Origin of the sequence: Bradyrhizobium sp. CCGUVB14, from assembly GCF_024199935.1 — a bacterium.
Lineage (GTDB): Bacteria > Pseudomonadota > Alphaproteobacteria > Rhizobiales > Xanthobacteraceae > Bradyrhizobium.
Window position 1 is genome coordinate 2,732,815 of sequence record NZ_JANADS010000001.1, and the last position, 115,343, is coordinate 2,848,157.

97 protein-coding genes (2 of these 97 only partly in view) are annotated in these 115,343 nt (G+C 65.2%); 47 read left to right on the forward strand and 50 right to left on the reverse strand.

Features of this window, described 5'->3' with window-relative positions; genetic code table 11:
• From NLM32_RS12605 to NLM32_RS12625, 5 genes are all read right to left on the reverse strand, one after another.
• Positions 1-392, reverse strand: the 5' portion of a protein-coding gene (locus NLM32_RS12605; protein ID WP_254129294.1) for a DUF2946 domain-containing protein. 7 nt of this gene lie to the left of the window's left edge; 392 of the gene's 399 nt are visible here — the first part of the coding sequence; its start codon is at positions 390-392; its stop codon lies off the left edge, out of view.
• Positions 393-531: 139 nt separating this feature from the next.
• A complete protein-coding gene (locus NLM32_RS12610; RefSeq protein WP_254129295.1) occupies positions 532-2,595 on the reverse strand; it encodes a hypothetical protein in 2,064 nt (687 codons plus the stop codon).
• 7 nt (positions 2,596-2,602) lie between these two features.
• Positions 2,603-5,416: a DUF4159 domain-containing protein gene (locus NLM32_RS12615; protein ID WP_254129296.1), complete on the reverse strand. Its 2,814-nt coding sequence runs from the start codon at positions 5,414-5,416 to the stop codon at positions 2,603-2,605.
• Positions 5,413-6,357 carry a DUF58 domain-containing protein gene (locus NLM32_RS12620; protein WP_254129297.1) on the reverse strand — a complete coding sequence of 315 codons (945 nt, stop codon included), beginning with the start codon at positions 6,355-6,357 and terminating at the stop codon, positions 5,413-5,415. Before NLM32_RS12620 ends, NLM32_RS12615 begins: the two co-directional genes overlap by 4 nt.
• A complete protein-coding gene (locus tag NLM32_RS12625; protein ID WP_254129298.1) occupies positions 6,357-7,355 on the reverse strand; it encodes a MoxR family ATPase in 999 nt (332 codons plus the stop codon). Before NLM32_RS12625 ends, NLM32_RS12620 begins: the two co-directional genes overlap by 1 nt.
• 279 nt (positions 7,356-7,634) lie before the next feature.
• Here NLM32_RS12625 and NLM32_RS12630 point away from each other — a divergent pair, with 279 nt between their 5' ends.
• Genes NLM32_RS12630 through NLM32_RS12650 form a run of 5 tightly spaced genes read left to right on the forward strand, consistent with a single transcriptional unit; the run spans position 7,635 to position 11,229 of the window.
• Complete coding sequence (locus tag NLM32_RS12630) at positions 7,635-8,246, forward strand: DUF1285 domain-containing protein (RefSeq protein WP_254129299.1); 612 nt, start codon at positions 7,635-7,637, stop codon at positions 8,244-8,246.
• Complete coding sequence (locus NLM32_RS12635) at positions 8,243-8,923, forward strand: CoA pyrophosphatase (protein ID WP_254129300.1); 681 nt, start codon at positions 8,243-8,245, stop codon at positions 8,921-8,923. Before NLM32_RS12630 ends, NLM32_RS12635 begins: the two co-directional genes overlap by 4 nt.
• Entirely contained in the window at positions 8,920-9,183 is a 264-nt protein-coding gene (locus tag NLM32_RS12640) for a DUF6111 family protein (RefSeq protein WP_254129301.1), read from the forward strand. Before NLM32_RS12635 ends, NLM32_RS12640 begins: the two co-directional genes overlap by 4 nt.
• 22 nt (positions 9,184-9,205) lie before the next feature.
• The gene (locus NLM32_RS12645) at positions 9,206-10,462 is read left to right on the forward strand and encodes a CCA tRNA nucleotidyltransferase (protein WP_254129302.1); all 1,257 of its coding nucleotides are present in this window, start codon (positions 9,206-9,208) and stop codon (positions 10,460-10,462) included.
• Positions 10,459-11,229, forward strand: a complete 771-nt coding sequence (locus tag NLM32_RS12650) for a TSUP family transporter (protein ID WP_254129303.1) — start codon at positions 10,459-10,461, stop codon at positions 11,227-11,229. The genes NLM32_RS12645 and NLM32_RS12650 overlap by 4 nt, the downstream gene beginning before the upstream one ends.
• 31 nt (positions 11,230-11,260) lie before the next feature.
• Here NLM32_RS12650 and NLM32_RS12655 read toward each other — a convergent pair whose 3' ends face one another.
• Together NLM32_RS12655 and NLM32_RS12660 are read right to left on the reverse strand one after the other, a co-directional pair.
• Positions 11,261-11,629, reverse strand: a complete 369-nt coding sequence (locus tag NLM32_RS12655) for a VOC family protein (protein ID WP_254129304.1) — start codon at positions 11,627-11,629, stop codon at positions 11,261-11,263.
• Positions 11,630-11,699: 70 nt separating this feature from the next.
• Positions 11,700-12,386: a YafY family protein gene (locus NLM32_RS12660; RefSeq protein ID WP_254129305.1), complete on the reverse strand. Its 687-nt coding sequence runs from the start codon at positions 12,384-12,386 to the stop codon at positions 11,700-11,702.
• A gap of 404 nt (positions 12,387-12,790) precedes the next feature.
• Between NLM32_RS12660 and NLM32_RS12665 the strand changes: the two genes are divergently transcribed.
• Positions 12,791-13,054: a hypothetical protein gene (locus tag NLM32_RS12665; protein WP_254129306.1), complete on the forward strand. Its 264-nt coding sequence runs from the start codon at positions 12,791-12,793 to the stop codon at positions 13,052-13,054.
• A 51-nt stretch (positions 13,055-13,105) separates the two neighbouring features.
• Here the strand turns inward: NLM32_RS12665 and NLM32_RS12670 are convergent, their stop codons facing one another.
• Entirely contained in the window at positions 13,106-13,924 is an 819-nt protein-coding gene (locus NLM32_RS12670) for an outer membrane protein (RefSeq protein WP_254129307.1), read from the reverse strand.
• A gap of 243 nt (positions 13,925-14,167) precedes the next feature.
• On the opposite strand from NLM32_RS12670, the gene NLM32_RS12675 reads away from it, so the two are divergent.
• Entirely contained in the window at positions 14,168-15,019 is an 852-nt protein-coding gene (locus NLM32_RS12675) for a tetratricopeptide repeat protein (RefSeq protein WP_254129308.1), read from the forward strand.
• 1,015 nt (positions 15,020-16,034) lie between these two features.
• Positions 16,035-17,108 (forward strand): TauD/TfdA family dioxygenase, encoded by a 1,074-nt coding sequence (locus NLM32_RS12680; RefSeq protein ID WP_254129309.1) that lies wholly within the window; start codon positions 16,035-16,037, stop codon positions 17,106-17,108.
• 48 nt (positions 17,109-17,156) lie between these two features.
• Here NLM32_RS12680 and NLM32_RS12685 read toward each other — a convergent pair whose 3' ends face one another.
• The 11 genes from NLM32_RS12685 to NLM32_RS12740 all read right to left on the reverse strand — a co-directional run bounded on the left by NLM32_RS12685 (position 17,157) and on the right by NLM32_RS12740 (position 33,695).
• Positions 17,157-17,432: a hypothetical protein gene (locus NLM32_RS12685; protein WP_254129310.1), complete on the reverse strand. Its 276-nt coding sequence runs from the start codon at positions 17,430-17,432 to the stop codon at positions 17,157-17,159.
• A 206-nt stretch (positions 17,433-17,638) separates the two neighbouring features.
• Positions 17,639-17,881, reverse strand: a complete 243-nt coding sequence (locus tag NLM32_RS12690) for a DUF3551 domain-containing protein (RefSeq protein ID WP_254129311.1) — start codon at positions 17,879-17,881, stop codon at positions 17,639-17,641.
• Positions 17,882-18,020: 139 nt separating this feature from the next.
• The gene (locus NLM32_RS12695; protein ID WP_309144842.1) at positions 18,021-18,293 is read right to left on the reverse strand and encodes a DUF3551 domain-containing protein; all 273 of its coding nucleotides are present in this window, start codon (positions 18,291-18,293) and stop codon (positions 18,021-18,023) included.
• Positions 18,294-18,486: 193 nt separating this feature from the next.
• Positions 18,487-18,843 carry a hypothetical protein gene (locus NLM32_RS12700; protein ID WP_254129312.1) on the reverse strand — a complete coding sequence of 119 codons (357 nt, stop codon included), beginning with the start codon at positions 18,841-18,843 and terminating at the stop codon, positions 18,487-18,489.
• 147 nt (positions 18,844-18,990) lie between these two features.
• The gene (locus NLM32_RS12705) at positions 18,991-29,181 is read right to left on the reverse strand and encodes an alkaline phosphatase family protein (protein WP_254129313.1); all 10,191 of its coding nucleotides are present in this window, start codon (positions 29,179-29,181) and stop codon (positions 18,991-18,993) included.
• A 773-nt stretch (positions 29,182-29,954) separates the two neighbouring features.
• Positions 29,955-30,173 carry a YodC family protein gene (locus NLM32_RS12715; RefSeq protein ID WP_254129315.1) on the reverse strand — a complete coding sequence of 73 codons (219 nt, stop codon included), beginning with the start codon at positions 30,171-30,173 and terminating at the stop codon, positions 29,955-29,957.
• 384 nt (positions 30,174-30,557) lie between these two features.
• A complete protein-coding gene (locus NLM32_RS12720) occupies positions 30,558-31,310 on the reverse strand; it encodes an HAD family hydrolase (protein ID WP_254129316.1) in 753 nt (250 codons plus the stop codon).
• Complete coding sequence (hemF, locus tag NLM32_RS12725) at positions 31,301-32,200, reverse strand: oxygen-dependent coproporphyrinogen oxidase (protein WP_254129317.1); 900 nt, start codon at positions 32,198-32,200, stop codon at positions 31,301-31,303. The genes NLM32_RS12720 and hemF overlap by 10 nt, the downstream gene beginning before the upstream one ends.
• Before the next feature lie 4 nt (positions 32,201-32,204).
• A complete protein-coding gene (locus NLM32_RS12730; protein WP_254129318.1) occupies positions 32,205-32,570 on the reverse strand; it encodes a 6-carboxytetrahydropterin synthase in 366 nt (121 codons plus the stop codon).
• 14 nt (positions 32,571-32,584) lie between these two features.
• A complete protein-coding gene (gene queE, locus NLM32_RS12735) occupies positions 32,585-33,217 on the reverse strand; it encodes a 7-carboxy-7-deazaguanine synthase (RefSeq protein ID WP_254129319.1) in 633 nt (210 codons plus the stop codon).
• Positions 33,218-33,236: 19 nt separating this feature from the next.
• A complete protein-coding gene (locus tag NLM32_RS12740) occupies positions 33,237-33,695 on the reverse strand; it encodes a tRNA (cytidine(34)-2'-O)-methyltransferase (RefSeq protein ID WP_254129320.1) in 459 nt (152 codons plus the stop codon).
• A gap of 279 nt (positions 33,696-33,974) precedes the next feature.
• Here NLM32_RS12740 and petA point away from each other — a divergent pair, with 279 nt between their 5' ends.
• The 5 genes from petA (at position 33,975) to NLM32_RS12765 (ending at position 40,400) form a co-directional block, all read left to right on the forward strand.
• On the forward strand, positions 33,975-34,505 hold the full coding sequence (gene petA / locus NLM32_RS12745) for a ubiquinol-cytochrome c reductase iron-sulfur subunit (protein WP_254129321.1): 531 nt from the start codon (positions 33,975-33,977) through the stop codon (positions 34,503-34,505).
• Positions 34,506-34,567: 62 nt separating this feature from the next.
• Positions 34,568-36,631, forward strand: a complete 2,064-nt coding sequence (gene fbcH / locus NLM32_RS12750; RefSeq protein ID WP_254129322.1) for a cytochrome b/c1 — start codon at positions 34,568-34,570, stop codon at positions 36,629-36,631.
• 148 nt (positions 36,632-36,779) lie between these two features.
• A complete protein-coding gene (locus NLM32_RS12755; RefSeq protein WP_007607077.1) occupies positions 36,780-37,454 on the forward strand; it encodes a dienelactone hydrolase family protein in 675 nt (224 codons plus the stop codon).
• Positions 37,455-37,685: 231 nt separating this feature from the next.
• Positions 37,686-39,851, forward strand: a complete 2,166-nt coding sequence (locus NLM32_RS12760) for an anthranilate synthase component I (RefSeq protein ID WP_254129323.1) — start codon at positions 37,686-37,688, stop codon at positions 39,849-39,851.
• Between the two features lie 9 nt (positions 39,852-39,860).
• The gene (locus NLM32_RS12765; RefSeq protein WP_254129324.1) at positions 39,861-40,400 is read left to right on the forward strand and encodes an adenine phosphoribosyltransferase; all 540 of its coding nucleotides are present in this window, start codon (positions 39,861-39,863) and stop codon (positions 40,398-40,400) included.
• Positions 40,401-40,419: 19 nt separating this feature from the next.
• On the opposite strand, the gene NLM32_RS12770 is transcribed toward NLM32_RS12765, so the two are convergent.
• The 9 genes from NLM32_RS12770 to NLM32_RS12810 all read right to left on the reverse strand — a co-directional run bounded on the left by NLM32_RS12770 (position 40,420) and on the right by NLM32_RS12810 (position 50,512).
• A complete protein-coding gene (locus NLM32_RS12770) occupies positions 40,420-40,752 on the reverse strand; it encodes a GIY-YIG nuclease family protein (protein ID WP_254129325.1) in 333 nt (110 codons plus the stop codon).
• Between the two features lie 90 nt (positions 40,753-40,842).
• A complete protein-coding gene (locus tag NLM32_RS12775) occupies positions 40,843-41,511 on the reverse strand; it encodes a hypothetical protein (RefSeq protein ID WP_254129326.1) in 669 nt (222 codons plus the stop codon).
• Between the two features lie 60 nt (positions 41,512-41,571).
• A complete protein-coding gene (locus NLM32_RS12780) occupies positions 41,572-42,324 on the reverse strand; it encodes a hypothetical protein (protein ID WP_254129327.1) in 753 nt (250 codons plus the stop codon).
• Between the two features lie 215 nt (positions 42,325-42,539).
• Positions 42,540-43,784 (reverse strand): M48 family metallopeptidase, encoded by a 1,245-nt coding sequence (locus NLM32_RS12785; RefSeq protein WP_254129328.1) that lies wholly within the window; start codon positions 43,782-43,784, stop codon positions 42,540-42,542.
• A gap of 32 nt (positions 43,785-43,816) precedes the next feature.
• Positions 43,817-44,377 (reverse strand): LemA family protein, encoded by a 561-nt coding sequence (locus tag NLM32_RS12790; RefSeq protein ID WP_254129329.1) that lies wholly within the window; start codon positions 44,375-44,377, stop codon positions 43,817-43,819.
• 134 nt (positions 44,378-44,511) lie between these two features.
• Complete coding sequence (locus NLM32_RS12795; protein WP_254129330.1) at positions 44,512-45,489, reverse strand: small ribosomal subunit Rsm22 family protein; 978 nt, start codon at positions 45,487-45,489, stop codon at positions 44,512-44,514.
• Between the two features lie 55 nt (positions 45,490-45,544).
• Positions 45,545-49,009 carry a chromosome segregation protein SMC gene (smc, locus tag NLM32_RS12800; protein WP_254129331.1) on the reverse strand — a complete coding sequence of 1,155 codons (3,465 nt, stop codon included), beginning with the start codon at positions 49,007-49,009 and terminating at the stop codon, positions 45,545-45,547.
• Positions 49,010-49,226: 217 nt separating this feature from the next.
• The gene (locus NLM32_RS12805; protein ID WP_254129332.1) at positions 49,227-49,883 is read right to left on the reverse strand and encodes a DsbA family protein; all 657 of its coding nucleotides are present in this window, start codon (positions 49,881-49,883) and stop codon (positions 49,227-49,229) included.
• Between the two features lie 137 nt (positions 49,884-50,020).
• Positions 50,021-50,512: a DUF721 domain-containing protein gene (locus tag NLM32_RS12810; protein WP_254129333.1), complete on the reverse strand. Its 492-nt coding sequence runs from the start codon at positions 50,510-50,512 to the stop codon at positions 50,021-50,023.
• Between the two features lie 123 nt (positions 50,513-50,635).
• Between NLM32_RS12810 and mutY the strand changes: the two genes are divergently transcribed.
• Positions 50,636-51,733: an A/G-specific adenine glycosylase gene (mutY, locus tag NLM32_RS12815; protein ID WP_254129334.1), complete on the forward strand. Its 1,098-nt coding sequence runs from the start codon at positions 50,636-50,638 to the stop codon at positions 51,731-51,733.
• Positions 51,734-51,736: 3 nt separating this feature from the next.
• Here mutY and NLM32_RS12820 read toward each other — a convergent pair whose 3' ends face one another.
• Positions 51,737-53,482, reverse strand: coding sequence for a sensor domain-containing diguanylate cyclase (locus tag NLM32_RS12820; RefSeq protein ID WP_254129335.1), 1,746 nt, complete (start codon positions 53,480-53,482; stop codon positions 51,737-51,739).
• A gap of 252 nt (positions 53,483-53,734) precedes the next feature.
• Here NLM32_RS12820 and NLM32_RS12825 point away from each other — a divergent pair, with 252 nt between their 5' ends.
• A complete protein-coding gene (locus tag NLM32_RS12825; RefSeq protein WP_254129336.1) occupies positions 53,735-54,157 on the forward strand; it encodes a PaaI family thioesterase in 423 nt (140 codons plus the stop codon).
• Positions 54,158-54,415: 258 nt separating this feature from the next.
• Here NLM32_RS12825 and NLM32_RS12830 read toward each other — a convergent pair whose 3' ends face one another.
• The gene (locus NLM32_RS12830) at positions 54,416-55,693 is read right to left on the reverse strand and encodes a flavin-dependent oxidoreductase (protein ID WP_254129337.1); all 1,278 of its coding nucleotides are present in this window, start codon (positions 55,691-55,693) and stop codon (positions 54,416-54,418) included.
• A 140-nt stretch (positions 55,694-55,833) separates the two neighbouring features.
• On the opposite strand from NLM32_RS12830, the gene NLM32_RS12835 reads away from it, so the two are divergent.
• On the forward strand, positions 55,834-56,454 hold the full coding sequence (locus NLM32_RS12835) for a glutathione S-transferase family protein (RefSeq protein WP_254129338.1): 621 nt from the start codon (positions 55,834-55,836) through the stop codon (positions 56,452-56,454).
• A 41-nt stretch (positions 56,455-56,495) separates the two neighbouring features.
• Here the strand turns inward: NLM32_RS12835 and NLM32_RS12840 are convergent, their stop codons facing one another.
• On the reverse strand, positions 56,496-57,230 hold the full coding sequence (locus tag NLM32_RS12840; protein ID WP_254129339.1) for an FkbM family methyltransferase: 735 nt from the start codon (positions 57,228-57,230) through the stop codon (positions 56,496-56,498).
• Positions 57,231-57,285: 55 nt separating this feature from the next.
• Positions 57,286-58,200: a LysR family transcriptional regulator gene (locus NLM32_RS12845; protein ID WP_254129340.1), complete on the reverse strand. Its 915-nt coding sequence runs from the start codon at positions 58,198-58,200 to the stop codon at positions 57,286-57,288.
• Positions 58,201-58,291: 91 nt separating this feature from the next.
• Between NLM32_RS12845 and NLM32_RS12850 the strand changes: the two genes are divergently transcribed.
• The 5 genes from NLM32_RS12850 to NLM32_RS12870 all read left to right on the forward strand — a co-directional run bounded on the left by NLM32_RS12850 (position 58,292) and on the right by NLM32_RS12870 (position 64,492).
• On the forward strand, positions 58,292-58,735 hold the full coding sequence (locus NLM32_RS12850; RefSeq protein WP_254129341.1) for a nuclear transport factor 2 family protein: 444 nt from the start codon (positions 58,292-58,294) through the stop codon (positions 58,733-58,735).
• A gap of 89 nt (positions 58,736-58,824) precedes the next feature.
• On the forward strand, positions 58,825-58,956 hold the full coding sequence (locus NLM32_RS12855; RefSeq protein ID WP_254135297.1) for a DUF1127 domain-containing protein: 132 nt from the start codon (positions 58,825-58,827) through the stop codon (positions 58,954-58,956).
• Positions 58,957-59,083: 127 nt separating this feature from the next.
• Entirely contained in the window at positions 59,084-59,668 is a 585-nt protein-coding gene (locus tag NLM32_RS12860; protein ID WP_254129342.1) for a biliverdin-producing heme oxygenase, read from the forward strand.
• Positions 59,665-62,208 carry an HWE histidine kinase domain-containing protein gene (locus NLM32_RS12865; RefSeq protein ID WP_254129343.1) on the forward strand — a complete coding sequence of 848 codons (2,544 nt, stop codon included), beginning with the start codon at positions 59,665-59,667 and terminating at the stop codon, positions 62,206-62,208. Before NLM32_RS12860 ends, NLM32_RS12865 begins: the two co-directional genes overlap by 4 nt.
• A gap of 274 nt (positions 62,209-62,482) precedes the next feature.
• Entirely contained in the window at positions 62,483-64,492 is a 2,010-nt protein-coding gene (locus NLM32_RS12870) for a methyl-accepting chemotaxis protein (protein ID WP_254129344.1), read from the forward strand.
• Positions 64,493-64,561: 69 nt separating this feature from the next.
• On the opposite strand, the gene NLM32_RS12875 is transcribed toward NLM32_RS12870, so the two are convergent.
• The 3 genes from NLM32_RS12875 to NLM32_RS12885 form a co-directional block, all read right to left on the reverse strand.
• Positions 64,562-65,242, reverse strand: coding sequence for a glutathione S-transferase family protein (locus NLM32_RS12875; RefSeq protein ID WP_254129345.1), 681 nt, complete (start codon positions 65,240-65,242; stop codon positions 64,562-64,564).
• Positions 65,243-65,596: 354 nt separating this feature from the next.
• Positions 65,597-66,727, reverse strand: a complete 1,131-nt coding sequence (locus tag NLM32_RS12880; RefSeq protein ID WP_283045604.1) for a site-specific DNA-methyltransferase — start codon at positions 66,725-66,727, stop codon at positions 65,597-65,599.
• Positions 66,728-67,159: 432 nt separating this feature from the next.
• On the reverse strand, positions 67,160-68,248 hold the full coding sequence (locus NLM32_RS12885; RefSeq protein ID WP_254128493.1) for an IS5 family transposase: 1,089 nt from the start codon (positions 68,246-68,248) through the stop codon (positions 67,160-67,162).
• Between the two features lie 208 nt (positions 68,249-68,456).
• Here NLM32_RS12885 and NLM32_RS12890 point away from each other — a divergent pair, with 208 nt between their 5' ends.
• Positions 68,457-69,401 carry a neutral zinc metallopeptidase gene (locus NLM32_RS12890; protein WP_254129347.1) on the forward strand — a complete coding sequence of 315 codons (945 nt, stop codon included), beginning with the start codon at positions 68,457-68,459 and terminating at the stop codon, positions 69,399-69,401.
• Between the two features lie 152 nt (positions 69,402-69,553).
• Complete coding sequence (gene moaB / locus NLM32_RS12895; RefSeq protein ID WP_234681812.1) at positions 69,554-70,117, forward strand: molybdenum cofactor biosynthesis protein B; 564 nt, start codon at positions 69,554-69,556, stop codon at positions 70,115-70,117.
• Between the two features lie 175 nt (positions 70,118-70,292).
• Here moaB and NLM32_RS12900 read toward each other — a convergent pair whose 3' ends face one another.
• Together NLM32_RS12900 and NLM32_RS12905 are read right to left on the reverse strand one after the other, a co-directional pair.
• Complete coding sequence (locus NLM32_RS12900) at positions 70,293-71,222, reverse strand: helix-turn-helix domain-containing GNAT family N-acetyltransferase (protein ID WP_254129348.1); 930 nt, start codon at positions 71,220-71,222, stop codon at positions 70,293-70,295.
• 62 nt (positions 71,223-71,284) lie between these two features.
• Complete coding sequence (locus NLM32_RS12905; RefSeq protein WP_254129349.1) at positions 71,285-71,860, reverse strand: glycosyltransferase; 576 nt, start codon at positions 71,858-71,860, stop codon at positions 71,285-71,287.
• Positions 71,861-72,162: 302 nt separating this feature from the next.
• Here NLM32_RS12905 and NLM32_RS12910 point away from each other — a divergent pair, with 302 nt between their 5' ends.
• Positions 72,163-73,002 carry an RMD1 family protein gene (locus tag NLM32_RS12910; RefSeq protein WP_254129350.1) on the forward strand — a complete coding sequence of 280 codons (840 nt, stop codon included), beginning with the start codon at positions 72,163-72,165 and terminating at the stop codon, positions 73,000-73,002.
• A gap of 88 nt (positions 73,003-73,090) precedes the next feature.
• Here NLM32_RS12910 and NLM32_RS12915 read toward each other — a convergent pair whose 3' ends face one another.
• Positions 73,091-74,281, reverse strand: coding sequence for an acetate/propionate family kinase (locus NLM32_RS12915; protein WP_254129351.1), 1,191 nt, complete (start codon positions 74,279-74,281; stop codon positions 73,091-73,093).
• Between the two features lie 4 nt (positions 74,282-74,285).
• The gene (locus tag NLM32_RS12920) at positions 74,286-76,673 is read right to left on the reverse strand and encodes a phosphoketolase (protein WP_254129352.1); all 2,388 of its coding nucleotides are present in this window, start codon (positions 76,671-76,673) and stop codon (positions 74,286-74,288) included.
• A gap of 222 nt (positions 76,674-76,895) precedes the next feature.
• Here NLM32_RS12920 and NLM32_RS12925 point away from each other — a divergent pair, with 222 nt between their 5' ends.
• The 4 genes from NLM32_RS12925 to NLM32_RS12940 all read left to right on the forward strand — a co-directional run bounded on the left by NLM32_RS12925 (position 76,896) and on the right by NLM32_RS12940 (position 80,980).
• Positions 76,896-78,059: a PA0069 family radical SAM protein gene (locus NLM32_RS12925; RefSeq protein WP_254129353.1), complete on the forward strand. Its 1,164-nt coding sequence runs from the start codon at positions 76,896-76,898 to the stop codon at positions 78,057-78,059.
• Between the two features lie 24 nt (positions 78,060-78,083).
• On the forward strand, positions 78,084-78,539 hold the full coding sequence (locus tag NLM32_RS12930) for a VOC family protein (protein ID WP_254129354.1): 456 nt from the start codon (positions 78,084-78,086) through the stop codon (positions 78,537-78,539).
• Positions 78,540-78,616: 77 nt separating this feature from the next.
• Positions 78,617-79,372: a ribonuclease HII gene (locus NLM32_RS12935; RefSeq protein WP_254129355.1), complete on the forward strand. Its 756-nt coding sequence runs from the start codon at positions 78,617-78,619 to the stop codon at positions 79,370-79,372.
• Between the two features lie 99 nt (positions 79,373-79,471).
• Positions 79,472-80,980, forward strand: coding sequence for a glycosyltransferase family 39 protein (locus tag NLM32_RS12940; RefSeq protein ID WP_254129356.1), 1,509 nt, complete (start codon positions 79,472-79,474; stop codon positions 80,978-80,980).
• Between the two features lie 118 nt (positions 80,981-81,098).
• On the opposite strand, the gene NLM32_RS12945 is transcribed toward NLM32_RS12940, so the two are convergent.
• Positions 81,099-81,902, reverse strand: coding sequence for a uracil-DNA glycosylase family protein (locus NLM32_RS12945; protein ID WP_254129357.1), 804 nt, complete (start codon positions 81,900-81,902; stop codon positions 81,099-81,101).
• Positions 81,903-82,038: 136 nt separating this feature from the next.
• Between NLM32_RS12945 and NLM32_RS12950 the strand changes: the two genes are divergently transcribed.
• The 3 genes from NLM32_RS12950 to NLM32_RS12960 all read left to right on the forward strand — a co-directional run bounded on the left by NLM32_RS12950 (position 82,039) and on the right by NLM32_RS12960 (position 86,722).
• Positions 82,039-83,700 carry an electron transfer flavoprotein-ubiquinone oxidoreductase gene (locus tag NLM32_RS12950; protein WP_254129358.1) on the forward strand — a complete coding sequence of 554 codons (1,662 nt, stop codon included), beginning with the start codon at positions 82,039-82,041 and terminating at the stop codon, positions 83,698-83,700.
• A gap of 315 nt (positions 83,701-84,015) precedes the next feature.
• Positions 84,016-85,812: a tetratricopeptide repeat protein gene (locus NLM32_RS12955; RefSeq protein ID WP_254129359.1), complete on the forward strand. Its 1,797-nt coding sequence runs from the start codon at positions 84,016-84,018 to the stop codon at positions 85,810-85,812.
• A 25-nt stretch (positions 85,813-85,837) separates the two neighbouring features.
• Positions 85,838-86,722, forward strand: a complete 885-nt coding sequence (locus tag NLM32_RS12960; protein WP_254129360.1) for a 4-(cytidine 5'-diphospho)-2-C-methyl-D-erythritol kinase — start codon at positions 85,838-85,840, stop codon at positions 86,720-86,722.
• A 98-nt stretch (positions 86,723-86,820) separates the two neighbouring features.
• Here the strand turns inward: NLM32_RS12960 and NLM32_RS12965 are convergent, their stop codons facing one another.
• A complete protein-coding gene (locus NLM32_RS12965; RefSeq protein ID WP_254135298.1) occupies positions 86,821-87,690 on the reverse strand; it encodes an alpha/beta fold hydrolase in 870 nt (289 codons plus the stop codon).
• Positions 87,691-88,098: 408 nt separating this feature from the next.
• On the opposite strand from NLM32_RS12965, the gene NLM32_RS12970 reads away from it, so the two are divergent.
• Positions 88,099-88,377, forward strand: a complete 279-nt coding sequence (locus NLM32_RS12970; RefSeq protein WP_254129361.1) for a hypothetical protein — start codon at positions 88,099-88,101, stop codon at positions 88,375-88,377.
• 43 nt (positions 88,378-88,420) lie between these two features.
• On the opposite strand, the gene NLM32_RS12975 is transcribed toward NLM32_RS12970, so the two are convergent.
• The 5 genes from NLM32_RS12975 to NLM32_RS12995 all read right to left on the reverse strand — a co-directional run bounded on the left by NLM32_RS12975 (position 88,421) and on the right by NLM32_RS12995 (position 92,687).
• On the reverse strand, positions 88,421-88,813 hold the full coding sequence (locus tag NLM32_RS12975) for a RidA family protein (RefSeq protein WP_254129362.1): 393 nt from the start codon (positions 88,811-88,813) through the stop codon (positions 88,421-88,423).
• A gap of 21 nt (positions 88,814-88,834) precedes the next feature.
• A complete protein-coding gene (locus tag NLM32_RS12980; RefSeq protein ID WP_254129363.1) occupies positions 88,835-89,467 on the reverse strand; it encodes a LysE family translocator in 633 nt (210 codons plus the stop codon).
• A 43-nt stretch (positions 89,468-89,510) separates the two neighbouring features.
• Entirely contained in the window at positions 89,511-90,773 is a 1,263-nt protein-coding gene (gene fabF, locus NLM32_RS12985; RefSeq protein WP_254129364.1) for a beta-ketoacyl-ACP synthase II, read from the reverse strand.
• 1 nt (position 90,774) lies between these two features.
• The gene (locus NLM32_RS12990; protein WP_254129365.1) at positions 90,775-91,290 is read right to left on the reverse strand and encodes a helix-turn-helix domain-containing protein; all 516 of its coding nucleotides are present in this window, start codon (positions 91,288-91,290) and stop codon (positions 90,775-90,777) included.
• 389 nt (positions 91,291-91,679) lie between these two features.
• Positions 91,680-92,687 carry a polyprenyl synthetase family protein gene (locus NLM32_RS12995; protein ID WP_008131473.1) on the reverse strand — a complete coding sequence of 336 codons (1,008 nt, stop codon included), beginning with the start codon at positions 92,685-92,687 and terminating at the stop codon, positions 91,680-91,682.
• Positions 92,688-92,816: 129 nt separating this feature from the next.
• Between NLM32_RS12995 and NLM32_RS13000 the strand changes: the two genes are divergently transcribed.
• The 6 genes from NLM32_RS13000 to glyS all read left to right on the forward strand — a co-directional run bounded on the left by NLM32_RS13000 (position 92,817) and on the right by glyS (position 98,490).
• Positions 92,817-93,044, forward strand: a complete 228-nt coding sequence (locus NLM32_RS13000) for a DUF2007 domain-containing protein (protein WP_027529147.1) — start codon at positions 92,817-92,819, stop codon at positions 93,042-93,044.
• A complete protein-coding gene (locus NLM32_RS13005; protein ID WP_254129366.1) occupies positions 93,037-93,804 on the forward strand; it encodes a tRNA1(Val) (adenine(37)-N6)-methyltransferase in 768 nt (255 codons plus the stop codon). Before NLM32_RS13000 ends, NLM32_RS13005 begins: the two co-directional genes overlap by 8 nt.
• A 216-nt stretch (positions 93,805-94,020) precedes the next feature.
• Positions 94,021-94,929: a S49 family peptidase gene (locus NLM32_RS13010; RefSeq protein ID WP_254129367.1), complete on the forward strand. Its 909-nt coding sequence runs from the start codon at positions 94,021-94,023 to the stop codon at positions 94,927-94,929.
• Between the two features lie 105 nt (positions 94,930-95,034).
• Positions 95,035-95,226 (forward strand): hypothetical protein, encoded by a 192-nt coding sequence (locus tag NLM32_RS13015; protein ID WP_254129368.1) that lies wholly within the window; start codon positions 95,035-95,037, stop codon positions 95,224-95,226.
• 229 nt (positions 95,227-95,455) lie between these two features.
• Positions 95,456-96,391: a glycine--tRNA ligase subunit alpha gene (locus NLM32_RS13020; protein ID WP_254129369.1), complete on the forward strand. Its 936-nt coding sequence runs from the start codon at positions 95,456-95,458 to the stop codon at positions 96,389-96,391.
• A complete protein-coding gene (glyS, locus tag NLM32_RS13025; RefSeq protein WP_254129370.1) occupies positions 96,391-98,490 on the forward strand; it encodes a glycine--tRNA ligase subunit beta in 2,100 nt (699 codons plus the stop codon). The genes NLM32_RS13020 and glyS overlap by 1 nt, the downstream gene beginning before the upstream one ends.
• Before the next feature lie 234 nt (positions 98,491-98,724).
• On the opposite strand, the gene NLM32_RS13030 is transcribed toward glyS, so the two are convergent.
• Positions 98,725-99,078: a DUF1236 domain-containing protein gene (locus NLM32_RS13030; protein ID WP_254129371.1), complete on the reverse strand. Its 354-nt coding sequence runs from the start codon at positions 99,076-99,078 to the stop codon at positions 98,725-98,727.
• Positions 99,079-99,299: 221 nt separating this feature from the next.
• Between NLM32_RS13030 and NLM32_RS13035 the strand changes: the two genes are divergently transcribed.
• From NLM32_RS13035 to NLM32_RS13045, 3 genes are all read left to right on the forward strand, one after another.
• Positions 99,300-99,455, forward strand: coding sequence for a DUF3096 domain-containing protein (locus NLM32_RS13035; RefSeq protein ID WP_007607177.1), 156 nt, complete (start codon positions 99,300-99,302; stop codon positions 99,453-99,455).
• Between the two features lie 96 nt (positions 99,456-99,551).
• Positions 99,552-102,500: a pyruvate, phosphate dikinase gene (gene ppdK, locus NLM32_RS13040; RefSeq protein WP_254129372.1), complete on the forward strand. Its 2,949-nt coding sequence runs from the start codon at positions 99,552-99,554 to the stop codon at positions 102,498-102,500.
• A 434-nt stretch (positions 102,501-102,934) separates the two neighbouring features.
• Positions 102,935-104,389 (forward strand): cell wall hydrolase, encoded by a 1,455-nt coding sequence (locus tag NLM32_RS13045; RefSeq protein ID WP_254129373.1) that lies wholly within the window; start codon positions 102,935-102,937, stop codon positions 104,387-104,389.
• 114 nt (positions 104,390-104,503) lie between these two features.
• Here the strand turns inward: NLM32_RS13045 and nadC are convergent, their stop codons facing one another.
• From nadC to nadA, 3 genes are all read right to left on the reverse strand, one after another.
• The gene (nadC, locus tag NLM32_RS13050; protein WP_254129374.1) at positions 104,504-105,382 is read right to left on the reverse strand and encodes a carboxylating nicotinate-nucleotide diphosphorylase; all 879 of its coding nucleotides are present in this window, start codon (positions 105,380-105,382) and stop codon (positions 104,504-104,506) included.
• 11 nt (positions 105,383-105,393) lie between these two features.
• Positions 105,394-107,004, reverse strand: coding sequence for an L-aspartate oxidase (locus NLM32_RS13055; RefSeq protein ID WP_254129375.1), 1,611 nt, complete (start codon positions 107,002-107,004; stop codon positions 105,394-105,396).
• Positions 107,005-107,162: 158 nt separating this feature from the next.
• Positions 107,163-108,266: a quinolinate synthase NadA gene (gene nadA, locus NLM32_RS13060; protein WP_254129376.1), complete on the reverse strand. Its 1,104-nt coding sequence runs from the start codon at positions 108,264-108,266 to the stop codon at positions 107,163-107,165.
• Positions 108,267-108,605: 339 nt separating this feature from the next.
• Here nadA and NLM32_RS13065 point away from each other — a divergent pair, with 339 nt between their 5' ends.
• From NLM32_RS13065 to NLM32_RS13090, 6 genes are all read left to right on the forward strand, one after another.
• Positions 108,606-109,859 (forward strand): MFS transporter, encoded by a 1,254-nt coding sequence (locus NLM32_RS13065; protein ID WP_254129377.1) that lies wholly within the window; start codon positions 108,606-108,608, stop codon positions 109,857-109,859.
• A 41-nt stretch (positions 109,860-109,900) separates the two neighbouring features.
• Positions 109,901-110,887, forward strand: coding sequence for an MDR family oxidoreductase (locus NLM32_RS13070; protein WP_254129378.1), 987 nt, complete (start codon positions 109,901-109,903; stop codon positions 110,885-110,887).
• 114 nt (positions 110,888-111,001) lie between these two features.
• Entirely contained in the window at positions 111,002-111,616 is a 615-nt protein-coding gene (locus tag NLM32_RS13075; protein ID WP_254129379.1) for a hypothetical protein, read from the forward strand.
• Between the two features lie 168 nt (positions 111,617-111,784).
• Positions 111,785-112,039, forward strand: coding sequence for a DUF6894 family protein (locus NLM32_RS13080; protein ID WP_254129380.1), 255 nt, complete (start codon positions 111,785-111,787; stop codon positions 112,037-112,039).
• A gap of 202 nt (positions 112,040-112,241) precedes the next feature.
• On the forward strand, positions 112,242-113,984 hold the full coding sequence (locus NLM32_RS13085) for a methyl-accepting chemotaxis protein (protein WP_254129381.1): 1,743 nt from the start codon (positions 112,242-112,244) through the stop codon (positions 113,982-113,984).
• A 178-nt stretch (positions 113,985-114,162) separates the two neighbouring features.
• Positions 114,163-115,343 carry the 5' portion of a methyl-accepting chemotaxis protein gene (locus NLM32_RS13090; protein ID WP_254129382.1) on the forward strand. It continues 526 nt past the right edge of the window, so 1,181 of the gene's 1,707 nt are visible here — the first part of the coding sequence; the start codon lies at positions 114,163-114,165; the stop codon falls past the right edge of the window.

Sequence of the window (115,343 nt, forward strand, 5' to 3'; positions counted from 1 at the left end):
GCGGGAGGAGCGCGCGGCTGGAACGCGTGGCTTGCCGATTCCAGATGGATGAATTCGGCATCGGTGGTGCGGTAGAGCAGCTCGACCGCCTGCGGCAGCAACAGCAAGGGCGGCGTCGCGAACGTGACCGTGCCGGCCATCGCGACCAGCGCGCAGATCGCGCAATTGTCGTCGCCCGGCTGTTCGCGATCGGGATTTGTCGGGGACTGCTTCTGGACCGCCGTGCGGTCGGTCGACGCGATCGTCTTGGCGCTGTCGGCCAGTTGGCCTTGCGCGAGGGGCGCGGCCTGCGCGAACCAGTGGCTGTGACCGAAGGTCAGCGCGAACTGCACCAGCATCGCGAACAACGCGAGCCGGGCGCCGTGCCTGATATTCGACCGGAACCACTTCATCTGAAAACGCCACCCCGCATCGCGAGGCGCCAACCGGGCGTCGCGATGTTATATTGTAACATCGCCCGATCGGTCAGCGGATGTCAACCGCCGCGGCAACGGCCCAAGTGGACCGTCGCTAAATGTGTCGTTCGGGCAACTAGCGCCCCTCACGCACCCAGGTCGCGGCAAAGGCGCCGAGCAGCAAGAGCAGGCCGATCAGGCCGGCGAAGATCGGCAGCACGCCGACGCCTTTGACGACGCTGGCGTCGCGCATCCGCACGCCCATCCAGCCGTCGCCGGCAAAGACGCTGGTCGAGCGCACCGGGACGATGCGCGGCAGCTCGACGCTGCCGCCATCCGCGATCCGCACCGCGCTGCCGCCGGTCGCCTGCGTCAGCGGCTTCAACGTGTCGGTGGTGGAGGTGACTTCCGAAAACTCCTTCGGATTGGTCGGTCCGACATTGATCAGCGCCTTCAGCGTGCCGTCGGTCGCAGCCCACAGGCCGAGCTCGCTCGCGGGAAGGCTGGCACGCCATTCGCCGGGGTCGCCGGGGCTGAGCGTCAGATCACGCGAGACGCCGGAGGGCGAGGTCACGCTCACCGGCTGCACGCTATCAGCCATGGTCTGGCGCACCACCACGAGATCCTTGCCCTGCACCTGGAGGCGCAGCGCTTCCTCGTCGAGGTCCGGCTGCTTCATCAGCCAGTGCGACATCCGCCGGAGCAGATCGAGATGCGGGCCGCCGCCTTCGTAACCGCGCGCCCACAGCCAGATGTGGTCGGACAGCAGCAGCGCGACGCGGCCTTCGCCGAAGCGCGACAGGAACAAGAGCGGCTTGCCGTCTGCGCCCGTCATCACCGGCGGGTTGACCGAATTGCGGGTCTCGACGGTGCGGAAGAAGCGGCTCCAGTGCGGCGGCTCGAACGCCGAGCCTTCCAGCCCGCGCGTCACGGGATGGCGTTTGCCGATGTCGGAGAGATGCGCATAGAACGGCTTCTCGGTGACGCCGACCGGTTCTGCCGGCAGCACCGTGTCGAGCGGCGTGCGCCAGATGCTGGTGGTCGAGGCATAGTCGGGGCCGGCCGACACCAGCACGGCGCCGCCGGCGCGCACATAGCGCGCGATGTTGTCGAAATAGGCGATCGGCAGCACGCCCTGGCGGGCGTAGCGATCGAAGATGATCAGCTGGAATTCGTTGATGTGCTGCTGGAACAGCTCGCGGGTCGGAAACGCGATCAGCGACAATTCGTTGATCGGCGTGCCGTCCTGCTTCTCCGGCGGACGCAGAATGGTGAAATGCACGAGGTCGACGCTGGCGTCGGACTTCAACAGGTTACGCCAGGTGCGCTCGCCGGAATGCGGCTCGCCGGACACCAGGAGCACGCGCAGCTTGTCGCGCACGCCGTCGATGGCGACGACGGCGCGATTGTTCACCGGCGTCAGTTCGCGCTCGAGCGGCGAGGCCTCGATCTCGACGATGTTCGGCCCGGCATGCTTGATCTCGACGTCGACGCTGGCGCTCTGGCCGCTTGCGAGCGTGCGCTCGTTGATGACCTCGCCGTCGCGGCGGACCGTGACCTTGGCGCGCTCGCCGGTAACGCCCTGGTCGTCCAGCTTGTAGGTGATGGTCTGGTTCTGGCCGACGATGCCGAAGCGCGGCGCCGCGGTGATCGCAATGCGGCGATCGCGCTCGTCCTTCTGCCCGGTGACCAGCGCCTGCACCGGCGCCTGGAAGCCGAGCGCGGCGGCATTGGCCGGGATGTCGTGCACGCGGCCGTCGGTGATCAGGAACGCGCCGGCGACGCGGTCGACCGGCACATCCGACAGCGCGGAGGCCAGCGCGCCGAACAGCTTCGTGCCGTCGGTCTCGCCGTCGGCCTGGCCGGCTTCGACGACGCGCACTTCGAGCCCCTTGATCTTCTTCAGGCTGTCGACCAGCGCTTCCTGCGCCTTCGCGGCCTCCTGGTTGCGCTTGCCGAAATTCTGGCTCGGGCTCTTGTCGACGACGACGGCGGCGACCGAGGTGAGCGGATCGCGGTCCTCGCGCGTGAAGGAGGGATTGGCGAGCGCCAGCAGGAACAGCGCCAGCGCCGCCACGCGCACGGCCGCACCGCGCGCCCGCGCAAGCAGCAGCACGATCGCGATGACGACGATCGCAGCGAGCGCGATCCACAGGACGATCGCGGGGACAAGCGGCGTAAAGGCGATGCCGTAGTTCATGTCGATCCTATTGGCCGAGACGTTCGATCAGGGCCGGTGCGTGCACCTGGTCGGCCTTGTAGTTGCCGGTCAGCGTGTACATCACGATGTTGACGCCGGCGCGGTAGGCGAATTCGCGCTGGCGCGGTTCGCCCGGCGTCAGCGGCAGCATCGGCTGGCCGTCGGGACGGAGTGCCCAGGCGCCCGCGAGGTCGTTGGAGGTGATGATGATCGGCGAGACGCCGTCACCGCCGCGTGCGGGGCGCTGCGCGCTCTCGTCGTCGTCCTCGCGCGGCAGCGCTTCGACCCAGGTCTGGCCCGAGTTGAAGCGGCCGGGGAAGTCGCGCAGCAGGTAGAAGGTTTTTGTCAGCACATGCTCGCGCGGTACTGGCTCGAGCTCGGGCACGTCGAGCGAGGACAGGATCTCGCGCAGCGACTGCATGCCCGGCGTCTGCGAGGCGCCGTTCTCGCCGGGCGGCGCTTCGACCGCATCGCGGGTGTCGAAGATCACGGTGCCGCCCTGCTTCATGTAGGCGTCGATCTTGTTGATGGCGTCCTGCGGCGGCTTCGGCGCGCCCGGCACGATCGGCCAGTAGATCAGCGGGAAGAAGGCGAGCTCGTCGCGCGCGGGATCGACGCCGACGGGGTCGCCGGCCTCGAGCGCGGTGCGCTGCGCCAGGAACAGCGTCAGGCCCGACATGCCGGCCTTGACGATGGAATCGACGTCGGCATTGCCGGTGACGACATAGGCGAGGCGGGTCTGCGAGGTCGACTTCATCGCGAAATCGTCCGATGCGCTGTCGGCGCGCAACGGCGTCGGCGACAGCACCGCGATGCCCGCGAGCATGACGCCAAGCAGGATCATGGCAGGCGCGGCGCGGCGACGCAGCAGCGCGGCGAGGCCGCCGCCGAGCAGCGCCACGATGATGGCGTCGACCAGGAACAGCGCCAGCGCCGTCGACAGCAGCCAGCCGCGCAAGTCCCGCGGCTCGGCGTTGGTGTAGGTGGCGTGCCGGGCGCGGAGGCCCGCGGTATTGAGGGCTGCGATGCGGTCGGCGGCTGCGAGCGTGTTCACGGCGAGCGGTCCTTCTGCCGGACCGTAGAAGCCGGGCGGATGGTCCGGCGTGGCGCGGTCGCGATAATCAGCCGTCAGCGGCTTGGCGGTGGCCGGCGGCGGCCCGAAGGCGCCGAAGCCGTCGAGCAGATGCAGCGGGGCCAGCGTCTCGGCGGTCGCCTCGGCGGCAACGCCGGCGCCGGGTTTGGCGGTGTAGCCCGACATGTCGACGACACGCCGGAGCATTTCGACGAAGGTGCCGGACATCGGCAGATCCGACCAGCGCATGTCGGCGCTGACATGGAACAGGCTGACGATGCCCTTGCCGCGATGCTCGCCGGTCACGAGCGGCGTGCCGTCTTCGAGCGAGGCCCAGCTCTTGGTGGCGAGCACGGCGTCGGGCTCGGCCAGCACCTGCCGGCTCACGGTGACATCCTTGGGCACGACGACGCCGGTGAACGGACCGTCGGCCGCGAACGCGGCGAGATGCTGCGGCTTTTCCCAGGTCAGGCTGCCGCCGAGCGTGCGGCCGCCCTTGCGCAGCTTGACCGGAACCAGATCGTCCTCGGCCTGCGCCAGCCTGGGGCCGGCGAACCGCACCAGCACGCCGCCCTGGGCGATCCAGGCGTTGAGGCGCTCGCGCAATTCCGGCGCGATGGTGCCGACATCGGCCAGGATGATCATCGGCAGCTTCTGGTCCAAAAATTGTGTGATGCCCTGCTGCGGCGAGCCCTTGTCGGCGAGCCGCACGTCGGCGAACGGCGCCAGCGCGCGCGTCAGGTAGAAGGTCGGCGCCAGCAGCGGCTGCGCAGTCTCGCTGCTTGCGCCCGACACGATGCCGATGGCGCGCCGCCGCCAGCGCTTGTCGAGCAGCTGCACCGCACCGGCCGAACGCTCGCCGGAAATCTCGAGCCGCGAGATGTCGTTGCGCAATTCGACCGGCAGGTCGAACGCGGCTTCGACTTCCTTGTCCTGTGGTCCGAAGGTGAAGCGCGCCTCGCCGATCGGCGAGGCCTTCTGGTCCAGCGCCCGCACGGTGCCGGCGGCGATGCCGCCGTCGGTGCGAAGCACCTTCACCGTCATCTTCGCCGCCGCGTTTTCCGCCGCGACCAATGCCAGCGGGGAGGAGGTGCCGCCCTCGAACACCGTCAAGCTGCGATCCCCGATGGTCTTGCCGAGCCCGGCGACGAACTCTTCGCCGCGGCCCGTGTCGACGCCGTCGGAAAGCCAGGCGATCTCGCAGTCGCCGGTCGCCTTCAGGAAACGATCGACCGCGGTGAGGGTTTCAACGCGCTCGATCGAATAGGGCTTTGGCACGATCTGCCGCAGCGCAACGCGCGCCGCGCCCGCCGGCATCAGCGTGATGTCGCGGTTCGGCTCGGACAACGGCACCAGCGCGATCGCGCGGCGGTCGTTGTCGGCGTTCGCAATCAGCTCGTCGGCGGCCCGGATCCGCGTGTCCCAGTTCGATGCGGCGCTCCAGCCGTCGTCGAGCATGATCATCAGCGGCGCCTTGCTGGCGGCCAATCCCGTCTGCGGATTCCAGATCGGGCCGGCGGCGGCGAAGATGACCAATGCTGCGGCGAGCAGCCGCAGCGCAGTCAGCCACCACGGCGTCCGCGACGGCGTCTCTTCGCGTGGCGCGATGTCGAACAACAGGCGCGTCGGCGGAAACTCGATGCGGCGCGGCCGCGGCGGCATCACGCGCAGCAGCCACCACAGCACCGGCAGGCTGATGAGGCCGATCAGGAGCAGCGGTTCGGTGAAGGCGAGCGGCAATCCCATCATGCGGCCGGCCCCGCCTTGATCGAATGGGTGCGGGCGCCCGACTTGCTCACCTGCATGCCGGCATGGAGGAACAGCAGGAGCTCGGCAGCCGAGCGGTCGGTCGCATGCGTCGTGAACAGCCAGTCGAGCTTGTTGGTCTCGGCGCGGATCTGGTCGCGGTGCAGCGCCAGCCGCGCGGTGTAATCCTCCGCCCAGCTCTCGGCGCGGCCGGCGGTGATCACGCCAAAACCTTCCGGCTCGACGAACTCGACGCGGCCCGAATAGGGGAAGCTTTCCTCGGCGGGGTCGACGATCTGCACCAGCGTGCCATGCGCGCCCGAGCCCGAGAGACCCGCGAGCGTCGTCCTGATCTCCGCGATCGGCGACCAGAAATCCGACAGCAAGATGGTTTCGGCGAGCGCGGCGGGAACGAAGGACGGCGGCAGGCTGAGCCGGTCGGCGTCGTCATGCAGCATGGCCTGCGCCATCTTGTCGATGACGCTGCGGCTCGCGGTCGGTGCCATCAACCCGGGAATGCCGACGCGCTCTCCGCCCGCGACCAGCAGCTCGGCCAGCGCGAAGGCGACGATCAGCGTGCGCTCCAATTTGGACTCACGTGCGGTCTTCGAGGCAAACGCCATCGACGGCGACCGATCAGGCCAGATCCAGACCGTGTGCGAGGCTTCCCACTCGAGCTCGCGGACATAGAGATGGTCGTCACGCGCCGAACGGCGCCAGTCGACATTCTGCGACGGCTCGCCCGACACGAAGCGGCGGTATTGCCAGAAGTTTTCGCCGGAACCCGCGCGGCGCCGTCCATGCAGGCCGTGGATGACGTTGGCGGCGATGCGGCGGGCCTCGAGCACCAGGCGCGGCAGCGAAGCGGCGAGCGTACGGCTTTCGCCATCGGCACGTCGGATCGCGATGATCTCCTTTGCTGTGTGCCCGGTCTCTGCGGCCATCAACCGATCCGTGTTTTCAATTGCTTGATCACGTCCGGAATCGTGCGCCCCTCGGCGCGCGCCTGGAACGTCAATGCCATGCGGTGCTTCAAAATGGGTTCAGCGAGGTCGAGCACGTCGTCGACCGAAGGCGCGAGACGTCCATCGATCAGCGCGCGGGCGCGCACGGCGAGCATCAGCGACTGGCTGGCGCGCGGGCCGGGGCCCCAGGCGATGAACTTGCCGGCCTCGCCGCTGTCCGGACCCGGACGGGCCGAGCGCACCAGCGACAGGATGGCTTCAACCACGGAATCGCCGACCGGCAGGCGGCGCACCAGCCGCTGCGCGGTGATCAGCGCATCCGCCGTCAATGACGCCTTTGCCAGCGTCTCCTCGGCACCGGTGGTCTCGAACAGGATGCGACGTTCGGCATCGCGATCGGGATAATCGACGTCGATCTCCATCAGGAAGCGGTCGAGCTGCGCTTCGGGCAGCGGATAGGTGCCTTCCTGCTCCAGCGGGTTTTGCGTCGCGAGCACGTGGAACGGCTTCGGCAGATCGTGGCGCGCGCCGGCGACGGTGATGTGCTGCTCCTGCATCGCCTGCAGCAGCGCCGATTGCGTGCGCGGGCTGGCGCGGTTGATCTCGTCGGCCATCAACAGCTGCGCGAACACCGGACCGGAGATGAAGCGGAACGAGCGTTTCCCCGCCGTGCTCTCGTCGAGCACTTCGGCGCCGAGAATGTCCGACGGCATCAGGTCGGGCGTGAACTGGATGCGCTTGGCATCGAGACCGAGCGTGACACCGAGCGTCTCGACCAGCTTGGTCTTGGCGAGGCCGGGCACGCCGATCAAAAGCGCGTGGCCGCCGGAGAGGATGGTGACCAACGTGTTCTCGATCACGCGATCCTGGCCGAAGATCACGGATGCGATCGCGTCCTTTGCCGCACGCACCTGGCTCGACACCTGCTCGGCCGAACGGACGATGCCGTCTTCGAGTTTCTCGACACTTTCCGCCATCCGTTAGCTCCTTAAGCCTGCCACGCGGCCATCTTGCGTCGTCATTTCGCGTCGTGTTGGGCCCCATGCTAGACTTGCAGGAAGGCCATGTATTCGTTGAATTAACCTATCCCCACCTTATCGGCTTAGGGTTATGTAGGGCATCACGAAGTGGCGACCTCCACACCGGACTAATGCGGGGTGGAACCGCGCACCGATTTACAACGTAGACTTACAAACCAGACCTGCACCAATCGTGCCAAACGACATCCGTGCGAAATGACAAAGTCAGGGCAAACCATGGCGAACCAAGGGCAGAGCGCCGATCGCGGTCTTGAGGGGCTCACTGCCGCCGCCAAAAGTGCTGCCGGTGCCGAAGGCGCCAAAAAGGGCCTGCCTCCGGTGCATCTGTGGAATCCGCCGTTTTGCGGCGATCTCGACATCCGAATCGGCTCCGATGGTACTTGGTTCTACATGGGCACGCCAATCGGCCGTCACGCGCTGGTCCGCCTGTTCTCCACCATCCTCAAACGCGAGGGCGACAAGCATTTCCTCGTCACGCCGGTGGAGAAGGTCGGTATCCGCGTCGACGACGCGCCGTTCATGGCGGTCGAGATGCTGAAGGCCGGCGAGGAAAGCCATCGCGTGCTGAGCTTCCGCACCAATGTCGACGACTGGGTCACCTGCGATGCCGCGCACCGGCTGCGGTTCGAGCAGGCCAGGGATGGCGGCCTGACGCCCTATCTCCACGTCCGCGCCGATCTTTGGGCCAAGGTCACCCGCGCGCTCTATTACGATCTGGTTGACATGGGCGAGGAGCGGATGGTCGATGGCCAGCCGATGTTCGGCGTCGAGTCGGCCGGCGAATTCTTCGCCATGGCCGACGCGGAGCAGGTGAGGGCCGCGCTTTGAACAAGCCTATCTCCAAAAGCGAAAAGAGCGAGCCCGTCGCTTTCCGCGGAACGGATTTCTTTGCGCGCACCAGGGCGAGGCTCGGCTTCGACGTTCCGCCGGGCCTGTTCGATCCCAACATCGTTCCGGCCTCCGGCGATCCCGGCACCGACAAGATGCTCGAGATCGTCGCGCGCGAGCAGCCGGTGCGTCCCGCAGCCGTGCTGATCGCGGTTGTCGACCATCCCGAGCCGACCATCCTGCTGACGCAGCGTTCGGCCAATCTCAACGACCACGCCGGCCAGATCGCCTTTCCCGGCGGCAAGATCGATGCGACCGATTCCTCGCCGCTCGACGCCGCGCTGCGCGAGGCCGAGGAGGAGGTCGGGCTGTCCAGAGATTTCGTCGAGCCGATCGGCTACCTCGATCTCTATGGCACCGCGTTCGGCTTTCGCATCCTGCCGACGGTCGCCCGGGTGCGGCCGGGATTTCAACTGACGATCAACCATTCCGAGGTTGATGACGCATTCGAAGTGCCGCTATCCTTCCTGATGAATCCGGCCAACCACCAGGTGCACAGCAAGGAATTCCGCGGCATGGAGCGGTTTTACTATGCGATGCCGTTTGCGGAGCGCTACATCTGGGGTGCGACGGCCGGAATGCTGCGTGTGCTGTATGAGCGGATCTATTCGTCATGATCCGGCCGGTTCTGACCGAGATCGGAATCTTCCTCATCCCCTTTGCCGTCTATGCGCTTTTCCTGGCTGCCACGCGGTCCGGCCTGTTCGTGCAATCGTCCTGGCCGATCACCGTCGTTGCGCGCCTGGTGCTGGCGGCGCTGGTGCTCGTCATCGCCGGGCTGATTGGGTTAGCGCATTTCTCCGGCGCCGCACCGAACTCGACCTACATCCCCGCCCATATCGAGAACGGCAAGCTCGTGCCGGGCAGGGACAGCTGAATGGAAAGATAAGGGCCGGACGATGAGCGCGGAGCCCATACTTGCTGGTGCGCCCTGGCTGACCTCGGGCGGGACGGCGCGCGTGCTGCACCTGCTCAATGCCGATGGCGAGGAAGCGCGCGTGGTCGGCGGCACCGTCCGCAACGCGCTGCTCGGCCTGCCGCCGGGCGACACGGATATCGCGACCACGGCGCGCCCCGAGGAGGTGGTCCGGCGCGCGAAAGCTGCCGGCATCAAGAGCGTGCCGACCGGCATCGACCACGGCACCGTCACGCTGGTCATCAACGGCACACCTTACGAAGTCACGACGCTGCGTGAGGACACCGAGACCTTCGGGCGCAAGGCCAGGGTCGTCTTCGGCCGCGACTGGGTCAAGGACGCCGAGCGGCGCGATTTTACGATGAACGGCCTGTCGGTCGATGCGAACGGCGTAGTCTACGATTATGTCGGCGGCATCGCCGATGCCAAAGCGCGGCGCGTGCGCTTCATCGGCGCGCCCGACCAGCGCATCGCCGAGGATTATTTGCGCATCCTGCGCTTCTTCCGCATTCATGCCGCGTTCGGCGCCGGCGATCCCGATCGCGACGGCACCCTCGCCTGCATCCGTGGCCGCGCCGGTCTTGCCACGCTCTCGGCCGAGCGCGTGCGCATGGAGATGCTGAAATTGCTGGTGGCGGGCGGCGCATCCGCAGCCGTGCTTGCGATGGCCGATGCCGGCTTGCTGCCAGCGATGATCGGCGGCGTTGTCTATACCGGGCCGCTGACGGCGATGATCGCGATCGAGCAGGAGCTGCGCTTGCCGGCCAGCGTCACACGGCGTCTGGCGGCGCTGACGGTGGCCGTCACCGAAGACGCCAAGCGCGTCGCGACGCGCTTGCGGCTCTCTAACGCCGAAGCCAAGGCGCTGGATTCGATGGGCCATCGCTGGTGGCGCTTGCCGACCAAGGGCGAAGCCAATGCGCGGCGGCTGGTGTATCGGCTGGGGCCCGAGCGCTATCACGATCGTGTGTTGCTGGCCTGGGCGCGGGGCGGCGGCGACGTGAATTCGTCGCGCTGGCGCGAGCTTGCCGAGCTGCCGCAACGCTGGACCGCGCCGAAATTCCCGCTGAAAGCCGCCGACTTCATCGCGCGCGGAATGGCCGAGGGACCTGCGCTCGGACATGTGTTGACACTTGCCGAGGACGCTTGGCTTGCAGCGGATTTTCCACTAGAGGAAGCCGCACTCGCTGCCATCGCCGATCAAGCTGCGGCACGCATCAGCCGCGATGAGAGAACGTGACCATCGTTTCAGGCTTCGCCGACATCTCGATATTTCAGCTCTTGCTGGTCGCGTTGATGGCGTTGTTTGCTTCGATCATCGGTGGTCTCGCCGGCTACGGCACCGGCGCGTTGATGCCGCTGGTGCTGGTGCCGCTGGTCGGTGCCGAGCCCGTGGTGCCGATCATCGCGATCTCCGCGCTCTTCACCAATTCCAGCCGTGCGGTCGCCTATCTCCGCTATGCCGATCGCCGCCGTGCGCTGATCGTGCTGGCCTGCGCGGCCCTGACCACTGCGCTCGGCGCCTACGGCTACACGCGCCTCACCAATTCCGGCGCGGCACTCGTGATCGGCACCATGCTGATCCTCAGCGTGCCGCTGCGCCGCGTGCTGCGTCGCCGCCAGGTCAAGATCGGCAACACCGGCCTCGCAGCCGGTTCGGTCGGCTACGGCGTGCTGGTTGGAGGCACCTCCGGCTCCGGCGTGATCCTGCTCTCGCTGCTGATGGCCGCAGGCCTCGAAGGCGCCGCCGTGATCGCAACCGATGCGATGATCTCGCTCGGCACCGGCCTGATCAAGATTTCGGTGTTTGGCCTCGCCGGCGCCGTCACCGCGCAGGTGCTCGCCTTCGCGCTGCTGATCGGCGGCATCGCCATTCCCGGCGCGTTCCTGGCCAAGGCCTTCGTCGAGCGAATGCCGGTGCATATTCACACCGCAATCCTCGACGTCGCCGTGATCACCGGTGGGCTGGTGATGATCTCGGCGGCGGCGAAGCAACTGGTCGGGTAGGGGACGGCGCTACGATTTGGATTAGCGCCCTTTAAGCGGCGGTCGCCAGGACGCGCAGGCGATGACCGTCGGGATCGAGCGCAACAAAGGTGTGTCCGAATGGCATGGCCGTCGGGGGCTGCGCAATCCGGACACCGCGGGTTGTCCACGCCTCAAAGGTCGCGCGCACCGCCTCCGCGTCTGCGGCCGCCCATGAGATCTCGCTAGAGCCGGATTGCGAAGCGGAAGCAGGCTCGACGGCGTCCCGCTGCCACAATCCCAGCATGGTGCCGTTCCCGAGTGGAAGAAGCACGAATTTGGGGGATGATTGCGCGACAGGGCGCTCCAGCAGTTTCTGATAGAAGGCGGAACTCGCTTGTGCATCGTCGACATAGAGCACAACGAGATTGAAGTCGGCCATTTGCATCTCCTGTTTGGCTTGGCGATGGCCGAGGCTTACGGGAAGGTGCTGTCAGTTTCTGTCAGCATGATCAGCGTTCGCCAATGCGTTCCCGCTGCTGCCACTCCCGCAGCAAGTCGATACGGCGCCGCGGGTAGCGGCGCTCCGAGAGCGTGATCGACAGGATCCGGTCAGTGCGGAAATGGCGGTAGTCGCCGCGGCTCTCGCACCAGGCCGCCACCATGCGTACCCGATCGAAGAATCCGAGTGCGATCGGCCAGATCGTGCGTTTGGTGCGGTTGTCCCGTTCGTCGCTGTAGGTAATGCGCAATTTGCATTCCGTGCGAATGGCGGCCCGAATGATCGGCAATTCGGAATCGCCTGCCGCCGGATCGCGGCGAGCGACCATCAGGCTCGACGTCTCCAGGCTCCGCTGGAGGTCGTCCGGCAGTACGGCGGCGATCTTCGCAAGCGCGTTCCGGGCCGCCTTTCCGAGCGGCTCGTCCGGCTGAGCGGCAACCCATCGACCGCCCAGCACCAGCGCTTCGATCTCCTCTTCCGAGAACATCAGGGGCGGCAACATGAAGCCCGGCCGCAGGACATAGCCGATGCCGGCCTCGCCATCGATATGGGCTCCTTGGCCCTTCAGCGTCTCGATGTCGCGATAGATCGTCCTGAGCGAGACGCCGAGTTCATCGGCCAGTCGGCATGCTGCTACGGGCCGACGGTGACTGCGCAAGAGCTGGATCACGTCGAGAAGGCGTTGGGCGCGTGACATGGCGGCTCATATCACGGCATCCTGCCAGATTCTGTCAGCATCGGCTTCCGACTCGGGAATTGTGTGACAGCTGGATTGTCACCGTAATCTCCTGGCGTCAGGCTGGATTGAGGCACCGATGGTCAATATCGCACCGCCAGCAGACGCTAGCGCGCAACTCGGAACTTTCGGAAAATTTCGAGGTAGATCGGATGGCCAATGGCATGGAGTGCCGGCTTTAGCGCATTGTGACGTGCCTGGCCTGGTGAAAGCCCGTCAGTCCAGCAAATTGGCCTCAGCTCGGGCAGCCCCGGAGTTGGGGCCGATTTTTGTTGGCAATTGGCAGTGGGAATGGGCCATCGGCCATGGTGTCAGGAAAGATCTGCCCGAACAAAATTCCAGCGCGAGGCCTGGGAGGACAACCAATGTTCTGGGTATTTTGGGACACGATGCTCAAGCGCGTTCGTATCCACCACCCGGAATGTGTCGCGTGCCGAAATGGCCAGGGAATGGAGCAGGGCAGTATTCGCGTCGGCCGCGGCAGCACTTATTTCTGGGAGGAGTTTCCCAGCTATCCGGAGGCCCGCCGGAAAACAGAGCAGCTTCGCCGAGCGGGCATGATGGCTCAAGGCTGCCGCGTCAATTGCAGCCTCTGCCATCCCGAACGTCCGACCAAGGATTCGGCTTAGGGTGCATCAGGCACGCGCCAGCGTGCGGCGGCGATGACGTTCCCCGCGTCTCTAGAAATTGTAGTTCAGGCCGACGCGCACCAGATTGCCGTTGTTGCGAAATCTGTACGTGATCGTGTTGTTCGCATCGCCCGGAATCGGCGCGTAATCCAGGGTGAGGTTCTGCCTGCCGAGATCGTAGTAGAGGTATTCGACCTTGGCCCTCCAATTGTTCGCAAACGCGTATTCCAGGCCGCCGCCCGCGGTCCAGCCGACGCGAACCGACGACGAGCTGGCGCTGATCTGGACTGGGCCCGCACCGTTCGGCACGCCAATGGTATAGATGCTGTCATCGACCTTTCCATAGGCCAGGCCGCCGGTTGCAAACGCGAGCAACCTGTTGTTCAGGGTCGTGAACCCGAGGCGACCGCGCACGGTCCCAAGCCAGCCGAGCTTCTGTGTCGCGGATTCGGTATTGGGGTCGATGATGCCGCCGCCGATGAAAGGGGTCGCCGGGTACACGCGCGTATCGGTCTTGTTCAGTCCGCTGTAGTTGATATCGGCTTCGAGACCCGCGACCCAATTCGACCCGAACTGGAAATTGTAGCCAGCCTGAACGCCGCCGGTGAAAGCGGTATCGCGGACGTCGAAGCTCGGAAATTGGCCAACGGCTTGGCGCCCGGGAAAGTCAACGCCGGTGGTCGTGAATGACACGGGGTCCGCCCGTCGGTCGTTCCAGATGACGCCGACATTGCCGCCCAGGTAGAACCCGGACCAGCTGTAGGCGACCGGTGCAGCAGGCGGCGCCTTGTACACGGGCGCGAGATCGGCCGCGTTGACCGAACCGGTGATCACAATCGTTGCGACAGCAACTGGAACCCACGCACGCACAGACCATCTCCCGTTAGCCCGCGAGCATATCTAACCACAGCCGCGAGACGACGCCTGTGCACTTCGGGCAACACCCCGTGAAATAGCGACGAATTAAGTTGCAAAATCAAAGTTCCACGAGGTCATCGTTAACGAACCATCTGGGCGCCGCCGCCGACCAAGAAAGCGGGAGCAGCGCCCAAGGGAACGGCTAACGGCCGTCCCGGCTCCTCCCGTCGATTGCGGAAGCCACATGTGATGCAGATGCGCTCCACACGATACCGGTTGTTTCCATGGCTGACCGTGCTGGCTCTCGCAGGCTTGCCTGCGGTGGCTGTCGCGGACGACGCGGACACCTGCGCAAGGCAATCAGGCGACGCCGCCATCGCGGCATGCTCCCGCGCCATTGCGTCGGGCGATTTCAGGGGCGAGGAGCTTGCGAAAATCTACCTGAACCGCGGCGTCGAATATAAAAACAAGAGCGACCTCGACCGCGCCATCGCCGACTACAGCGAGGCGATCCGGGCCGATCCCAACCGCGCCGCTGCCTATTTCAACCGCGGCAACGCCCGGCAGGCCAAGCGCGACTTCGATCGCGCCGCCGCCGACTACAGCGAGGTCATCAGGCTCGATCCCGGCTACGTCAAGGCCTACAACAACCGCGGCGTCACCTGGTCGGAGAGGGGGGCGGCCGACCGCGCCATCGCCGATTACAACGAGGCGATCAGGCTCGATGTGAACTACGTCGAAGCCTACAACAACCGCGGCAATGCCTGGATCACCAAGGGGGACCGCGATCGCGCCATCGGCGACTACGATGCAGCGCTCCGCCTCAATCCGAAATATGTCGAGGCCTATGACAACCGCGGCGACGCTTTCCTGGCCAAGGGCGACCTCGACAGCGCCATCGCCGACTACAACGAAGCGATCCGGCTCAATCCGAAATTTGCCAAATCCTATTACAACCGCGGCGTGGCGCGGGAGAAGAAGCGCAGTCTCGTCGAGGCCTTGTCCGACTTCGAAGCCTACGCGCAACTCGTTCCGTCCGACCCGGATGGCCCGAATTCCCTGGCGCGCGTCAGGACGGAATTGAGCGCGATGACGGGGCGGCGCTGACGGCTTGATGGCTGGGAGTGGCGAACGCGCACACGGTCGGCACTCCGTCCGACCTGTGCTGATGATCCGATGCGGGCATTCCGCATGGCTCGAAATCCTCAAGCCATGCGGTCTTGTGCCTTGGTCAGAGCTGCCAGGCGTAGACTAGCGGCGGCCCCATTGCTGGCTTTCTGCTATTCGCTTTTCGCCGGGCAACTTGCCCCCGGCCAGCAGGCTGGTGCAAAGCCACCGGGATTCTCTCGGTTGCGCGCCAAGGAAAGCCTTGGTCTCTACGCACTGCGCGTACGTGTTGTAGCTGAGCGTGTCGGTGCACGTCGGCGAGAACATGCTCCCGTCAACCCCTCCGCCGGCAGCCATGCTACATCCAATCCAGGGAGCGTTGCCGACCCTGAAACTTGTTTCGCAACCACCGTTGCAGCTGCGGGCTTCCCTCTCCAGCTTGGCGAGCCTCGCCAACGGTGAACCCGGCTCGAACGACGCCGTTTGACCGGTTGCTGAGCCTGGTGCCCGGTGGTGGGTTCTCGCGGTCGTTGGCCCCTGTCGCGGCACAACAGTCGGTCTTGCCTTCGGCGCTTCGACGGAAACGGCGGGAAGCGAAGAGTTCGGTGTGGGTTGAGACCATGCCGTGCCTGATGTGCTGCACAGCAAGACGGTTGCCAAGGTAGCGACGACTGACGGCACGGCGAAGCCAAACGAGAATCTCATAAGGTGCCTCCCCAAAAAGGACGGAAATGTAATCCCGACAGCCAAGAGTTGTATCACAGCATTCCGATACCGACAATTCGGACGACGCAGGCGCATCTGCGTCATCGACATGGTGGCCGACAGAACGCCGCCCGCTCGCGCCGTTGCGATGTCGGCTTCCGGCCTTCTGTGACATTCAGTGATGTCCGCTCGTGCGCCGTTGTGTGCGACGATTGCCCGGGCCCTGGCCGTGGGCCCGCGAAGTTGCCAACACGCCGTTGTCACAATATGACGCCGTGTCCGACGACCCATCTTCCCAGGAGCCAGCAATATGAACGTGGTCTCAGCGACCCGCGGGATCGATCGCCCGTCAGGGAAGATCGACATTCCATCCGCCTGGCTAGGCACCGAGATGAAGGCCAATCCTGATCGGTGGCTGGTATCGCTCGAGGCCAGCGAGATCGCGGAGCTCGAGAACGCGGCGGAATCCTATCTTGGTCGCAGCAGGAAAATCGCCGACATCACCAAGGACAGCTTTCCGCTTCCCCGCCTCGGTGCGCATCTGGAACAGCTCAAGGCAAAGCTGCTGACCGGCCTGGGCTTCGAGGTCATCCGCGGCCTCCCGGTGGCGACATACAGCCAGGAGTTTGCGGCTACGATATTTTGCGGGGTGGGCGCGCATCTGGGATCAGCGCGGTCCCAGAATGCGGCGGGTCACATTCTCGGTCACGTCCGTGACATCGGCGCCGATGCCAGGGATCCGAACACGAGGATTTATCAGACGTCGGAACGGCAGACATTCCACACCGATTCGTCCGACGTGGTTGGACTGTTATGCATCCGCGAGGCGATGGAGGGAGGGGACTCTCTCCTGGTCAGCACGACGTCGATCTACAACGACATGTTCGACCGGCGTCCCGACCTTGCCGCGCTCCTGTTCGAGCCCATCGCGACCGACCGGCGCGGCGAGGTGCCGGAGAACGAAAAGCCGTATCTCGAAATCCCGGTGCTGAATTGGCATGCGGGATTCCTGACCGGGTTCTATCAGCGCCAGTATATCGACAGCGCGCAGCGCTTTCCTGATGCGCCGAGACTGACGCCGGCCCATGTCGAGGCGCTCGATCTCTTCGACGCGCTCGCGAATGATCCCCGCTTGCATTTCGGCATGCGGCTACAGCCGGGGGACATGCAGTTCGTCTACAATCATGCCTTGCTGCATGACCGGACCGGATTCCGCGATTGGCCCAATGCCGGCGAAAAACGTCATCTGCTGCGCCTTTGGCTCAGCATGGCAGATGACCGGCCGCTGCCCGATTGCTTCAAGCAGCGCTATGGCTCGATTGAGATCGGCAACCGTGGCGGCATCATCACCAAAGGGACCAGTCTGAACGTTCCGCTGGATTGATGGTCCGAGTCGGACGACATCGCTCCCGGCACTTGCGGGTTCGAGCGTCTATGGGCCGTGCAAGCTGCCCAGAAACCGCTCCTTTTCGCCGGGCGCATAACCCTGACACGCGCCGTAATACGCTTCCGGCTTGTCACAGGGGTCGGCGGACCTGGATTCGGTCGGCGGCCACGATGGCGCGTACGCAAAGCTCGAAGCGGAGCCCGGCGCGAACGTGCCCTGATCGGAGCGAACGACAGCGTGCCGATGGCTGTGGTGCGCCGGCGCCGCGTTCGCAACGCCGCACAGGCCGATCAAAAGGCTCAAAGCCAAAATGGAACGCATCGCTTTTTCTCCAGCTGCCTCTCGTCTGGTAACTTAAGGCTCGGCTGCAGCGCCCCAACGGGTGTGGGCTTCACGACCGGTCACATCCCCGGCATCGGGGACCCGCATCGGGCGAGCGATCGTGCGATTTGGCAAATGTCACTTGTCGACATCGCAGGCTGATTGTCGCGTGCACGAGGCGCCAGCGCGTGCCGGCGCTGCAGTGATCAGCGCGTCCGGCGCGGAGCCGGAGCCGGAGCCTGCTGTTGGAACCTCACGCGCGGGTTTATGTCGCAGTAGGTATTCCACCGGCCGGACGACGACGCCAGGCACTGTTCTCGCGTCGAATACATGCACTCGCCGGGGAAGCCGAGCCCGCCGCCAAACACGCACCAGGGATAGTCACGCTCGGCGTGCGCTGCGGGAGCAAGTCCCGCCACCATGAAGACAACCAGCAAGGCGATCCGCATGAGATCCTCCATCATGTCAATCGAACGGCGGCTGCCGATCGCCGACCATGGCTAACGAATTGCCGCCGCAACGGCAAGCATCAACCCGTCGCTACACGACATCGTTCCTGAAGGCGTCATGTGCCGCCGCAAATCGCATCTATCGCAGACGCGGAGCGCGGTCTGGAGGCGACGGTGGTGGTGGGGACGCTGGTGGCGCGTAAGGGTTCACCAGGCACGTGGCGGAAAGGCCTGCAGCGGTCGCTTTGCACGCCTCCCATGAATCGTACTGACACGAAATAGAGCTCGCACCGCCCCATTCCCACTTCTGAAGGCAAATCGGATGATGGCCGCCGAACCGTTGAGCGACGGCCGGCGCGGACGCAGACATCGCGATCCAGATGATCAGGAGAAAGGGAAGCGCGCGCATCATGCCACTCCGGGGATTTGCGAATTCGACGTCCAGGGTACTGACGGCTATGGCACTGACGGCCAGGGCACTGCGGACCACAGAGATCCCGGCTCTCCCGGCACCGCGACGATACTAGGCCACGCGCGTTCGCAGCGGCAACAGCAAATGCAATGACGCATGCGCATCCCGGCCTCCGATGGTTCGTGTGCCGCTGCTACTCGATCGTTGCATTCACCGTCATGACCGATCGGCCTGAGCCGTAGGGACCCTTTCCTTCACCGTAGATGGCGAAATTGTCGTTGCCCTTGTAACCGGATGCCGCGGTGTACCTGAACGTCGTCACGTTGATCTGTCGCAGCGTTCCGTGCGCAGGCTTCTGGGAAACGCCCGAGTTGTGCATCGCTCCCGGAATTCGCATCGGGAAATTGCACGTTTGCCCCGACCTGACCGCGAAGTAGGCCGTCATGTCGACGCCAAACACGGACGGATGACCGGTGACGCGGCACTCGGAGACGGCGAACGCCGCAGCCGGCGTCAGGCTCATGACAGCAGCGACAGCCAGGGTCCGCATGGTCGTCTCCCGCGAGGATCAAATGGCCTCAGCCGGTCATTGATCTCCAGGCGTCGGGAGAACCATTGATTTGAATCAACATGCCGACTCTCCGCGCGAGAGGCCGCGTGACGAAATGAGCAAACGGCGCGGCCGGTGCGCCGTTGCTCATCCCGTGTGGAGATGGGCAGCGGCGAGAGCGGCCTGGTTGTCCCAACCGACGTTCGGATTGGAGGGCGGGCAGAACGGGCCAGGGCCGTGTCCGTCGAAGCCGGCGGCTGCGAATTGATTCATCAGCGCTGCAAGGCGATCGATATTGCCCGCGTCCCAGGGCGAGGCGGCGCCAGGACCACTTGGCGCGGGCGCCGGCGGATCGGTCACCGTCATGGTCTGTGACGCCGATGTGGCAGCTTCGCCGGACGTCGTGTTGCTCGCCGTCACCGTGAGCGTCGCGACCGGATGGTCGGTGCCCGTATAGCTCGACGACAGCGTCAGCCCGGTGAGCGGTTGGCCCGTCGTGGAGGCGCCTTCGGCAATGGTCCAGGTGGTGGTTCCGTCGGATTGAAGGCTGCTGGTGACGGTGTTTCCGGCCGGAGCCGTGATCGACTCGTAGCTCGGCAAGCCGCTGATGCTCACCGACAGTTGGTCGTCGGAATCGACGGGCGTCGCGGTGATGCCCAACGCCACTGATCCTCCGGCGTTTACCGTCAGCGAATTGCTGCTGATGCTCAGCGTCGGACTCTCGGGTGCCCCGTCCTGATCCACCGCCAGCACAGCCGCTCCCGCAGCGGCCGTCCCGAACACCTGGATGGGCGCCGCCGTCGCGGCGTTGTTGGGACCGGTCAAGCCCAGCGAAGCCGTGATCGTGCTCAGAAGATTGTAGTGATTGTAGGCGGTGTTGTAGTTTCCCGGCACCACGTTGGCGCCATAAAACAGAGTTGGAATCGTGTTGGCAGCGGCCTCGGAGGTCGAATCGTCATTCTCGTCCCAGGTCACGACCAGCAGCGAATTGTTGTTGACCGCCCACTGAGCATAGGCGCTCAGGTTTTGCTGAAGCCATGTATCGCCTTGCGCGATCGTCCCATCGTGCATGTCGTTACTCACGCTGGGAATGACGTACGAGACGGTCGGCAGGCTCGAATAATTGCCGTTGGCAAAAAGCGACGGGAAGCTGGTGAAATCGGTTTGAACCGTGCGGCCTTCGGGGAATGAAACCCAGGGGTCATGGTTGAAGTCGCTGCCAATCCCGCCCTCGTCCACATAGCCCGTGAACGAGTAACCGCCGTTTTTCAGCACCGTGTACAGCGTTGGATCCGGAAGGCTGTAGGAGTTGTCATCGGTGGTGCCGAATGTCGAGCCGGCATAGAGGGCGAAATAGTCCGGTTGGCTCGGATGGGCCTCCGCCGTCATGTTGGTCAGCGACGCGCCGCCGGCCATCAGGCTGTTGATGTAAGGTGCCTGGCTGCTGCCGGCGATCTGGTCATAGTTGTGATTTTCTTCGACGACGACGACGATGTGGCTGAACTTCGGCACGCCGGTGCCGGTCGTGGTCGGGTTGACTTGCAAGGTGCCGGCGGGATTGTAGTTGGTGGCGCCGGCCAGGTTGGCAGCGTTGCCGGCGCCGTCACTGATGACCGCGCCGTTGAGGTTGAGCGAGGAGATGGCGAGATCGGACGTGGTCTGGCCTGCCGCCACCGTGTAGCTGAAGGTGAGCGCGGTGCTGCCCGTGCCGCCGGTGTAGCTCGCCGTGCCGCCATCATTGAGCGCGAGCGTCGGCGTGCCGCCGCTGGTGTTGACCGTGACGGCCTCACTGAGATTGACGGTCAAGGTGACGACCTGGCCGGTGCTCACGCTGCCGGCGCCGTTGGTGATGCCGGTGCCGGAAGCCACGATCGAAGCAATCGTCGGCGCCGTGGTGTCGATCTGCAGGGTGCCGGCGGGATTGTAGTTGGTGGCCCCCGTCAGGTTTGCGGCAATGCCGTTGCCGCCGGTGATGGTCCCGCCGTTGAGGTTGAGCGCCGAGACGATGAGATCGGCGGTGTTCTGGCCCGCTGCCACCGTGTAGCTGAAGGTGAGCGCAGTGCCGCCCGAACCGCCGGTGTAGCTCGCCGTGCCGCCGTCGTTGAGGGTGAGCCTCGGGGTGCCCCCCGCGGTATTGACCGTCACCGCCGCACTGAAGTTGACCGTCAGCGTGACCACCTTGCCGGCATTGAGATCGCCGGCACCGCTGGTGATGCCGGTACCAGACGCGACGATCGAGGCGACCGTCGTCGCCGTCGTGTTGACCTGCAGGGTGCCGGCGGGATTGTAGTTGGTGGCTCCCGCAAGATTGGCGGCGTTGCCGGCACCGTCGTTGATGGTTGCGCCGTTGAGGTTGAGGGCCGAGATGACGAGATCGGACGTGGTCTGGCCCGCGGCCACCGTGTAGCTGAAGGTGAGCGCAGTACCGCCCGAGCCGCTGACGTAGCTCGCCGTGCCGCCATCATTGAGGGTGAGCGTCGGCGTGCCACCGGTGGTGTTGACCGTGACCGCCTCGCTCAGATTGACGGTGAGGGTGACAACCGCACCCGTGCTGACATTGCCGGTGCCGCTGGTGATGCCGGTGCCGGTCGGAACGATCGACGCAATGGTCGGCGCCGTCGTATCGATCTTGAGCGTGCCCGCCGGATTGGCGTTGGTGGCACCTGCAAGGTTCGCGGCGTTGCCGCCGCCATCGCTGATGGTCGCGCCGTTGAGGTTGAGCGCGGAGACGATGAGATCGGCCGTGTTCTGGCCTGCCGCCACCGTGTAGCTGAAGGTGAGCGCAGTGCTCCCCGTGCCGCCGGTGTAGCTTGCCGTGCCGCCATCGTTGAGGGTCAGCGTCGGCGTGCCGCCGGTGGTGTTGACCGTCACCGCCTCGCTGAAATTGACCGTCAGCGTAACCACCTTGCCGGCATTGAGATTGCCGCTGCCGCTGGTGATGCCGGTGCCGGAGGCCGCGACCGACGCAATGGTCGGCGCCGTCGTATCGATCTGCAGGATGCCGGCGGGATTGTAGTTGGTCGCACCCGTCAGGTTGGCGGCAACGCCGTTGCCACCGGTGATGGTTGCGCCGTTGAGGTTCAGCGATGAGACGATCAGATCGGCGGTGTTCTGCCCCGCCGCCACCGTGTAGCTGAAGGTGAGCGCGGTGCCACCCGATCCGCCGGTATAGCTCGCCGTGCCGCCATCGTTGAGTGTGAGCGACGGCGTGCCACCGCTGGTATTGACCGTTACGGCCGCGCTGAAGGTCACCGTGAGCGTGACCACCTTGCCCGCGTTGAGATCGCCGGCGCCGCTGGTGATGCCGGTGCCCGAGGCTGCGATCGAGGCAACCGTCGTCGCCGTCGGGTTGACTTGCAGGGTGCCGGCAGGATTGTAGTTGGTGGCGCCGGCCAGGTTGGCCGCATTGCCGGCGAGGTCGTTGACGACCGCGCCGTTGAGGTTGAGCGAGGAGATGGCGAGATCGGCCGTGGTCTGACCCGCCGCGACCGTGTAGCTGAAGGTGAGCGCGGTGCTGCCCGTGCCGCCGGTGTAGCTCGCCGTGCCCCCATCGTTGAGGGTGAGCGTCGGTGAACCGCCGCTGGTGTTGACCGTGACGGCCTCACTCAGATTGACAGTCAAGGTGACAACCGCACCCGTGCTGACATTGCCGGTGCCGTTGGTGATGCCGGTGCCGGTGGCGGCAATCGAGGCGATCGTCGGCGCCGTTGTGTCGATCTGCAGGATGCCGGCCGGATTGTAGTTGGTCGCCCCCGTCAGGTTGGCGGCATTGCCGCTGCCATCGGCAATCGTCGCGCCGTTGAGGTTGAGCGCCGAGATGATGAGATCGGCGGTGTTTTGGCCTGCCGCCACCGTGTAGCTGAAGGTGAGCGCAGTGCTCCCCGAGCCGCCGGTGTAGCTTGCCGAGCCGCCATCGTTGAGGGCAAGCGACGGCGTGCCGCCGCTGGTGTTGACCGTCACAGCCGCGCTGAAGGTCACGGTCAGCGTGACCACCTTGCCCGCGTTGAGATCGCCGGCGCCGCTGGTGATGCCGGTGCCCGAGGCCGCGATTGAAGAAACCGTCGTCGCCGTCGGATTGACCTGCAGGGTGCCGGCGGGATTGTAGTTGGTGGCGCCGGCCAGGTTAGCGGCGTTGCTGGCTCCGTCACTGATGACCGCGCCATTTAGATTCAACGATGAGATGGCGAGATCGGCCGTGGTCTGGCCTGCCGCGACCGTGTAGCTGAAGGTGAGTGCGGTGCTGCCCGTGCCGCCTGTATAGGTTGCCGTACCGCCATCGTTGAGTGTGAGCGTCGGTGTGCCGCCGGTGGTGTTGACCGTGACGGCCTCACTCAGATTGACAGTCAAGGTGACAACCGCACCCGTGCTCACACTGCCGGTGCCGTTGGTGATGCCGGTGCCGGTCGGGACGATCGAGGCGATCGTCGGCGCGGTGGTGTCGATCTGCAGGACGCCGGCGGGATTGTAGTTGGTCGCCCCCGTCAGGTTGGCGGCAATGCCGTTGCCACCGGTGATGGTCCCACCGTTGAGGTTGAGCGCGGAGACGATGAGATCGGCGGTGTTCTGCCCCGCCGCCACCGTGTAGCTGAAGGTGAGCGCGGTGCCACCCGATCCGCCGGTATAGCTCGCCGTGCCGCCATCGTTGAGCGTGAGCGACGGCGTGCCACCGCTGGTATTGACCGTTACGGCCGCGCTGAAGGTCACGGTGAGCGTGACCACCTTGCCCGCGTTGAGATCGCCGGCGCCGCTGGTGATGCCGGTGCCCGAGGCCGCAATCGAGGCAACCGTCGTCGCCGTCGGGTTGACTTGCAGCGTGCCGGCGGGATTGTAGTTGGTGGCGCCGGCCAGGTTGGTGGCGTTGCCGGCTCCGTCGTTGATCACGGCGCCGTTGAGGTTGAACGATGAGATGACGAGATCGGATGTGGTCTGGCCTGCCGCCACCGTGTAGCTGAAGGCAAGCGCGGTGCTGCCGGAGCCGCTGACGTAGCTTGCGGTACCGCCATCGTTGAGTGTGAGCGTCGGTGTGCCGCCGGTGGTGTTGACCGTGACGGCCTCACTCAGATTGACAGTCAAGGTGACAACCGCACCCGTGCTCACGCTGCCGGTACCGTTGGTGATGCCGGTGCCGGTCGGGACGATCGAGGCGATTGTCGGCGCGGTGGTGTCGATCTGCAGGATGCCGGTCGGATTGTAGTTGGTCGCCCCCGTCAGGTTGGCGGCATTGCCGCCACCACTGATGGTCGCTCCGTTGAGGTTGAGCGATGAGACAATGAGATCGGCGGTGTTCTGGCCCGCCGCCACCGTATAGCTGAAGGTGAGCGCAGTGCTGCCCGAGCCGCCGGTATAGCTTGCCGAGCCGCCATCGTTGAGCGCGAGCGACGGCGTGCCGCCGCTGGTGTTGACCGTCACGGCCGCGCTGAAGTTCACGGTGAGCGTGACCACCTTGCCCGCGTTGAGATCGCCGACGCCGCTGGTGATGCCGGTGCCCGAGGCCGCGATCGAGGCAACCGTCGGTGCCGTTGCCCCGGAACCCTGGACGGCGATCTGGGTGACCACCGTCTGCCACCAGCCGTTGGCCACGTATTCGTTCGAGATCCAGAACCCGTTCGGGTTGTTCGGATCGGCGATAGCGGTCGAATAGGTGCCCCAGCGCTGGTCGTTCAGAGTACCGGAATCGAAAAACGTAGTGCTCGCCTGGTAAAGCGTCGGCGCGGTGAAGGCGGAAGCCCCGGCGCCGAGCACCGTATAATAGTCGGAAGGATACATGTTCGACCCGGAGGCCGAGAAATTGATGAGCACGTCGCCGTTCTGGTCGACCGCAATCGAAGGATTGAATACGGCGACACCCGTGCCAATCGACGCGCCGGAAATGACGTTCCCGATGACATATTGCGGATTCGTGGGGTCGGTGACATCGAGCTTGAACCACTCGATTTGCGCGAGCCCTCCCGCGCTAGGCATGGCTTCGCTCACGCCGTAGACGTAATTGTGTCCTCCGGACGAGGTGTAGGCAAGGCTCTGGATGCGTCCGTCGTTAATGTCGAGCTTCTTGGTCGTGCCCAACTGCGCGGTGGTGAAGTTGCTTCCGCCCCCTCCCACATCGGCGTCGCCGAGGAAAATCGTTTGGGTCGCGCTGAAGCCATGCGTCGGATCGTACGTTTGATATGTGAGCGTGGTCTCCCTCGCGTCCGAATGGGCGCTCAAATAGTAGGTCACCCCGTTGTCGCCGGCGACATTGCGCATGATGCTGGCGGTGCTAGGCACGCTGGTGCTGGCGTCGGGCGTGATCGCGCGGTTTCCGGCGGCTATGACGCTACTTTCGTTGACGATAAATTCGCCGTTGCTGTAGCCGCCTCCCGCGTCCAAAAATTCGGGCGTGGAGACGTAGATTTTGCCGTTGCTGACCGACAGATAGGGCATGTCCGACTGGGTCGTTCTGCCGTTGGACGTGTCGATCGAAGCCAAATACCAGCCGTCGCTCGGATTGCTGTCCACCGACACGGCGATATCGACATTGGTGGCGAAATTCCCGCCGCCCGGTTGAAAATTATCCGCGGTGACCACGTAGCGGCCGGTCGAACCGTCATAGACGGCGCGCGCGTCGAGAAGGGCGTTGTCAAGCGTGCCGCCAAGCGGCGCGAACAAGCTGTACAATGACCCGTTGGATACGATTGGATTGCCGCTCAGGTCGGTGATCGCGTAGTGAGTGGTCTCCGCGGTGAAAATGTAATTCGGCCCGACCGCCAACGCATTTTGGGGCGGAGTGTTGGTCCGGTCGGACAATCCGGAGAATGACCGAGTGACCGAGGTGGACGCTCTCGCCGGTGTCGCCGAATAGAGGTTGAGTGCCGGTACGCCGGCGCTGGCGCCGATCGGTGCAGCGCCGTACAGGCTTTCGATCGTGGCAAGCAGGGAATACGGGTCTGTCGGCGAGTCGTTGACGGCTCCGGCCGGGACGCCCCCGCCGACGACGATTGCCGCAACGTGACTGGGGTAGGTCACCGCTGGATTGGTGTTGTTTTCGTCGAAGGTGACGATCAGCAGCGAATTGTTGGCCTGCGCCCAGGCGGCGTAGGCGGAGAGATTGGCCTGGACCCAGGCGTCGCCGGCCGGAATCCCGCCGCCGTTGTCGCTCGTCGGCGTCATGTTGTCGGCGTCGTTGGGCGAAACGTAGGAAACGGTCGGAAGGTTGGCAAAGCCGGCCGCGGTCTGAGGAAATGCGCTGAAATCGTGAGCGGTGCTGGCCGAATTGGCGAAGTGGATCCAAGGCTGGCGCTCGGGATCCGCCGTGGTTTCGGCGTAACCGCCGAAGGTGTAACCGCTGGCGGCGAGCGTGCTCGCCAGCGTCGGCACGCTGGCCGGAAGCTGGGGAAAGTTGCCGTTGGTGGTGATGCCCTGCGTCGAGCCGGAAAACAGGGCAATGTAATTGGGCTGGCTCGGATGAGTCACACCGTTGTAGTTGGTGAGCAGCATCCCCTGAGCGATCAGCGAGTTCAGGTAAGGCGCCTGCGAACTCCCTACGATGTCGGAATAGTTCTCGTTTTCCAGGGAAAGGACGACGATGTGGTTAGGTTTGGCGGCGGTGGTCGGGTTGACCTGCAGGGTGCCGGTCGGATTGTAGTTGGTGGCGCCGGCCAGGTTGGCCGCATTGCCGGCGAGGTCGTTGACGACCGCGCCGTTGAGGTTGAGGGCCGAGATGGCGAGATCGGACGTGGTCTGGCCTGCCGCGACCGTGTAGCTGAAGGTGAGCGCGGTGCTGCCCGTGCCACCGGTGTAGCTCGCCGTGCCGCCATCGTTGAGTGTGAGTGTCGGCGTGCCGCCGGTCGTGTTGACCGTGACGGCCTCGCTGAGATTGACGGTCAGGGTGACGACCCCGCCGGTGCTCACAGTGCCGGTGCCGTTGGTGATGCCGGTGCCGGTCGCGACGATCGAGGCGATCGTCGGCGCCGTGGTGTCGATCTGGAGGATGCCGGCGGGATTGTAGTTGGTCGCCCCCGTCAGGTTGGCGGCAATGCCGTTGCCGTCGGCAATCGTCGCGCCGTTGAGGTTGAGCGCCGAGATGACGAGATCGGCGGTGTTCTGGCCCGCCGCCACCGTGTAGCTGAAGGTGAGCGCGGTGCTGCTGGTGCCGCCGGTGTAGCTCGCCGTGCCGCCATCATTGAGAGTCAGTGATGGCGTGCCGCCGCTGGTATTGACCGTCACGGCCGCGCTGAAGGTCACAGTCAGCGTGACCACCTGGCCCGCGTTGAGATCGCCGGCACCGCTGGTGATGCCGGTGCCCGAGGCCGCGATCGAGGCGACCGTCGGTGCCGTTACGTTGACCTGCAGGGTGCCGGTCGGATTGTAGTTGGCAGCTCCCGCAAGATTGGCGGCGTTGCCGGCTCCGTCGTTGATGGTTGCGCCGTTGAGGTTGAACGCCGAGATGGCGAGATCGGACGTGGTCTGGCCCGCCGCCACCGTGTAGCTGAAGGTGAGCGCAGTGCTGCCGGTGCCGCCGGTGTAGCTTGCCGTGCCGCCGTCGTTGAGGGTGAGCGTCGGCGTACCACCGCTGGTGTTGACCGTGACGGCCTCACTCAGATTGACGGTCAAGGTGATGATCCCGCCGGTGCTGACGTTGCCGGTGCCGTTGGTGATGCCGGTGCCGGTCGGGACGATCGAGGCGATCGTCGGCGCGGTGGTGTCGATCTGCAGGATGCCGGTCGGATTGTAGTTGGTCGCCCCCGTCAGGTTGGCGGCATTGCCGCTGCCATCGGCGATCGTCGCGCCGTTGAGGTTGAGCGCCGAGACGATGAGGTCGGCGGTGTTCTGGCCCGCCGCCACCGTGTAGCTGAAGGTGAGCGCGGTGCTCCCCGTGCCGCCGGTGTAGCTCGCTGTACCACCGTCATTGAGGGTGATCGTCGGTGTGCCGCCGCTGGTGTTGGCCGTCACGGCCGCGCTGAAGTTCACCGTCAGCGTGACCACCTTGCCGGCGTTGAGATCGCCGGCACCGCTGGTGATGCCGGTGCCGGAAGCCACGATGGAAGAGACCACAGGCCCGGTCGGCGTTGAGTTCTGGATCGCGATCTTGGCGACCGACGTCTGCCACCAGCCGCTGGCGACGTATTCGTTCGAGACCCAGAACGCGTTCGGACTATTCGGGTCGACAGTGGCCGACGAATTGACGCCCCAGCTCTGGACGCTGGCGCCATCGCCCGCGTTGAAGAAACCAGTACTCGCCTGGTACAGGATGGGGGCGCTGAACGAGCCCACGGGATCGCTACCACCCTGGAAGACGTAGTAGTCCGCCGGGTACATGTTCGGGCCGCTGGCGGTGAAGTTGATGAGGACATCGCCCGCGGTGTCCACCGCGATGGATGGATTGAACGTCGCCACACTGGTGCCGATCGCGGCGCCCGAGATATCGCCCTGCGCCACGAGGGACGGCGCGCTGGGATTGCTGACATCGATCTTGAACCAATGGACCAGCGGCACGCTGGAGCCGGTCGGCTTCATCTCGGCTACGGCGTAGAGGAAGCCGTTGGCATAGACCATGCTGGCGATCCGGTTGTCGCCGGCATCGAGCGGGAGGCTGGTCCCCTGCTGCTGGGCCGTGTAGCTGCCGCCCTGGTCGATATTGCCGAGGTTGACGGTGCTGGTCGTGCTGAACGTATTCGTGGCCTTATCGTAGATCTGCACGGCGACGACGATCTGACCTCCGCTGGAGAAGTCGCTCGCGTAGTAAGTCTTGCCGTTGTTGCCGGATGCGACGGCAAATTTGCCCTGGGTCGACGGCATGGCTTCGCTCGCGGTCACGCTCAACGTGCCGCCGCCATAGATCCCTCCGCCCGCGCCGGCGGTATCGCCGATGACCCAGTTTTCGGTGCCGGCATAACCGGACGCGCTGGTATTATACTGTGCTGTCGAGATGTAGACGTTCGAACCGTCGACCGCCAAAATCGGGCGGTCGGAGTCGGTCGGCTGACCGCCGATCGTGATGGTTGTATTGAGCTGCGAGAAGGTCCAGCCGTCGTTCGGATTGGAATCCTTGGAGACCGCGATATCGATGGACGTCGTGACGCCATCCGGCGCCAGGTACTCCATGATCGCGACGAAGCGCTGATTGACGCTGTCGTACGCGACGCGCTGACCATAGAGGCCGCCGGTTGGCGATAGCGGCGAGAAGAAGCTGTAGACCGACTGCTGGGTTGGTGATCCGCCGGCCAGGTTGGTCCATTCAATCTGCCCCCCGTCGATCATCACGACGTAGTTCAGCCCGACGGCGAGGCCGCTATCCGGGGGATAGGTGCTGGTGTCCAATGGCCCGGAGAACGATGTCTGGATCTGAGAGGAATAGGTCATGTTCCTGCTCCGTCTATCCAAGCTTTCAATGAGGATCAGATGCCGACGTCTACATGAGGTTTTTGCAGCGAACGTTATTCCAGCACCACGCACGCCCATGCCGGTTGCAAGACGCTAGATCTTGCAAGCCGTGGCGCTAATGTCCGACAGCCTCTCGGGCAACTTGTCGCAGTGTACCATCACGACGGACCACTTTGAGACCTCAATGGGGGTACTCCCTACCGGGTCCGAGTGTCCGCTCGATGCCAACCTTGTCGCGCCTATGCTGGATCTCTCGTCCTGCTGGCGCAGAACAGCCGCACCCAAGCAGAGCCCTGCCGAGGGCAGCGAGCGGCGACTGGACTGAGCTGCGTGCGCAAAGCCACGATTGCGGATGAGACTCGACCGCCGATGGACGTGGACCTATCTCCGCTTTGGCAGTCCAACGTAGGGAAGCCATTCTGTCATGTGAGATGCGACGGCCGCGTTACGTGCCCGCCTGAAGAGCTCTTCGCGCTCCCTGCCGTCGGGCAATCGATAGGCCTCTTCGCGTAGACGCCTGGCTTCCTCAGCCAATTTCTCTTCGAACGAGCGTTCGCAGTCTGCTTGGAGCATCATGGGCCCGGCTCCATGCCCACAGAGTTTCATTCAACCGTTTGCAGAAGCTTCCGTTCCCGTTTTTCAAGTGTTCACGCAGAGAAGGGCAAAAGCAGGACCTGCGGGGCAGGGCCCTTGACGCAACTGACGGCGCGACCCTGCTCTTGCCTTCGCGTGGGGCGCGATCTCAGGCGCGCCTACTCGTCGTCCTCGTCGTCTTCTTCCTCGTCTTCGTCTTCATCCTCGTCGTGGTCTTCTTCGACCTGGATGAGAGTGGCGAGCGGCAGCGTCTCGCGGAAGAGGTCGCCTTCCATGCCCATCCAGAGGCAGAGCACGTCGTCGCCCTTGACCTCCGCGACGGTCAGCGGCTGGCCGCCCGACTTCAGCATGACGATATCGCCGGCTTTCAATTCCATGGATTGTCCTTTCGAGTTGATCGATCCGGACCACAGCTAGCAATTTGTCATGACACGCCGAACACGGGGGAGGGGCGGTGCGCATGACGCTCGCGGGCTGCAGGTGGGCCTGCATGGTTCGAGATGCCCGCTCACGCGGGCCCTCACCATGAGGGGCTGACATCTTGCCGGGGAACGAGACCTCATCCTGAGGAGCCCGCGTAGCGGGCGTCTCGAAGGATGGCCACAGGTGAGGTGCGTGCCAGGCTCTGCGCTGTCATCGCACGCATCCCGACGATGGCATCATGCGCCTGTTTTGCCCGACGGGTCAACGTGTCTTCGTAAAATCCGTAGTCCGTCGGATTTGCAGCAGTCGCCTACTGTGCATGGGGTTGTTTTCGGGATTCAGCCCGGCACGAGCTCGGTCAGCGAGCGGATGATGCGGTCCGGCTTGACGGTCGAGCCCTCGGGCAGGCCGTCGCCATGCACGTCGATCCAGATCGCGTAGATGCCGAGCCGCTGCGGGGTGACGACTTCCCATTCCAGATTGTCGCCGATCATCCAGGTATCATCAGCGGTGACGCCGAGCGCCTCCATCGCGTGCAGATAGGCGCGCTCCTCCGGCTTGCCGAAACCGTGCTCGCCCTCGATCTGGATGTGGTCGAAGCGATGGGTCAGCTCGAAGCGCTCGACCTTGGCGCGCTGCATGTCGGCGGCGCCGTTGGTGACCAGCGCCAGCTTGACGCCGTGCGCCTTGAACGCGTCGATCGCATCATGCGCGCCCGGAAAAACGAAGATCGCTTCCTCGCGATAGGTGGTGAAGCGGTCGGCGAGGCGCGCGGCGAGATCGTCGGAGAGGGCGCGGTGGCCGCTGGCGGCAAGTGCTGCGAAACCGCCGCGCACCGTGAGCCGTCGTGCCTCGCCGAGTTTCATCCGCCACTCGGCGCCTGCGGTCGACCAGAACTGCCGCGCATAGGCCAGAACGGCTGATGCGACCTGTGCCGGCGGCAGCGGTCCGAGCTCCTCGGCGAATTCCTCGGCGATCGTGTTCCACGCAATCTCGGGCCGGCCATAGGCCGACAGGATGGTGTCGTCCATGTCGATCAGCATGGCGCGGGGCAGGGGTCTCATTGCAGGCTTCGTCGTTGTCATGGCCATTTCACCTCCGGCGGCAGCGACGACAGGATCGAATCCACATTGCCGCCGGTCTTGAGCCCGAAGATGGTGCCGCGGTCGTAGAGCAGGTTGAACTCGACATATCGGCCGCGACGGATCAGCTGCTCCTCGCGGTCTTCAGCGGTCCAGGCGCTCGCGAAATTCCGTCTGACAAGTTCGGGATAGATCTTGAGGAAGGCGCGGCCGACATCCTGCGTGAAGGCGAGGTCGGCGTCCCAGTCGCCGCTGTCGTGCCAGTCGTAGAAGATGCCGCCGATGCCGCGCGCCTCTTTCCGGTGCGGCAGATAGAAATACTCGTCGCACCACTTCTTGTACTTGTCGTAATCGGCAACGCCGTTCGGTCCGGTGCAGGCTTCCTTCATCGCGGCGTGGAAGGCGAGCGTGTCCGTGTCCTCCTGCGTACGCCTTCGGTCGAGCACCGGGGTGAGATCGGCGCCGCCGCCGAACCACGCCTTGGTGGTGACGACGAAGCGCGTGTTCATGTGCACGGCCGGTACGTGCGGATTGCGCAGGTGGGCGATCAGCGAGATGCCCGAGGCCCAGAACCGCGGGTCTTCTGCGGCGCCCGGAATCTGCGCGCGAAACTCGGGCGCGAATTCGCCGTGCACGGTCGAGCAGTGCACGCCGACCTTCTCGAACAGGCGGCCCGACATCATCGACATCACGCCGCCGCCACCCTTGGCCCCGCTGTGATCGGTGCGCTGCCACGGCGTGCGCGCAAAGCGGCCGGCCTCGCCGGGATAGAGGCTTTGCGGCGCGTCATCCTCGAGCCGCTCGAAGTTTTCGCAGATGTCGTCGCGCAAGCGCTCGAACCAGCTGCGCGCGCGGGCCTTGCGGTCTTCGATCAGTGTTGGGTCCAAAGTGGATGTCATGCGGTTAGTCCTGCGGACCGTAATAGGTGCAGCTCTCGTTGCAACTGTCGCGGTGGATGCTGACGCGGGTCAGCTTGCCGATATGGGCGAGCCGTTCCCAGACGAAGCGCGACAGGTTCTCCAGCGTCGGTGTGCCGAGCGCCTCGATCTTGTTGAGGAACTTGTGGTCGAGCGTCAGCCGCACCTCCTCGATCGCGCGCTGGAGCAGGCCGAGATCGACCACCATGCCGGTCGCAGGGTCGGGCGTGCCGCGCACCGTCACTTCGGCGCGGAAGGAGTGGCCGTGGATCTCTTCGCTATCAGCACCAAAGGTCGTCCCCTTCAGCGTATGCGCCGCCTCGAAGCGGAACGATTTCGTCAATTCCCACATCTGTCCGTTCAGTCCTATCTGATGCCGAGCGATTTATGCGTCTGCACGCTCAGCCGCCATTGCGGATGGCGCAGGCAATAGTCGATCGCGCGCGCGGTGTTCTCGATGACCTCGGGCCCGTCCATCGGCTGCAGCGAGAAGCGCTCGAAAGCGAGGCTCTCGAAACTCTCGGGTGCGGCGAGGGCCTGCGGATAAACCAGCTTCAGCTCGTGCCCCTGGCGCAGCACCAGCTCGCTGCCGCCCTTGGGGCTGACGCAGATCCAGTCGAGGCCCTCGGGCGGAGCGACCGTGCCGTTGGTCTCGACGCCGATCTCGAAGCCGCGGGCATGCAGCGCCTCGACCAGGGCGTCATCCACCTGCAGCAGCGGCTCGCCGCCAGTCAGCACCACGTAGCGGTTGTCGGTGGAGGCCGTCCATTGCGCGGCGATGGTGTCGGCGAGTTCCGCGGCCGTGGCGTAGCGGCCGCCGAGCGTGCCGTCGGTACCGACGAAATCCGTGTCGCAGAACTGACATGTCGCGCCGGCGCGGTCCACCTCGCGGCCGCTCCAGAGGTTGCAGCCGGCAAAACGGCAGAACACGGATGCGCGCCCGGCATGGGCGCCTTCGCCTTGCAGGGTCAGGAAGATTTCCTTGACCGCGTAACTCACTGGTCTCTCCTCGTCATATCTAGCCTTGCGGGTTCCGGACCTGCCGGAGCGCTTCGCCTGCGGCCATCGCCGCGGTCATGGCGACATTGAGCGACCGCAGCCCCTCGGTGATCGGGATCACCAGCCGCGCATCCGCGGCCTCGACCACCGCGTCGGTGACGCCGGCGCTCTCGCGCCCGAATAGCAGGATGTCCGACGTCTGGTAACGGAAATCGCGGTAGTCGGTGGCACCTTTGGTGGTGAACAGCAGCAGCCGGTAGTCGTGTGCCGCCCGCCACTCCTCGAATTTCGACCAGGAATCGTGCCTGACGATGCTGACGTGGTCGAGGTAATCCATTCCCGCCCGGCGGAAATGCCGGTCGGAGACCGGGAAGCCGGCGGGTTCGATGATGTGGGCGTCGATGCCCAGACAGGCGCACAGGCGGAGAATCGTGCCGGTGTTCTGCGGGATGTCGGGTTGGAAAAGTGCGATCTGCATGGGCGGTGACGGGTCTGTTGTGGGCCGGAAATGTCTCAATAAAACATCGCTGGCCGCGGAATTCGTGCATTGCACGCTCCCGCGCCGTTAGCGGGCTTGCGCTCGCCCTGCAAGGGTGCCAATAGAACGATTCTGGACTGCTGTTTTTCGCCTTGTTTTGGTGGGGACAAGCCAAGTTCTGCCGCCGCGGGGGGCCGCGGGCGCCGGCAGACTGTTCCGGGGACCTTGGGGGCTCCTGGAGCGGTTCCGTCGGCAGCATAAGAAGAAAGGGTTGGAATCGTGACGACAGCGTCTTCGGCGGACCATCCGACACGCCGTGATTTCTTATTCGTTGCAACGGGGGCAGCTGCAGCAGTAGGGGGCGCAGTCGCGCTCTGGCCCTTTATCCATCAAATGAATCCGGACGCCTCGACCATCGCCGCCGGTGCGCCGATCGAGGTCGATCTGAGCCCCGTCGCGGAGGGACAGGACATCAAGGTGTTCTGGCGCGGCAAGCCGATCTACATCAGCCACCGCACCAAGAAGCAGATCGACGAGGCGCGCGCCGTTCCGGTGGCGAGCCTGCCCGATCCGCAGTCCGACGAGGCCCGGGTCAAGGCCGGCCACGACCAGTGGCTGGTCGTGATCGGCATCTGCACCCATCTCGGCTGCATCCCGATCGCCCATGAAGGCAATTACGACGGGTTCTTCTGCCCCTGCCATGGTTCGCAGTACGATTCGTCCGGCCGCATCCGCCAGGGGCCCGCGCCCGCGAACCTGCCGGTGCCGCCGTACCAGTTCGTTTCCGACACCAAAATCCAGATCGGCTGAGCTTCGGACCCGCGTCCGAAGCCTCGAACCGTCTCGTCGTATTATTTCCTCAGGATCGCATCATGAGCGGACCATCCGAATTCAAGCCGAGCAACCCGGCCCTGCAATGGATCGAGCGACGTCTGCCGATCATGGGTCTCGTGCACTCCTCCTTCGTCGTCTATCCCACCCCGCGTAACCTGAACTACTGGTGGACGTTCGGCGCCATCCTCTCCTTCATGCTGGGGATGCAGATCCTGACCGGCGTGATCCTGGCGATGCACTACACGCCGCATGCCGATCTCGCCTTCAGGTCGGTCGAACTGATCGTTCGTGACGTGAACTTCGGCTGGCTGCTGCGCAACATGCATGCCTGCGGCGCGTCGATGTTCTTCTTCGCAGTCTACGTCCACATGCTGCGCGGCCTCTATTACGGCTCCTACAAGGAGCCGCGCGAGGTGCTCTGGATCCTCGGCGTCATCATCTATCTCCTGATGATGGCAACGGGCTTCATGGGCTACGTGCTGCCGTGGGGCCAGATGAGCTTCTGGGGCGCCACCGTCATCACCAACCTGTTCTCCGCCATTCCCTATGTCGGCGAGAGCATCGTGACGCTGCTGTGGGGCGGCTATTCGGTCGGCAACCCGACGCTGAACCGCTTCTTCTCGCTGCACTACCTGCTGCCGTTCCTGATCGCGGGCGTCGTCGTGCTCCACGTCTGGGCGCTGCACGTGGCCGGCCAGAACAATCCCGACGGCGTCGAGCCGAAGACGGAAAAGGACACGGTGCCGTTCACGCCGCATGCGACCATCAAGGACGGCTTCGGCGTCGCCTGCTTCCTGCTGCTCTACGCCTGGTTCATCTTCTACATGCCGAACTATCTCGGCGACGCCGACAACTACATTCCGGCGAACCCGGGCGTGACGCCGCCGCACATCGTGCCGGAATGGTATTACCTGCCGTTCTACGCGATCCTGCGCTCGATCCCGAACAAGCTCGCGGGCGTGATCGGGATGTTCTCGGCGATCATCATCCTGTGCTTCCTGCCCTGGCTCGATGCCGCCAAGACCAAATCGTCGAAGTATCGTCCGCTGGCCAAGCAGTTCTTCTGGATCTTCGTCGCGGTCTGCATCCTGCTCGGCTATCTCGGTGCGCAGCCGCCGGAAGGCATCTATGTGATCGCCGGCCGCGTCCTGACGGTCTGCTACTTCGCCTACTTCCTGATCGTGCTGCCGCTGCTCGCGCGCATCGAGACGCCGCGGCCGGTCCCGAACTCGATCTCGGAGGCGATCCTCGCCAAGGGCGGCAAGGCCGTGGCCTCGATCGCGGTCGCGCTCGTTGCTGCCGGTGCGCTGTTCGTCGGCACCTTGCAGGATGCCCGCGCCGAGGAAGGCGGCATCAAGCCGCCGGGCAACAACTGGTCGTTCGCGGGCCCTTTCGGCAAGTATGACCGCGGTGCGCTCCAGCGCGGCCTGAAGGTCTACAAGGAAGTCTGCTCCAACTGCCACGGCCTGTCCTACATCGCCTTCCGCAACCTCGCGGACGCTGGCGGCCCCGGCTATTCGGTGGCGCAGGCGGCGGCGTTCGCCTCCGACTACAAGATCAAGGACGGTCCGAACGATGCGGGCGACATGTTCGAGCGTCCGGGCCGCCCGGCCGATTACTTCCCCTCGCCGTTCCCGAACGAGCAGGCCGCGCGCGCAGCGAATGGTGGCGCGGCGCCGCCCGATCTGTCGCTGATCACCAAGGCGCGTTCCTACGGCCGCGGCTTCCCGATGTTCCTGGTCGACTTCTTCACCCAGTACCAGGAGCAGGGCCCGGATTATGTCTCGGCGGTGCTCCAGGGCTTCGAGGACAAGGCGCCGGAAGGCGTGAGCATCCCGGAAGGCTCGTACTACAACAAGTTCTTCCCGGGCCACGCCATCAAGATGCCGAAGCCGCTCAGCGACGGCCAGGTGACCTATGACGACGGCTCGCCGGCGACGGTCGCGCAGTACGCCAAGGACGTCACCACGTTCCTGATGTGGACTGCCGAGCCGCACATGGAAGCGCGCAAGCGCCTTGGCCTCCAGGTTTTCGTGTTCCTGATCATCTTCGCGTTCCTGATGTACTTCACCAAGAAGAAAGTCTGGGCCGACTCGCACTGAGCGGCCGACGCGAAACGAGACTGAAGAAGCCCCCGCAAGGGGGCTTTTTTGTTGCACGCGCGCGTGTGTAGTTCGGCGCGATTGCCTATCGCGCGCGCAGCCGCCAAAATACCGCCAACCGCTCCCCAGCAACCCATCGGAGGACACCATGGGAACCGCCATCACCTTCAAGCGTCCGGACGGCAAGGACGCCTCGGGCTATCTCGCCAACGCCGCGCGCGGCAACGCGCCGGGCGTGGTCGTGATCCAGGAATGGTGGGGCCTGTCGGACCAGATCAAGGGCCTGTGCGACCGCTTCGCGCTCGCCGGCTTCGATGCACTGGCGCCCGATCTCTACAAGGGCAAGGTGGTGCCGTATCACGACACGGATGCGGCCGGCAAAGAGATGAACTCGCTCGATTTCATGGATGCCACCACGCAGACGGTGCGCGGCGCCACGCAATATCTGTCGCGCAACGGCGCCAAGGTCGGCTTGACCGGCTTCTGCCTCGGTGGCGCCGTCACCATCATCGGCTCGGTGCATGTGCCGGAGCTCGCCGCCGGCGTCGTGTTCTACGGCATTCCGCCGGAGCAGGCGGCCAAGCCCGCCGACGTCAAGATCCCGCTGCAGGCCCATTTCGCCAACAAGGACGATTGGTGCACGCCGGAGCTGGTCAACGGCTTCGAAAAGGCCATGAAGGCCGCCGGCAAATCGCTCGAGCTGTTCCGCTATGACGCCGAGCACGCCTTCGTCAACGAGCAGCGCCAGGCCGTGCACGACCGCGAAGCCGCCGAGCTCGCCTGGGGCAGGGCGACGGAGTTTTTCCGGAAGCATCTGGGGTAGCCTCCGTAGCCCGTCGTGCGGGGTGGCGCCCTTGACGCCGTCCCCGCGCCATGGTGAGTATCCGCCCCATGAGCACCGCAGCCCGCCCATCCCGTCGTTGGTGGCGCACCTCCTAAGAGGTGGCCGGTGCGATTTATTTTCCCAAGATCGCTAGAGGTCGCCAGCACAGTGCGGCGGCCTGATCGTTTGTCCTGTGTGGCGTTCCCTCGGCAAGTTTCGTAAGAGGACCACATGAACAGGACAGTCTTTGCCCTCCCGGCCAGAAGCGATTACGTCACCCGCGGCGGTCTCGCGATCACGCGCGTGGCCGAACAGTTCACCGGCCACGCCGACCGGCTCGACGATCTTATCAGCCTGCTCGACCGTCGCCGTGGCGTGGTGCTGTCCTCGGGCACGACCGTGCCGGGCCGCTACGAGAGCTTCGACCTCGGTTTCTCCGATCCGCCGCTCAAGCTCGAAACCACCGGCGTCAATTTCAAGCTCGAAGCGCTCAATCCGCGTGGCGAGGTGCTGATCGCCTTCCTCGCCGACGTCTTGCGCGAGCCCTGCGTCGTGATCTCCGAGAAAACCACGACGCGGCTTGCAGGCCACATCATCCGTGGCGACGCGCCGATCGAGGAAGACCAGCGTACGCGGCGCGCCAGCGTGATGTCGCTGGTGCGCGATCTCGTCGCCGCTTTCTCGTCCAATGATGACGGGCTGCTCGGCCTGTTCGGCGCCTTCGCCTACGACCTCGTCTTCCAGATCGAGGACCTCGTGCAGAAGCGCCCGCGCGAGAACGATCAGCGCGACATCGTGCTCTACGTTCCCGACCGCTTGCTCGCCTATGACCGCGCCACGGGGCGAGGCGTCGTGCTCAGTTACGATTTCGCGTGGAAGGGCAAATCGAGCGAAGGCCTGCCGCGCGAGACGGCCGAGAGCCCGTATCTGAAGACGGGGCGCCAGGGCTTTGCCGATCACGCGCCTGGCGAATATCAGGCCACCGTCGAGACTGCGCGCGCGGCCTTTGCCCGCGGTGATCTCTTCGAGGCCGTGCCCGGCCAGCTCTTCGCCGAGCCGTGCGAGCGCTCGCCGGCCGAAGTGTTCCAGCGCCTCTGCGTCATCAACCCGTCGCCCTATGGCGCGCTGATGAATCTCGGTGACGGCGAATTCCTCGTCTCCGCTTCTCCGGAAATGTTCGTGCGCTCCGACGGGCGCCGCGTCGAGACCTGTCCGATCTCGGGTACGATCGCGCGCGGCACCGATGCGATCGGCGATGCCGAGCAGATCCGCCAGCTGCTGAACTCGGAGAAGGACGAGTTCGAGCTCAACATGTGCACCGACGTCGATCGCAACGACAAGGCGCGCGTCTGCGTCCCCGGCACGATCAAGGTGCTGGCGCGGCGGCAGATCGAGACCTATTCAAAGCTGTTCCATACCGTCGATCATGTCGAAGGCATGCTGCGTCCCGGCTTCGATGCGCTCGACGCCTTCCTCACCCATGCCTGGGCCGTGACCGTCACAGGTGCGCCAAAGCTCTGGGCGATGCAGTTCGTCGAGGATCACGAGCGCTCGCCGCGGCGGTGGTATGCCGGCGCGATCGGCGCGGTGAATTTCGATGGCAGCATCAACACCGGTCTCACCATCCGCACCATCCGCATGAAGGATGGTCTCGCCGAGGTCCGCGTCGGCGCCACCTGTCTGTTCGACTCCGATCCCGCCGCGGAAGACCGCGAATGCCAGGTGAAAGCCGCAGCCCTGTTCCAGGCGCTGCGCGGCGATCCACCGAAGCCGCTGTCCGCGTTTGCCCCCGATGCCACCGGTTCGGGCAAGCGCGTGCTGCTGATCGACCATGACGACAGTTTTGTGCACATGCTCGCCGATTACTTCCGTCAGGTCGGCGCCAGCGTCACCGTGGTCCGCTATGTGCATGCGCTCGACATGCTCAAGCAGAAGAGGTGGGACTTGCTGGTGCTGTCGCCCGGCCCGGGCCGCCCGGAGGATTTCGGGATCAAGACGACGATCGACGCTGCGCTTGAGAACAAGCTGCCGGTGTTCGGCGTCTGCCTTGGCGTGCAGGCGATCGGCGAATATTTCGGCGGCGAGCTCGGCCAACTCACCCATCCCGCGCACGGCCGGCCGTCACGGGTCCAGGTGCGCGGCGGGCGCTTGATGCGCAATCTGCCGAACGAGATCGTGATCGGTCGCTACCATTCGCTCTTCGTCGAACGCGACAGCATGCCGGATGTTCTGAGCGTCACTGCCAGCACAGAGGATGGCGTCGCCATGGCGCTGGAGCACAAGACCCTGCCGGTCGCAGGCGTCCAATTTCACCCGGAGTCGCTGATGTCGCTCGGCAACGAGGTGGGCTTGCGGATTGTCGAGAACGCGTTCCGGCTGGATGCGCCGGTCAATTGAGAGGCACCAATGACCTTTGACCACGACCTGAAGGCGAGCGTCCGCACCATCCCGGATTATCCCAAGCCGGGGATTATGTTCCGCGACATCACGACCTTGCTCGCGGACGCACGCGCCTTCCGCCGCGCGGTCGACGAACTGGTGAACCCCTGGGCCGGCAACAAGATCGACAAGGTTGCCGGCATGGAGGCGCGCGGCTTCATCATCGGCGGCGCGGTGGCGCATCAGCTCTCGGCCGGCTTCGTGCCGATCCGCAAGAAGGGCAAGCTGCCGCACACCACCGTGCGCATCGCCTATTCGCTGGAATACGGCATCGACGAGATGGAGATGCACATCGATGCGATCCAGCCCGGCGAGCGCGTGATCCTCGTGGACGATCTCATCGCCACCGGTGGCACCGCGGAAGGTGCGGTGAAGCTGCTGCGCCAGATCGGCGCCAATGTCGTCGCCGCCTGCTTCATCATCGACCTGCCCGATCTCGGCGGCGCCGCCAAGCTGCGCGCGATGGACGTGCCCGTGCGTACGCTGATGACGTTCGAGGGGCATTGAGCAGCCGCCGCGGCGATCGTCAGATCGCCTCGGCCTTCAGCTCCGTCAGCCAATGCAGCATGCGCTCCTTCAGCAGCGCGTTCCTGACATAGGCGCTTTCCTCATCTTCCAGCCGTTCGCATTCGCTGAAGGTCAGGCCGGCCTCACCATGCGCCTTCCAGGCGGCCTGGAGGCTGCGGCAGGGGTGGCTGCCCTGGCGCAGGGTGAACCAGATGCGGTTCTGGATGGTCTCCAGGTTCGGTGCCTGGCCGACCCAGGCCTCGCCTGAGGCCGCGCAGCGGACCACATAGATGCCCGCAACGGTCTTCCGCTCCTTGTAGGCGGCGATGGCTGCTTTCCGGTCGATGCTCACGGCTGGGCCCTGGCTGGAGGGGACGTTGAAGCCCGCCTCATTAAGCCCAACGTGGCCAGTCGTCAATATTATCCGGGTATAATTTGTGGCCTAAGAGCGTTGCAGGATCAGGCTGAGCTCAAGTTCGCGGAAGGCGAGGTAATTGCGCCGGGTCCACTGGTGCAGTTCGGTCGAGGAATCCTTCTCCTGGCGCAAATAGCCGGTGAAGGAGAAGTTCAGCCGGTCGATATAGGTCTTGAGGAAGCCCGGCAGCGCCGGCAGGCGGAACAGCCGGCCGCCGGCCATCGCGGGCGGCAGCTCGCCGCGGATGACGAACTCGTTGTCGACGGTGATCAGGTTGATCCGCGGGATCTGCTGGCGCAGCATCTCATGGGCGCGGGCGGAGACACGGTCGGTGTCGGCGACGAACAGGATCATCGGCGCCACATGCCGGCGCGCCGCTTCCTTGAGCAGGCCGATCTCTTCGGTCATCTTGAAGAATTCGTCGAAGGCGTGGAAGCCGAGGTCGATGACCTTGGCAAGCCCGTCATCGACGATGACGCGGTCCATCAGCTGCATCTTGCCGTAGGTGTCGACGACGTCAGCGGTTTCCGTGACCTTCGGCAGATAATCGAGCAGCGACGGTTCCTTCAGATTGACGTCGAAGGCCGTGACGTTGCCGTTCTTGAGCAGCAGGAATTCGGCAAGCAGCCGCGCCAGCAGCGTCTTGCCGACCTGCGGGCGGGGCGAGCAGATGATGTAGAGGGGCGTCGCGGACATCGACAGCTATATCAGGCCAACTTGCCGCCCAATCCAGCCGTATCAGCCCGGCCTGCGCAACTATTTTTCGCTGTTGCGGGAGGTGGGCTTCGAGCCGACGATGTCTGTCAGCCGGATCCGGTCGAATTCGCTCCAGACGTTCGCCAGCCAGTGCCGGACATAGCCGCGCAGCACGAACGAATAGTTCGCAGCCTCGTCGTTGATGCCCTTGTTGGCGACGAATTTCAGGAACGGAACGGACGAGACCTCGACCTGTTCATAGGCCATTTCGTTGAGCTTCGGGATCGTCAGCTCGGTCGCATCCTTGATGCGGTGGAAGTAGGAATTGTAGGTGGCCTGGTCCCACTGGAAGAACTGGGTGTCGTTGATGAAGTTCTTTACCAGGAAATATTTTGCGCCGGTCATGAACCCGGCCGTCTCGGCGATCTCCTCGAGCGAGGCGATCGAGGGGCCGAGGATGTGGAACACCGCAAAGGTGATCTGGCCGGCCTTGGCGGCATCGAGGAAGCCGATGTCGCGCAGCGACGCCAATGCCGGCGAGAGCAGGCCGGCGCGGACGTCGATCACGGTCACCGACGGGCTCACGGCGTTCAGCGTGTCGAAGATCTTCATCTGGTCCGACGTCGTCGTCATGTCGACGATCTCGGTAATCTCCGGGTGGAAGCGCTTCAGCGTTCCGCGCGGTGACTCCGTGTCGAAGGCGCGCGTTTGCACGTTGTTGGCGGAAAAATAATCGAGCAGGGTGCGGGACACTGTCGTCTTGCCGACCCCGCCCTTGTCCGCGCCCACCACAACCACTGCCGGCTTTGCCATTGCTGTCCCCTAACGCGCCCCCGATCGCGAGGTCGCAATCGGCCGGGCCCCAAATCGATGTCCCAAGGATGTCCCAAGGAAGTCCCAAGTCTGCTGTTGGGCGCGAACATGGCAGAAACAAGGGAGAATTCAAATCTCTGGCACAGCTCGGCGGCAATTCCAGCAGTTTTTCCCAAACGTTGTGAAACCGGCGCGAGGCGCGGCAGATCGCAAGCTCAGTGGCGGCCCCACGGACCCATGGGATTGCCGATGGGACCCAGCGGATTGCCGGCTGCGGTTCCGGCAGGGCTCGGTGCAGGCACGGGCGGCGGACCGGGTGGGTTGCCTGCATCGTTCCACGGGCCACGCGGGACCGGAGGAGGGGCGTTCTGCGGATCGGTCTGTGCGTCGGGCTCGTCGGTCTCGGGCTGGTCCGTCTCCTCAGAGGGGGGCGGCAGCGGACCGGGATCATGGCCGCCGGCGAACTTGACCAGCGCGTCGACGCGGGACTGCACGGAAGGGTGGGTCGCGAACAGATCCGAAAAGCCTTCGCGCGGATTGTCGAGGCAAAGCTCCATCACCGCGGAGGTCGCGCCCGGCAATTCGCCGCGGTTCTCGATCTTGCGCAACGCGGAGATCATGGCATCGGGATTCTTGGTCAGCTCGACCGAGCCGGCGTCGGCCAGATATTCGCGCGATCGCGATAGCGCCAGCTTGACCACTTGCGATACCAGCCAGGCCACCACGATCAGCACGACCGCGATGATGATGACCACGATGGCGCCGCCGCCTGAGCTCTTGTTGTCGCTGGACGAAGAGGACGACCGCGACGACGAGGAAGAACCCGACGACCACGAGCCGCCACCGGAGCTCCAGCTCAAATTCGTGAACAGCCGGAAGAACAATTCGCCGAAGAAGCCGACCACGCCGGCGATGATGACGGCGACCACCATCAGCTGCACGTCGCCGTTCTTGATGTGGGTGAGCTCGTGGCCGAGCACAGCCTCGATCTCCTGGTCGTTCAGCGCCTTGAGCAGACCCGTGGTGACGGTGATTGCATATTGCCGCGGGTTGAGGCCGGTCGCGAATGCGTTCAGCGCCGGGCTCTCCATGATCTTCAGCTTCGGCATGGTGATGCCGCGCGAGATGCAGAGATTTTCCAGCAGATTGTAGAGCCGCGGCTCTTCCTGCCGCGTGACGTCATGGCCGCCGGTCACCGCGTCGATCATCGACTGATGGAAGAAATAGGCGATGATGATCCAGGCAACTGCCGCGATCGTCGCAAAGGGGAAGGCGACGATGAGGTCGTGCAAGGCGCGGTTCAGATAATAGGCGACGGTCCCGTTGCCGTTGATGACGACCTCGGCGACCAGTGCGCCGGCATAGACCAGCACATAGACCAGCGCGAACAGGCCGGCGAGCAGCAGCATCGAACGAAACTTGTTCGAGGCGATGTGCGTGTAGAGACCATACGCGGCCATGACGCGTTGCCCTGCCGGTCTGTCGGCTCAGATCAGAACTTCACCTGAGGCGCAGCCTCGACCTCGGCGCGGCTCGCGCCCAGATCGAAGAAGTCCTTCTTGGTGAAGCCGAACATGCCGGCGAACAGAGCCGCGGGCATCTGCTGGATGCCGGTGTTGTATTCCTGGACCGCGTTGTTGAAGAAGCGGCGGCTGGCCGCGATCTTGTTCTCCAGGTCGGAGAGCTCGGACGCGAGCTGCTGGAAATTGGCGTTGGCCTTGAGGTCGGGATAGGCCTCCGACAGCGCGATCAGCCGGCCGAGCGCGCCGGAAAGCTGGTTTTCGGCGGCGGACACTTGCGCCGGCCCCTGCGCCGACATCGCCGAATTGCGCGCCTTGATGACGTCGTCGAGCGTGCCGCGCTCGTGCGAGGCATACCCCTTCACCGTCTCGACCAGGTTCGGGATCAGATCGTGACGCTGCTTGAGCTGCACGTCGACGTCGGCAAAGGCCTGGCCGACGCGCTGGCCCAGCGCCACCAGCCGGTTGTAGGCGCTGAAAGCGAACAGCACGAGGACGACGATGACGCCGAGAACGATCCAGCCGGTCGACATGGAGAACTCCTGAAGGGGAATTGGGGCGGACAGCGTAACCCAAAATCGGGCCGGGGCGAGCCCCGCGCGGAGGGAAGGTAAGACTTGGTCGGATCGGGAGCCATCCGAGTTCAGGGCAAAAGCGGCAAACGAGGTTAACTTTCGGACAGGACGGCATCGCCCCAGCGCCAGCGACGGGCGCCTGCATAGGCGGCCTTGTCGCGCCGCGCGACCTTGGCGAGTTCGACACCGTCCTTCGTGCAAAGCTTGGCCGTGATCTCGGCCTTGCCGACATCCGGCGGCGCGAGCACGCGCGCCGCGCGGGCCGCTGGTGGTGTGCGGGTCAGCGCCACGTAGATGAAGCGCTCGTCCTCGAACGGCACGTCGGCGCCCTTGATCTGGCGGTGCGCCTGCGAGCGCGGCAGGCGCTGATTGAAATGGCACCAGTCGGGTGCAACGAGCGGGCATGGCTTTTCGTGCGGGCAGGGCGCGGCGACATAGGCGCCCGCGGCGATCAGGTGCTGGCGCAGCGCAAGGATGCGGGCATAGCCGGCGGGCGTGCCAGGTTCGATGACGACCAGCGCGTGACGCGCTTTCGTCCACATCGTTTCCGCGAGCTTGCGCTGGTCGGCCTCACTGAGTTCGCCGATGATGTAACTGGCGACCACGAGATCGGCTTGCGAGACTTCGGCGAGGTTGGTGGCGGCATCGCCGGGCAAATAGCGACAATCGGCGAGGCGCGTGCTGTCCTGTGCCAGCTCAAGCGCGAGCCGGCTTAGCGTGGCGTTGGCATCGAGCAAGGTAAAATCCTGCAGCGATGAAAAGGCCTCCGCGGCGGCCCAGCTCGCGGTACCGGGGCCCGCGCCGACATCGAGTAGCGTTTCCGGGGCGAGATCCGGCGCGATCTCGCCCAGTGCATTCAGGCTTGCGGCAACAGCGGCGTAGGTCGCCGGCATGCGCGCCAGCGCATAGGCGAGCGCATCGGCGTCCGACTTGATCGTGCCGGACCCGCCGCCTGCACGATAGGTCGTCGAGATCTTCTGCGAGCGCTGCGCTGCGTCGGTGCGGGAAAATCCCTGCAGCCTGGCGTCGAGCGCGGCCTTGAGTTCGGCGGGGAGGGTGGGTGAGATCATGTTGGCCTACCGTCATTCCGCTCGCGTCGCGAGGTCCGGAATGACGGCAGAGATATCACGCCACGTTCTGATCGAGAATGTCCACGGCTTCGGACAGGCTCACCGAGACGAGTTGGGAGACGCCGCGCTCGGCCATGGTGACGCCGAACAGGCGGTTCATCCGCGCCATCGTGATCGGATTGTGCGTGATGATGACGAAGCGCGTGTCGGTCGAGCTGGTCATCTCGTGCAGGAGGTTGCAGTAGCGTTCGACGTTGTGGTCGTCGAGCGGCGCGTCGACTTCGTCCAGCACGCAGATCGGCGAGGGGTTGGTCAAGAACACCGCGAAGATCAGCGCCATGGCGGTCAGCGCCTGCTCGCCGCCCGAGAGCAGCGACAGTGTCTGGGGCTTCTTGCCCGGCGGCTTGGCGATGATTTCGAGACCGGCTTCGAGCGGGTCGTCGCTCTCGATCAGATGCAGCGCGGCCTCGCCGCCGCCGAACAGCTCGACGAACAGGCGCTTGAAGTGATTGTTGACGACCTCGAACGAGGTCAGGAGCCGCTCGCGCGCTTCCTTGTTGAGGCTCTGGATGCCCTGGCGCAGCCGCTTGATGGCCTCAACCAGGTCGTCGCGCTCGGTGACGAGGCCCGTGTGCTGGGTCTCGACCTCGCGCAGCTCTTCCTCGGCACGCAGGTTCACGGCGCCGAGGCGCTCGCGATCCCGGCGCATCTTTTCGAGGTCCTCCTCGATGTCGTGCAGCGGCGGCAGCTCCGCGCCGGGCTCGAGCTCGGCGAGGCCGGCGACGGCCTGCGGCTCGACTTCGAGCATGTCGCGGATCTCGCGCTCGATGTCCTCGAGCCGGCGCCGCGAACCTTCCATGCGCTCCTCGGCGCGCGCAGTGGCCTCGCGCGAGCTGGAGAGGGCTTCGAGGGTCAGCTTGGCGACACGATCGGTCTCGGCCATCGCGGTCTCGGCGGTGGCGAGCGCATCAGCGGCCATGCGGCGGTCGTTCTCGGCGTACTCGATCTCGGTGATCAGCGCGCTGCGCTTCTCGGCGAACACGGCGGGCGCGTTCTCGAGATCGCTGCGCTCGATCGAGACCTCGGTGATGCGGGTCTGGATGGTGTCGATATGGGAGGCCGCGCTCTCCTTGCGGTTCTGCCATTCGGTGCGCTCGGCGAGGATCGCCTGCACGCGACGGTCGGCGAGCTCGGCCTCGCGCGCCAGCGCCTGCGCCTCGGCGCGGACCTGGGCGGCCATGCGGCGATGGTTTTCGATGTCGCTGCGGACGGCGGCGAGACGGGTCTCGGTGTCCTCGCTCGACGGCAGCTCACTGATGCCGGCCTCGGCGTATTCGTAGGCGGCCTCGGCCTCGGCGCGATCGGCGGCGAGACGGCTGTGCGCTTCCGACAGCGTCGCCTTGCGCGCGGCGTGGCGGCTGATCTCGCGCTCGGCCGTGGCGTGGCGCTCGCGTGCGACGTTCAGCTCGCGCTGCGCGGCGCGCCAGGCCTCGCGGCTGGCACCTTCGGTGCTGGCGGCCATCTGCAGTTCGGACTCGGCGTTCTCCAGCGCCTGACGCTTGATCTGCGCGTCGATGCGAGCCTGCTCCAGCTCGTTCTCGATGTCGACGAGACGGGCGCGCTCGGCGAGACGCCGCGCGGCGCCGGTCGGGGCGTGGGCGGCGGCGACAAAGCCGTCCCAGCGCCAGACGTCGCCTTCGGGCGAAACCAGCCGCTGGCCGGTCTTGAGCTGCGACACCAGCTCGGCACCGCGCTCGCGCGGCACGACGCCGATCTGCGCGAGGCGGCGCGTCAGCTCGGCCGGCGCCTGAACATGGTTGGCGAGCGGCGTGACGCCTTCGGGCAGTTCCGGATCGCCCTCGGTGACGCCGGCATTGGTCCAGCGCATCGGCGCCGACGGATCGACGGGCGCATCGAGATCGTCGCCGAGTGCGGCGCCGATGGCCTTTTCAAAGCCCTTGTCGACCGTGATGCCGTCGATGATCGGCGGCCACAGATTCTTGGTCTCGCCGTTGACGATCTTGGAGATCGTGCGCGCCTCGGTATCGAGCCGCTGCACGCGCTTGTCGGCTTCGACCAGCGGCGAGCGCGAGGATTCCAGCGTCTGGCGCGCGGCGACGTGCGCGGCTTCGCTCGCCTGCGCGGCAGCTTCGGAGGCGGCGAGCGTCTGCTCGGCGGTCTCGACCACGGCGGTCAGTTCGTCGAGATCGCCGAAGCCGCCGGTGTCGGCGGCCAGCTTCTGCTCTTCCGCGGAGACGTTCGCGATCTCCTGGTCGAGACGCGCGAGCTTGTCGCGGTGGGTACGGACGTTGGCTTCGAGCTGGTTGCGCTTGGCGGTGAGGTCGGCGAGCGCGGTGGTGAGCTCGGAAAACTGCTGCTCGGTTTCGGTCAGCACGGCCTCGGCCTCGCCGACGCGTTCGTCGACGCCGGAGCGCTTCTCGACGCGCGACTTGATCTCTTCCTTCAGCTCGGCATCTTCGGTGTCGAGCCGCTGCAGCGCGACGTCGGCGTCCATGGTCTGCTGCTGGGCGCGAGAGATGTCACCCTCGAACTGGGCGAGACGGCGCTCGAGCTCGGCGACGCGCTCCTTGGCGCGCTCTTCCTCGCGGTCGAGCAGCTCGCGGGCATTGGTCAGGCGCTGCAGGCCGGCGGCGGCGCGCGCTTCGGCATCGCGCAGCGCCGGCATTTCGGCGGCACGGATCGCCTGGATACGGGCGGCTTCGGCCTGATGCTGGGTACGCTCGGCCATCTCGCGCACGGCGAGATCATGGGTCTGGCCGGATTCATTGACGTCGGCATGGGCGCCGATCCAGCGCAGGTGGAACAGCGTGGCTTCCGCCTTGCGGACCTTGGCCGCGACCTCGCGATAGCGCACCGCCTGGCGGGCCTGCTTCTTCAGGCCTTCCATCTGGCCGGAAAGCTGGCCGATCACGTCCTCGACGCGGGTGAGGTTGGTCTCGGCTGCCTTCAGCCGCAGCTCGGCCTCGTGACGGCGGGCGTGCAGACCGGCGACGCCGGCGGCGTCTTCCAGCACGCGGCGGCGCTGCTCGGGCTTGGCCTGAATGATTTCGCCGATCTTGCCCTGGTGAACGAGGGCGGGCGAACGTGCGCCGGTGGCGGCGTCCGCAAACAGGATCTGCACGTCGCGGGCGCGGACGTCACGGCCGTTGATGCGATAGACCGAGCCGGCTTCGCGCTCGATGCGGCGGGAGATTTCGAGCAGCTGGCTGTCGTTCATCGCCGCAGGCGCGGTGCGATCGGCATTGTCGATCGTCATCGTCACTTCGGCGTGGTTGCGCGCGGGACGATTGCCGGAGCCGGCGAAGATCACCGCGTCCATGTCGGCGGCGCGCAAGCTCTTGTAGGACGTCTCACCCATCGCCCAGCGCAGCGCCTCGACGAGATTCGACTTGCCGCAACCGTTGGGGCCGACCACGCCGGTCAGGCCGGGCTCGATGACGAAGTCCGTGGGCTCAACGAAGGACTTGAAGCCGTGCAGGCGTAGGCGGGTGATTTTCATAAGCACGCATCTCTGTTGGCAGGCGCGAATCCCCCTGCCGAGACAATACCATGGAAGGCAATGTCACTCTCTGGGGCGAGTCGCGCTCGGCGCCTCATGCGGCGGACAATGGCCGTGGTGTGCCGCGAGGGCAACCTGCGAAAGCCGCTTTTCCCAAGGGATTTATGCCGGGAAAGCTACGGCTTTCGAGATGCGAATCAGGATCTTGACGAGCGAATCAGCTCTTCAGCAGCGGATTGATCTTCTTCGCGAATTCCTCGAACGAGGTCTCGCCCTTGATCTTCTCGCCGTTGATGAAGAACGTCGGCGTCGAATCGACCTTCAGAACGTCGCTGGCATATTTCTGGTCGGCGGCGATCTTGTCGAGCAGCGCCTGGTCCTTCAGGCAGGCTTCCACCTGCTGCTGGGTGAGGCCGGCCTGCTTGCCGATCCGCGTCAGCGTCTCGGTGGTGTTCTTCATCACCCAGTCGTTCTGCTGGCGAAACAGCATGTCGGTGACGGCGAAATATTTCGGCGCGTCGCCATTGGCGATGCAGCGCGACAGCATCGAGCCGGCGGCGGCCTTGATGTCGAGCGGGAACTCGCGGAAGACGTAACGGATCTTGCCGGTGTCGATGTATTCCGACTTGATCTTGGGGAACACCTGCTCGTTGAAGGCCGCGCAATGCGGGCAGGTCATCGAGGCGAATTCGGTGATGGTGACGGCGGCGTCCTTCGGGCCGAGCGCCATGTCGGGCAGCGACACCGGCTTGGCGACATCCCCGGCGGCCTGAGCCATTGCTTCGGAGATGAACCGCAGCGGCGAGAGCCCGGCGAGCGCGGCAAGACCGGTCAGCGACAGCATCGTGGTGAAGGCGCGGCGGGTGATGATCAAGGTCGGCTCCCGAATTGGCGTGGTCTCGCGCCCTGAGCTCCCATCAGGGTTCCCGGGCGGCCTGTCGCTAGCTTGAAACGTGGTTTGAGGCAATGGCGAGCGGCAGGGACGGGTCCAGATTGGCCGCGAAATGAGGCTCAATTTCGCTTGATGGCGGCCCCGAGCCGCGCCAGCGCCGTCTTCAGTTCTTCATCTTCGATATCCCCCAGGCTCTCCGCCACCTTGGCGACGGCCTTGGGGTCCGGCGGGGCGGGCCGGGCCGGGCGGCGGGCACGCGACAGGGGGGCCTGGCGGAAGGCGAGCTTGCCGACCGCGCTCCAGCCGAAGAAGCGGTTCACCCGCTCCAGGATCACGTCGGCCGAGTGCTGGATTTCCAGCGCCATCGGGCCCTCGACCCGCAACACCAGCGTCGCCGGCTCCTGCGGCTGGCCCTCGACCGGCCGCGGCCATTGCATCTTGAGCGGCTCGGCATGGGCGGCGATCTCGGGTCCCGCAATCTGCTCCCACCGCGTCACCAGCTCGCGCGCGGCAAAACCCTGCTTGGCATAGGCCTCGGCAAAGACGTCGTTGAGCAGGATCCCGAGCGGCTTGGCGCTGATGGGGCCGGGTTTGGGAGGGAATTTGGCCATGGGCCCTTATAGCACTCCGGCGCGTGAGCCACAGGCTCTGTCGCCGTGAAGAAAGACGTGGATGCCCGCGACGGGCGCGGGCATGACGTGGAGAGATTGGAGTGAGGCCGCTACAGTAACCGCATGAGCCCGAAATCTGCCCTCAAGGCCAAGTCGGAACCAACGCAGCCGGTCGCGTCATCGCGGCCGATCGCGTTGCTCGCCTGGTACGACCGCCATCGCCGCCGATTACCGTGGCGCGCCGCGCCGGGGGAGACGTCGGATCCCTACCGTGTCTGGCTGTCGGAGATCATGCTCCAGCAGACCACCGTGAAGGCGGTCGGGCCTTACTTCGAAAAATTCGTCGCGCGCTGGCCGGATGTCACGGCGTTGGGGAACGCCTCGCAGGATGATGTGCTGCGGATGTGGGCCGGGCTCGGCTATTATTCGCGCGCACGCAATCTCTATGCCTGTGCGGTGGCGGTGACGCGCGAGCACGGTGGTGTTTTTCCCGATACGGAAGAGGGGCTGCGTGCGCTTCCGGGCATCGGGCCCTACACGGCCGCGGCGATCGCGGCGATCGCGTTCGACCGCCACACCATGCCGGTCGACGGCAATATCGAGCGCGTGGTGTCGCGCCTGTACGCGGTCGAGGAGGAGCTGCCGCAGGCAAAACCGCTGATCCAGCAGCTGGCGGCAACGCTGCTGGCCAATTCCCGCGCCGGCGATAGCGCGCAAGCCTTGATGGATCTCGGCGCCTCGATCTGCACACCGAAGAAGCCGGCCTGCTCGCTGTGTCCGCTTAATGAGGATTGCACGGCGCGTGCGCAGGGCACGCAGGAGACGTTTCCACGCAAGGCGCCGAAGAAGAGCGGAACGCTGCGGCGTGGGGCCGCTTTCGTCGTCACGCGCGGTGACGAGCTGCTGGTCCGCTCGAGGCCCGAGAAGGGTCTTCTTGGTGGGATGACCGAGGTGCCGGGCTCCGACTGGCGCGCCGGCCAGGAGGACACGGCGGCAAAACAGCAGGCGCCGGAATTGAAAGGGCTGTCGCGCTGGCAGCGTAAGGTCGGCGTGGTCACCCACGTCTTCACGCATTTCCCGCTGGAGCTCGTGGTCTACACCGCGAAGGCGGAGGCGCGCACGCGCGCGCCCGAAGGCATGCGCTGGGTGCCGATCGCGACGCTCGCCGACGAGGCGCTGCCCAACGTCATGCGCAAGGTGATCGCGCACGCGCTGGACTGAGGCTCAGGCGGCGCGCGCGGCGCGTTGGTCCTCCGCCGGCATCAGGAATGTGCGGTTGCGTCCCGTTTTCTTGGCCACATAGAGGCCCTGGTCGGCGCGCTCGATGACGTCCTGCACGTCGCGGTCGGCTTCGTCGAACAGTGCAAGCCCGACCGAGACGGTGAGGGGGATGACGGTGTCGCCATGGCGCACCGTGGTGCTCGCGATCGAGGACCTGATGCGGTCGGCGAGCAGGATCGCAGTCTCCTGGTCGATTTCGCGCAACAGCACCACGAACTCCTCGCCGCCGAAGCGGGCCGCCTTGTCAGTGGTCCGGATCGACTGGCTGACGATCTCGGCGACACGCTTGATGGCGTCGTCGCCGGCGGCATGGCCGTAGGTGTCGTTGATCTTCTTGAAATGATCGATGTCGATCATCAAGGTCGCCATGTTGCGCTTGTAGCGGCGGCTGAACGCGACCGCGTCTTCGGCGACGGCGAGGAAGGAGCGGCGGTTCATCAGGCCGGTCATGAAATCGGTGTCGGCGAGATGGCGCAGCTTCAGCATGTCCTCCTGGAGCTGCATCGCATTTTCGGTGGCGCGCAGCTCGGCTTCCTTGGTGCGTTCCTCGGCATGACCGATGCGGCGCAGCAGCGAACGCAGCGCACGCGAGAGCTGGACGACCTCCACCGAGCCGCTCTGCCGCGCCAGCATGGTCGGGCCATGGGCGCGGCCGATACGGTCCGCCTCCTGCGTCAGCGCGATGATCGGGCCTGCAATCCGGCGCGAAACCAGTACGGCCAGCGACAGCGCGATCAGGGCGGTGACCCCGCCGATCGCCAGGATCGTTTGCGCTGACGACATCGCGGCGGCGAGCGCCACGCTCGCGGGCTGGCTTGCGGTGACGATCCAGTTCAGGCCCTGGTAGTCGCGGTAGCCGTGGCCGACGTGGAACGCCGTCAGCATCTGCTGTCCGTCCGCCGTCTCGCGGAAGGTACCGTCGCGCGCCTTCAGAATGTCGGCGAGTTGGTCGCCGCCGTAGCGGATGGTTTCCTTCTGCGGACCGACCAGCACCATGCCGCCCTTGCTCAGGATCGTCAGCCGCGTGTCGGTATTGCCGTCGTTGGCTTCGGCGTCCTTGATCAGGTTGCTGGCCCAGGTCCAGTCCAGATGTCCGCCGAGCACGCCGAGCACCTTGCCGGAGGCATCGCGCACCGGCACGGCGATATCGACGAAACGATAAGGCTCGTTGTTGGCGCGCTGCGTCAGCAGCGAGGCCAGCAGGATCGCCTCGTGCACGTCGCTGACGGCGATCTTTTCAAGACCCTGCTTGAACCAGGGGCGCGCGGTCACGGATTTGCCTTGCAGCAGGCCGCCGGTCGAGGCGACGACGTTGCCGTCGATATCGGCAAAGCCGATCCAGGCGAAATCGAAGGAATGCTGGAGCGCCTCGAGCGCGCTGCGCAATTCGTCGGGATTGCCCTGCCACAGATGCTGCATCGGCTGCAGCTCGGCGAACAGCTTCATCTCCTGCTGGCGCGTCGCCATGAAACGGTCGAGTCGGCCGGATGTGGTCGATGCAATTCCGGCCAGGCTGTTCTCGACCAGCGCGGCGGTGCGCTTATAACTGATCAGTGCGGCGCCTGCGGCGAGCGTGCCCACGAGCACGATGGACATGGCAGCGACGGCCGCAGCGATCTGCGTCCGCACCGTCAGTCGATCTTCGATCGCGTGCAGGTGGTCTGTGATCCGTTGAAGGAAAGTCCGCATGGAAAGGCTCCGGTGTCACCGTCGCTCATGCCATGTCGTAACTTCCAACCGCTTACCGGCCGATTGCCCAATTGGATCGTATTGAATCGGTCGTGAAACCGGTTGGTTGAAGCGGGCTTAATCGGGCGCGCAATGCCCTGAATTCGTACAGTTTTCCGTAATTCTCCGGGAGTTTTGTGCTGCGGCGGATCGCCTGCTGCCATGATGGTGTCAGCAGGTCTACGCTAGGTCTCGACGGTCACGGAGGTTCGCATGGTCAAGACCGCGCTCGACAACTTCAAGAGACCGCCCTGCGCCGAGCTGCTCGGATGGCGCCTGCTCGATGCACGCCCCGAGGACGGCTGGATCAAGCTCGGCTTTGACGGCAAGCCCGAGTTCTGCAATCCCGCCGGCTTCATCCAGGGCGGCCTGCTCTCCGCCATGCTGGACGACACGATGGGCCCTGCGGTGCTCGTGATGAGCGAGGGCCGGCTCTACACCACGACCATCAGCATGACCGTGAATTTTCTCAGCCCTGCAAGGCCAGGGCCGATTATCGGCGAGGCGCAGGTGACGCAGCTCGGCAAGACGATTGCATTCGTCGAGGCCAAGCTGATGGCGGAGGATGGCACGGTGCTGGCGACGGCGAGTGCCAGCGAGCGGTTGTTGGAAGCGGCGAGGGTGGTGGGCAAATAAGCTAGCCGCGTACTCGACTTTCCTTCTCCCCTTGCGGGAGAAGGTGGCATAGGCGGCCTTCGGTCGCCGTTCTTAAGAACGCCGAAGCGAAGCTTCGGCTACGGCGCCGGATGAGGGGTATCTCTCCGCGAATTCAAATTGAGAGTTGAACACGCGGAGACAACCCCTCACCGAAGTGAGTTTGCATCCGCCAGCGGCGCTGCCCTCTCCCGCAAGGGGAGAGGGCGCATCAATGCGCATCTTGGGACGAGCGAAAGCTCACACCTTTGCCCGCGCGTCCTTGCTCACGATCGGCGGCTTCGCGTTCAGCGCCTCGACCTGGAAGCCCGCAACGCGCTTGTAGTTCGCGGCGATGTCTTCCAGCTCCTTCTGCGACAGCACGTCGGTGACGACATCGTAGCCATCCGGCGCGCGCTCCTCGACGAGCTGCATCACCTGTTCGGGGCCGTTCTTGCGGTTGAGCAGCACGAGGTCGGTGGTCGCGGGCCGCCGCTCGGCTTCATAGGCGAGCAGCGCCGCGGTGGTCGGACCATGCGCCAGGATCTCGCGGGTGATGGTGCGGGCATCGAGGATCGCCTGCGAGGCGCCGTTCGAGCCGATCGGGTACATCGGATGCGCGGCATCGCCCATCAGCGTGACCTTGCCAAAGGTCCATTGCGAGACCGGATCGCGGTCGACCAGCGGATATTCGTAGGCGTGCGGGCAGTTCCTGATCAGGCCGGGCACGTCGAGCCAGTCGAACTGCCAGCTCTCGAACCAGGGCAGGAACTCGTCCAGCCGCGCGGTGCGGTTATAGTCCTCGCGGCGCCACTGATAGGTCGGCGGCATGTGGCGCTCGGCGACCCAGTTGATCAGATGATCGCCCGCGGCATCCGGCTCCTTCGAGATCGGGTAGCAGACGAATTTCAGGATCTCGTGGCCGGCCATGATCATGGTGCGGCCGCTGAGAAAGGCCTTTGCCGGCGTCACGCCGCGCCAGAGGATGCGGCCGTTCCAGATCGGCGGGCCCTCCTGCGGATAGAGCTTTTCTCGCGCGGCGGAATGGATGCCGTCGGCGGCGATCATGATCGCGCCATCATAGGAGCCTGCGGCCTTGCCGGTGGCCCGGTCGATGAAGTCGGCGCGGATGCCGCCCCCCGTCTCGGTCCAGCCGGTCAGATGATGGCTGGTCAGAATGTTGTCGCGACCGAGCCGCTCGACCGCCGTGTCGAGCAGGAGTTGCTGGAGCGTGCCGCGATGGATCGAGAACTGCGGCCATTTGTAGCCGGCTTCCAGCCCGCGCGGCTCGCTCCAGATCGGCTTGCCGTGCTTGGAGAAATAAGCGAGTTCGCGGGTGCGCACGCCGCTGGCGTCGAGCTTGTCCATCAGCCCGAGCTCGATCAGCTCGCGCACCGCATGCGGCAGCACGTTGATGCCGACGCCGAGCGGCTTCAGTTCCGCGACGCTCTCGAACACTTTCACGGGAACGCCGATTCCATGCAGGCTGAGCGCAAGCGTCAACCCGCCGATGCCGCCGCCGGCGATGAGTACCGTCATGACCAAACCCCTCCGACTGCGGGCGTCTTGGCATAGCCGGGCCGCGGTGGGCAACTGCGAAGAGCAGGAGCGCCGAGAACGCGCGCTATGGACCTGGCGGCCCGCAGCCGTTAGTTTCCAATTTTCCCATGAGGTCCGACATGCTCAAGCTCTACTACGCCACCGGCACCTGCGCGCTCGCCACCTACATGACCCTGGAGGAGGCCGGCGCCGACTACACGGCTGAACGGCTGAGCTTCAAGGACAACCAGCAGAACAGCCCGGAGTACCTCGCGATCAATCCCAAGGGCCGCGTGCCGGCGCTGGTGACCGATCGCGGCGTCCTCACCGAGACGCCGGCGATGCTGGCCTACATCGCGCAGACCTTCCCCAAGGCGAAGCTCGCGCCGCTCGACGATCCCTTCGACTTCGCCCAGGTGCAATCGTTCAACTCCTATCTCTGCTCGACCGCGCACATCAACCATGCCCACAAGATGCGTGGCGCGCGCTGGGCGACGCACGAGAGCTCGTTCGCCGACATGAAGGCGAAGGTTCCGGAGACCATGGGGGCCTGCTTCAAGCTGATCGAGCAGAAGATGTTCAAGGGGCCGTGGGTGATGGGCGACCAGTTCACGGTCTGCGATCCCTACCTCCACACGCTTTCGCACTGGCTGGAGGGCGACAGCGTCGACATCAATGCCACGCCGAAGATCGCCGATCACTTCAAGCGCATGTCGGACCGCCCCGCCGTGCGCAAGGTGATGGACGCGCAGAAGGCGTGAGAGCTTGGAGCTAGCAGGCCGGCTGACCGGGTCTTACGAAGCTAGGTCGGAGTGGCCCATAATTCGCGCTCTCCGGCCGGCTCGATCCGGTAACCATGCTGCTTCAAGATGGACGGCGCCTGTTCGAAGGCGCCGTCGTGCAGGGCCAGGAAGATCGCGCTCCTGTGCTCGGACAAGAGCCGCGCCGCGCCCGTGAGAGCCAGCGTCTCGGCGCCCTCGATATCCATCTTGATCAGGTCCGGAGTGGGAAAATCGTCGAGCCGCACTGTCCTGACAGGCGTGCCCGATCCCGAAATCTTCCCCATGTAACCGTAGGCGCTGGCTCCCTCGTTGGCATGAAAGAAGGTCTCTCCGACCCGATCGGTGACCGCTGCCTCGATGACTTCGGCGTTCTTGATGTTATTGAGATCCAGATGTTTGCGGAGCTTCGTCGCGTTGGCGGAGTTTGCTTCGAACGCAAGGACACGGCCTTGTGGTCCAACAAGCCTGGAAAGCATCAGGGTGTAATATCCGGCGTGTGCGCCGACATCAAAAACCGTTATGCCCGGTTTCACGCGGGCGGCGATCGCCCTGGCATGGTCGCTTTCGTAGGTGCCGAGCCAGCAACTCTGGTTGCCGGCCCCCGCGACCCATTTCAGACCCCGGTTCGGCCCGCTGAGCACCCGCATGACGGACGATGGCGAAACCAGCTTGAACGGAAGACGGATCAACCATCCAAGTGGTTGGTGCGGGCCCAGCATGCTGTTGATCCCCTTCGGTTCCTGTGGCTGGCTCATTAAAGGCACTGAGGGCTCGTATCAAGTCGAGCGACCTGCGACGTCGCTTTGGTGCCTATCGCTTGCCTTTCTCCAGCTCCCGTCCCGTCTCCAGCATCAGCCGCCGTAGCCAGATCGAGCCCGGGTCCATCTGCGCCCGCGTTGGATAGAACAGGAACTGCTCGTCGATCCCTGGATCAAGCGGCGGCGTCACCGTGACGAGGCCGAGCTGTTTCGACAGTGCCGCGATCAGCCGGCGCGGCACGAAGGCGACCAGGTCGGTGCGCGCGGCGACGTGGAGCGCTTCGAGATAGCCTGACACCACCAGCGAAATATGCCGCTCGATGCCCTTGGTACGAAGCCAGATGTCGATCAGATCCTCGCTGGCGCCGCGGATGATCACGCCGACATGGCGCGCCGCCAGGAATGTCTCGCGTCGCTTCAACTTCGCCGCCATCGGATGGCCGCGTCGCACCGCCAGCGCGTCGATGTCGGTGTAGAGCAACTGGCGGTGAAAGCCCTTGAAGGCGTTGCCGATCGAAATGACGAGGTCGATGGTGCGGGCGAAGTCCGCATGGAAGATCGCCGATCCCCGCCACGGCACGACGTCGATGCGGACGTTGGGCGCAAGGCGAGTGACCTTCTCCATCAGTGGCGGCATCAGAAGCTCGACCGCGAGATCCGGCATCATCAGGCGGAATGCCCGCTCGCTGCGTGCCGCGTCGAACTCGTCGGGCACGAACAGCCCGCGCACCTGGTCGAGCGCCTGCGCCAGCGGCGCGCGCAGCGCTTGCGCCCGCGGCGTCAGCTCCATCCGCGCGCCGGTGCGCACCAGCAGCGGATCGCCGAAGATGTCGCGCAGGCGTTGCAGCGCGTGGCTCGTGGCCGGCTGCGACAGCCCGATCCGCATGGCGGCGCGGCTGACATTGGCCTCGCGCAGCAGCGCGTCGAGCGCGGTCAATAGATTGAGATCGAGCGAATTCAAATTCATGAGGTGAATAGATATCATATTCGCTATCGATTTGAAGAATTACCGTCGAGCGGCGATGCTCTCCGTGTTGCCACCAAACGGAGATGCCGCCATGAGCGCGAGCGCCAACAAGAAATTGATGCAGGATATTTTCGCCGCCGCCGCCAGCCCCGACCCGGCTGTGCGCGACCGTTCGCTGTTCACCGCGAGCCTTGCCGACGACGCAAAATGGATCGTGACCGGCCAGTATTCCTGGTCGCGCACGTTCACAGGTAAGGACGAGATCCTCAACGATCTGCACGGCTATGTGCGCACCCGCTTGCGCGACCGGACGCGCACGGTCGCCGAGCGCTTCATCGCCGACGGCGACATCGTCGTGGTGGAGGCCAAGGGCGATAACATCACGCCCGAGGGCGTCCGCTACGACAACGACTATTGCCTGGTGTTTCGGATCGAGAACGGCAAGATCAAGGAGATCCGCGAGTACTGCGACTCGGTCCTGACCGAGAAGGCGCTCGGACCGTTTCCGCAGACGCCGGTGAGGGCCGCGAGCTGAGCTCAGTGAGTGGCGTCGCGTCCGCCGGTCGGTGCGGTCCGTCATGGCGGGCGATTGTCGCGCGGGCCTGGCGGGCCCTGGTCAAGATCATGCAAGCCCGTCGGGAGCGGTCGCGGGACCGGGTTCAGCTCGCCGCCATGACCGAGCGGGACCTGCAAGACTGCGGGATGACCCGGGCGGAGATCGAGTACGAGCTCCATAAACCGCGGCGGCGAAAATAAAGGGGGGGCGGGGCGCATGGCCTCGCCTCCATTTTTTCGACCATTGGCGGGAACCTTTGGGTTCCCGCCAACGTTTGCACAGTTCCGGAGCAATCGCGCTCCGGCATTGCGCGCGTTCGGGAATTTCATGCTGGCCGGGGCTTTGGACGTTTCAACTCGTGTGGGGCACAACTTTCCCGGACTTCGCGAACGATTGAGAGATGCGACTGCGGCCGCGCATCGCGAGCTGGATGCGCAGATGTCCGCATTCGATCTCACCGTCTTCGCCGGCTATCGCCGCTTTCTTCAGGCCAGCGCCGGCGCGCTGCTGCCGCTCGAAGCGGGGCTTGTGGAAGGCGGGGTCGCGAGGCTGTTTACGGACTGGCCCGAGCGCGCACGCAGCGCCGCGATCGCCGCGGACCTCGACCGGCTCGGCGGCGAGGCGCGCGCCACCGTGTCGGTGCCGCCGCTGACGCCCAGCGGCCTGATCGGTACCATGTATGTGCTGGAAGGCTCCCGGCTCGGCGCCAAATTCCTGCTGAAAGCGGTCGCGGATGCGGCCGATCCCCGCATGGCCGCGGCCACGGCCTATCTCGACCATGGTGCGGGAAAACGACTCTGGCAGAGTTTTCTGGCGAAGCTTGCGAGCGAACATAGCTGCGACGAGGACGAGGCGATCGAAGCGGCGCGCAGCGCGTTTGCCGCATTCGAGCAGGCGGCGGATCGCGCATGAACGAGGCGGTCAATCTCACCAATTGCGATCGCGAGCCGATCCACATTCCCGGCAGCGTGCAGCCGTTCGGCTTCCTGCTCACGCTGCTGTCCGACTTCACCATCTGCATGGCCTCGGACAATGCCGGCAGCTTTCTCGGCGCCGACGTCACCGACCTCTTGCAGCGGCCCTTGGCCAGCGTCTTTTCGGAAGCCGCGATCGAGACCATCCGCAGCCGCGTCGACCAGCTCGGCGGTCCTGATTCGACCGAGCGCGTGTTCGGCGTCGAGATCCAGCCCGGCAAGCCGCTCTACGATCTCTCGATCCATTTCTCCGGCGCCTATCTCGTCGTCGAGGCCGAGCCCAGCGTCATCGAGGCGGACGTGAATTCCGGCGAGCTCGTGCGGCTGATGCTGGAGCGGATCCGCAAGACCCGCGGCATGACCGAGCTTGCCCGCGAGGCGGCGCGCCAGCTCAAGGTGCTGACCGGCTTCGACCGCGTCATGGTCTACCAGTTCCATCCGGACGGGTCGGGCGAGGTGATCGCGGAGGCCGCGGAGACGGGCCTCGAAAAGTTTCTCGGCCTGCACTATCCGGCCTCCGACATCCCCAAGCAGGCCCGCATCCTCTATCAGCGCAACTGGCTGCGCATCATCGCGGACATCAATGCGAAGCCGGCGGCGCTGGTGTCGACGGCCACGCACAATGCGGGGCTGCTCGATCTCTCCATGAGCGTGCTGCGCTCGGTGTCGCCGATCCACGTCGAATACTTACGCAACATGGGCGTCGGCGCCTCGATGTCGGTCTCGATCCTGCGCGACGGCAAGCTCTGGGGCCTGTTCGCCTGCCATCATTACTCGCCGCACTACATTTCGTTCGAGAAGCGCACGGCCTCCGAGCTGTTCGGGCAGATGTTCTCCTGGATCGTGGAGGGGCGCGAGCGCGAGGGCGACGTGGCCTACGAGGCCAGCGCCCAGAAGATCCAGGAACGGTTGATCGAGACCGCTGCGACCCACGAGCACAGCCGGCGCGCCATCGTCGACTTCGTCGGCGATTACCGCAGGATGATCGCCTGTGACGGCGTGGCGATCTGGTCCGACAACAAGATCACGCTCGACGGCGAGACGCCGACCGAGGACGAGGTCAAGGAACTCGTCACTTTCATCAACCGCACCTCGCCGGGCCGCATCTGCGCCAGTGCGGAGATTGCAAAGCTCTATGCGGCCGGCGAGGTGTTTCGCGATCGTGCCGCCGGCTTCCTCGCCATTCCGATCTCGCGCACCCCGCGCGACTGCCTGATCTTCTTCCGCCGCGAGGTGTTGCGCTCGGTGACCTGGGCGGGCGCGCCCGAGAAGGTCTATGAGGAAGGCCCGAACGGGCCGCGCCTGACGCCGCGCAAGAGCTTCGAGCTGTGGCAGGAAACGGTCGCGGGCCAGTCGAAGCCGTGGTCGGCGGCGGACATCCGCATCGCCGAGAGCCTGCGCGTGACCCTGCTCGAGGTGATCCTGCAACTCTCCGACCTCGCCGCCCGCGAGCGCCGCGGTGCGCAGGAGCGGCAGGAGCTGATGATTGCCGAGCTCAATCATCGCGTCCGCAACATCCTGAGCCTCGTCCGTGCGCTGGTGGCGCAGAGCAAGGACACCGCCAAAAGCGTCGACGAATTCGCCAGCGTGCTCGGCGGCCGCATCCAGGCGCTGGCGCGCGCCCATGACCAGATCACCAATCTGAACTGGGCGCCGGTGGCGTTGCGCACGCTGCTCGAATCCGAGGCCGGCGCCTATCTCGGCTCGCGTGCGGACCGCGTGAAGATCGGTGGACCGGACGTGGCGCTCGATCCCAAGGCCTTCGCGACGCTGGCGCTCGTCGTCCACGAGATGATGACCAATTCCGCCAAATACGGCGCGCTCGCCGATTCCACCGGCCAGGTCGAGGTGGTGTGGCGGGTCGACCCGAATTCGAGCCTCGAGATCGAATGGAAGGAGAGCGGCGGCCCGCCGGTGCAGCCGCCGTCGCGCCGCGGTTTTGGCACCACCATCATCGAGCGGTCTGTGCCGTTCGATCTCAAGGGCGAAGCCGAAATCCGCTTCGATCTGCTGGGGGTCCAGGCGAGGTTCGTCATCCCGCCAAATTTTGTCGAGCTGGTGCCATCAATCGCAGGAGCCAAAATGCGCGTCGAGGAACAACAGCCCGCCCGCCCCCGCATTTCCGACACGGCCCTCATCGTCGAGGACAACCTCATCATCGCCATGGCGGCGGAGGTCATCCTGCTGGACCTGGGGGCGCGACATGTCGACACGGCAGCGAGCGTCGACCAGGCGCTGCGCGCGATCGAGCGCACCCGCCCGGACTTTGCGCTGCTTGATCTCAACCTCGGCAACGAGAGCAGCATCAAGGTGGCGATGAAGCTGAAGGAGATCGGCGTGCCCTTCATCTTCGCGACCGGCTATGGCGAGCGCGCACCGATCCCGGTCGATCTGGCCTCGGCGCCGGTGGTGCAGAAGCCCTACACGCTGGAAGTGGTCGAGCACGCGCTCGGCAAATTGCAGCAGGCGACGGTCTGACACGCGCCCATCGCCGCGCCGTTTGCAGTGATCTGCATACGCATGCGGGCCGTGCGCCAAATCCGTGCGCAGCTGCCGCTAATATCAGCAGGTTTTATGCGTGGCTTCGGAGACATGCGCGAAAAATCAGAAGGTTCAATTAAGAAGTGTCCCGCATTGTATCGCGGTGCAGCGTGAGTCGCCGGAGAGGTGACGCGCGGCTGCTGGGGTGGCCGTGACGATCGCCGGAGTTGTGCGTCCGCCTGAATTCACATGCATCCGGGTGGAAGTGGGAATGCCGAGCTTTCGTTTGCGGATCAGGGGCCGTCTCTATGCCGGCTTCATGGCACTGGTCGTGGTTGGTCTCGTGATGGCGGTGGTGGCCATCTGGAATTTGCGGTCCGTGCAGGACCAGGTTGCCAAGGCTTCGGCGTTCTCGGACAGCACCGCGCGGGTGCTGGAGATCTCGACCCATCTCCAGGCCATCCAGCGCGCCAATCTGCGCTACATCTACGACGCCAACGAATCCGCGATGCGCGAGGCGTCGGAACGGGAGGCCGCGGCGACCGAGCTGCTCCAGGTCGGCGCCAAGGGGACGCTCTCGGAGGAACGGCGCAGGCTCTACAGCGATCTGATCGCCGACATCGCGAAGATGAAGACGTTGCGTGACAATCTCGGCGACGCCGTCAACGAGGCGCGGACCGGCAAGGCCACGCTGCTGCCGAGCGGCGACGAGCTGACCGTCAAGATGAACAAGCTCTCCGACGTGGCGCGCGCGGCCGTCGACGAGGACACCGCGTCCCTCGTCGCCGACCTCGAATCCCGGCTGCTGCTCGTTCAGATCGCGAACTGGCGCTTCCTGGCCCTGCGCGACACCAAGGGGCCCGCCAACTTCAGGACCAATGTGGACAGGGCGTCGCAGCGGCTCTCGGCGCTCGAAAAGAGCCCGCAGGCGACGGAGCTGCGCGCCACGCTCGCGCCCGTGAAGTCCTCGCTCGGAATCTACAAATCCGCGTTCGAGACCACCTCGGCCGCGATGCTCCAGGCCGACGAGATCTACCACAAGAGCCTCGCGCCGCTCATCGTCGACAGCATCGCCAAGCTCAAGGTCGCCGAAACTGCGCTGAAGAAGGACTACAAGGAGTCGCGCAGCCAGGCCGAAGCCACGATCGACGGCACGACCTCCATGCAGGAGATCGTCGGTGGCGTGGCCACCCTGTTCGGATTGATCGTGGCCGTCCTGATCGCTCGCAGCATCGTCGGGCCGCTGACCTCGATGACGCGGGCGATGGGGCTGCTCGCCGGCGGCGATCTCGCGGTCGAGATCCCCTCGCGCGGCAAGGCGGACGAGATCGGCGACATGGCCAAGGCGATCCAGGTGTTCAAGGACAACATGATCGACACCGAGCGGATGCGTCACGAGCAGACCGAGATCGAGGCGCGGCAGGCCGAGGACCGCAAGAAGGACATGGTCCGGCTGGCCGACCAGTTCGAGCAGGCGGTCGGCGAGATCGTCGACACCGTGTCGTCGGCATCGAACGAGCTCGAGGCCTCCGCCGGCACGCTGACGGCGACGGCGACGCGCGCCCAGGATCTGTCGACCGAAGTCGCTTCCGCCTCGCAGGAAGCCACCGCCAACGTCCAGGCCGTCGCGTCCGCCACCGAGCAGCTGTCGTCCTCGGTGAGCGAGATCGCGCGTCAGGTGCAGGAGTCCGCCCGCATCGCCGGCGAAGCCGTGGGGCAGGCGACTAAGACCAACGCCCGCGTCGGCGAGCTCTCCAAGGCCGCCGCGCGCATCGGCGACGTGGTCGAGCTGATCAGCACCATTGCCGGCCAGACCAATCTGCTGGCGCTGAATGCCACCATCGAGGCGGCGCGCGCCGGCGAAGCCGGCCGCGGCTTCGCCGTCGTCGCTTCCGAAGTGAAGGCGCTGGCCGAGCAGACCGCGAAGGCTACCGGCGAGATCGCCCAGCAGGTCTCCGGCATCCAGGCCGCGACGGAAGAGTCGGTCGGCTCCATCAGGGAGATCAGCGGCACCATCGAGCGGTTGTCGGAAATCTCGTCGACGGTTGCCGCCGCCGTGGAGGAGCAGGGCGCGGCGACGCAGGAGATCTCCCGCAACGTCCAGCAGGCCGCGCACGGCACCCAGCGCGTCTCGACCAATATCGGCGACGTCCAGCGCGGCGCCTCCGACACCGGCTCGGCGTCGTCGCAGGTGCTCTCGGCGGCCCGCTCGCTGTCGGCGGACAGCAGCCGGCTGAAGCAGGAAGTCGCAAAATTCCTGAGCTCGGTCCACGCCGCCTGAGCATGATCCGGAAGTCCAAAGCACAAGGCCACGCGCATGCGCGTGGCCTTTCATCGTGGCAAGTTGTGCTCAGGCCACCTTCGTCGTCATATGCCCGAACATGTTGCGGCGGGCTTCGTCGTCCATCTCGGCCTTGAAGGTGAACTTGTCCTTCAGCGCGATCGCGCGACCGGCGGCCGGCCGTGCCGAGATCTCGTCGATCAGCCGCTTCACGTTCGGGTAGCGCGCGAAGGCGTCGTCGCCGAGCTTGAACGGCACCATCCGCGCCCAGCCCCACAGCGCCATGTCGACGATCGAATAGCTGTCGCCGACCATGTATTTGCGCCCCGCGAGGTGACCGTCGAGAATCTTGTAGTGGCGGTCGGTCTCGTACTGGTAGCGGTTGTGGGCGTAGTCGTGGTTCTGGTCCTTCGGCGCAAAATGCTTGAAGTGCACGGCCTGGCCCGAATACGGGCCGACGCCGGTGGCCACGAACATCAGCCAGGACAGCAATTCGGCGCGGTTCGCCGGGAGGAATTGTCCGGTCTTCTCGGCGAGATGGAGCAGGATGGCGTTGGAATCGAAAACGATCGTGCCGTTGTCGTCGATCGCCGGCACCTTGGCATTCGGATTGATCTTCAGATAGTCCGGCGTGAACTGCTCGCCCTTGCGGGTGTCGACCTTCACGGGCTCGTAGGCCAGGCCGGCCTCCTCGAGGAACAGCGCGACCTTGGTCGGGTTCGGCGACCCGTTGAAATAGAATTTGAGCATCTGGCGTCTCTCCAGTGTTGGTGGTCAACAGCGAACGCGGTTAGTCGTCGAGAGCGGACGCAGCATCATTGCCGCGCGGCGGCCTTCTCATGCCTGAATTTTCGCAGGGAGGGCAACCGGCGAGATTGCCGTGCGGTATCTGCGCGCCGCGCAGACCGGCCGGCGTAACAAAGGCCGACGGTTGCCGTAGAGGCCACGGCGCAGGTGCCGTAGGGTGGGCAAAGCGACTTGTCCGCCATAGCTCGAAGAGCGACGGCGGAAGCGTGCCCACGAATTCCATCAAGCATGAGAGAGGTGGTGGGCACGGCGCTTCGCGCCTTTGCCCACCCTACGAGACCGAATGATCGGAAGCGGCTATTCCGCGGCCATGCCGGCGCGGATCTCGGCGCGGAGTTCGTCGATCAGCTTGAGACCCTTCTTGGTCTCGACATGCCAGAAGGTCCAGCCGTTGCAGGCCTGCGCGCCCTGCGCCACCGCGCCCATGCGGTGGATCGAGCCGACCTTGTCGCCGAACATGATGGCGCCGTCGGCGCGGACCAGCGCGCCGAGCTTCTTCTTGGAGTCGAACAGTTTCGTGCCGGGCATGATCATGCCGCGCTCGATCAGCTCGGAGAACGCCACGCGCGGGGCTTCGCGCGCCGTCATGAACGGGGCGAGGCTCTCTTCCGGCAGCGGCTCGACCGCGGCGATGCGGGCTGCAGCGGCCTTGGCGTAGGTCTTGTCGCGTTCGAAGCCGATATAGGAGCGGCCGAGGCGCTTGGCGACGGCGCCGGTGGTGCCGGTGCCGTTGAAGGGATCGATGACGAGATCGCCGGGCTTCGAGGACGACAGCAGCACGCGCGCGAGCAGGCCTTCCGGCTTCTGCGTCGGATGCACTTTCTTGCCGTCGGCGCCCTTGAGGCGTTCCTCGCCGGTGCACAGCGGGATCAGCCAGTCGGAGCGCGCCTGCACATCCTCGTTGGCCGCCTTCAGCGCTTCGTAGTTGAAGGTGTAGCCCTTGGCCTTTTCATCGCGCGCGGCCCAGATCATGGTCTCGTGCGCGTTGGTGAAACGGCGGCCGCGGAAATTCGGCATCGGGTTGGTCTTGCGCCAGACGATGTCGTTCAGGAGCCAGAAGCCGAGGTCCTGCATGATCGCGCCGACGCGGAAGATGTTGTGATAGGAGCCGATCACCCAGATCGTCGCCGACGGCTTCATCGCGCGGCGCGCGGCCAGCAGCCAGGCGCGGGTGAAATCGTCATAGGCGGAGAATGAATCGAACTTGTCCCAGTCGTCGTTGACGGCGTCAACGTGGGACTCGTCGGGGCGCTTGAGATCGCCCTTGAGCTGGAGATTGTAGGGCGGATCGGCGAACACGAGGTCGACCGAACCAGCCTGAAGCTTCGACATCTCGGCGACGCAATCACCGAGAATGATGCTGTGCGAAGCGGACTCAAAATTTGTGCGGGGCGCCTTTGCAGACGCCCCGCGACGCGACACTACCATGACTCAAGAACTCTGACTCAGGCGACGCTGTCGGCGACGCGGGACCAAACAACCGACTGACCGTTACAATGAAGCGGCAAAGTAAAAGTCGACTTAACGCGCTGCTTTCGTGAGCAGGTCGGACATCGCGCGTTGCGCGCGGGTCGCTGCGCGCATTTGCCGTGTTTTGCAGTGTGTTTCGCGTTTCTTCGCGTTGCGGGAGTGGCTGGAGCTGCAAAAGACTCCAAATTTCTCTCGGAAAAAAATGCTCGGCCCTCGGAAAAAATTGCTGGCGTCGCACGCTGTCGCACTAGCAGGCTGCTGAAAAAGATGCCTTGGATGATGATTTTCGTAATATGCGGCTTGAAAACGAAGCCAGCGATGGGCCTCGATGAGCTCCGCATGCGCTGTATAGGTGGGGTTGGTGGCTCATTTTTGACGCTCCAGACGGATTCATCCCGTCGCGGCCAGCAGCTTTGGGATGCGAACGAGGTTGTAGGCTGCGGCGGTGAACACGAAGAACCACTCGACCAGGCCGCGGCCGCGATGGCGCGTCTTGCGCAGGCCGCCAACCGTCTTGATCCACCCGAACGGCTCCTCGATCAGCTTGCGTTTGATGGTGCTGATCCGATAGCCGGGATGGCGGGTGGTGCGCGCGTCGATCGCCGAGCGGCGGTTGGTGTCGTTCTGCGAGACATGCGGCGTGCAGCCGCGCTCGCGGCAGCCGGCGACGAAGTCGGCAGTGTCGTAGTTCTTGTCGCCGCCGACCGTGCTACCGGGCCGGGCATTGTCCTCGATCATGTCGAGCGCAGTCGCGCGCTCGGCGGTGCCGTTGGCCTCGGTCAACCGCGCATCGACGATGAGTCCGTTGCGATTCTCCGTCATCAGATGCCCCATGTGGCAGAGCTTGGCCTCCTTGCCAGCACCCTTGCGGAACAGGCGGGCGTCGGGGTCCGTCGTCGAGGAATGCGTGGCGTTCTTGCGCTTCTCGCCATGGAAGTCGCGCTCGGCATTGCGGGAGCCGCGATCCTTTCCCGCGGGCGGATCGCCAGCGTCCTTCGGCACGAAGCTCTTCATGCTGGCCCAGGCCTCGATCAGCGTACCGTCAACCGAAAAGTGCTCGCTGGACAGCAGTCCTCGCACCTGCGGCAGGTTCAGCACGGCGACGAAGAACTTGGCGGCGATGTCGCCGTCGAGCAGCCGATCCCTGTTCTTGCAGAACACGGTCGGATTCCACACCGCGTCATCCATCGAAAGACCGACGAACCAGCGAAACAGCAGATTATAGTCGAGCTGCTCCATCAACTGCCGTTCCGAACGCACCGTATAGAAGGCTTGCAGCAGCAGCGCTCGCAAAAGCCGCTCCGGCGGGATCGACGGCCGACCTTCGCGCGAGTAAAGCCTGCTAAAATCGCGCGACAACTCTTTCAGCGCAGCGTCGACCAGGTCGCGGATCGCACGCAGCGGATGATCCGCCGGAACACGCTGCTCCAATCGCACGTAGCTGAATATGCCTTCCGACCGCTGATCTGCCCCGCGCATCGCAATCCCCAGCCCCAAGGAATCAAGCAAATGCAGGGAATCACAATCCGCGCGTCGCGCGAAGCGACTTTTTCAGCAGCCTGCTAGGCAATAATTGCCGAGCGGGATATTGATTAACGCAATGGAAATTTTACGTATGTGGCGCGTTGAGGTTTTCGCGTTTCCGCGCGCCCACGCCATGCAATCGTCGACCTGAGGGAAGCCCACCATGCGCTACGATGATTTTCGCCGCAGCGACGACGTCGAGGATCGTCGCGACGACAGTGGCGGAGGGTTCGGCGGTGGCGGCGGCGGCGGGTTCGGCCTGCCGATGGGCGGTGGCGGCCTTGGCATCGGCACCATCATCGTGCTCGGCCTGGTCGGCTATGCCTTCGGCATCGATCCGCGCATCCTGATCGGCGGCGCCGAGATCCTCACCGGTGGCGGCCAGGCGCCGAGCTACCAGACCGACCGTCCGTCGTCCCAGGCCAAGCGCGGCGCGCCGACCGACGAGATGGGCAGCATGATCTCCGGCATCCTCGGCGAGATCGACGATCGCTGGAGCGAGATCTTCCAGGCCAGCGGCCAATCCTACACCGGCCCGAAGGTCGTGCTGTTCCGCAACGCCACCAATGGCGGCCGCTGCGGCCGCGCGGAGTCGGCGATGGGGCCGTTCTACTGCCCACCGGACCGCACCATCTTCCTCGACACCGCGTTCTTCCGCGAGGTCGAGACGCGCTTCCGCGGCTGCTCGGGCCAGTCCGCGTGCAATTTCACCACCGCCTACATCATCGCGCATGAGGCCGGCCATCACATCCAGAACCTGCTCGGCATCATTCCGAAGGTGACGCGACTGCAGCAGCAGGCCGGCAGCAAGGCCGAGGCCAATGCGCTCCAGGTGAAGGTCGAATTGCAGGCCGACTGTCTGTCCGGCGTCTGGGTCAATCGCGAGGCGAAGAAGCGCCCGAACTTCCTCGAAGCCGGCGACATCGACGCCGCTCTGACCACGGCGAGCGCGATCGGCGACGATACGCTGCAGCGTCAGGCCACGGGGCGCGTCGTGCCCGACTCCTTCACCCACGGCTCGGCCGCGCAGCGCAAGCAGTGGTTCATGACCGGCTATCAGCAGGGCACGCTGCAGGCCTGCAACACGTTCGGCGGCGGCGGGCCGTAGTGGTCACGTGCCCCGGACGCTGCGCAGCACGAAGTGATGCGCTGCAGAGCCGGGGCCCACAATGCCGGTGCTCGCGTCTCTCACAATGGGTCCCGGCGCTGCGCAGCAGCGTTTCACGCTGCAGCGCGTCCGGGACACGAGAGGAATGAGCAATGGCCTCCATCGACGAAACCAAGCAATTCATCCCGCTCAACATCGCGGTGCTCACCGTCTCCGACACGCGTGCGCTCGCCGACGACAAGTCCGGCCAGACGCTGGTCGATCGCCTCACCGCAGCCGGCCATCATCTCGCTGCGCGCGAGATCGTCACCGATGACGTCGAGGCGATCCGCGCCGTTATCCGCCGCTGGGTTGCGGATGCCGGCGTCGATGTCGTCATCACCACCGGCGGCACCGGCTTCACCGGGCGCGACGTCACGCCGGAGGCGATCGAGCCGCTGTTCGAGAAGCGGATGGATGGTTTCTCGATCGCCTTCCACATGCTGAGCCACGCCAAGATCGGCACCTCGACGATCCAGAGCCGCGCCACCGCGGGCGTGACCGGCGCGACCTACATTTTCTGCCTGCCGGGCTCGCCCGGCGCTTGCCGCGACGGCTGGGACGGCATCCTCGCGGCGCAGCTCGACTACCGCACGCGCCCCTGCAATTTCGTCGAGATCATGCCGCGGCTCGACGAGCACCTGCGCAGGCCAAAGGCACAGGGCGCGACGGTGTAACTTCTTCCTTCTCCCCTTGCGGGAGAAGGTGGCGCGAAGCGCCGGATGAGGGGTATCTATCGGCACGGAGTGCCCGGAGAGATACCCCTCACCCTGATGCGTTCGTGTCTTCGAGCGGAGATGCCCTCTCCCGCAAGGGGAGAGGGCGCATTCATGCGCAGCGCGCCAAACTTGGCTAAAGATCCCGCTCCCAGGTCTCGCCCATGAGATCGTGCCCAAAACTGTGATGCGGCTTCGTCGCGACCAGCTCGAAGCCGGCGCTCTTGTAGATGCCGCGTGCGGCGACCAGAATGCTCTGCGTCCACAGCGTCATCCTGCGATAGCCCCGCTCGCGCGCGCCCTGCATGCATTGCTCGACCAGCGCGCGGCCGACACCAAGCCCACGCGCTTTCTTCTCCACCTGCAACAGGCGGAGCTTTGCGATCTCGTCCGTGGCCTTGACCAGGAAGACCGAGCCGACCGGCTCGCCGCCGACTTCCGCGATCCAGCAGTGCTCGCGTGCGGCATCGTAGTTCTTGATGAACTGGGCACAGATCTCGGCGATCAGCGCCTCGTAGCTGATGTCCCAATTGTAGTCCGCGGCATAGGCGGCCGCTTGCTTGGAGATGACCCAGCCCATGTCACCGACGCGATGGCTGCGCAGCACGACGGAAGCGGGCTGGTCTCGACGATGCTCCAGCACGGTCTCGATGGTCGCCATCGCCTGCGTCAGTCGCGTTGCATCGCCGGCGGAAAGCTGCGCCAGCATGGCGGCGACCTCGTTCTGCGAGCTCAGGCTCAGCTTGGCGAAGGTCTGGCGGCCCTTGGCGGTGAGGCTGAGCTGGTACTGCCTACGATCCGCGGGCAGGGGCGTCCGGGTGATCAGTCCCTTTTCGTCAAAGCCTTGGACGATGCGGCTGAGATAGCCGGGGTCGAGACCGAGCTCGGTTCCGATCTCCTTGGCCGCAAGGTCGTCGCGATTTGCGAGCTCATAGAGCACGCGGGCCTCGCTGAGCGAGAACGGACTGTTTCCCAAATGCTGGTCGAGCACGCCGAGCTTGCGGGTATAGAAGCGGTTGAAGGCGCGAACCGCTGCGATCTGGTCGTCGGTACCGTCGAATGCCATGGGACACCTCAATAATTGCCATTGTCAAATAATTATTTGACTTTGGCAAGTATTAGGTGGCCTCACGCGACCATGACGATCCGGCTGCGCAGCATCGTCCGGGAGGAGCGGCCGAGCCGCCGGAGCAGCCGGGCCTCGGACCGGCGGGCCTGGGGCGGGTAGCCGCCGATCCGGTCATAATGATCGCGCGCGATCAAAAGCCCCTGATCGCCGAGGGGGCCGACCAGCTTGCGCGCCACGGACCACAGGACGTCGCGGAAGCCGGTATCGGCGTAAGGCGAGCGGGCATAACGGAACACGGCCGCACGATCCCGGCCGCTGGCCGCGACGGCCTGGATGAACTGGGTGGTCTCCTCGATCCAGCCGGTGTCCAGCACCGCGCCGGCGGGAAGGAACATCAGCCAGGGCGAGCGGGCCTCGCGCGCGCCGGCGGCTAGCGCCGCGCCTTGCGTCGAGCCCTCGCAATCGACGAAACGGCAGCCGGCGACGTCGGCAACGCGCGCAATGACGCCGTTGCTTGTGCCGTCGACCAGCAGGACTTCCTTGATGATGCCCGCGGCGGCACCAGGGACCAGCGCGGCCAGAGTTGCGACCGCGGTCTGCTCGACGCCTTCGGTCGGAATGATGACGCTCAGCATGATTGAGACTTCGATGTCCGCAATTCGGGAGAAGCGTAACTCGTTATGATGTTGTCATAAACACGCTGCGGTGCCGAGTGCAACTTTTCGGCTGTGCCCTCGGCGTGCGATGGTAAACTTGCGCGGGCCCGGCGCAGCCGAATATGTCGTGCGCGGGGGGCCAAATTGCCGAATGTTTCGGCGAATATCGGTTTCGCGAGCTTTAAGCAGGGCGTTTCTCTGCCGATATCGTGGGTGACAGCTGTTCCCGAGCGGATGGGAAAAACCTGCAGCCGCCGTTGCGCAGAACGAGATCAAGTCCAATGAACGCCGATCAACTTCCTGTTGCCGCAACACTCGCATCGCCGAAGCCGGCCGCTGCGCCGACCTTGCGGATCCGCGCCGTAATGCTGGGCGAACGCATCAATCCATCGGGGCTCGAGATCGGGCCGACGGTCTCCTCGACGCCGGCTGCCTTCCGGGTCCACGGCGGCCTCGCCGTGATCTTCCGCTACGGCGTCGTGGTGCTGATCGGCCTTCTGCCTTCGGAGGAGAAGGTGCTGCTCGACGGTCTCAAGTCCCGCGTGACGGGCGAGCTCAGCCCCCACGAAGAGGAGACCGCGCAGGCTCAGCTCTGCCACGATGAAAATGCCGAGGCGATCCAGCCGGGCGGGCCGATCAACCTCTCGAAATTTTCCGACGAGCGGCTGCTGCTGATCGCGGACGCGCTCGCCAAGAGCACGTCGCTGGCGCGCGACGAACGCCGCGTCGCTGCGGTCTTCGACGTCATCGAGCCCTTCGCGCGGGAGCTCGCCGAGAAAGGCCGGACGTCGCGGCGACGCAGGGGCATCCTGCAGCTCATCGGCAATGCGCTGCTGGTCCAGCAACGCGTCGCCGGCCGCGTCGCGGTGGCCGAAAAGCCCGACGCGCTCTGGGAAAAACCGCAGCTCGATCGCCTCTATGCGCGTCTCGAAGACGAGTACGAGCTGAAGGAACGCCTCGACACGCTCGAGCGCAAGCTCACGGTCGTCGCAGAAACGGCCGATGCCCTGACCGACATCATCGACACCCAGCGCTCGCTCCGGCTCGAGATCGCGGTGGTGGTGCTGATCGTGATCGAAGTGGTGATCGGCTGCATCCAGATCTTTGCCGGGGTTCACTGAGCTTAGGGCCGCAAGTTCAGTCCTCATCCTGAGGAGCCCGCCAGGCGGGCGTCTCGAAGGATGGCCACAACCTCCCACGCTTGCTTGCTCAAGGGCGGTAATGCCGTTGCAGCACCGCAACGCAATGCCGTGCGATCGTCAGTTCCTCGTTGGTCGGGATCACGAAGACATCCGCGGCGCTGTCGCCGGCATTGATCCGCTCGCGCGCTTGGACATTCGCGGCCGCATCGATGCGCACGCCGAGCCAGGCGAGCCGTTCGCTGATCGCGCTGCGAATCTCCGTGGCGTGCTCGCCGATGCCGCCCGTGAACACGAGACAGTCGAGCCCACCGAGCGTGTTCGCCATCATCGCGACCTCCTGCGCGGCACGGAAAGCGAAGAGATCGACCGCTTCCCGTGCCGAAGCCTCGCCGCTCGCCAGCAGCGTGCGCATGTCCGCAGAGATGCCGGAAACGCCGAGCAGGCCGGACTCGTGATAGAGCAGATGTTGCAAATCCCCGGTGGTCATCCTCTCGTGCTGGAGCAGATAGAGCAGCACGCCGGGATCGATGGTGCCGGAGCGCGTGCCCATCACGAGGCCGTCGAGCGGCGTCAGTCCCATCGTGGTGTCGATGCTGCGGCCGTTGCGCAACGCGCAGAGGCTGGCGCCATTGCCGAGATGGGCGATGACGGTGCGCCCGGCGGCGAGCTCCGGTGCGATCGCTGCGAGCCGGCCTGCGACATATTCGAACGAGAGCCCGTGAAAGCCGTAGCGTCGGAGGCCGCGCGCCTCGTAGCGTCCAGGAATGGCGAAGCGGCTGGCGGGTGGCGTCATGCTGTGATGAAACGCCGTGTCAAAGCACGCGATCTGCGTGAGCGGGGGACGGATCGCCCGGAGGGCGCGGACCGGTGCCAGGCAACGGGGTTGATGCAATGGCGCCAGCGGTGTCAGGGCTTCCAGCTTCGCATGGACGTCGTCCGTCAGCGCGATCGGGCCGGAGTAATCCGGACCGCCATGGACGATGCGATGCCCCACGCCGCGCAAGCACCCTTCGCCAAAGCGGTGCTCGATAAAGGCGATAACGTCCGCGAACAGATGGCCACCGTCCATATCCGACGCTTCTTTCTGCCTTTCGAACAGCGTCTCGCCCGATGGACTGCTGGCCACGAGCCGCGGCTTCGCCTCGTGCTCGTCGAGCAGGCCCTTGCAGAGCAGGGCAGGCTCGCTGCCCGAGATCTCGAACAGGCCGAACTTGATGCTCGAGGAGCCCGCGTTGAGGACGAGGACCGACGCCGTCATCAGATCACCGCGCCTTGCCCGGCCAGACCCAGTCGCGGATCACGGGCATGTCCTCGCCATGCTCGCGCACGTAACGCGCATGCTCGATCAGCGCGTCGCGGAACCGCTGTTTCACATGCGCGGCCTTGGTCGCGAGATCAGGCACGCGCTCGATTGCCTCGATCGCGAGGTGATAGCGGTCGAGCCCGTTGAGCACGACCATGTCGAACGGCGTCGTCGTGGTGCCTTCTTCGGCGAAGCCGCGCACATGCATGCCGGCATGGTTGGTGCGGTTATAGGTGAGGCGGTGGATCAGATAGGGATAGCCGTGATAGGCGAAGATGACAGGCTTATCGCGCGTGAACAGGCTGTCGAAGTCGCGATCGCTCAGGCCATGCGGATGCTGCTCCTTCGGCTGCAGCGTCATCAGGTCGACGATGTTGACGACGCGGATCTTCAGGTCCGGGAGTGCCTTGCGCAGCAGGTCGACGGCGGCGAGCGTCTCGAGTGTCGGGACGTCGCCGGCGCAGGCCATCACCACATCGGGCTCGCCATTCGCGGCCTCGTTACCGGCCCAGGGCCAGATGCCGATGCCGGCATCGCAATGCGTCGCTGCGTCCTGCATCGACAGCCATTGCGGCGCCGGCTGCTTGCCGGCGACGATGACGTTGATGCGGTTGTAGGTGCGCAGGCAGTGGTCGGCGATCCACAGCAGCGTGTTGGCATCCGGCGGGAAGTAGATGCGGACGATGTCGGCCTTCTTGTTGGCGACGAGATCGACGAAGCCGGGATCCTGATGGCTGAAGCCGTTGTGATCCTGCCGCCAGACATGCGAGGTCAGGAGATAGTTCAGCGAGGCGATCGGCCGCCGCCACGGCAGATGCCGCGTCACCTTCAGCCATTTGGCGTGCTGGTTGAACATGGAGTCCACGATGTGGATGAAGGCCTCGTAGCAGGAGAAGAAGCCGTGGCGTCCGGTGAGCAGATAGCCCTCGAGCCAGCCCTGGCAGAGATGCTCGCTCAAGACCTCCATCACGCGGCCGTCCTGCGCCAGATGCACGTCATAAGGTTCGATCGGCTCCATCCAGACCCGTTCGGTGGCGTCGAACACCGCATCGAGCCGGTTTGACGCGGTCTCGTCCGGACCCATCAGGCGGAAGTTACGCTCCTCGGCGTTGAGGCGGATGACATCGCGCAGGAACTTGCCGAGCTCGCGCGTTGCTTCGCCCGTCACGGAGCCTGGCTGCGGCACGTCGACGGCAAAGCTGCGGAAGTCCGGCAGCTTCAGCTCCTTCTTGAGCAGCCCGCCATTGGCATGGGGATTGGCGCCCATGCGGCGATTGCCTTCGGGCGCGATCGCCCTTAGCTCCGGGATCAGCGCGCCATTGGCGTCGAACAGCTTCTCCGGCTCGTAGCTGCGCATCCAGTCTTCGAGAATCTTCAGATGCGCCGGGTTCTCGCGACAGCTCGCGACCGGCACCTGATGCGCGCGCCAAAACCCTTCGACCTTCTTGCCGTCGACCTCCTTCGGGCCGGTCCAGCCCTTCGGGCTGCGCAGCACGATCATCGGCCAGCGCGGCCGCTCCACGCTCGTCCGTCCGTCGCGGGCCTGCTGCTGGATCGAGCGGATGCTGGCGAGCGCGACGTCGAGCGCGTCCGCCATGGCCTGGTGCATCAATTTGGGATCGTCGCCCTCGACGAACAGCGGCTCGTGGCCGAACCCGTGGAAGAGATCGCGGATTTCGCCGTCGGGCATCCGGCCGAGCACGGTCGGATTGGCGATCTTGTAGCCATTGAGGTGGAGAATCGGCAGCACCGCGCCGTCATGGGTTGGGTTCAGGAACTTGTTGGAATGCCAGGACGCCGCGAGCGGACCGGTCTCGGCCTCGCCATCGCCGACGACGCAGGCGACGATGAGGTCGGGATTGTCGAAGGCCGCGCCATAGGCGTGCACCAGCGCGTAGCCGAGCTCGCCGCCTTCGTGGATCGAGCCCGGCGTCTCCGGCGCCGCGTGGCTCGGAATGCCACCGGGAAAGGAGAACTGCCTGAAGAGCTTTCGCAATCCGTCCGCGTCGCGCGGGATGTTTGGATAGATCTCGCTGTAGCTGCCTTCCAGATAGGTGTTGGCGACCATGCCCGGGCCACCATGGCCGGGACCGCAGACATAGAGCACGCTGAGATCCTGCGTGCGGATGACGCGGTTGAGGTGGGCGTAGATGAAGTTCAGTCCGGGCGTCGTGCCCCAATGGCCGAGCAGGCGCGGCTTGATGTGCTCGGGCCGCAATGGCTCGCGCAGCAGCGGATTATCGAGCAGATAGATTTGCCCGACGGAGAGATAGTTCGCGGCACGCCAGTAGCGATCGAGCAGATCGAGGTCGCTGCTCGCGGCGGACGATTGTTGTTGATTTGTCATATTCCTGACGACCTTCACCCGGGATCGTCACCAACCGAGTTCCGGCGAGATCGATCCCAAAATTGATACTTGCCCGCATCAAACGGGGATCGGCCTCACGCGGTGTTGCGTGAGGTCAAAGGTCGGCGCGTGAAGATTGGGCAGCGCTACTGTGCATGGGGTTGTTTTCGCGTTTTTCATTCTTGTTCTTGATTTGTTCCTTTGGCGTGCTATCTTGGCTTCATGAGTCCAGCTTCTTCTTCTGCTCTCAAGCACCCGCCGGTCACGGCGCCCTCCGAGCCGGCGGGTGCGCCTTCTGATTTCCCCGAACTTGCGGTCGCCATCGACAAGCAGCGCAGGCGAGGTCGGGGCGCGCAATCCAATGCCAGCGGCCGCTTTGAGGCCGAAGCGCGCGTCGCCTTCGACGATGGCTGGCAGAGCCTCGAAGAGCTGCCGCCGTTCAAGACCACGGTCGGCGTCGACACCTCCCGCAAGGTGATCACCCGGAACGAGTCGCCCGACATCGGCTTCGATCGTTCGATCAATCCCTATCGTGGCTGCGAGCACGGCTGCGTCTATTGCTTCGCGCGGCCGACGCACGCCTATCTCGGCCTGTCGCCGGGGCTCGACTTTGAGTCAAAGCTGTTCGTCAAGCCCGAGGCGCCGGCGCTGCTCGAGAAGGAGCTCGCGGCGTCAGGCTACGAGCCGCGGATGATCGCGATCGGCACCAACACCGATCCCTATCAGCCGATCGAGCGCGAGCGCAAAATCATGCGCGGCATTCTGGAGGTGCTGGAACGCACCGGCCATCCCGTCGGCATCGTCACCAAATCCGCGCTGGTCGTGCGCGACATCGACATTCTCGCAGCGATGGCCAAGCGCAACCTCGCCAAGGTCGCGATCTCGGTGACCTCGCTCGACCCAAAGCTCGCGCGCACCATGGAGCCGCGCGCCTCGACGCCGCCGAAGCGGCTGGAGGCGCTGAAGCAGCTCTCGGACGCCGGCATTCCCACCACCGTGATGGTGGCGCCGGTGATCCCCGCGCTGAACGATTCCGAGATCGAACGTATCCTCGATGCCGCCGCCCATGCCGGCGTCAAGGAAGCCTCCTACGTGCTGCTCCGGCTGCCGCTCGAGGTGCGCGATCTCTTCCGCGAATGGCTGATGGCGAACTATCCGGACCGCTATCGCCACGTCTTCACGCTGATCCGCGATATGCGCGGCGGCCGCGACTACGATGCCAAATGGGGCGAGCGGATGAAGGGCACCGGGCCAATGGCCTGGACCATCGGCCGCCGCTTCGAGATCGCCTGCGACCGGCTCGGTCTCAACAAGCGCCGCTCGAAGCTGACCACGGATCATTTTGCCCGGCCAAAGCAGAACGGCGAGCAGCTCAGCCTGTTCTGAGGCGCGGAGCGTATGAGGTGTGTGATGAGCAAGGAACTGCCGGCTCCGGTACCGCGGCTCACGGTGATCACGCTTGGCGTCAATGACATCCGCGCCAGCATCGCCTTCTATGACGCGCTCGGGTTTGCGCGCCGGCTGAAGGCGACGGGCGAGGCCGTTGCGTTCTTCGACACCGGTGGTCCGGTGCTCGGCCTGTTTCCCTGGGACCAGCTCGCCGCCGACGCCAAATTGCCGGACGATCCGAGGCCAACGACCTTCCGCGGCATGACCCTGGCCTGGAACTGTGCTTCGCGCGAGGAGGTCGATGCGGTGCTGGCGTTTGCGCTTCGTAAGGGCGCGACGCTGCTGAAGGCCGCGCACGAGACCGACTATGGCGGCTATTCCGGCTATTTTGCCGATCCCGACGGCCATCCCTGGGAGGTCGTCGTCGCCCCCGGCATCGAGGTCGGCGACGACCGGCGGGTGCATCTGGCGCAGTAGGGCGACCCGCCTGAATATCGGGAATTGTCTGGGGTTCCCGGTTGCGCGGGCGAGGCGGCTTGCGCACGATCCCGACCATGATTCGGGACAAGTCCGCCAAAAAGCCAGTCAAGGCCAAGCCAGCGAAGGCAAGCTTCCGCCGCGAGCGCGCGCTGATTAAGCGCGGCATCTGGCCGATCGCCGGCTGCGACGAGGCCGGCCGTGGGCCGCTGGCCGGTCCGGTGGTGGCGGCCGCGGTGATTCTCGATCCCGACCGCATTCCGCGCGGCATCGACGATTCCAAGCGGCTGACGGCGGAGGAGCGGGAGACGCTTTTCGCCAAGATCTGCGCGACCGCACAAGTCTCGGTCGCCGTTGCCTCGCCCGCGCGGATCGACCGCGACAACATCCTGCGCGCCTCGCTCTGGGCGCTGAAGCGCGCCGTGGTGGCGCTGCCCGAGGCGCCGAAGCATGTCTTCGTCGACGGCCGCGACCGGCTCGACACGCCTTGCGACTGCGAGGCGGTGATCGGCGGCGACGGCATCGTGCTGTCGATCGCGGCCGCCTCCATCGTCGCCAAGGTGACGCGCGACCGGCTGATGTGCGCGCTGGCGCAGGACTGCCCGGGCTACGGTTTCGAGCAGCACAAGGGCTACGGCGTGCCGGAGCATCTCGACGCGCTCGATCGCCTCGGCCCCACCATCCACCACCGCAGCCTCTTCGCTCCCGTCGCGGCCGCCCGCGCCAAGCACATGCCCTGGACCGTCGAACCGGTGCGGGACCTGTTCGAGGTCGCCGACGTCGAGGTGCAGGTGGAGACCGCAGTTGAAATCGATGCTTCGGCAGGCCTTTAAGCTAGACTGTCGTTGCCACGACGCACGGCGCCCATTATCAAAATACACCTGAGCGAATAGGGCCGGCTGGACGGGTTGGCTGCATCTTGCGGGCGTTGCATGCGGTTTACCTCCCTGGTCATCGAGCTCATTCGCGCCCGGCCGCGGCTGATCGTCTGGATTGCCGTGCTCGCGCAGGCCGCGATGTGGCTGCTGGTGGCGCTTCTGTTCTACCGCAGCCCGCCCGGCAGCCTCGCGACCCTGCTTGCCTTCGGCAGGGAGTACCAGGTCGGCACTGATCTCGGTCCGCCGCTGTCGGTCTGGCTCGCCGATATCGCCTATCGTGCCGCCGGCGGCCACATGTTCGGCGTCTATGTGCTCGCCGAGCTCTGCGAGATCGCGACCTTCATTGCGCTCTATCATCTGGCGCGCGCCGTGGTCGGCACCCAGCAGGCGGTGCTCGCCGTGCTCCTGACCATGACGGCGCTGGCTTTCTCCTCGTCTGCGCTCGACTTCGGCCCCCTGGTGCTGGCGCGGCCGCTCTGGACTCTGTTGCTGTTGCATTCCTGGCAGGTCATCGGTCAGCGCCGCGGCAATGCCTGGTTCGCTTGGTCGATCGAGGCCGGCCTCTTGCTGCTGACCACGCCGGCCGCGATCTTCCTGCTCGCATTGCTCGTCATCTTCGCGCTCGCGACCGCCGGCGGCCGCCGGACGTTGCGCGCACTCGATCCGCTGTTCGCACTCGTCGTCGTTGCCGTGCTGGCGCTGCCCTATGCTGTCTGGCTGATGCGGGCCGAGACCCTTGTGCTGCCGGCTCTGCCGCATGTGGCCGACCTCAGTGCCCGTGCGCTCCACGCCGTCTGGCTGCTCGGGGGTCTTGTGCTCGGCGCAGTCGCGGTCCCGGTGCTCACCTTCCTCAACACGTCCCTGTTCGCCGGCAAGAGCGAAGAGGCGCCGATCATTTACCGGCCGCCGGTCGAGCCGCTCGCGCGCAACTTCGTCTATTTCTTTGCGCTCGCGCCGGCGCTCGGTGCGGTCCTGATCTCCGGCCTGTTCGGGCTCGAGGCCGTCGTCGGCGGCGCCGGCGTGGTGCTGGTCATGTCGGGCCTCGCCATGGTTGTCGTGGCCGGCGATCTCATTGCGATGCGCCGCGCACGGATGCTGCGCACGGTATGGCTGGTGGCGATCGCGGCTCCGGCGGCGGGCGTCGTGCTGGCCGTGTTGTTCCTGCCCTGGAGCGGCACCGGCGAGATCGCGACCTCGATGCCGGGGCGCGCGATCTCGGACTTCTTCGATGACAGCTTTGCCCGCCGCACCAACCATCGCCTGCGCGCGGTCGCAGGTGAAACCGAGCTTGCGAGCCTGATCGCGCTGCACTCCGGCCGGCCGCATCTGTTCATCGATGCCGCGCCCGCCCGGACGCCGTGGATGTCACAGGCAAAATTCAGCGAGAGCGGCGGCGTCGTGGTCTGGCGCGCCTCGGATACCGCCGGCACCCCGCCGCCCGAAATCCTCGCGCGCTTTCCCGGCATCGTGCCGGAAGTGCCGCGTGCCTTCGAATGGCTGGTCAATGGCCGTCAGGGATTGTTGCGCGTCGGCTGGGCCATCGTCCGGCCGAAAGGGACGTAGCGACAAACGCTGAAACCGTAGGGTGGGCAAAGGCGCAAAAGCGCCGTGCCCACGTCAAGCCTATCCGTCGCAACGATAGAGGTGGTGGGCACGCTCCGCTTTGCCCACCCTACGAGATCTATCCCGCCAGCACCTTCGCGATCGCCCGCAGATCCTGCCACGCGAGGCGCTTGTAGGACGGCGAGCGCAACAGATAGGCCGGGTGGAAGGTCGGCAGCGCGCGGATGGTGCGTTGGCCCGTATCGTAGTCGAACCAGCGTCCGCGTGTCCGCATGATGCCCTCGCGGGTCGAGAGCAGCGTCTGCGTCGAGGGATTGCCGAGCGTCACCAGCAGGTCGGGATTCACCAGCTCGATATGGCGCTGGATGAAGGGCAGGCAGATCTGCGTCTCCTGCGGCGTCGGCGTGCGGTTGCCGGGCGGCCGCCAGGGAATGACGTTGGTGATGTAGGCCGTGGTGCGGTTGAGGCCTATGGCGCCGATCATCAAATCGAGCAGCTTGCCGCTGCGCCCGACGAAAGGCAGTCCCTCGATGTCCTCGTCACGGCCCGGCGCCTCGCCGACGAACATGATGCGTGCCTGCGGATTGCCGTCGGCGAACACCAGCCGGGTCGCAGTGTGCTTGAGCGCGCAGCCCTCGAAGCTTTGCATCAGCTCGCGCAAGGCCTCGAGCGTCGGCGCGGTGCGCGCGGCCTCGCGGGCCGAAGCAATGGCGACGTCGGGCGCCGGTGCCGCCTCGCCACGCATCACCGCAGGCGCGGCGACAGGCCGCGGTGTCTCGACCGGCGCCGCGCGCGGGGCCGGCGGCGGAGCGTCTAATTCCGCCAGGCGGTCGACCGGTTCCTCGGCGAGCGCGCAGTCGACACCGGCCTCCAGATAGAAGGCGAGAAGCTCTCGGACGGTGGGTGCGGGCTCGGGGATCATTTGGAAAGTCAGACTATTAGTTCATCTTAAGGCGCCTTGCATCCCAGCGGAACGCATTTCCGTGGTTGTCCTACCCGGAAAAATCGGAAACAAGGGAGCGCAAATGACAAGGAACCGTCTCAAGGGCTGAGATCAGATGAGCACCGAAGAACTTCCCCCGCGCGAATCCATGGAATTCGACGTCGTCATCGTCGGCGCCGGCCCCTCGGGCCTGGCCGCGGCGATCCGGCTGAAGCAGATCAATGCCGATCTCAACGTCGTCGTGGTGGAGAAGGGCTCCGAGGTCGGTGCACACATTCTCTCCGGCGCCGTGATCGATCCGGCCGGGCTCGACAAGCTGATCCCGGACTGGCGCGAGGATTCCGATTGCCCGCTGAAGACGCAGGTCAAGGACGACCGCTTCTACTGGATGACGGCCGGCGGCGCGATCAAGCTGCCGAACTTCATCATGCCGCCGCTGATGGACAACCATCACTGCTATATCGGCTCGCTCGGCAATGTCTGCCGCTGGCTGGCGCGCAAGGCCGAGGCGCTCGGCGTCGAGATCTATCCGGGCTTTGCCGCCGCCGAAGTGCTCTATGACGAAAAGGGCGCCGTGAAGGGCATCGCCACCGGCGACATGGGCATCGGCCGCGACGGCAAGCCGAAGGACTCCTTCACCCGCGGTATGGAGCTGCTCGGCAAGTACACGCTGTTCGCCGAAGGCGCACGTGGCAGCCTGACCAAGCAGCTGATCGCCAAGTTCGCGCTCGATGCCAAGAGCGAACCGGCGAAGTTCGGCATCGGCCTCAAGGAAGTCTGGCAGATCGATCCCGCCAAGCACCAGAAGGGCCTGATCCAGCATTCGTTCGGCTGGCCGCTCGACCTGAAGACCGGCGGTGGCTCGTTCCTCTACCATTACGACGACAATCTGGTCGCCGTCGGCTTCGTCGTGCATTTGAACTACGACGATCCGTATCTGTCGCCGTTCGACGAATTCCAGCGCTTCAAGACCCATCCCTCGATCCGCGGCACCTTCGAAGGGGCCAAGCGGCTTGCCTATGGCGCGCGTGCCATCACCGAAGGCGGCTACCAGTCGGTGCCGAAGCTGACTTTCCCTGGCGGCGCGCTGGTCGGCTGTGCGGCCGGCTTCGTCAACGTGCCGCGCATCAAGGGCGTGCACAACGCGATGGGCACCGGCATGCTCGCCGCCGAACACGTCGCAGCCGCGCTCGCGGCCGATCGCGCCAACGACGAGATCGTCGACTACGAGAGCGCGTGGCGGTCCTCGCCGGTCGGCAAGGATCTGTTCCTGGTCCGCAACGTCAAGCCGCTGTGGTCGAAGTTCGGCACCGTGCTCGGCGTCGCGCTCGGCGGCTTCGACATGTGGTTCAACACGCTGTTCGGTACCTCGCTGTTCGGCACGCAATCTCATGCCAAGCCCGATCGCTCGACGCTCGATCCAGCCAAGCAACACGCGCCCAAGAACTATCCGAAGCCCGACGGCAAGATCTCGTTCGACAAGCTGTCCTCGGTGTTCCTGTCCAACACCAATCACGAGGAAGATCAGCCGATCCATCTCCGGGTCGCGGACATGAACCTGCAGAAGATGTCCGAGCATGACGTCTTCGCCGGTCCGTCGAACCGCTATTGCCCGGCCGGTGTCTATGAGTGGGTCGAGGAAGGCGCGAGCCCGCGCTACCAGATCAACGCCCAGAACTGCGTCCACTGCAAAACCTGCGACGTGAAGGACCCCAACGGCAATATCACCTGGGTTCCTCCGGAGGGCGGCGGCGGTCCGAACTACGAGGCGATGTAAGGGCGCGCCGGGTGACCAAATAGGTCCGAAGGGTGATGTAGCGCACGTTCGCGTGAGGACCCGGCTGCGGCCACCCGCCGCGGCCACGATAAGGCCATAGTAGCGGCGTCTTGGGGCACTTGACCGTCACGCGAACGGTTACTTGGCCGATTTGGGGCGTGCGGAGGGGATGCCCGGTCCGAATCCTTGCGGTGAAGCGCCAAAAGCGGCATTGTCCGGACCCGACGGTTCCGGGTCCCATGTTGCCGGCCGCGTTCGCGTGCGAGACGGCCTTTTGCTTCAAACCCAGGCACTACCAACTCAAGGCGAGCCCTGATGTTTTCATATCGTTTCAACCGCTGGACTGCTGCTGTCATCGCCCTTGCCGGCTCCGCGATCGTGGCGGTCCCTGGCGGAGTGCTGGCGCAGACGCCGGATCATCCGGCCGACACGGCGGCGCAGTTTCCGACCCGAAACGATCTGAAGTCGCTCACCACCGCCGGCAGCTATCTCGCCGCCCGTCACGCCAGCGTCGAGCGCGACGCGACCTCGGCCGCCGCCTTCTACCGCTCCGCGCTGCGGACCGATCCCAAGAACAACGAGCTGCTCGACCGCGCCTTCATCGCCTCGGTCGGCGACGGCGACATCGACGAAGCGGTCAAGCTCGCCGAGCGCATCCTCACCATCGACAAGACCAATCGCGTCGCGCGCCTCGTGGTCGGCGTGCATGATTTGAAGCTGAAGAAATATCCGAGCGCGCAAAGCAACATCAACCAGTCGATTCGCGGGCCGATCACCGATCTCGTCGCGACGCTGCTGTCCGGCTGGGCCGCCTATGGTGCGGGCGATGCCAAGGGCGCGGTCGCGACCATCGACAAGCTGGCGGGCCCGGAATGGTATCCGCTGTTCAAGGACCTGCATGCCGGCATGATCCTCGAGAACGCCGGCAAGGAGAAGGACGCGGGCGTCCGTTTCGAGCGGGCCTACAAGCTCGACGATTCCATGCTGCGCGTCAGCGAGGCCTATGCGCGCTGGCTGTCGCGCAACAAAGACGCGGCTTCGGCGACCGCGATCTATGAAGCCTTCGACAAGAAGCTCGCCCGTCATCCGCTGATCGTGGAGGGCCTCCGCGAGACCAAGGCCGGCAAGAAGCTGCCGTCGCTGGTCGATTCCGCGCAGGCTGGTGCTGCCGAGGCGCTCTACGGCATCGGCGCCACGCTGACCCGCCGCGGCGGCGAGGATCTGGCGCTGGTCTATCTCCAGCTCGCGCTCTATCTGCAGCCCACGCATCCGCTGGCCCTGCTCTCGCTCGCCGATCTCTATGAATCCGTGAAGCGGCCGCAGATGGCGATCAAGATCTATGAGCGCGTGCCGTCGTCTTCGCCTCTGAAGCGCAATGCGCAGATCCAGCTTGCCATCGATCTGGATTCCGCTGACCGCACCGACGAGGCGATCAAGATCCTCAAGGGCGTGACCGCGGAGGACTCCAAGGATCTCGAAGCCATCATGGCGCTCGGCAATCTCGAGCGCGGCCGCAAGAAGTTCGCCGACTGTGGCGCGACCTATTCGCGGGGCATCGACGTGCTGCCGGCCGGCAACGACAAGGCCAACAGCGTCTGGTACTACTACCGCGGCATTTGCGAGGAGCGCACCAAGGAGTGGGGCAAGGCCGAAGCCGACATGAAGAAGGCGCTCGAGCTGCAGCCCGACCAGCCGCATGTCCTCAACTATCTCGGCTATTCCTGGATCGACCAGGGCGTGAATCTCGACGAAGGCATGAAGATGATCAAGCGTGCCGTCGAGCAGCGTCCCGACGACGGCTACATCGTGGATTCCCTCGGCTGGGCCTATTACCGCATCGGCAACTACGAAGAGGCGGTGAAGAACCTCGAGCGCGCGATCGACCTGAAGCCCGAGGATCCTACCATCAACGACCATCTCGGCGACGCCTATTGGCGCGTCGGCCGCACGCTGGAAGCAAAATTCCAGTGGGCACATGCCCGCGATCTCAAGCCCGAGCCGGATGATCTGCCGAAGATCGAGGCCAAGATCGCCAATGGCATGACGGAAGACAATTCGAACTCTTCGGCCGCGCAGGCGGACAAGAAGAAGGACGACGGCAAGGGCGGCTAACTGAGTGACTGGGGGCGTATCGCCGATGCCGGCGTTGGTTGAAGAAGGGCGCGCGAAGGTCAATCTGAGCCTTCGCGTGGTTGGCCGTCGTGCTGACGGCTATCATGATCTCGAAAGCGTGGTTGCGTTTGCCGATTGTGCCGACCGGCTCACGCTGGAGCCGGGGGGCGAGCTCAGGCTTGCGACCACGGGGCCGCTTGCCGCGGCCTGCGGCGAGACATCAGACAATCTCGTGTTCAAGGCCGCCAAGCTGCTGGCGGACGCGGTGCCGAATTTGAAGCTCGGCGCGTTCGCGCTCGACAAGGTCCTGCCGGTGGCAGCCGGTATCGGCGGCGGCTCGGCCGACGCGGCGGCAGCGTTGCGTCTTCTCGCGCGCCTCAACGATCTCCCGCTCGATGATCCCCGCCTGCAGGAAGTTGCGCTTGCGACCGGGGCCGACGTCCCGGTGTGCCTGTTCTCGCGGGCCTGCGACATGACCGGCGTCGGCGAGCAGCTGCTGCCGCTGGCGTTGCCGAGCATGCCTTGCGTGATGGTCAATCCGCGCGTGCCGGTCGCGACCAAGGACGTGTTCAGGGAGTTGGGCCTGCGCAACGGCGAATTGCTGGTTGGCGCGACCTCGGTTCTCGACGCGCCGGCCTGGCCGGAGCAGGGCGGCTCGATTTCGGAATGGGTCGAGGTTCTCGAAACCGTCGCCAACGACCTCGAAGCCCCTGCACTGCGCATCGAACCCGTCATCGGTGACGTGCTGGGCGCTTTGCGCTCGTCCGCCGGCGTCAAGCTCGCGCGGATGTCCGGCTCGGGCGCGACCTGTTTTGCGATCTACGGTGCGGCAAATGATGCGCACGCTGCCGCCGAAAAGATCCGGCGCGACCATCCCGGCTGGTGGGTGCATGCGGGGACGTTGAGCTAGGCGCAGCTGCCGTAGGGTGGGCAAAGGCGCGCTAGCGCCGTGCCCACCATCATCATGTGGCGGGCACGCTTCGCTTTGCCCACCCTACGCCAGCGTCGCTAGCCGACGCTCTCAAGCCCGAGAAACTGCCGGATCTCACCCAGCACCTCCTCCGGCTTGTCATGCTGCAACCAGTGCCCGGCGCCGGAGATGGTCGCGATGCGTGCCTGCTGGAAATAGCGTTCCAGGCCTGCGGCCCTGGCGCCGGCGAGAAAGCTTTCGCCCGCATTCAATAGCAACGTCGGGCACGTGATGCGCGACCACAGCGCGACGTGGTCGTCCGGCCAGAGCCGATGCGGCGCGGAGGCGCGCTGGTAGGGATCAAACTTCCAGCTATAGGTGCCGTCCTCGTTCCGGCGCGCGCCGTGCGTGGCAAGGTGCAGCGCGAGGTCGCGGGTGAGGCGCTTGTTGTGAAGCACCATCTGCGCGGCCGCGTCCTCGAGGGTCGCATAGCGCCGCGGCGTTCGATCGTGCAGCCTGTCGAGCTGGCTGACCCACTTGCCGATGCGCTCATGCGTCGGGGGCTTTGGCGCATCAGGCAGCATCGTCACGCCGTCGAGAACGACGAGCTTGGTGACCTGCTCGGGGAATGAGCCTGAAAATATCAGGCTCACCATGCCACCCATGGAATGGCCGATGAGCGTCACGTGAGGCGCTGCGATGCTGCGGACGAGCTGGGCGAGATCGTAGACATACTCCGTCAGTGCGTAGCTGCCTCCCTTGGTCCAGTCGGAATCGCCGTGGCCACGCAGATCGGGCGCGATCACATGGAAGTGCGGCTGCAACGAGCGCGCGATGGCATCCCAGCTCCGGCAATGATCGCGGCCGCCATGCACCAGGATGAGTGGTGATGCGCTCTCATTGCCCCAGTCGGCGTAATGCAGGCGCAGTCCGTGGGACTCGTAATTGCGACTTTGCGGGGCGAGCATCTGGCCGCGTTCCTCGACTACCGGGTAAGACTGCATTGAACTAGCCTGCTGCCGGTCATTCGACAAGCAAGCGCGCGGTCATGCCGGCTTCGGTGCCGGGCCGGGTTTGGGCGCCGCCTGATACGCCCAGCGGTTGCGTTGCCGGATCTTGAATAGCTTCGCAGCGCGCGCGGCACGCGACAACGAATTTGGCAGGAGGTGATAACGCGACCAGGACATCATCTTCATCGAACCCTCCATCGCAACATCAATGGGTGAGCTCTTGGCGATGCCTCGTTCGAATTGCGCGCGTTACAATTCGGCAAGTCATGACGGATCGGACAGCTTGTTCATCGGCGTTAAACCTTCGTAAGCCACCGAACGCGCTCGTCGTTCACCGCCTCCAACGAATGTTAGGAGGTGAAAATCATGAAACTCGTTTCTGCGTTCGTCGGCCTCGCCGCTCTCGGTGGTGTCGCCTTGTCCACCGGAGCGGCATCGGCGCAGCCGATCGACGTCCCCGGTGCGTCGGGCGTCGTTCCGGCCGGCTACATCTGCAACGAATGGGGCCATTGCTGGCACCGCCATTATTACGGCGGCGGCTATTATCACCCGCATTATTGGGGTGGTTACGGCTGGCACCATCATTGGGGCGACGGCTGGCGCTGGCACCGCTGGCATCATTGGCACCACTGGCATCAGTGGTGAAATCCGGGAAAGGGGCTTCGGCCCCTTTCTCTTTTCAAGCCGCCTATCGCGTCACGGCCGTCAGGTTCATGGTCAGCAACACGCCGGGCTTTGGCAGCTCGCGGACAGAAAACACCGTGCGCGCGGGTCTGTGCTCTCCCATCATCTCGACATAGGCCGCGTTCATCGCATCGAAATCCGACATCTGCTGGAGAAACACGTTGATGTGAGTGACATGGTTGAGGTCCGAGTCGACCGCCTCCAGCATGACCGCGAACGATTTGAAGATTTGCCGCGTCTGAGAGCCGACGTCGGAGCCGGCCAATTGTCCTGTTGCCGGATCAAAGCCCGCGGTCCCGCCGATCCAGATGTTTTCACCGACCTTGGCGATGTGGTTATAGGGCCCGATCGGTTTGGGTGTGTTCGGCGGCGTCAGCGTTTCGACCCGTGATGTCATCGTCGGTCTCGTTCCATTTTGCTACCCATTCACCGGTCGCCGGGCCAGCGCGAGCGAGACGCCGAGGCCGGCAATGAAGACGCCGGAGCCCTGCGTGAGGCGGCGCATCAGATGTGGCCGACCGATCAACTGCGTGCGGGTCGCGGACGCCATCAGCACCACGACGACATCGGCGAGCGTGTTCAGTGTCACCGAGATGGCGCCGAGCGCGATGAATTGCAGCGTCGGGCTCGCTCCCGCGGGATCGAGGAATTGCGGAATGAAGGCGAGGAAGAACGCGGCGGTCTTGGGGTTCAACGCCTCGACCAGCACGCCGTCACGGAACGCGCGCTTGTCGCCGACGGGCTCGCTCGCGAGCGATAGCGTCCGGCCGGCACTGCGAAAGGTCTTGATGCCGAGCCAGACCAGATACAGCGCGCCAACGAACTTCACGACGGCGAATAGCTCGGCGCTCGCCAGGATGATCGCGGAAATGCCGAGACTGCCCGCGACGACATGGACCAATCCGCCCAGCGCCGTGCCGGCGGTCGAGGCAAAGCCGCTGGCGCGCCCTTCCGACAAGGTTCGCGCCGCGACATAAAAGATGCCGGGGCCGGGGACGGCGGCGATGACGAGAGCGGCTGCGAGGAACAGCCAGAGGTTCGTATCAATCATGCCAGTTTGGTAGCGCAGCGCGCCGCGATTGCAAGGCCTGCCGTCAGCCCATGCGGCGGAAGATCGCGCTGGCATTCACCCCGCCGAAGCCGAAGCCGTTGGAGATGGCGTTGAGCATGGGCATCGGCCGTGCGCTGCCTGCGACGATGTCGATGCCGTCAGCGTGTCCGTCCGGGTTTTCAAAATTGAGCGTCGGCGGCGCGATCTGGTCGCGCAAGGCGAGCACGGTAAAGATCGCCTCCAGCCCGCCGGCGGCGCCGAGCAGATGACCGGTGGCCGATTTGGTCGCGCTCACCGCAATGGAGCGGCTGCGGCCGAACAGCGCCCCGATCGCGCCGAGCTCGCTCTCGTCGCCGGCCGGTGTCGAAGTCGCATGCGCGTTGAGGTGCTGCAGATCCGCCGGTGCAAGGTTCGCCTGCCGCAGCGCGATCTCCATCGCGCGGCGGGCGCCGTCGCCATCGGGCGGCCCCGACGTCATGTGATAGGCATCCGCGGTGGTGCCGTACCCGACAATCTCGGCGATCGGCGTCGCGCCGCGCGCAAGCGCATGTTCCAGTTCCTCGATCACGAGAATGCCCGCGCCTTCGCCCATCACAAAACCGTCGCGGTCGCGATCGAACGGGCGCGAGGCGCGCGTGGGCTCGTCGTTGAATCCGCTCGACAGCGCGCGGGCTGCGGCAAAGCCGCCGAGGCTGACGATATCGATGCAGGCTTCCGCACCGCCGCAGATCGCGACATCGACCTCGCCGGCGCGGATCATGCGCGCGGCATCGCCGATTGCCTGCACGCCGGCGGCACACGCCGTGACCGGCGTGCCCAGCGCGCCCTTGTAGCCGTATTTGATCGAGACGTGGCCGCTAGCGAGATTGGCGAGGAACGAGGGGATCGTGAATGGCGAGAGCCGGCGCGGGCCGCGCTGCTCGGTGATGCGCACCGCTTCCGCCATCGCAGGGAAGCCGCCGACGCCGGAGCCGATGATGGTCGCGGTCCGCTCCAGCGATGCCGCATCCTGCGGCGTCCATTTGGCCTGCGCGACCGCTTCTGCGGTGGCGAGCAGCGCGAACAGAATGAAGCGGTCCATCTTGCGCTGATCTTTTGGTGCGGTGGCCTCTGCCGGATCGAAGCCGCCATCGGCGTCATCGGCCTTGTCGGGCACGAGACCCGCAATGCGGGCGGGCAGCGCCTGCGACCATTGGGGCAACGGGCGCAACCCGCTCTGTCCGGCGAGCAGCCGGCGCCAGGACAATTCGACACCACAGCCGAGCGGCGACACCGCGCCCATTCCCGTCACGACGATACGACGCATGTCAGTCTCCAGCCGGCGCGACCGCCGGGTTCATGGCTTTGAGCGAAATGAGCCGCCGCCGCATCAGGCGGCTCGCGCCGGGGCCCGCGATCACCACCGCGTTGGCGAGCGTGATCGGCTGCCTGTCGGCGGCATCGACCACGACCGGATCGAGCGGCCGGCGATCGCCCCGGTTCGCCAGCAGGATGGATTCGCCCTTCGGCGCGAGATGCTTGTTGCCCCAGGCGAGCAGCGTGGCGATCACGGGGAAGAAATCCCGCGCCTTGTCCGTCAGCACATATTCGTAACGCGGCGGCCGCTCCTGGTAGCGGCGGCGGACGAACAGGCCGGTCTTGGTGAGATGGGCGAGACGCCGCGACAGGATGTTGGGCGCGATGCCGAGATTGCGCTCGAACTCGTCGAACCGCGTCGCGCCCTGAAACGCATCCCGCAGGATCAAGATGCTCCACCACTCGCCGACCGTCTCCACGGCGCGGCCGACCGGGCATTCCAGGATCGAGGGGGATTTTGGCTGCATGCCGGGAAGGTAGAGGAGTGGCTTGCAAAATGCAAGTTACTGGGTGCCGCTGTGCCCCGGACGCGGCGCAGCGCTCCTTCAGCGGTGCGCTGCAGAGCCGGGGCCCAGATTGTTGATCGCTGGATGTCGCTTGCGTCCCGGCTCAGCGCAGCAGCGTTTCACGCTGCAGCGCGTCCGGGACACGGGAGGGAGAGCGCGGTCGTGCGCCGTACTCCGTCATTTGCGAGTGCAAATCTAACCCCGTCACCCTGAGGCGCGAGCACAGCGAGCCTCGAAGGGCGACGGCCCAGATGCATCGCGGCCGTGCATCCTTCGAGGCTCGCTGCGCGAGCACCTCAGGATGACGGGACCGATAGCGGTACGGAAGAGTCAGAGAGGGCGATCGCGCCCTAATGCGACCGTGCCAGGCAGAACGCCACCACCTGCTCCAGCGCGCTCTTCATCGGCGAGGACGGGAACAGCGCCAGCGCGTCGACGGCCATGGCGCCGTAGTGGTGGGCGCGGCTGATTGTGTCCTCGAGCGCGCGGTGCTTGTTCATCAGGCCAATGGCATGATCGAGGTCGCTGTCGCCGATCTCGCCGCGCTCGAGCGCCCTGATCCAGAACGCGCGCTCGGTGTCGTTGCCGCGGCGGAAGGCGAGCACGACGGGAAGGGTGATCTTGCCTTCGCGGAAGTCGTCGCCGGTGTTCTTGCCGAGTTTTGCACTCTTGCCGCCATAATCGAGCACGTCGTCGACGAGCTGGAAGGCGATACCGAGATTCATGCCGACGGAGCGGCAGGCGGTCTGCTCGGCCTTCGGGCGGTTGGCGATGACAGGGCCGACCTCGCAGGCGGCTGCGAACAGCTCGGCGGTCTTGCCGCGGATCACGGCGAGATATTCGTCCTCGGTGGTCGCGGTGTTCTTGGCGGCGGCGAGCTGCATCACCTCGCCCTCGGCGATGGTGGCGGCGGCCGCGGAAAGGATATCCAGCGCGCGCAGCGAGCCGACCTCGACCATCATGCGGAAGGCCTGGCCGAGCAGGAAGTCGCCGACCAGCACGCTGGCCTCATTGCCCCAGAGCATGCGCGCCGAGAGCTTGCCACGGCGCATCTCGCTCTCGTCGACGACGTCGTCGTGGAGCAGGGTCGCGGTGTGCATGAACTCGACGGAGGCCGCCAGCTTGATGTGGCCGTCGCCGGTGTAGCCGGCCAGATTGGCCATGGCGAGCGTCAGCATCGGCCGCAGCCGCTTGCCGCCGGAGGAGATCAGATGGTTGGCCACTTCCGGGATCATGGTCACGTCGGAGCCCGTCCGCGACAGGATCGTGGCGTTGACGCGCTCCATATCGGGGGCGACAAGGGCAACCAGCTCTTCGATCGACGCGCCGGGGGTTTCGAAAGGTACGATGACGGCCACGCCGGTCTCCAATATTTGCCCCGGAGGGGCTATTCTGATGGAAAGACAATAGAAACTGGACGGGGATGCGGCAAGGCCTGTGGAACCATTGACATTTGCAGCTTAACCCCTTTCGGGCAGGAGGCTCGTTTGCGTGAACTGGTTCGGACCAACGATATCGTGCTGGTGTCGGCGATCGGCGCGCTGCTGGACGGCGCCAACATCCATCACCTGGTGCTGGACCAGAACATGAGCATCATCGAAGGCTCGCTCGGCGTCCTGCCGCGGCGGATCCTGGTCCATGAGGACGACGCCATCGAGGCCCGGCAGCTCCTGACCGAGGCCGGGCTCAGCCACGAACTGCGCGGCGATGATTGACGTCGTCACAGATATCACCGAAGACGCCTTTCTCGGCGGGCAGTTGCTCCTGCGGCAGAAGCGATCCGGCCACCGCGCCGGGCACGATGCGATTCTGCTTGCGGCAGCGACCGAAGCCCGCGCTGGCGACCGTGTGGTCGATCTCGGCGCCGGCATTGGCACGGCCGGGCTGGCGCTGGCCCGGCGCGTGGCCGGGATCGATCTTGGCCTCGTCGAGATCGATCCGGAACTGGCCGGGCTCGCGCGCACCAATGCGGCCGCGAATGCGATTGCCGCGGCGGTGATTGTGCTCGACGTCACGGCGGATGCGCAGGCGTTTGCGGCACATGGGCTCATGCCCGACAGCGCCGACTGCGTGCTGATGAACCCGCCCTTCAACGATGCCACGCGGCACCGTGGCTCGCCGGACCAGGCGCGTCACACCGCGCATGTCGCGACCGAGGAGACGCTGCAGGCCTGGGTGCATGCCGCGCGGCGCCTGCTGCGATCGAACGGCGTGCTGACCTTGATCTGGCGTGCGGATGGTGTCGCGGAGGTTTTGGCAGCGCTGTCACGCGGCTTCGGCAGCGTGTCGATCCTGCCAGTTCATGGCGAAGCGGGAAGGCCTGCGATCCGTGTGCTGGTGCGCGCCGTCAAGGGGGGCCGGGCGCCGCTGCGATTGCTGCCAGGCCTCATGCTCAATGATGAGTCACGCGTGCCTAAAAAAGAGGTGAGGAATATTCTGGAAGGGAGAGCGGTCTTGCCGCTGGCGGAGCCGTGACGGCTTACTGCGGAAGCGATTCCGACTGCTGTTCCGGCTGGGACGTAACGCGGATCGCCGTGAAAAGCGCGCCGATCAGCATCAACAGCAGATAGATCTTCATGTCGCTTCCTCCGCTGCCTTATTGCAGCTTCCCAACGGGGATTCTGCAAAACACGTTCCAGGCACTTTCAATGACAGTCGCGTGATAAGAATTGGTTAATCAGAGGTAACGGCATGGCCGAACAATTGAACGATCGCAAAAATTCCGGCTGGGCCGACAAGCTCATGCAATATCTGCCGGCGCGCTTCCGCCCGGGAACGGCTGTGGTGCCGGTGGTGCGGCTGTCCGGCGTGATCGGCGCGGTGACCCCGCTGCGCCCGGGCATGTCGCTCGCGGGCGTCGCCCGGGTGCTGGAGCGGGCCTTTTCGGTCCGCAACGCCAAGGCGGTGGCGCTGGTGATCAATTCGCCCGGCGGCTCGCCGGTGCAGTCGCGCCAGATCTATCTGCGCATCAAGCAGCTCGCGGCGGAGAAGAAGCTGCCGGTGCTGGTGTTCGTCGAGGACGTCGCAGCCTCCGGCGGCTACATGATCGCCTGCGCCGGCGACGAGATCTTCTGCGACCCGTCCTCGATCCTCGGTTCGATCGGCGTGGTCGGCGGCAGCTTCGGTTTTCAGGAGGCGATCAAGCGGCTCGGCATCGAGCGCCGGCTCTACACGGCCGGCGCCCACAAGGCGATGCTCGATCCGTTCCTGCCCGAAAACCCCGACGACGTCGCCAAGCTCAAGGCGCTTCAGCGCGAGATCCACCAGATCTTCATCGCGCTGGTGAAGGAAAGCCGCGGCGCGCGGCTGAAGGGCGCGGACGACACCCTGTTCACCGGCGAGTACTGGGCCGGTGAGACGTCGATCGCGCTCGGCTTGGCCGATGGCATCGGCGATATCCGCTCAACTCTTCGTGCCCGCTATGGCGACAAGGTTCTCACCCCTGTGATCGCGCAGCCGACCGGTCTGCTGTCCGGTCTGTTGGGGCGGAAATCGCCCGGCGCGGGCCAGCTTTCGGCCATGGAATCAATGGCCGGTCTGCCGGACGAACTGATCTCGGCGGTCGAGACGCGGGCGATTTGGGCGAAATTCGGGTTCTAGGCGGAGGCGCTCCCGCGCCATTTGGTCCGGACTGAGCCAATTGCGGCGCAGCCCGGAGTGCGCGAATATGCGTGTGGGGGCTGAGCATTGAACAAGGATCGACCGATGCCGCCGTTCGTTGCATTTGCGGGCGTCCTGGGTGGGCTTGCCGTGGTCCGCTGGGCCTACAAGACCGCACTCCGGATCAACCAGGAGCTGGAGGAGATGCGCCTCTCGCGCGTCGCCGAGGCCGCCCATATTGGGAATATCCAGACATTGAAGCGTGACCCCGTGACCGGAGCCTACCGGCCCGGCTAGTCGCCTCACGAACCGCTGCCGTAGGGTGGGCAAAGCGAAGCGTGCCCACCAGCAGCATCCGAATTCATCGAAAGACGGTGGGCACGGCGCGAGTGCGCCTTTGCCCACCCTACGAGACCGCCCTAGGGCATCCGTTAAGCCCGAATCCGCCCCTTTGCCTTGATTCCCACCCCCGCCGTCGATACGGTCCCGCGCGATTCAAAACCCCCCGCGAGAGCCTGATCTGACGATGGACGCCTCATTGCCCGCCCATATGCGCCCGGAACGCTCGTTCCAGGGCTTTATCCTCGCGCTCCAGCGGTTCTGGGCCGAGCAGGGCTGCGTGATTTTGCAGCCCTACGACATGGAGATGGGCGCGGGTACCTTCCATCCGGCCACCACGTTGCGAGCGCTCGGGCCAAAACCCTGGAACGCCGCCTATGTGCAGCCGTCGCGCCGGCCCAAGGACGGCCGTTACGGCGAGAACCCGAACCGGATGCAGCACTACTACCAGTTCCAGGTGATCATGAAGCCGTCGCCGCCGAACCTTCAGGAACTGTACCTGAAGTCGCTCGCCGCGATCGGTATCGATTCCGCCGTGCACGACATCCGCTTCGTCGAGGACGACTGGGAGAGCCCGACGCTGGGCGCCTGGGGCCTCGGCTGGGAATGCTGGTGCGACGGCATGGAAGTCAGCCAGTTCACCTATTTCCAGCAGGTCGCGGGTTTTGAATGCGCACCGGTCGCGGGCGAGCTCACCTACGGGCTCGAGCGGCTTGCGATGTATGTGCAGGGCGTCGACCGCGTCTATGACCTCAACTTCAACGGCCGCGAGGGCGACGCGAAGGTCACCTATGGCGACGTCTTCCTCCAGGCCGAGCGGGAATATTCGAAGCACAATTTCGAAGTCGCCGACACCGCGATGCTGTTCGAGCAGTTCAAGATGGCTGAGGCCGCTTGCAGAAAGTATCTCGACGCTGGCTGGAAGGACGGCAAGCGCGAAGCACACCTGATGTCGCTGCCGGCCTATGACCAGTGCATCAAGGCGAGTCACGTCTTCAACCTATTGGACGCACGCGGCGTGATCTCGGTGACGGAGCGGCAGAGCTACATTCTGCGCGTACGCGAATTGGCAAAAGCCTGCGGCGAGGCCTGGATCCACACTGAAGCGGGCGGAGCGGCCTGATGCCCGATCTTTTGCTTGAACTGTTCTCGGAAGAGATTCCCGCGCGCATGCAGGCCAAGGCGGCCGACGATCTGCGCCGCCTGGTCACCGACAAGCTCGTCGCCGAAGGCCTCGTCTACGAGGGCGCGAAAGCCTTCGCGACGCCGCGCCGCCTCGCGCTCACCGTGCACGGCATCCCCGCGCGCCAGCCTGACCTCAAGACCGAACGCCGCGGACCGAAGGTCGGCGGCCCCGATGCGGCCGTGCAGGGCTTTCTGAAGGCGACCGGCTTGAAGTCGCTGGATGAGGCCAAGATCCAGCGCGACCCGAAGGGCGACTTCTACATCGCGCTGATCGAGAAGGCCGGCCGCGACGCCATCGACGTGCTCGCGGAAATCCTGCCCGTCATCATCCGCACCTTCCCCTGGCCGAAATCGATGCGCTGGGGCGCGCGCTCGGGCAAGCCCGGCTCGCTGAGCTGGGTGCGTCCGCTGCACGCGATCACCGCGACCTTCGGGCCCGAGACGGAAGAGCCCGATGTGGTGAAATTTTCGGTGGATGGCATCGAGACCGGTCAGACCACGTATGGCCATCGCTTCATGGCACCGAGCGCGATCAACGTGCGCCGCTTCGAGGACTACGAAGCGAAGCTGAAGGCTGCAAAGGTCATCCTCGATCCGCAGGCGCGCAAGGACATCATATTCGAGGACGCCAAGGAGCTGACCTTCGCGCAAGGTTTTGAGCTGGTCGAGGATCAGGTGTTGCTGGACGAGGTCTCGGGCCTCGTCGAATGGCCCGTCGTCATGATGGGATCGTTCGAGGCGGAATATCTGGCGATCCCCGACGAGGTGATCCGCGCCACGATCCGTAACAACCAGAAGTGCTTTGTGGTCAAGGATCCCAAGACCGGGAAGCTGACCAACAAGTTCGTCCTCACCGCCAACATCGAGGCGACCGACGGCGGCCAAGTCATCGTATCAGGCAACGAGCGCGTCATCCGTCCGCGCCTGTCGGATGCGAAATTCTTCTACGAGACCGATCTGAAGACCAGGCTCGAGGACCGTCTGCCGAAGTTCGACCAGATCGTGTTCCACGAGAAGCTCGGGACGCAAGGAGCGCGCATCAAGCGCATCGAGCGCCTCGCCGCGGAGATCGCGCCGCTGGTTGGCGCCGATGTCGCCAAGGCGACGCGTGCTGCGCATCTGGCAAAGGCGGATTTGCTGACCGAAGTCGTCGGTGAGTTCCCCGAGGTGCAGGGCCTGATGGGCAAGTACTACGCGCTGGCGCAGGGCGAGGACGCGTCCGTCGCTGCCGCCTGCGAGGAGCACTACAAGCCGCAAGGTCCGGCCGATCGCGTGCCGACCGATCCGGTCAGCGTCGCGGTCGCGCTCGCCGACAAGATCGACACGCTCGCTGGGTTCTGGGCGATCGACGAGAAGCCGACGGGATCGAAGGACCCGTATGCGCTGCGTCGCGCGGCGCTGGGCGTGATCAGGCTGATTGCCGAGAACGCACTTCGGCTCTCGCTGATGAAGGTGGCTGCGTCCGCGCTCGCTGGCCTATCGGTGAGGCCTGCGGATGCGCAGAAGCTCCCGAACGATCTGCTCGCCTTCTTCGCCGATCGCCTGAAAGTCCAGCTCCGCGAGCAGGGCGCGCGTCACGATCTCGTCGATGCCGTGTTCGCGCTTGGCGGCCAGGACGATTTGCTGATGATCGTCCGCCGTGTCGAGGCCCTCGGAAAATTCCTCGAGAGCGACGACGGCAAGAATCTGCTCGCCGGCACCAAGCGCGCCAGCAACATCCTCTCGATCGAGGAGAAAAAGGACAAGCGCACGTTCGACGGCGCTCCTGATGCCGCGCTCTATGGCCTCGATGAGGAGAAGGCGCTGGCGAAGGCGATCGGCGACGTGAAGGCCGAAGCAGGCGCTGCTGTGGCCAAGGAGGACTTCGCTGCCGCGATGAGCGCGATGGCCAAGCTGCGACCGCCGGTCGATGCGTTCTTCGAAAAGGTTCGCGTCAACGACGACGATGCCAAGGTGCGCGAGAACCGCCTGAAGCTGCTCAACGAAATCCGCAGCGCCACGCGTGCGGTCGCGGATTTCTCGAAGATCCAGGATTGAGGGGCTCGTGCCCCGGACGCAGCGCAGCGCTTCTTTAGCGGTGCGCTGCAGAGCCGGGGCCCATGCCGCCGCGTGCTCGTAGCTTCTGGGTCCCGGGTCGCGCTTCGCTTGCCCGGGACACGAGAAAACAAAAAAGCCCCACCCGGCGGGGGGAAGACCGGGCGGGGCCTGATGTCCGTTTGCACTGCTCGCGCCAGCCTGATTGATATGACGCGCCGGACACCTAGTTGATCGCTAGTCCATCACCTCGACGATGCGGCGCGAGCGCGGCTCGACCAGCACCGTCTCGCCGTTCACGACGGTGTAGCGATAGGTCGTCGCGCCGAACCGTTGCGGCACGTCATAATAGGTGATGCCGGTTTCGGGTAACGTGCCGCCGACGATCACACGATCCGGAATGCTGAAGGCTGGCACACGTTGCTCGATGACATAGTCACGGAAAGCCGGCCGCTGTTCCACCGCGATGGTCGGGCCGCTATCGACCACGACAGGCGCACGTCCCACCGTGATCCCGGTTTGCGCCTGCGCCGCGATCGGCGCGCCGAGCGCGATGCCAAGCGCTGCGAGGGCGAGAATCCTGTTCCGCATGGACAACTCCTTCGAATTGATTTCAGCCGGCGCCAGTGGCGCGACCGGTTGCCAATGCTGCGGCGCGCGTGATGTTCCGGAAAAGGCCCGCCGCATACGCGGCAATTTCGGGCAGTTTTCGCGAAGCGGGGAACCCGTTGCGGCCTCGCGCGTCTCTACCCGCGGAACCGGGTCCGGTATGATCCGCCCGCGATTCGCCTTAACGCTCGGAAAGACAATTCATGCACATCACCGTCGCCCACATCTCGCCGATCCTGTCATTGCTCGCGGGTGTGCTCATCCTGATCATGCCCCGTCTGCTGAACCTGATCGTGGCGATTTTTCTCATCGTCAACGGGGCGATTGGGCTCGGTTTGTTGAAGTGGCTCCATCTCTAGGCCTTCATTTTCCGGAACTCTTCGACTTGCGCGGGCCTGCCCAAAGTGGTGTAAGGCGCGCGATTTCCCATTCCTCTCGCAGGTTGTGTGCAAGCTATGGCCAAAGCCGCCTCGAAGCCTAATAAAACTGCAGCGAAATCAAAGCCCTCGTCCAAAGCGAAGGCTGCGCCGGCGGCCCGCAAGGCGCTTCCCAAGAGCGCTGTGAAGAGCGCCCCGAAGCCGGTCGCCAAGGCCGCTGCCAAGCCTGCCGCGAAACCCGCGGCCAAGCCGGCCGCGAAGGCTGCGACCAAGCAGGTCACGCCGAAGGTTGCCGCCAAGGTCACTGCGAAGGCTGCGCCCGCCAAGGCGGCTCCGGCCGCGATCAAGGCCGGCAAGTGGGTCTACACGTTCGGCGACGGCAAGGCCGAGGGCCGCACGGAGATGCGCGACCTCCTCGGCGGCAAGGGCGCCAACCTCGCCGAGATGGCCAATCTCGGCCTGCCGGTGCCTCCGGGCTTCACCATCCCGACCTCGGTCTGCACCTATTTCTACGCCCACGACAAATCCTATCCGAAGGAACTGCAGTCGCAGGTTGAGAAGGCGCTGGACCATGTCGGCAAGTTGACCGGCAAGGTGTTCGGCGACACCAAGAACCCGCTGCTCGTCTCCGTGCGCTCCGGCGCGCGCGCCTCGATGCCGGGCATGATGGACACCGTGCTCAATCTCGGCCTCAACGACGAGACCGTGGAAGCGCTGTCGGAGCTCTCGGGCGACCGTCGCTTCGCCTATGACAGCTATCGCCGCTTCATCACCATGTATTCCGACGTGGTGCTCGGCTTCGAGCATCATCACTTCGAGGAAATCCTCGACACCTTCAAGGACAGCCAGGGCTACACGCTCGACACCGACCTCACCGCCGAGGACTGGGTCGGTCTGGTCGGCAAGTACAAGGACGCGGTCGCGCGCGAGACCGGCAAGGACTTCCCGCAGGATCCGCATGACCAGCTCTGGGGTGCGGTCGGCGCGGTGTTTTCATCCTGGATGAATGCGCGCGCGGTGACCTACCGCAAGCTGCACGACATTCCGGAATCCTGGGGCACCGCGGTCAACGTGCAGGCCATGGTGTTCGGCAACATGGGCGAGACCTCGGCGACCGGCGTTGCGTTCACCCGCAACCCCTCGACCGGCGAGAGCAAGCTCTACGGCGAGTTCCTGATCAACGCGCAGGGCGAGGACGTGGTGGCGGGCATCCGCACGCCGCAGGACATCACCGAGGAAGCGCGCAAGGAATCGGGCTCCGACAAGGCGTCGATGGAAGCGGCGATGCCGGAGGCCTTCAAGGAGCTGACGCGGATCTACACGCTGCTCGAGAAGCACTACCGCGACATGCAGGACATGGAGTTCACGGTCGAGCAGGGCAAGCTGTGGATGCTGCAGACCCGCGGCGGCAAGCGCACGGCCAAGGCGGCGCTGCGCATCGCGGTCGAGCTCGCCAATGAGGGCCTGATCACCAAGAAGGAAGCGGTGATGCGGATCGACCCCGCCTCGCTCGACCAGCTGCTGCATCCGACCATCGATCCCAACGCCAAGCGCGATGTGATCGCGACCGGCCTGCCGGCGTCGCCAGGAGCGGCCTCCGGCGAGATCGTGTTCTCCTCGGACGAGGCGGCCAAGCTCCAGGGTGACGGACGCAAGGTCATCCTGGTCCGCATCGAGACCAGCCCCGAAGACATCCACGGCATGCACGCCGCCGAAGGCATCCTGACCACCCGCGGCGGCATGACGTCGCACGCCGCCGTGGTCGCCCGCGGCATGGGCAAGCCCTGCGTCTCCGGCTGCGGCACTATCCGCGTCGACTACGGCCGCGGCACGATGAGCATCGGATCGCGCACCTTCAAGGCCGGTGATGTCATCACCATCGACGGCTCGCTCGGCCAGGTGCTGGCCGGCCGCATGCCGATGATCGAGCCGGAGCTTTCCGGCGAGTTCGGTACGCTGATGAACTGGGCCGACCAGGTCCGCAAGATCGGCGTCCGCGTCAACGGCGATACGCCGGACGACGCCCGCACCGCGATCAAGTTCGGCGCGGAAGGCATCGGCCTCTGCCGCACCGAGCACATGTTCTTCGAGGAGACGCGCATCCGCACGGTGCGCGAGATGATCCTCTCCGAGGACGAGCAGTCGCGCCGTGCCGCGCTTGCCAAGCTGTTGCCGATGCAGCGCGCCGACTTCGTCGAGCTGTTCGAGATCATGAAGGGCCTGCCCGTCACGATCCGTCTGCTCGACCCGCCGCTGCACGAGTTCCTGCCGCACACCCATGCCGAGGTCGAGGAAGTGGCGCGCGCCATGAACACCGATCCGCGGCGTCTCGCCGACCGCGCGCGCGAGCTGTCGGAGTTCAATCCGATGCTCGGCTTCCGCGGCTGCCGCATCGCGATCGCCTATCCTGAGATCGCCGAGATGCAGGCACGCGCGATCTTCGAGGCTGCGGTCGAAGCCGAGAAGCGCACCGGCAAGGCCGTCGGCCTTGAGGTGATGGTGCCGCTGATCGCGACCAAGGCCGAGCTCGACCTCGTCAAGGCGCGGATCGATGCCACGGCGAAGGCCGTGATGCGCGATACCAATACAAAACTCGCCTATCAGGTCGGCACCATGATCGAGCTGCCGCGCGCCTGCCTGCTCGCGGAACAGATCGCCGAGAGCGCCGAGTTCTTCTCGTTCGGCACCAACGACCTGACGCAGACGACCTACGGCATCAGCCGCGACGACGCCGCGAGCTTCCTCGGTCCCTACGTGACCAAGGGCATCCTCTCGATCGATCCCTTCATCTCGCTCGACCAGGAAGGCGTCGGCGAGCTCGTCAAGATCGGCGTCGCGCGCGGCCGCAAGGCGCGCCCGAAGCTCAAGATGGGCATCTGCGGCGAGCACGGCGGCGACCCGGCCTCCGTTGCGTTCTGCCACAATGTCGGCCTCGACTACGTCTCGTGCTCGCCGTATCGCGTGCCGATCGCGCGGCTTGCTGCCGCTCAGGCAGCGCTCGGCAAGGTCGTCGCGAGCCAGGCGTAAGACGAAGAGACATACGAGATGCGAAAGAGGCGGGGCCGAACCCCGCCTCTTTTGTTTTGGTCACCTCTCTCCACCCGTCATTGCGAGCGTAGCGAAGCAATCCAGGCTGCCTCCGCGGAAGGACTCTGGATTGCTTCGTCGCTTCGCTCCTCGCAATGACGGATGATGGGAACCTCGCGCGTCCCGTAATGATACGCGCCGGCAAGAGTTCCTTCACCATTCGCGTTGACCAGATGTTTACCGTTTCAAGTGAGCCCGCATTTACCAATGCGTAGCATCGCGCCGTGAAAACACCTGACATTGCTTGAGTGTGCTTCATGCGCAACGACGATTAACGCCCCGGCAACCTAAATTAGATACTCACGATAAAGATCGAATTGCACGGACGTACTGCGGCTCGATCCTTCTAGTGTAAGCGTAGCGTGAGCGTATCGATGTTTGTGTTGCGTAACCATCCGAAGGGTGCGCGGTTCGCATCCTTCGGAATCGGTCTCTGCATCTTCGCATTGATGCCGAGAGAGACCGGCTATCAGGACATTGGCTCGTTGCTGGCGCGTCAGCCCGGCGTCGCCGAGCGTTGGCAGAAGCAGGTGTTCTCTGCAGCCTCGTCCATTCAGCTTGCCACTTACAGCTTTTCACGCCCGATCGGGACTTCAGTGCCGCAGAGCGCGATGGTTCGCCTCGCGAGCCTCGATGGCCGCGACGTCACCGGCACCGTTACGCGCAATCCGGTGCTCCAGGCACCGACGCGTTACCAGGCCTCCGATTTCCCCAAGGTCGATCGCGCGCTGAAGGGCGACCGTCTCGCCACCGTGACGCCCGCGCCCGAGACGGCAGCACCGGCCGCCGCGCCGCCGCAGCAGGATCCCGCGACCTCGAACAGCTCCGTGTTCGGCGCCAAGACCGCTGCGTTGCCGGTGGCGCAACCGCAGGCGATGTCGCCGGAGTCCGCCGCGGCGCTCGATCCCGAGCTTCAGGAGGCGATGCGCGCGCCGCCACTGCCGCAATATGCCAATCCGCCGAAGGCCGACGACAACGCGCTGTCTTTTGCGGCGCAGCCCCTCAATGCGCTCAAGCAGGCGACGGTCATCGCCCCGCCGCGCGATCCCTTCAGCGTCAAGACCTCGAACCTGTTCTTCGGCAGTTCCTCGCTCGGCGGCAATGTCGAGAGCATCGAGAGCTGGCAGCCCGGCGCCGAGCCGCTGATCGTGATGCCCGACCCCGACATGAAGCTGGCTTCGCTGTCGCCGCCGACCGAGGACCTTGCGGGCATTGCCGAGAGTGGCGAGAGTGTCGCCCCGAAGGGCGAAGTCAACGCCGACAACCAGCGCGCCAAATCGCCGGCCGAGCGGCTGGCACTGGACGAGAAGTCGCGCGCGAAGTCTGAAAAGTGCCTTGCCGAAGCGGTCTATTTCGAGTCTCGCGGCGAGGCCGTGCGTGGCCAGATCGCGGTCGCGCAAGTGGTGATGAACCGCGTGTTCTCCGGCAAATATCCGGACACCGTGTGCGGCGTGGTCTATCAGAACAAGTACCGCCACTTCGCCTGCCAGTTCACCTTTGCCTGCGACAACAATCCCGACGTGATCCGCGAGCCCGAGATGTGGGAGCGCGCCAAGAGGATTTCGAAGGCGATGCTCGACGGCCAGATCTGGCTGCCCGAGGTCGGCAAGTCGACACACTACCACGCCTATTGGGTGCGTCCGTCCTGGGTCGCCGAGATGAAGAAGATGTACAAGACCGGCGTGCACACCTTCTATCGGCCGCGCAACTGGGGCGACGGCAGCGAAGAGCCGAGCTGGGGCACGCCGGCGCAGACCGCCGCACTCTCGGCCGAGCTCGTGCAGGAAGCCAAGAGCTCCGCCGAGATGGGCGTGACCGAGCGGCGGTAGGCGCTCGGAAGAAGATCGTCATGCCCGGGGCTTGTCCCGGGCATCCACGTTCTTCGTGCCGTGTGGCAAGGCGTGGATGGCCGGGACGAGCCCGGCCATGCCGGAGAGACTACCTCACATCTCGATATCCAGCGCGCAATCGAAATTCGGCGCCGAATGCGTCAGCGCGCCGGATGAGGCGTAGTCGACGCCGGTCGCCGCGATTGCCGCGATCGAGTCCAATGTGACGCCGCCCGATGCTTCCAGCGCGACGCGGCCCTCGCTGATCCGCACCGCCTCGCGCAGCGTCGCGATGTCCATGTTGTCGAGCAGCACCGCCTCGGCGAGGCCGGTGTTGAGCACCTCGCGGAGCTGCGCGAGCGTATCCACCTCGATCTCGATCTTGACGAGATGGCCGACATGCGCGCGGGCACGCTCCAGCACGGGACGGATGCCGCCGGCGACGGCGATGTGGTTGTCCTTGATCAGGATCGCATCGTCGAGACCGAAGCGGTGGTTGAAGCCGCCACCGCACCGCACCGCGTATTTCTCCAGCGCGCGCAACCCCGGCGTGGTCTTTCGGGTGCAGCAGATCCGCATCCTTGTGCCTTCGGTGCGCGCGACATAGTCCGCGGTCAGCGTGGCCACGCCCGAGAGACGGCCGACGAAATTCAGCGCGGTCCGTTCCGCGGTGAGAATGGCGCGGGCCGGGCCGGAGATCGTCAGCACGGGTTGCCCGCGGGCGATGCGCGCGGCGTCGCGGACATGCGCGCGCACCTCGAGGTCGGACGAGAGCTTTTGCAGGGTCGCCAGCGCGAGCGGCAGACCGGCGATGACGCCGGATTGCCGCGCGACGAGGATGGCCTGCGCCTTGGTCGCTTCCGGGATCGTCGCGAGCGAGGTGACGTCGCCGGCGCGGCCGAGGTCCTCGTCGAGCGCGCGATGTACGGCCTCGTCGATGGCGAGCGGGGAGAGGAAGGCGTCGGGATAGAGCAGCGAGTTCGGGGTGATCATGGGAGGCTCCGTCAGGCGATCATGGATTGCGCGATGCGCGGCATTGAATGCGCGGTGAGGCTGTCCGCGATCTCGCGCACGGCGGTGAGTGTGGTCATCGTCCTCTGCGCCAGCGCGGGCAGCTCCGCAGGATGGTCGGAGCGGAAATGCGCGCCGCGGCTCTCGTGACGGCTCCAGGCCGAGGCCGCCACGAGCAGGGCCGCCATCGCCATGTTGCGGACGGCGATGCTCGTGGCCGTGGGCTCGAGCGCAGCAAAGCCGCGTACGGCGTCCGCAAGTCCGTCGCGCTCGCGGATCACGCCGACATTCGCGCTCATCATCGCGCGCAGCCGCTTCACGGCAGCAGCATCCGGCGCGGCGCCGCGCGGCGTCACCAGCGCCTCGGGCAGGCGGGCAGGTGAGGGGATCGCGTGGCCGGCGATATCGTCGGCGATGCGTGCAGCATAGACCACGGCCTCGAGCAGCGAATTCGAGGCAAGTCGATTGGCGCCATGCGCACCGGTCGACGATACTTCTCCGCCGGCCCAGAGCCCGTCGATCGAGCTGCGGCCGCGCGCGTCCACCGCGATGCCGCCCATGTGATAGTGCACGGCCGGCGCGATCGGGATCGGCTGCGTCGCCGGATCGATGCCGGCAGCGATGCAGCTTGCATGCACGGTCGGGAATTTTTCGGCGAAGCGCGCCCCCAGCGCTCGGCGTGCATCGAGAAACGCGCCGCGTCCCGCCGCGACCTCGGCGAACACACCGCGGGCCACGATGTCGCGCGGCGCCAGTTCGGCGAGCGGATGCTGCGCCAGCATGAAACGCTCGCCCTGGCCGTTGATCAGCGTCGCGCCTTCACCGCGCAGCGCCTCGGTCGCAAGCGGCGCGGGATCGCGGCCGACCATGATCGCGGTCGGATGGAACTGGACGAACTCCGGGTCGGCGATCACGGCGCCGGCGCGCGCGGCAATCGCAAGGCCCGATCCGTTGGCTTCGGTCGGATTGGTGGTGACGGCATAGAGATGGCCGATACCGCCGGTCGCCAGCACCACCGCGCGCGAGGCGATCATCACGGGTTTGGCGGCGAAATTTCCGGCCTCGCGCAACTGAAGTCCGGTGACGGCGCCGTCCTCGGTAAGCAGTGCTTCGGCGACAAAGCCTTCGATCAGGCGGATCGACGGCGTTCGCCGCACGGCCTCGCTCAGCGCCGCGATGATCGCGGCGCCCGCGCCGTCGCCGCGGACGTGGACGATCCGCCGCGCGGAATGCGCGGCTTCGCGTCCCACGGCGAGCCGGCCTTCGAGATCGCGGTCGAACGGCACACCATAGGCGAGCAGATCGTGAATGCGCGGTGCAGCCTCGCGCGCGATGCCGAGCGCGACCGCTTCGTCGACGATGCCGCCGCCGACCGCAATCGTATCCGCCGCATGCGCTTCGGGACTGTCGCCCTCGGCGACGGCGGCCGCGATGCCCCCCTGCGCCCATGCGGATGATGCCCCCTGTCCGAGCGGCGCCGCCGAGATCAGCGTCACCGGCCGCGGCGCGAGTTTGAGCGCGCAGAACAGACCGGCGAGACCGCCGCCGACGATGACGACGTCGTCGGTGGAGCGGGTGAGATTGTGGATGTTGTTTGTAGTCATGATCTTCTCCAAGCTCTCCACCGTCGTCCCGGCGAAGGCCGGGACCCATACTCCGCAGCGGTAGTTATTTTGCTGAGGTGTTTGACGTCGTTCTTCGTCAAACATCTCCCTGTGGTTATGGGTCCCGGCCTTCGCCGGGACGACAGCTGTGTGTGTTGCTAGTTCTTCAGATTGATCATCCGCTCGACCGAGCGCCGCGCGCGCTCCGCCAGCGCCGGATCGATTGTGACTTCCTCGCCGAGGGTCAGCAGGCTCTCCAGGATGTTGGACAGCGTGATGCGCTTCATGTGCGGGCAGAGATTGCAGGGCCGCAGCATTTCCACATCGGGCAACTCGGCGCGGACATTGTCGGCCATCGAGCATTCCGTGATCATCACCAGCCGCTTCGGACGCCGCTCGCGCACCCAATTGATCATGTGCGCGGTCGAGCCGGTGAAATCGGCCTCTGCCAAAACATCAGGTGGACACTCGGGATGCGCGATGATCTGCACGGAGGGGTCGGCGTCGCGGAAGGCGCGCAGTTCGTCGCCCGTAAAACGCTCATGCACCTCGCAGGCCCCCTTCCAGGCGATGATTTTGACGTCGGTCTTCGAGGCGACGTAGGTCGCGAGATAACGGTCGGGCAGGAAGATCACGCTTGGCGCATTCAGGCTCTCCACCACCTGCACCGCGTTCGACGAGGTGCAGCAGATGTCGACCTCGGCCTTCACCTCGGCCGACGTGTTGACGTAGGCGACCACGGGCACGCCGGGAAACTTTTCGCGGAGCAGGCGAACGTCGGCGCCGGTGATGCTGGCGGCGAGCGAGCAGCCGGCGCGGGAGTCCGGGATCAGCACGGTCTTGTCCGGATTGAGCAGTTTCGACGTCTCGGCCATGAAGTGCACACCGCATTGGACGATGACATCGGCCTTCACCTTGGTGGCCTCGACGGCGAGCTGGAGCGAATCGCCGCCGATGTCGGCGACGCCATGAAAGATCTCCGGCGCCTGGTAATTGTGGGCGAGGATCACCGCGTTGCGCGCGCGCTTCAGTTCATTGATCGCGTGAATCGTCGGCGCCATCAGCGGCCATTCGATCGGCGGGATCACATGCCTGACGCGCTCGTAGATCGGGGCGGTGGCGCGTTCGATCTCGCTCGTCCATTCCAGCGAGGGCCGCGGCAGCGCGGGGCCGGTTCGCGTCGGCGCCGGCGGGGCGGAGTTGGCCTGGCCCTGTGGCCGAGTGGCAAGATCGTCGGGGCCGTAAATTCCAGTGATCGGCATCGAAGCCTCCCGTGCGAGTTATATATGCTCAATATGAGTATATATCGAGCCTGAGAAATCCGGCCGAGAGGGCCGGTGGGTTTCGTCAGGGATTACATATACTCAATCTGAGTAAATCAAACATAACACGGCATCGCTACCGCCGCTAGGTCCCATCGCACACATTCCCGTCAAGTCGTCCTCCTGCCGCCAGACGGCGCTGCAATGAAACGCAATGCTCCCGCGTCAGCCCCTCGTGGAACGCAATCATTTTCGGCTTGGGGTTTTCATGCAGTTGCATTAAACGGCTGACATGCGGCTGTCGATTTGCAGATCCGCCCAGGGCCGAGGAGGAGCACCATGTCTATACAAGCGGGCGAACTCGGTCCGGCCTCTCGTTCATCCAACTGGCGCACGCCGGCCGTCATCATCCTCTGCGGCTGTGCGATCGGCATGCTGGGCTTCGGCCCGCGCTCGGCGCTTGGCTTCTTCGTGCAGCCGATGAGCCACGAATTCGCATGGGGCCGTGACGTGTTCGGCCTCGCCATCGCCTTCCAGAATTTGCTGTGGGGATTGGGCCAGCCATTCGCGGGCGCGGTTGCCGATCGCTTCGGCCTGTACCGCGTGATGTGCGTCGGTGCGCTGCTCTATGCCGGCGGCCTGCTGCTGATGCGCTATTCGTCGACACCGTTGTCGCTCAATATCGGCGCCGGCGTGATGGTCGGCTTCGGTCTCGCCGGCTGCTCGTTCAATCTGGTGCTGTCGGCGTTCACGAAGTTGCTGCCTGCCGAGAAGCGCGGCCTTGCGCTCGGTGCCGGCACCGCGGCGGGCTCGCTCGGCCAGTTCCTGTTCGCGCCCATTGGTGTCGCGCTGATCGACAATTTCGGCTGGCAGCAGGCGCTCACCGTGTTCGGCTTCCTGATGCTGCTGATCATCCCGCTGGCGCTGGCGATCTCGACGCCGCCGGTCGCAAGCACGGCCAATGCGGCACCTGCGGATGAGCAGACCATCACCAAGGCGCTCGCCGAAGCCTTCGGCCATCGCTCCTACGTGCTGCTGGTGCTCGGCTTCTTCACCTGTGGTTTCCAGCTCGCCTTCATCACCGTGCATCTGCCGGCGTTCCTGGTCGACCGCGGCATCTCGACGCAAACCGGCGGCTGGGTGATCGCGGCGATCGGCCTGTTCAACATCATGGGCTCGCTCAGCGTCGGCTATCTCCAGAATAGCTTGCCGAAGCGCTACATCCTCTCGACGATCTATATTACCCGTGCGCTCGCGACGCTCGCCTTCATCTCGTTCCCGATCACGCCGTTCTCGGCGATCGCGTTCGGTGCGGTCTCGGGCCTGACCTGGCTGTCGACGGTGCCGCCGACCTCGGCGCTGGTGGCCCTGATGTTCGGCACGCGCTGGCTCGCCACGCTCTATGGCTTTGCCTTCGTCAGCCATCAGGTCGGCGGCTTCCTTGGCGTCTGGTTAGGAGGCATCGTGTTCGAGAAGTTCGGTTCCTATACGCCGATCTGGTGGCTCTCGATCCTGTTCGGCGTGCTCTCGGCTCTGATCAATCTTCCGATCGTGGAAAAGCCGGTCGCACGAGCGGTTGCGCAGCCTGCCTGATCGGCTAAACATCCCGGTCAAACAAGTCAGGGAGTTCAGCCGTGGCCACATTCAAGGCGATCAGGATCGACAAGGCCGACAAGGGCACCACCGCCGCGCTCACCCAGTTCGACGAAGCCGAGCTGATGGATGGCGACGTCACCGTCCGCGTCGAATGGTCGACGCTGAACTACAAGGACGGCCTCGCGCTCACTGGCAAGGCTCCGGTGGTGCGCCGCTTCCCGATGATCGCCGGCATCGACTTCGCCGGCACGGTCGAAGCTTCATCGCATCCCGCGTGGAAGGCGGGCGACAAGGTCGTCTGCACCGGCTGGGGCATGGGCGAGACCCATCTCGGCGCCTATGCCGAGAAGGCGCGCGTCAAGGGCGACTGGCTGGTCGCTCTGCCGCAGGGCCTGTCGGCGCGCGATGCCATGGCGATCGGCACTGCCGGCTTCACCGCGATGCTCTCAGTGCTGGCGCTGGAGAAGCACGGCGTCTCGCCCAAGAGCGGCCCGGTGGTGGTCACGGGTGCTGCCGGCGGCGTCGGCTCGGTCGCGACCGCCGTGCTGTCCAAGCTCGGCTACCACGTCATCGCCTCGACTGGTCGCGCCTCGGAGGCCGACTACCTCAAGAGCCTCGGCGCTGCCGAGGTGATTGACCGCAACGAATTGTCGGCGCCGGCAAAGCCCCTGGCCAAGGAGCGCTGGGCGGGTGGCGTCGATAGCGTCGGCTCCACCACGCTCGCCAATCTGCTGTCGATGACGAAATATGGTGGCGCCATCGCCGCCTGCGGTCTCGCCGCCGGCATGGACCTGCCGTCTTCTGTCGCACCCTTCATTTTGCGCGGGGTGTGCCTTCTCGGCATCGATTCCGTGATGTGCCCGATCGAGCCGCGAAAAGCCGCCTGGCAGCGGCTGGCGTCCGACCTGGATCGGTCGAAACTATCTGAAATTACTGCGGAAATTTCGCTCGCCGAAGTTCCGGAATGGGGCGCGAAAATCCTCGCCGGCCAGGTCCGCGGCCGCATCGTGGTAAAAATTGTCTAACGGCGTTCAGACTTTACCAACCAAGCTGCTTCAATGTCGCCATGGTTAGTATGGTAAGCAGCGGGTAAAGAGATAAGGCATCGCCCGCTGCGGGGGTTTGGTTCGGAGTTGAGCATGCTTGCGCGTATTGTGTTGGGGGCTGTCACGGCAGTCGTGACGTTTGCGCCGGCCATCGCCCTGGCCGGCAGTATGAATGCGGATGAGGCACGCCGCTTCGTGGCCGGCAAGGTATTCGCCTTCACCTGTTTCGACGGCACCCGCGGTGCGGGCCGCATCCTCGACGATCTCGGCGCCGCCGGCGCGGTACAATTCTCGGGCTCAGGCCCCGTGAAACATCTCCGCCTGCCCGGCAACACGCTCCAGATCCGCGGCCAGAACGTTTGCGCCTCGATCAAGGGCATTCCGTTCGAGCCTTGTTTCAACCTCGAAAAGACCGACGACCGCAGCTTCCGCGGCTCGGTCTCGGGCATGGGCTTTGCCTATTGCGACTTCCACCACCAGGGCGGCAACCAGATGCTGATGGCGCGCGCCGTTGCACGGCCGCGCTCGTTGCGTGCGCCGGAGCAGACCGGTTCGGTCAACACATCAAGCACCGAGGTCGCCGCGCGCGTCGAGACTCCGCGGGTCGAGAGCGGCCGAATCGAGCCGGTGAAGTCGGAAGTGAAGTCCGAGCCCAGATCCGAACCGAAGAACGAAGGTCCGCTCGAGCTGCGCCGTTCGACCGAGTGACATCCGGCGCAAAACTGCGCGCGCGATTTACCTGCCTTTGACGAATGCATCGCACGCGAAACCGCGGGCGCCGTAATCATACGGCTCGCGGTTTTTATGCCTTGGTAGCGACTGGCGCCCCAGCCTTGCGCAACGGCCGGGGGGCGGCCCTCAACAAGGGTTCAAAGAATGTCGCTGTATTTCTTCCGCATCAGCTCCGGTCGCTATTCCGGCGCCGCCGATCAGCCGTACGAGTTCGAGGATCGCGATGCCGCCTGGAAAGAGATGACCGAGGTCTGCTCCAATCTGCTCGGCAGCATCGTGCGCAATCTGAAGCCGAACGCGAAGTGGAGCATGGAGTTGCTCGACGAGAACAAGGAGCCGGTGTTCCGGATCAGCCTCGCGGGCGAGGCCATGTGCTGCGAACCGCAGGGCGGACGTTAACGAGGACGGCACCTGCAAATCCGCGAGGCGGTGATCCCCTGCACGTGAAAGCTGTGCAAGTCCGTGAGCTTGAGCAGTGTTTCCAGTATTTCTACCCACGCGCGAGCGTCCGCGCTTAACGTTAATGAGCAACCTGCCGGTTAGCCTTCCCGGGCTGTTTACGCGCTTCGGCGCGGCCATGTGTACCCCTGGGAATATTGCAATGACGTTCATTCAAAACCTGCGGATTGGCACCAAGCTCGCCATCACCTCGGCGTTGACCATCGGCCTCGTCGCGCTGCAGATCTATCTGCAGATGAGCGGAGACGCCGAGGTCCAGAAGCTCAACGTTGGCGCGACGGGGCAGCAGGCGATTGCGCAGAATGCCGCTGAGGCGAAGGCCTCGGTGCGCGGGATGCAGATCGGCATCCGTGATATCATGATGTCGTCCTCGCCGGCGGAGATGCAAAAGGCGGCCACCTATTTCAACGACCGGCAGGCGGCGGCTGAGAAATTCACCGGCGAAATGGCCAAGCTCTCGCGCTCGCCGGAGAATCGCAAACGCATCGATCGCCTCGCTGTGCTAATCGGCGACTTTCTGAAAGGCGAGCGGCAGATCGAGGCGATCCGCAAGCAGGAGCTCGCGCTCGACGGCAAGAAGGACGGCGAAGCGGCGGCGCAACTCGCGAAGCTGGTGGCCGAGGTCGATCGGGTCCGCAAGGAGACCCTGGCGCCGATCAACGAAGAGATATCTGCACTGACAGACCAGATCACGGCATTCGCCAAGCAGAGGGCCATCGAGACCCGCGCGGAAGCAGAAACGGAAGCCGCCTCCGTCGCGCGGACGTCCTTCATCACGGGCGTGCTGGTCGCGCTGCTCCTGATCGGTGCCTGCATCTTCTCGGTCTTCAGCATCGCACGTCCGATGCGCGCGCTGACGGTCGCGATGGAAAAGCTCGCCGGCGGCGACTTCTCGGTGGTGCTGCCGGGACTCGGCCGCAAGGACGAGGTTGGCGAGGTCGCCGGCGCGGTCGAGAAATTCAAGATCGTCTCGGAGCAGAAGGCGCACCAGGAAGCGGAAGCCAAGATGCGCCAGGATCAAATCGCGGCCGAGCAGCGCAAACTGGAGATGCGCAGGCTCGCTGATAGTTTCGAAGGCGCCGTCGGCGAGATTGTCGGTACGGTGTCGTCGGCTTCGACCGAGCTCGAAGCCTCCGCCACGACGCTGACCTCGACTGCAGAGCGCACGCAACAGCTCACCACCGTCGTCGCAGCAGCCTCGGAGGAAGCCTCCACCAATGTGCAGTCGGTGGCATCGGCGACCGAGGAGCTATCGTCCTCGATCACCGAGATCAGCCGTCAGGTGCAGGAATCCGCGCGGGTGGCGAGCGAGGCCGTCGGCCAGGCCCGCAATACGACCGAGCGCGTCAGCGAACTGTCGCGGGCGGCGACGCGTATCGGCGACGTCGTCGAGTTGATCAACACCATCGCGGGCCAGACCAACCTCCTGGCGCTCAACGCCACGATCGAGGCGGCGCGCGCCGGCGAAGCCGGCCGCGGCTTTGCCGTGGTCGCTTCCGAAGTCAAGGCGCTCGCCGAGCAGACGGCAAAGGCGACCGGCGAGATCGGCCAGCAGATCTCCGGCATCCAGACCGCAACGCAGGAATCCGTTGGTGCCATCAAGGACATCAGCGACACCATCGAAAAGCTGTCCGAGATCTCCTCGACCATCGCAGCCGCCGTGGAAGAGCAGGGCGCGGCGACACAGGAGATTTCCCGCAACGTGCAGCAGGCCGCGCACGGCACGCATCAGGTTTCAGCCAACATCACCGACGTGCAGCGTGGCGCGAGCGAGACCGGATCTGCGTCCTCGCAGGTGCTGTCCGCCGCGCAGATGCTGTCCACCGACAGCGACCGCCTGAAGCTGGAAGTGGGCAAATTCCTGGAGACGGTGCGGGCGGCCTGATCAAACCCCGGCGGGAGTTCTGCGTCCTGCGCAACTCTCGCGCAGTGATTGCCGCATTCATCGCGACCGAACCCCCGTGTTTCTACGGCGAACACGGTTAAGGGAACCGGAAAGAATTTGCGTGAAGGTCATGGAAATTCAGCCGCTTGCGCGGTGATCTCCGCGAAGGATTCAAGTCATGCATTTTCTCGGCCGCTTCCGCATCCTGAGCAAGATCCTCGGGATCGTCGTCCTGCTGTGCGGGATCGGCGCCGCGATTGCCTGGATCGGTGTCTCTGCCCTCGGCGATCTCAGCGAAAAGGCCGATGTGATGTCGACCTCCGCACGGCGGTCCTTGCTCGCGGCCCGCGCCAACCAGAACGTCATCGCGCTCAATCGCGCGGAATTCCGTAGCGCGCTCGACCCCCGTGATGACAACCGGCTCGCCGCGCGCGAGGTGATCAACGCGCAGCTCAAGCAGTATCAGGAGCGCTTCGACGAGGTCAGCCAGACCCCGGACGAGAAAGCCAAGGCGCTGCTCCCGGGCGTGCGCGACGCCTTCTCGGCCTACAAGACCCAGATGGATGCAACGCTTGCGGCAGTCGAAGCAGAGAAAGCATCGAAGCTGAGCGAGAGCGCCGACAAGCTGCGCGACGCGGCCCTTAAGAGCAGGACCGCCGCTGAAAATCTCCAGGGCAAGGTCCGTGAGCTCGCCGATCGCCTCAACGCCCGCGTCGAGGAGAAGAGCAAGGAGGCGCGCGAGCAGTACGAATCGACGTCGCGTTTCCTGATCATCCTCGCAAGCCTCGGTGTCGTCATCGGCGGTGTATTGGGCTTCGTCATCGGCCAATACGGCATCGCCAAGCCGATCCGCATGATCGTCGGCGTGCTGCAGGACCTCGCCAGCGGCAAGTATGAGGTTCAGATCGTCGGCCTCGATCGCAAGGACGAGGTTGGAGAGGTTGCCAAGACGGCGGAAGTGTTCCGCGACAACGGCCTCGCCAAGATCCGCATGGAAGCCGAGCAGAAGGAGGCGGAGAGCCGCGCAGCAGCGCAGCGTCGTCAGGACATGCTGCAGCTGGCCGACCAGTTCGAGAGCGCGGTCGGCGAGGTGATCGAGACCGTGAGCTCGGCTTCGACTGAGCTCGAGGCGTCCGCGACGACGCTGACGTCGACCGCCGAGCATGCGCAGCAGCTCGCGACCGTGGTGGCCTCGGCCTCCGAGGAAGCTTCCACCAACGTGCAGTCGGTCGCGTCCGCGACCGAGGAGCTGTCGTCTTCGATCACCGAGATCAGCCGCCAGGTTCAGGAATCGGCGCGCGTGGCGAGCGAGGCGGTCGGTCAGGCCCGCACCACGACCGATCGCGTCGGCGAGCTGTC

Excerpts from the sequence above, each read along its gene's own strand:
- NLM32_RS12610 (WP_254129295.1), bottom strand. The coding sequence starts at position 2,595 with ATGAACTACGGCATCGCCTTTACGCCGCTTGTCCCCGCGATCGTCCTG.
- NLM32_RS12615 (WP_254129296.1), bottom strand. The coding sequence starts at position 5,416 with ATGATGGGATTGCCGCTCGCCTTCACCGAACCGCTGCTCCTGATCGGC.
- NLM32_RS12620 (WP_254129297.1), bottom strand. The coding sequence starts at position 6,357 with ATGGCCGCAGAGACCGGGCACACAGCAAAGGAGATCATCGCGATCCGA.
- NLM32_RS12625 (WP_254129298.1), bottom strand. The coding sequence starts at position 7,355 with ATGGCGGAAAGTGTCGAGAAACTCGAAGACGGCATCGTCCGTTCGGCC.
- NLM32_RS12630 (WP_254129299.1), top strand. The coding sequence starts at position 7,635 with ATGGCGAACCAAGGGCAGAGCGCCGATCGCGGTCTTGAGGGGCTCACT.
- NLM32_RS12640 (WP_254129301.1), top strand. The coding sequence starts at position 8,920 with ATGATCCGGCCGGTTCTGACCGAGATCGGAATCTTCCTCATCCCCTTT.
- NLM32_RS12645 (WP_254129302.1), top strand. The coding sequence starts at position 9,206 with ATGAGCGCGGAGCCCATACTTGCTGGTGCGCCCTGGCTGACCTCGGGC.
- NLM32_RS12655 (WP_254129304.1), bottom strand. The coding sequence starts at position 11,629 with ATGGCCGACTTCAATCTCGTTGTGCTCTATGTCGACGATGCACAAGCG.
- NLM32_RS12660 (WP_254129305.1), bottom strand. The coding sequence starts at position 12,386 with ATGTCACGCGCCCAACGCCTTCTCGACGTGATCCAGCTCTTGCGCAGT.
- NLM32_RS12665 (WP_254129306.1), top strand. The coding sequence starts at position 12,791 with ATGTTCTGGGTATTTTGGGACACGATGCTCAAGCGCGTTCGTATCCAC.
- NLM32_RS12675 (WP_254129308.1), top strand. The coding sequence starts at position 14,168 with ATGCGCTCCACACGATACCGGTTGTTTCCATGGCTGACCGTGCTGGCT.
- NLM32_RS12680 (WP_254129309.1), top strand. The coding sequence starts at position 16,035 with ATGAACGTGGTCTCAGCGACCCGCGGGATCGATCGCCCGTCAGGGAAG.
- NLM32_RS12685 (WP_254129310.1), bottom strand. The coding sequence starts at position 17,432 with ATGCGTTCCATTTTGGCTTTGAGCCTTTTGATCGGCCTGTGCGGCGTT.
- NLM32_RS12690 (WP_254129311.1), bottom strand. The coding sequence starts at position 17,881 with ATGCGGATCGCCTTGCTGGTTGTCTTCATGGTGGCGGGACTTGCTCCC.
- NLM32_RS12695 (WP_309144842.1), bottom strand. The coding sequence starts at position 18,293 with ATGATGCGCGCGCTTCCCTTTCTCCTGATCATCTGGATCGCGATGTCT.
- NLM32_RS12700 (WP_254129312.1), bottom strand. The coding sequence starts at position 18,843 with ATGCGGACCCTGGCTGTCGCTGCTGTCATGAGCCTGACGCCGGCTGCG.
- NLM32_RS12705 (WP_254129313.1), bottom strand. The coding sequence starts at position 29,181 with ATGACCTATTCCTCTCAGATCCAGACATCGTTCTCCGGGCCATTGGAC.
- NLM32_RS12715 (WP_254129315.1), bottom strand. The coding sequence starts at position 30,173 with ATGGAATTGAAAGCCGGCGATATCGTCATGCTGAAGTCGGGCGGCCAG.
- NLM32_RS12720 (WP_254129316.1), bottom strand. The coding sequence starts at position 31,310 with ATGGCCATGACAACGACGAAGCCTGCAATGAGACCCCTGCCCCGCGCC.
- hemF (WP_254129317.1), bottom strand. The coding sequence starts at position 32,200 with ATGACATCCACTTTGGACCCAACACTGATCGAAGACCGCAAGGCCCGC.
- NLM32_RS12730 (WP_254129318.1), bottom strand. The coding sequence starts at position 32,570 with ATGTGGGAATTGACGAAATCGTTCCGCTTCGAGGCGGCGCATACGCTG.
- NLM32_RS12740 (WP_254129320.1), bottom strand. The coding sequence starts at position 33,695 with ATGCAGATCGCACTTTTCCAACCCGACATCCCGCAGAACACCGGCACG.
- fbcH (WP_254129322.1), top strand. The coding sequence starts at position 34,568 with ATGAGCGGACCATCCGAATTCAAGCCGAGCAACCCGGCCCTGCAATGG.
- NLM32_RS12755 (WP_007607077.1), top strand. The coding sequence starts at position 36,780 with ATGGGAACCGCCATCACCTTCAAGCGTCCGGACGGCAAGGACGCCTCG.
- NLM32_RS12760 (WP_254129323.1), top strand. The coding sequence starts at position 37,686 with ATGAACAGGACAGTCTTTGCCCTCCCGGCCAGAAGCGATTACGTCACC.
- NLM32_RS12765 (WP_254129324.1), top strand. The coding sequence starts at position 39,861 with ATGACCTTTGACCACGACCTGAAGGCGAGCGTCCGCACCATCCCGGAT.
- NLM32_RS12775 (WP_254129326.1), bottom strand. The coding sequence starts at position 41,511 with ATGTCCGCGACGCCCCTCTACATCATCTGCTCGCCCCGCCCGCAGGTC.
- NLM32_RS12780 (WP_254129327.1), bottom strand. The coding sequence starts at position 42,324 with ATGGCAAAGCCGGCAGTGGTTGTGGTGGGCGCGGACAAGGGCGGGGTC.
- NLM32_RS12785 (WP_254129328.1), bottom strand. The coding sequence starts at position 43,784 with ATGGCCGCGTATGGTCTCTACACGCACATCGCCTCGAACAAGTTTCGT.
- NLM32_RS12790 (WP_254129329.1), bottom strand. The coding sequence starts at position 44,377 with ATGTCGACCGGCTGGATCGTTCTCGGCGTCATCGTCGTCCTCGTGCTG.
- NLM32_RS12795 (WP_254129330.1), bottom strand. The coding sequence starts at position 45,489 with ATGATCTCACCCACCCTCCCCGCCGAACTCAAGGCCGCGCTCGACGCC.
- smc (WP_254129331.1), bottom strand. The coding sequence starts at position 49,009 with ATGAAAATCACCCGCCTACGCCTGCACGGCTTCAAGTCCTTCGTTGAG.
- NLM32_RS12810 (WP_254129333.1), bottom strand. The coding sequence starts at position 50,512 with ATGGCCAAATTCCCTCCCAAACCCGGCCCCATCAGCGCCAAGCCGCTC.
- mutY (WP_254129334.1), top strand. The coding sequence starts at position 50,636 with ATGAGCCCGAAATCTGCCCTCAAGGCCAAGTCGGAACCAACGCAGCCG.
- NLM32_RS12820 (WP_254129335.1), bottom strand. The coding sequence starts at position 53,482 with ATGCGGACTTTCCTTCAACGGATCACAGACCACCTGCACGCGATCGAA.
- NLM32_RS12825 (WP_254129336.1), top strand. The coding sequence starts at position 53,735 with ATGGTCAAGACCGCGCTCGACAACTTCAAGAGACCGCCCTGCGCCGAG.
- NLM32_RS12830 (WP_254129337.1), bottom strand. The coding sequence starts at position 55,693 with ATGACGGTACTCATCGCCGGCGGCGGCATCGGCGGGTTGACGCTTGCG.
- NLM32_RS12835 (WP_254129338.1), top strand. The coding sequence starts at position 55,834 with ATGCTCAAGCTCTACTACGCCACCGGCACCTGCGCGCTCGCCACCTAC.
- NLM32_RS12840 (WP_254129339.1), bottom strand. The coding sequence starts at position 57,230 with ATGAGCCAGCCACAGGAACCGAAGGGGATCAACAGCATGCTGGGCCCG.
- NLM32_RS12845 (WP_254129340.1), bottom strand. The coding sequence starts at position 58,200 with ATGAATTTGAATTCGCTCGATCTCAATCTATTGACCGCGCTCGACGCG.
- NLM32_RS12850 (WP_254129341.1), top strand. The coding sequence starts at position 58,292 with ATGAGCGCGAGCGCCAACAAGAAATTGATGCAGGATATTTTCGCCGCC.
- NLM32_RS12855 (WP_254135297.1), top strand. The coding sequence starts at position 58,825 with ATGCAAGCCCGTCGGGAGCGGTCGCGGGACCGGGTTCAGCTCGCCGCC.
- NLM32_RS12860 (WP_254129342.1), top strand. The coding sequence starts at position 59,084 with ATGCTGGCCGGGGCTTTGGACGTTTCAACTCGTGTGGGGCACAACTTT.
- NLM32_RS12865 (WP_254129343.1), top strand. The coding sequence starts at position 59,665 with ATGAACGAGGCGGTCAATCTCACCAATTGCGATCGCGAGCCGATCCAC.
- NLM32_RS12870 (WP_254129344.1), top strand. The coding sequence starts at position 62,483 with ATGCCGAGCTTTCGTTTGCGGATCAGGGGCCGTCTCTATGCCGGCTTC.
- NLM32_RS12875 (WP_254129345.1), bottom strand. The coding sequence starts at position 65,242 with ATGCTCAAATTCTATTTCAACGGGTCGCCGAACCCGACCAAGGTCGCG.
- NLM32_RS12880 (WP_283045604.1), bottom strand. The coding sequence starts at position 66,727 with ATGGTAGTGTCGCGTCGCGGGGCGTCTGCAAAGGCGCCCCGCACAAAT.
- NLM32_RS12885 (WP_254128493.1), bottom strand. The coding sequence starts at position 68,248 with ATGCGCGGGGCAGATCAGCGGTCGGAAGGCATATTCAGCTACGTGCGA.
- NLM32_RS12890 (WP_254129347.1), top strand. The coding sequence starts at position 68,457 with ATGCGCTACGATGATTTTCGCCGCAGCGACGACGTCGAGGATCGTCGC.
- moaB (WP_234681812.1), top strand. The coding sequence starts at position 69,554 with ATGGCCTCCATCGACGAAACCAAGCAATTCATCCCGCTCAACATCGCG.
- NLM32_RS12900 (WP_254129348.1), bottom strand. The coding sequence starts at position 71,222 with ATGGCATTCGACGGTACCGACGACCAGATCGCAGCGGTTCGCGCCTTC.
- NLM32_RS12905 (WP_254129349.1), bottom strand. The coding sequence starts at position 71,860 with ATGCTGAGCGTCATCATTCCGACCGAAGGCGTCGAGCAGACCGCGGTC.
- NLM32_RS12910 (WP_254129350.1), top strand. The coding sequence starts at position 72,163 with ATGAACGCCGATCAACTTCCTGTTGCCGCAACACTCGCATCGCCGAAG.
- NLM32_RS12915 (WP_254129351.1), bottom strand. The coding sequence starts at position 74,281 with ATGACGGCGTCGGTCCTCGTCCTCAACGCGGGCTCCTCGAGCATCAAG.
- NLM32_RS12920 (WP_254129352.1), bottom strand. The coding sequence starts at position 76,673 with ATGACAAATCAACAACAATCGTCCGCCGCGAGCAGCGACCTCGATCTG.
- NLM32_RS12925 (WP_254129353.1), top strand. The coding sequence starts at position 76,896 with ATGAGTCCAGCTTCTTCTTCTGCTCTCAAGCACCCGCCGGTCACGGCG.
- NLM32_RS12930 (WP_254129354.1), top strand. The coding sequence starts at position 78,084 with ATGAGCAAGGAACTGCCGGCTCCGGTACCGCGGCTCACGGTGATCACG.
- NLM32_RS12935 (WP_254129355.1), top strand. The coding sequence starts at position 78,617 with ATGATTCGGGACAAGTCCGCCAAAAAGCCAGTCAAGGCCAAGCCAGCG.
- NLM32_RS12940 (WP_254129356.1), top strand. The coding sequence starts at position 79,472 with ATGCGGTTTACCTCCCTGGTCATCGAGCTCATTCGCGCCCGGCCGCGG.
- NLM32_RS12945 (WP_254129357.1), bottom strand. The coding sequence starts at position 81,902 with ATGATCCCCGAGCCCGCACCCACCGTCCGAGAGCTTCTCGCCTTCTAT.
- NLM32_RS12950 (WP_254129358.1), top strand. The coding sequence starts at position 82,039 with ATGAGCACCGAAGAACTTCCCCCGCGCGAATCCATGGAATTCGACGTC.
- NLM32_RS12955 (WP_254129359.1), top strand. The coding sequence starts at position 84,016 with ATGTTTTCATATCGTTTCAACCGCTGGACTGCTGCTGTCATCGCCCTT.
- NLM32_RS12960 (WP_254129360.1), top strand. The coding sequence starts at position 85,838 with ATGCCGGCGTTGGTTGAAGAAGGGCGCGCGAAGGTCAATCTGAGCCTT.
- NLM32_RS12965 (WP_254135298.1), bottom strand. The coding sequence starts at position 87,690 with ATGCTCGCCCCGCAAAGTCGCAATTACGAGTCCCACGGACTGCGCCTG.
- NLM32_RS12970 (WP_254129361.1), top strand. The coding sequence starts at position 88,099 with ATGAAACTCGTTTCTGCGTTCGTCGGCCTCGCCGCTCTCGGTGGTGTC.
- NLM32_RS12975 (WP_254129362.1), bottom strand. The coding sequence starts at position 88,813 with ATGACATCACGGGTCGAAACGCTGACGCCGCCGAACACACCCAAACCG.
- NLM32_RS12980 (WP_254129363.1), bottom strand. The coding sequence starts at position 89,467 with ATGATTGATACGAACCTCTGGCTGTTCCTCGCAGCCGCTCTCGTCATC.
- fabF (WP_254129364.1), bottom strand. The coding sequence starts at position 90,773 with ATGCGTCGTATCGTCGTGACGGGAATGGGCGCGGTGTCGCCGCTCGGC.
- NLM32_RS12990 (WP_254129365.1), bottom strand. The coding sequence starts at position 91,290 with ATGCAGCCAAAATCCCCCTCGATCCTGGAATGCCCGGTCGGCCGCGCC.
- NLM32_RS13005 (WP_254129366.1), top strand. The coding sequence starts at position 93,037 with ATGATTGACGTCGTCACAGATATCACCGAAGACGCCTTTCTCGGCGGG.
- NLM32_RS13010 (WP_254129367.1), top strand. The coding sequence starts at position 94,021 with ATGGCCGAACAATTGAACGATCGCAAAAATTCCGGCTGGGCCGACAAG.
- NLM32_RS13015 (WP_254129368.1), top strand. The coding sequence starts at position 95,035 with ATGCCGCCGTTCGTTGCATTTGCGGGCGTCCTGGGTGGGCTTGCCGTG.
- NLM32_RS13020 (WP_254129369.1), top strand. The coding sequence starts at position 95,456 with ATGGACGCCTCATTGCCCGCCCATATGCGCCCGGAACGCTCGTTCCAG.
- glyS (WP_254129370.1), top strand. The coding sequence starts at position 96,391 with ATGCCCGATCTTTTGCTTGAACTGTTCTCGGAAGAGATTCCCGCGCGC.
- NLM32_RS13030 (WP_254129371.1), bottom strand. The coding sequence starts at position 99,078 with ATGCGGAACAGGATTCTCGCCCTCGCAGCGCTTGGCATCGCGCTCGGC.
- NLM32_RS13035 (WP_007607177.1), top strand. The coding sequence starts at position 99,300 with ATGCACATCACCGTCGCCCACATCTCGCCGATCCTGTCATTGCTCGCG.
- ppdK (WP_254129372.1), top strand. The coding sequence starts at position 99,552 with ATGGCCAAAGCCGCCTCGAAGCCTAATAAAACTGCAGCGAAATCAAAG.
- NLM32_RS13045 (WP_254129373.1), top strand. The coding sequence starts at position 102,935 with ATGTTTGTGTTGCGTAACCATCCGAAGGGTGCGCGGTTCGCATCCTTC.
- nadC (WP_254129374.1), bottom strand. The coding sequence starts at position 105,382 with ATGATCACCCCGAACTCGCTGCTCTATCCCGACGCCTTCCTCTCCCCG.
- NLM32_RS13055 (WP_254129375.1), bottom strand. The coding sequence starts at position 107,004 with ATGACTACAAACAACATCCACAATCTCACCCGCTCCACCGACGACGTC.
- nadA (WP_254129376.1), bottom strand. The coding sequence starts at position 108,266 with ATGCCGATCACTGGAATTTACGGCCCCGACGATCTTGCCACTCGGCCA.
- NLM32_RS13065 (WP_254129377.1), top strand. The coding sequence starts at position 108,606 with ATGTCTATACAAGCGGGCGAACTCGGTCCGGCCTCTCGTTCATCCAAC.
- NLM32_RS13075 (WP_254129379.1), top strand. The coding sequence starts at position 111,002 with ATGCTTGCGCGTATTGTGTTGGGGGCTGTCACGGCAGTCGTGACGTTT.
- NLM32_RS13080 (WP_254129380.1), top strand. The coding sequence starts at position 111,785 with ATGTCGCTGTATTTCTTCCGCATCAGCTCCGGTCGCTATTCCGGCGCC.
- NLM32_RS13085 (WP_254129381.1), top strand. The coding sequence starts at position 112,242 with ATGACGTTCATTCAAAACCTGCGGATTGGCACCAAGCTCGCCATCACC.